We start from the raw sequence: 115343 nt of genomic DNA, 5'->3' as shown, positions 1-115343 counted from the left end.
AAAGAGTACAAAATTCTGAGATCGTTTAAAATTCATTTATACACAATCCTTGCTTGCTTAGACAAAAAGGTTAGACGGGTTATTTCTTAGGGGGGACATATGAGTCATACACAAAGAGGACATGTTTTTAATCTACTTTCCGTTTTAGCCGTTGCAACCGGTCCATTACTCGCTAAGTTTGGATTAATACAAATATCACCAGCAAAAGCTGCGATGATCAATGCGTTAACAATTATTATCGCTAGCTACTTGCTCGGCTTTTTCACAAAGAAGAAGGTTCAGTTTTATTTCAAAAAAGATATGTTGATGTTGGCTCTTTTTAATTCTTTAGGCGTAATTTTTTTATTTGTTAGTATGGACTTACTTACACCCGTTGAAATAGGATTTATTGGCCGGTTTTACACCGTTTTTGCCGTTTTGTTATCCGTTTTTATTTTAAAAGAGCGACTCTCAAGAAATGAGATTATTTTTATCATCATTGCTATAGCGGGCGTTTTCTTATTTGTTGAAAAAGGTGGAAACTATCAAACGAACTTACTAGGTAGCTTTTTTGCAATTCTATACACTTTCTTCTTTGCTTTAACAAACGTTTTTATAAAAAAAACCTTATCTGAAAATAGAACCTCAAATTCAATTTTGTTTACTAATAGTTGCACAACCTTATTGTTCGTTTCTATGTATGCTTTATTTTCTGGTCAATTATTTGATGGGCACTATCCATTAAACGGAGTAGGTTATATTGTCGTATCCTCCCTCTTCTCAGGTTTTATTGGTACCATCTTCTTATATGAAGCCTTAAAGTACTTACGTTTTTCGATCGCTAATGTAACGAGAGCATTTAGTCCAGTTTTACTTGCGATCATCTCATTTCCGTTTTTTCCGATTGAACTGACCATACAAAATACAACAGGTGCCATTATTTTAATCGTTTCTATTTTAATGTTGTCTTTAGGTGATAAAAAAAATAAAACGAAGAAAACTGGAGAAACGTAACTCGCTCCCCAGTTTTTTTTTCGTTTCTACATCTTCGCAATTTACATTATTGTCCCGCTTTATTCAGTCTGATAATCGAGAATGTGATCGAGATTTGTGCAAAACGCTTTCTATTTATGAACTGTATCTTAGTAGAGAATAAATTTTCAAGTTCTGAATATGCTAACAAGTACTGACTTAAAAGGAGATTTGTTCTTATGGATTTTGACTTAAATTGGATATGGAAATCAGTCTTAATCGTTATTGCTGGAACTGTTCTTTTACGAGTAGCAGGTCGAAAGTCAATCTCTCAAATGACGCTTGCTCAAACCGTTATTATGATCGGAATTGGTTCCTTACTTATCCAACCCCTTGCAGGTAAGAATATATGGACGACTTTATTTGTTGGTTCCCTGCTTGTCATTACACTGATTATTGTTGAATATACACAACTTAAATTGGACTTTATCGAACAACTTATAACCGGCACATCAAAAATTTTAATTGAGGATGGAAACTTAAAATTAAATAATTTACGTAGCGTTAGATTAACTGTGGATCAATTAGAAACACAGTTACGTTTGAATAGCATCTCAAAAATCAGTGATGTCAAATGGGCAACAATTGAACCAAATGGGCAAATAGGTTTTATCCTGAAAGATGATGCAAAATCCTCAACAAAAAAAGATATCGAAACTTTAAAAGAAGAAATACAACAGCTTAAGACCCTTGTTAATCAAGTACTACCTACACAATCTTATGTCCAACAACAGCTATCTGGTTCTAATCAACAAACAAATGTAGTTGAGAAACTTCAAAGGCAAATAACTGAGCTGAACAATCAACTAAAAACAACTGCTAAGAAAAGTGATATCGACCTGTTTAAGGAAATTGATTTAGAAAAACACAATGCTCCTATTCCTAAACATCTGCAGTAAATAGGTAACAAATTGTTTATGCTTTTTTAATGGTTACTCTTCACACATCTCTACTAACATAACAAAAGCAGACCGAATAACTCGGTTTGCTTTTTCGATCTAAAAGAAATCATAAAAAAACGGTTTTCTATGAGGAATGACTAGTTCAAGCTTTTTTAACTCATCGTCTTCAGCATGAATTTGATCAATTTGCGCTAATTCCTCTGGTCTTCTATAACCAAAGAGCATGGTTGTTAAAGCGTTAATCGAGAGCTTAATCAGCTTCTCTGCCTCAACTTGTTGTTCTACAATAGAAATTCCATCCTTCTTCACTCGAAAGATCTGGTTGTTCCAAGGCGCATACTCATCCGAGACTTCTAATACAATCTCGTCATTCTGCTTACTCCAATCAAATGAATACTCCCTTAAGAACTTTTCTACGTCAACAATTCGCGCCATAAAATAAGGGGATACATCTCTTTTTACTCTAGGTTCATTTAACGAAAATAAGAATGGTTCCCTTTCATATGTACTCATCTCAAGGCCATTAATCATCGAATCATGTTGGCAAATGAAATTCCATAGCCCTCTCTTTGCTTCTGCATTTAATGATACGATTTCTTTGATCTTCATTCTTTTTTCCTTGACCTTATAAATAAGATAACCTGTTGCATATTCATTAGCGTCATAGTATATAGCCACTTGCTTATCTTTGACAACTTTATCCCACCAGTCCTGAACACGAACTAACATACCAGAAAACTTCATTGCGTATTGTTCATAGACCCTAGCTAAGTCATGAAATGGTGGATCTTCGGAAAAACGTTTCATTGTACCAAACGTTTCTTTTTGAAATTGCAAGTCTGATTTAGACATAGTCACAGTAAGCTTATTTGAAAAGAGCTCCCACCCATATTTTCTATAAAAGGGAACGGAAAATGGAAACAACATCGATACACTGAAATCCTCTTCCTTCATTTTGTTAAGAATATCTATAAGCATCTCTTTTACATAGCCCTTCCGGCGATGTTCAGGGTATGTGGCAACGCCCGCGATTCCACCCATTTTAAAAGTTTTCTCGCCCAGATAAATGTCTAATGGAAGGAAGTGAAGTTTCGCAACCAATTGCTCTTCTTCGATCATACCAAATAACTGATGGTGTTTTTTTAACACGTCAAGACGTTCAGCAATTTGATCTTCGGCTACTTTATATTGAAAGGCATATTCGGATAAACGAATCGCTTCTAAATATCTGTCCTCTCCTACTTTTATAAGTGTCATCTTTTAACACCCCTTTTTCCTCTTATTATAGTTTTGCAACTATCTATATTTTCTTGGTTTCATTCCTTTATTCCTCTTATTTATTAAGGAAAAACCTCAGAGCCGTATTTTGAGAAATAAACGTAGCCTCTGTTCTTTTTTGAGTACATTGAAACCCACCCTGTATTTCACTCTCTTTTCTATTAAAAAAAGAGGATGAGCATCATACACTCATCCTCTCGCCTTTTATTTTACGATTAATACAGGGACCTCCACACGTTTAGCAATCTTATGACTGACGCTTCCAAGCACCATCGTTTGTAGCTTGTTCAAACCACGACTACCAACAACGACGCAATCGTAATTGCCTTTATTGGCAAATTCAACAATCGCAGGCCCTGGTTCACCATGAATCATATGGATCTGATAATTAATTTCCTCTTTTTCTAATAACTCAACAACTGGAGCCAGTTTTTCTTTGCGCTTTATTTCCACTTCATATTTACTATTATTTGTTAGAACATCAGACTTTGACGTTGATCCATCGATTGAATAGATTAAGTCAATTTTCGCTTGATGTAGTTTCGCTAAGGCAACTGCTTTTTCAGCCGCACGAATAGAATGTACAGAACCATCTGATGCGAGTAAAATATTTTTAAACATAGGGGAACCCTCCTAAGATTTTCTTCATCTTTGATATTTTCATGTTAATCAAGCAGTGCTCCATTGTAAAGGAAGTTCTTTGATTCTCCTTATATAATTCACAAGAGCCTCATTCTCCAGATAATCAGAAGCCTTCATCGTGTAACGTCTATAAAAAGGGCAGAAGATCAGTTCTTCTGCCCTTAGGTTAATTAGTGACCTGAGGCTTTTGATAAACCACCAATTCGGTCTTTTAATTTTTCACTTTCAGAGTTAAGTCCAACAAATTCGACTTTAATGCCGCTCTGTTCAAACTTCCCTTCAATTTTATCTAGCGCTCCGATTGCTGAGTCATCCCAAAGATGAGCATTGGATAAATCAATTTCAACATTCTTTACATCTTCTTTATAATCAAATTTATTCACAAAATCAGTTACGGACGCAAAAAAGATTTGACCATGGATTTTATAGACTTGTTTATCTAAATGGTTTATATAACTTTTCTCTATATGAACTTTAGAAATTTTTGCAGCAAAGAAGATTGCACTTAATAATACCCCTGCAAAAACACCAATCGCTAAGTTATGTGTGAACACAACTGCAGCAACCGTAACCACCATTACTATTGCATCTGTCCGAGGAAGCTTATGAATATTACGCACAGAACTCCAATCAAATGTACTGAATGCAACCATGAACATTACACCAACTAAAGCTGCCATTGGAATTTGAACAACAATCCCACCTAATACGATGATTAAGAACATGAGGAAAACCCCTGCAACTAACGATGACAAACGTCCATTACCACCTGATTTAACATTAATAACCGACTGTCCGATCATCGCACAACCTGCCATACCACCGAAAAAGCCTGAAACAATATTGGCAATTCCTTGTCCACGACTTTCTTTGTTCTTATCACTCTCTGTATCTGTCATATCGTCAACGATATTAGCTGTTAGCAGTGATTCAAGTAAACCAACAATGGCTAAAGCAAGTGAATAAGGAAGAATAATTAATAATGTCTCAAGTGTTAACGGAATACTAGGGATTAAAAACATTGGAAGTGCTTGAGTTAACGTACCCATATCGCCAACTGTTGAAACGCTAAAGCCCCCAAAGATTGCAACTGCTGTAATAACGACAATTGCAGCAAGTGCCGATGGGACTGCCTTTGTAATTCTAGGTAAACCATAAATGATAAATAATGTAGCAGCAACTAACACATACATTAACCACGTTGCTCCTTCAAACTGTTCTAACTGCGCCATAAAAATTAAGATGGCTAAAGCATTAACGAAACCTACCATTACGGAACGTGGTACAAATTTCATAATTCTTGCTAGCTTAAATACTCCAAATAAGATTTGCAACACACCTGTTAAAATGGTTGCTGCGAGTAAATATTGCAAGCCATGATCAGCTACAAGGGTGATCATTAATAGAGCCATTGCCCCAGTTGCTGCTGAAATCATCCCAGGTCGTCCACCTACAAAGGCAATGACAACCGCGATACAAAATGAGGCATAAAGCCCTACCATCGGATCAACACCGGCAATGATCGAGAACGCAATCGCTTCTGGGATTAGAGCAAGCGCAACAACTAACCCAGCAAGAACGTCGCCCCTTACATTACCAAACCATTCTTGTTTAATAGATTGAATGTTCAATCTAGCACCTCTTTTCATAATTATTTTTTAGTTCGACTTTTGACTCTCACAAAAGCCGGGTCCGTTATTAACAAAAGTATCTTACCACCATCCTTTAAAAGTTGAAACTTTCATGTAAGCGTGTAACATAATATTTTACCTCTTTTATACTTTAAAATACTCATTATTTCTCTATATTATATAGAACAGTCACAAAAAAGCCTAAATTAAATAGTATACAACCTCAATCTAGATTAATTAAACCATATACTTATGAAGGGAACTGAGCATTTCATTAGTTTTGTTTAACAAAAAAAGAACCCACATAGTTTCTAGGTTCAGTTTCAACAGTATTCAGCTCTCGGAAAATAGGCTATAGATTAATCCATTAAAGAAAACCAGTTATATTTAACAGCCTGAATCTTTCTTCATTTAGATTGTAACTTGAAAACACTCTTATTATTTAACAATGAGTACCGGAGCCTGCACTCTTTTCGCAACTTTATGACTAACACTTCCTAAAACTAAACTTTGAAATGGATTTAACCCTCGGTTTCCTATAACTACACAATCATAATGAGCATTATTTGCAAATTCAACAATCGTTGGACCCGGCTCTCCGTGTAAAATATGAACATTATAGTCAATGTTTTTGCTTATTAACTTGTTTTCCACTTCTGTTAATTTTCGTCTTCTTCTAGCGTTAATTTCTTGTTTTGTTGTATGGTGCAAAACATCACGTTTAGAATCTTCACCACTAACCACGTAAATAACATCAACAAAACTTTTATTTCCTCCTAATAGTTCTATTGCTTTATCAGTTGCACTTAGAGCATGTTTGGAACCATCAGCAGCCAGGAGAACTTTCTTGAACATATAGATCACTCCCTATCACCAGACTAATGAAAACGCTTTCTTTTTTATTGATAAACTATATTCGCTAAAACCTCGAACATTCCTCTCTCTAAAAATTATCTTTTAAAAAATAATCAATAATCATCAATTAATTATTGAGAATTTTCCTGGAATGATATGTTATTAAAATAAATTAAAAAAATGTCACCGTCCTTTATATTTATTCACATAGAAAAAAAATTGTGTCAAATATTCATTAAGTAATTCAACATATTAAAAAGGAGGATTTTAACGAGTCCATGCATTTAAACTCTAGTTATAGTATGATAATGAATACGTAGACTTTGACCGGAGGGGTTTCAATGGAACAAGAAATTATGACTGTTACTCAAGTAGCAAAGTATCTTCAACTAAGTGAAATGTCCACATATAAATTAGTTCAAGAAGGAAAGATTCCAGCATTTAAAATTGGACGTCATTGGCGAGTAAAAAAAGAAGATTTAAATGATTTTATTGAAAAATTAAAAAATGGAGAAAGATTATAAATACTAAATCGTTTTTGCCTAAAATCCTTATGATTAGTCATAAGGTCTTTCATTTTCTATGGTTTTTCGCTTCACCAGCTTAACTAGTATTATATAATTGAAGGCTCATTCTTCGATTAACTATCAAACTGCTAATAATTAAATAATAAACAAGTAAGACAGTTAATTGATACTGCTTCGCTTAATGGACTGACTCCTTTTTCTTCTTTAGATAAGTTAAACCCAACCATCCATCAAAGCAATAAGGGCTTTACTTCCTATTGTTTCTAGACGCGAAATCAAAATAGAGGTGTTACATCATGATACAAAAATTGTCGCAATCCTTTTATTATGGCTGGGTTATCGTCTTTATAGCTGGATTTGGAATCTTTTTTTCTGGACCTGGGCAAACCTATTCCAATTCTGTCTATATTGATCAATATATAGACCACTTTGGTTGGTCTCGCTCTGAGATTTCAGGTATCTATTCAATTGCTACATTTTGTGCTGGCATTTTAATGATGTTTATCGGTCGTTTGGTTGACAAATTAGGCCAAAGAACGATGATGGCGGTTGTTGGGACAATTCTTGGATTTGCCTGCTTTTTTAATAGTTTTGTCTCTAACATTTGGATGATGGCGATTGGATTCTTCCTCATTCGCTTATTTGGTCAAGGAAGTATGACACTTGTTCCAAATACATTGGTACCACAATGGTTTATTCAAAAACGTGGACGTGCCATGAGTTTCATGGCGATTGGTAGCTTTTTGAGTGCTGCATTTTTTCCGATTGCTAATGCTTGGATGATTAATCAATGGGATTGGCAGACATCTTGGCAAATCTGGGGCAGTTTGTTATTGTTCTTCTTTGTTCCACTTGTCATTTTCGGGGTGCGTAACAAACCAGAAGATATCGGATTACTTCCTGATGGAGCCATACAAGAAAAAAGTACAACACAAAAGAATTCAGCAAATATTCCGGTTGCAGAAGAAGATTGGACACTAAAGCAAGCTACTAAAACAGTAGCTTTTTGGTCAATTTTAATCTGCGTAGGAATACCAGCACTTGTCAATACTGGTATTACATTTCACCTTATCTCGATCCTTGGAGAAAGTGGATTGACTCCTCAAATAGCAGCTACAGTTCTTAGTTTGATGGCAATCGTTGGTTTTCCTATCTCTTTTATTTCTGGATTTATTTTAGAGAAAGTTAAAACCAATCTTTTACTCGTTACCATCTTTATACTAGAGATTCTTCTTTTGATCATATTACTATATACAAACAAAGTTTCGGTTGCGATTCTTTTTGGATTGTTATGGGGCGTAGCCAACGGGATTGAACGAATTACACTCAATATCATTTGGCCTAATTTTTTCGGTCGAAAATACCTTGGTAGTATCAAAGGAGTTGCCGTAACGGTTACAGTTATTGCCTCTTCGTTCGGTCCATTACCTCTAGGAATAGGATATGATATGTGCCAAAGTTACACGCAAATTTTACTATTGTTACTTGTGTTTCCTGTTATCGGATTGTTTTGTGCATTCCTTACTAAAAAACCTAAAAAAACGAATAATAAACAGTGGGCTTCGTAACAAGTGTAAGAACTAGAAGCCAACCATTTACAATGAAGCGACTATTTTCTTAGCATTAAAAACCAAATCAAATGAAGGAGTGACTACAACATGTCACAAAATTTAAATGAATTAAAGTTGACTAATGTTATTACAGTTAATCCAATTAAAGAAGCTACTTTTTAATAAACCAGTATGATATTGGTTCCATACCAGTAGTTGAAAATGGACAGCTTACAAAGCTATCACTATGACCCTGATATTACATACGTTCTACTGCACAAGGTAGTTCCATTAATGTATCAGTAAAAGATTAAATGTCAACAAACCTTACTGTAGCTTATAACATTTTCTTTTTAATTCATTCCACCAGAGTCCTTAAGAATTTGATATGCTATTTCTGTGTATTTAGAAAGAACCTTTTTGACCCGTCTCACACTCTTTTTTCGTTGCCAATAATCGATATTGTATTAATCTTATTATCTCATAAACGTTTCACTTCACTTCCCAAGTCCCGATTGGTCATTCAAGAAAACGAGCATTAGTTAAAATATTGACATAACTTAAACTACTATCCAAATAATTGAGATCAACCATTGCTTGTTTCATATCCTTGAACAAACTTCTTTGTTTTTCACAGACTTCTCTAAAACTTCTTCAATATACTCTTTTGTTTTTTCAAGTCGCTCTACTTCTTTTCTATAATCACGATTATTTTCTATTGCCACAGTTTCACTCCTTTTCCGTTCTTCAGAAAGCGTTTTCACGAATGAACGTCATTGTGGTAATAACTCTTTTTAATTCTATATCATCTATTGGTTTAGTTAATTGTTTCTTCAGTTTGTCTAATTCCTATTTTTCTGATTTAGTGAAGTTTAATGGGTCTTCTTTCAAGATATTTCTCCCCTATAATTTGGATTCAAGGAAAAATAAAAGAATATATGAGGTTATAGAGTATTATAGAGGATTTTATATAAATCATATCATATTCATTTAATTATATTCAATTATAACAGTTGCATATTTAGGCCTTTTTTAATTATTATAATGATATCTTATTAGATTGTGGTGATCGTTGTGTTAGAAGATACAGGTGAACGTATAATTCCCAAAGAAATGAAACCTACTAATGGAATGCTGTTAGAGCATATCGCTCGTTATTATTTTGCCACGCCTTATGCAAACGGACGAGTCCTTGATATCGCTTGTGGAACTGGTTATGGCAGTGTCATGGTTGCAAAAACATGTAAATCTGACGTTATAGAGATCGTCGGTGTTGATGTAGCTGAAGATTCCATTGCATACGCAAAAAAAAATTATTATCATCCTAAGGTAAGTTTTCGAACGGGGGATGCCCTAAATCCAGAACTTGTTACTGAGATTGGGGTATTTGACACGATTTTATCCTTTGAGACAATTGAACATGTTCCAGATGATCAAGAGTTTATGCAGCGATTAAATCAATTATTAAAACCCGGTGGCACGCTTGTTCTTTCAACTCCATTTGGGCAAGGTCGTAGTAAACCGAGCGGATCCCCCTTTCATTATCATCAACTTACAGAGAACGAATTCCGTTCACTATTTATTTCTTTTGAAAAGGTTGAATATTATTATCAACGAGGTGTGACAATCGAGCCGAAAAGAGAGGATATTTTTTATCCTCTAGGAGTGGTTGTATGTAAAAAAAGAAACTGAAAAAGTAGGAGTAGAAGCTACTTAAGAAAAGTAGCTCCTACACGCTCTTCATTATTCAGTCATGATTTTACATGATAGCCTTAATCGCTAGCATCAAACATTATTGTTTGTGCTCGCATTAACCTCTACACCAAACACTCCCATATTTACTTTACAATTAGACTAGTACATTAACTCTTTGTAACGCAAAGCCCAATGATCTAATGTTTGGTAATGCAATCTTACGCTTTCGATATCTTGCACATGATAAAAGTTTATAAGAGGAATGAGTGTGAATCATGTTCGAACAGAGAAAACCATGAAATTAGCCCAGCCTACTCAATTTCTAGCGCAGAGTCGAAGTATTATTAATGAAGCCTATGCAGGTGATATTATCGGAATGAAGCTAGTGAAGCAATTTTAAACATCTCTAAAAGGGACGAAGATTAACTAATTTGGCTTAAACCTTAGATGTCATATAGGATAACAAATTTTCCCAATATAAATTTGACCATAATTTCACACCTTAATAAAGAGAATTTTTACTAAAAAGGGTGAGATTATGAATTTAGGAAGCTTGAGAACAGATTGGTTCGGTAACATAAAAGGAGATACTTTAGCAGGCATTGTTGTTGCACTTGCGTTAGTACCTGAAGCAATTGCTTTTTCCATTATCGCAGGAGTTGATCCGATGGTTGGCTTATATTCATCCTTCCTCATACCTGTTATTCTTGCTTTTGTTGGCGGCAGACCAGGAATGATTTCAGCTGCTACAGGGGCAATGGCTTTATTAATGATTGACCTTGTCGCACAGCACGGGCTGGAATATTTATTAGCAGCAACCATTCTTACGGGAATATTACAAATCATATTTGGAATTTTAAAACTCGCTCGTTATATGAAATTTATTCCCCGTTCTGTTATGGTAGGGTTTGTAAATGCGTTAGCCATTCTGATTTTCACATCACAACTCCCTTATTTGTTTGGACATGGTTGGGTTGTGTTAGGAGTTGCAATTGTGACGCTTGCGATCATTTACCTTTTTCCATACCTTACAAGAGCGATACCGTCAACACTTGTTGCGATTGTGGTTGTAACGGCTTTTACTATGTTTACTGGTATGAATGTGTTTACCGTTGGTGATATGGGGACTTTAACGCAAACACTGCCCGTTTTTCTTTTGCCACAGATCCCCTTTTCTTATGAAACGATTGCGATTATTTTTCCCTATGCACTCGCATTAACTGTCGTTGGAATCCTTGAATCGCTCCTAACAGCAGCCATTGTCGATGATATGACCGATACTGATAGTAATAAAAATAAAGAAAGCAGAGGACAAGGGATCGCAAACATTATTACAGGATGTTTTGGAGGAATGGCTGGTTGTGCGATGATTGGGCAATCTGTTATTAATGTCAAGTCAGGTGGTAAAGGAAGATTATCTTCCTTAGTAGCTGGTGTTGTTCTCATTCTCCTCATTATTGTTTTAGGAAATATAGTCGTGCAAATTCCAATGGCTGCATTAGCTGGAGTCATGGTGATGGTATCAATTAGTACATTCGATTGGAATTCATTACGAACCCTAATCATTGTTCCTGCAAGCGATGCGATGGTTATGGTTGTAACCGTTGTGGTAGTGGTTGTTACACATGACCTTTCAAAAGGGGTCTTTGCAGGTATTTTATTGAGTGCGATTTTCTTTGTCTCAAAAATTTCAAAGGTAAGTATAGAAAGCAAGCTTGATGGAAAAAAAGGAAAGAGAACATATTTCATCAAAGGGCAGCTATTTTTTGCCTCCGTCACCGATTCAATTGCTGCTTTTGATTTTAAAGAAGACTTAAAAGAAGTTGAACTTAATTTAACCTATGCACATATTTGGGATGATTCTGCCGTCGCTGCTATGGAAAAAATCATCGCGAAGTTCGAAGAAAATGGAACAAATGTAGAAGTTACTGGCCTTAATGAAGCAAGTACACTTTTAGTTGAGAAGTTACGACATAAATTAAGTAGCCACTAAAAGGAGGTAAACGATGTTTAAAAAAATTTTATTAGCGACAGACGGATCTGAGCATGCGGTTCGAGCTGCCGAAAAGGCGATTGAAGTGGCAAAATGCAACCAAGAGTCAACCGTTCATATTGTCTATGTTGCTGATGACTCTAAAACAGATGTACTAAACAATTGGAATACAACTGGTGCCGCCGACAAACGGAAAGCAAAAGTAAAACCAAGCGAAGACAAAATAAAGGCTGCTGGTATCAACTATGAGGTTGAGTTTTTACGAGGTGAACCCGGTCCTACAATCGTAAAGCACGCAAACGAAAACAAGTTTGATGTTGTGGTTCTAGGTAGTCGTGGTCGCAACCGCTTACAAGAATTAGTCCTAGGTAGCGTTAGCCATAAAGTCGCCAAAAGAGCTAAATGTGCGGTGTTGATTATTAAATAATAAAAGAGAGATTAGAAGGGCAAGTAAGCTGTAATAATGACTTCTGTTTTGGCGTGACACACATTTATACAAAGATATAAATGTTGAATTGAACAATAAAAGCATGCCAATTCATATGAACATGAATTCGCATGCTTTTTACATCATTTACCTAAAAGTCATTAATATTCAGTATCTTCTCTAATAAAACCGTAGTAAATCACCATAGATAAGTTTGTCGGAGTAGCTGAGGTCTTGCTGCGCTCGTTCCATATCTGGCTCACAATTTGACAAGTCAATCTCCTCGCCTGTTGGTTTGGAATAACAAGCTCCTTTTGTGTAAACATATTGATCGGTAATAAAACTACCGTCTCTTAGAACCGCATAAGAATCACGTTCTGGTGAGAATAAATCAGACCCAAATTGAATATCATTTTCTGTTTCAAGACCAAGTAAGTGCATGATCGTTGGCTTTAGATCGATTTGTCCAGAGACTGTTTGTTTTATTGCGTGTTCATTGTGGCCTGGAATATGAACAAACATCGGTACTCTCTGAAGTTGAACGGTATCAAAATCAGTGATTTCCTCTTTGTTCAAAAACTGACTCATCGCTTTCTTATGATTTTGCGATATGCCATAATGATCTCCGTAAATGATAAAAACCGAATCCTCGTACATTCCCTCTTCCTTCAGTCGTTCAAAGAAGTGCTCGATCGCATAATCCATATAGCGTACAGTAGGGAAATAACGATTCAACGTACCACTATTAGAATCAAATTCATTAATGAAACGATCCTCTTCCCCCAGTTCAAATGGGAAATGGTTCGTTAGAGTGATAAATTGTGTAAAGTAGGGCTCTGGTTGTGATTTTAAGAGTTCAATAGACTGTTCAAAGAAATCTTTGTCCTTTAACCCCCAACCTACAGAGTTACTCTCATTAACATCATAGGAGTTGATATCAAAATAGTGAGCAAACCCTAATGTGTCATACATCACATCTCGATTCCAAAAGCTTTTGTTATTTGCATGCATCACTGATGTGTAATAACCGGTTCCGTTCAATATTTCCGGAAGTGCGTTGTACGTATTCCCAGATTGAGTAAAAAATACGGCACCACTATCTCGGCCAAACATAGAATTTGCTAGTAAAAATTCTGAATCCGACGTTTTCCCTTGAGCAGTTTGATGGTAAAAATTTTCAAAATAATAACTTTCGTCAATCAACTTATTTAAAAATGGGGTGATTTCTTCTCCATCTATAGTCTCATTAATAACAAAACTTTGAAGAGATTCTAATGATAAGACAATAACATTTTTCCCCTCAGCCAATCCAAATAAATCTTGATCAGGCTGTTTGTAATTTTCACTTCGATATGAAATGATCTCATCGATATCCGAGCTTTCAGCAAAGACCCGCTTTGTTTTCGATTGTGACTGAATTACCGCATCATAGATATGATAATTGAAAGTCCCAATATTCTTAACAAGTAATTCACGATCAAACGATCTAGTTAATAACTGTGGTCGTTCGATTTGAGCTATTCCCAAGTTTACGATAAAGATTAAAATCGATAAAGCAATTATTGCCATTGTCTCTTTTCTTACTTTTTGAACTGTAGGTATTTTATTCTTTAGTAATAAAATAGACAAGAAAATTAGATCGATTAACAAAAATAGATCATAGAAAGTCAATAATCCCAAAACACTACTAGACAAATCTTTTGCATTGTTCGTTTGAAAGAGTACAGGTAACGTTATAAAGTCTGTAAAGAAGCGATAGTAAATGAGATTAAAATACAAGATAAGTGTGCCAATGAAACTAGTAACAATTATTATTATATTTCTCTTTTTACCACTAAAAAACAAACTCACTCCTAATAAAAGGATAACGGAACTCAATGGGTTAATGAGTAAGATAAATTCTTGCAAGACGTTTTCTGACGAAATTTCAAAGCCAACTTTATATAGCAAGTAGGTCTTTAATGTTAATAATAAAACTGCTAACCATAAAAACTTTAATCTGTTGTTCATCAATTTAATGTTAGCCATGTTTTGCTAACTCCTTTCAATGTTCAATACCCAAGCATTTTATCGTCTATTTATCATGCGCTTAAATCGTATTTAATTAGGTAGACTAAAACATCTAATTATACAATGTAAATACTCAAAAATCAATAAAAATCATGTAAGCTTCATTTTTCCTTATCGCTCTAACTATTTTATTTAATACTGAAGAAACTCATTAACAGTTGCGCGTCCTCTATTCACTTCATGGCCCGAATTTGCAACTACTGTATTTCCTTGGACACCACCAGTCCAAACGACTGTATTTGTTTAACCGTACTCTCATCTTTTAAAGCTAAAGTAGACTTTCCCGGTACGGTTTCGAGTTCTATAAAATTGTCATATTGCTTTAATTGTCTTTTTATCTGTTGAGTCTATTTCCAATTTCTTCTTAAATGATGGTTGCTGACGCCATTTCCACAATGTCATTCTTGAGACATTACATCTTTCTGCAATCTCATTGATTGAGTACCTTTTTGAGATTATCAGTTTAATAGCGAATAATCGTTTTTGTTCTAATCTCTTATACATGGTTAAGATGACATTTCTTTCTAGTTAATTTCATAAGCATTCATTCACCCACGATATTAAGTCATCATATTGCTTCTAGCCTCTTCTTAAACTCGGTCATATAAATTAGTTAGTTCAGTTAATCGGCCTATTAACTATCATCGTATCGAATTCATATTAATGAAAAACTACCGTTTATAATTCCTTTTACTGTGCTATAATAAAAGTTAATATTTAACTCCAGGGTAGGAAAGGGGTAAACATGGATCCAGAAATTATGACTATTTCTCAAGTTGCTAAATATTTACAAATCAGTGAAATGACCACATACAAACTCGTACAAGAAGGCAGGATGCCAGGTTTTAAAATCGGTAGGCATTGGCGTGTAAAAAAAAGTGATCTTGATGTTTATATTGAAAAACTTAAAAATGGAGACCGTATTTAGAAGGATCTTTCCCTCAAAAACACTCTTAAAACGAGGATAATTCTTGGAATTGTCCTCTTTAATGTATATTACTTTACCTCATAATTACACAAATGAGTACATCATTAAATCAACCCTAATAATTAATTTAACTCCTAAAAACAATTTGTTTATTTCCAATTAACATCCCCCACTAAATTATTCCAACCTTGATCGTTTTGGATAAGTGAGTCGTACACTAAATCTAGAATCTCAAAAATTCAATGTAAGCGTAAAACATACAAATTTTTTCATCCTTACTCTTTATTTCTCGATAAGACTGATACGTTCATTACAACAATTTTTTTATAACCATTTATACTTAAATTAGCTGAAACAACCTACAAATTAGTTATTTTTAAAATAATCATTGACCATTCTCCTAATATCACATCACTATTCCATATTCGAGTGATATATATCCTTTTTTGAAATGCCTTTTTATTTTTGCTCAATATTATCTATTAGGACTTGTTATTTTATCAACAAAAAAACCGTTTAACCGCAAAACATCAATCGGTCTCTTATAATTAGAATGTAATTCCTTAAATAATTAACTATTTAATGATCAATACAGGACAAACTGTATACTTTGCAACCTTATGACTCACACTTCCTAAAACCAGGCTTTGAAGCTTATTTAACCCTCTACTCCCCAACACCATGCAATCATATTCACCTTTATTAGCAAAGTCTACGATAGTAGGACCAGGCTCACCATGGAGTACATGAACATCACATTTGACTTTATTAGCAAAGAACTTTTCTTCATACTTTTTTAGCATCGACTTTCTACTGCCACTAATTTCGATTTTGCTACGATTGTTCAAAACATCCGATTTTGATGTTGTTCCACTTATAACATAAATAATATCAATTTCCTTTTCTTTCCCTGACACTAATTTAATTGCATAATCAGCTGCTCTTAATGAATGCTCCGATCCATCAACAGCTACTAAAATTCGTTGAAACATTGTATTTCCCCCTCGACCTAAAATCATTCTGAATTAAATAAGTTAGCTCCAAGTCATCAAGCTTCTGCTTTAACTGGACCGGATATAACTAAGCATTTGTTACAAGCATTATGTTCTCTTCAAAAAAAGTTGGCCGAACGTACGCGAGGCCAACTCGAAGTAATGAAACTTATAAACTATTAATGACCTGATGCTTTTGATAAGCCACCAATTCGCTTTTTAAGCTTTTGACTTTCATTATTTAAACCTACATATGATACTGTAATGTGATTTTGTTCAAACTTTGTCTCAATCTTATCCAATGCACCAATTGCTGAATCGTCCCATAGATGAGCTTCCGTTAAATCTATCACAACTTCTCGTACGTCCTCTTTATAATTAAACTTTTTCGGTAAATCACTTACGGATGCAAAGAAGATTTGACCACTTAATTTATAAATCTTTTTCTTTCCATTTTGAACCAACGTCTCTTCAACATGTATCTTTGAAATTTTAGCAGCAAAGATAATCGCACTTAATACAACACCAGCAAAGACACCCATCGAAAGGTCATGTGTATAAAGAACTGTAACTACCGTAACGATCATAATTGCGGCATCTGACTTCGGTACTTTATGAAGTGATTTCAACGAGCTCCAATCAAATGTACCGATTGCAACCATAATCATGACACCTGCTAAAGCCGCCATCGGAATCTGTACAACGATTCCACCTAATACAATAATTAGGAACATAAGAACGACACCGGCTACTAAAGAAGATAACCGCCCAGTACCACCAGATTTTACGTTAATAACAGATTGCCCAAGCATCGCACAACCAGCCATACCACCAAAGAATCCAGTTACGACATTCGCATAACCTTGTCCACGAATTTCTTTGTTTTTATTACTCTCTGTATCTGTCATATCATCTACGATATTAGCCGTTAATAATGATTCAAGTAGACCAACAATAGCTAGCGCTAACGAATACGGAAAAATAATCATTAATGTTTCAAAATTTAATGGAATTGAAGGAATTAAAAATATTGGTAAACTTTGAGTTAACGTTCCTAAATCACCAACGGCACGAACACCAATATTCCCAAAAATTGCGAGTGCCGTAACAACAACGATCGCGACAAGTGTTGAAGGGACAGCTGTTGTTATTTTAGGGAATAAATAAATAATGGCTAAAGTTAGAGCAACTAATGCGTACATAATCCAAGTCTCACCAACAAAATGTTGTAATTGAGAAGTGAAAATCATAATGGCAAGTGCATTAACGAATCCAACCATAACAGAACGTGGCACAAATTTCATAATGGATGCTAATTTAAAAGCACCAAATAAAAATTGTAAAATCCCTGTCAAAATCGTTGCTGCTAGTAAATACTGCAATCCATGATCAGCTATTAACGTAATCATAAGTAATGCCATCGCCCCAGTTGCACCTGATATCATACCGGGACGTCCGCCTACAAAAGCTATAACTACTGCGATACAAAATGATGCGTAAAGTCCTACCATCGGATCGACACCCGCTATAATCGAAAAGGCGATCGCCTCTGGAATAAGGGCAAGTGCTACAACAATCCCTGCTAAAACATCTCCTCTACTATTTCCAAACCACTGCTGCTTAATTGACTGTAAATTCAATTTCGCACCTCTTTCTATTAAAATTATATATATTTGACCGACTTTTGACTCTCACAAAAGTCGTTACGATTCTGTGAACAGTTGAATCTTACCACGATTTCGATTTTCACAAAAATCTAATGTAAGCGTATGTCATATTTGATTTTCAAATAAATTCACTGTTTTTCTATCATATTCTTTAATTTTCATTGATTATAATCTTTTATAATCATTTATATTTTAATAATTTTTGATCTATATAAATATAATTAGTTAAAACTGAATTATATTAATGCGTAATTAATTCTTTCTTCCTTAATTTAGTTCCTATTAAGTAACTTTTATCGCTTCACTATACATGTATACAAAAAATTGGCTATGCTAGCCAATCATATATGTCACTTAAAATCTAATTAAATAACTGATGGTTCAAATCCTAGCTTCCTAAGTAAGAAATGAAAAAGCTGCTAGTAAACGGTTATCATTTACTAGCAGCTTCGTTTATTTATTTACTGTGGTTTCAAAACGCAGCACACTGCCACGACAAAAGCTCATTCATTGTTTCTTCACTTAACCTATAGTATTCTCTTTTATCGCGAGCAACGAAATTGGCATAAAGTCAAATCTATAATTGATAGGATAATTTAGACTGTGAAATATCGCATTTTTCAGTTCAACCGCAGACACTGATCTAAGCGCGAACATAAAGTTGATTTATCAAAGTAAGTCGCTTTTCATTGGGACTATATTCTGATTCCTATTTTTTTGAAATTTGGACTCCTCAATCTCGTTATTCTTTATTTTACAATTTAAGATGCTTCCATTAATTCGTTAATTTTTTTAACTGATCATAGCCAATTAACTCTTCTGATTGCCAAGGAATCACAGCCGTTTGGGATGCATGCGATTGGCCAATAAGTTGAATCCACTTCTGTTCAGATAAAGAGCGTTGACTTAATAACGGATCAGTCGTATGAGTTGCAGAAAAACATTGATTGACCACCCACCAGTTTGGTGTGATGTGTGCCCGAGCTAAATCATCTTGTAATCGTTTCGCCTCATGAACAGGAGTTGCCTCAGGCAAGGTAACAATGATGATATCTGTTTCCTCACTGTTTCGCAGTCTTGGCAAAAGCTTTGAGACAGACTTTGGAACCTCACCTGTTGATCGTTCAATTTCTTTATGATAAGACTGCGCCGCATCTAACAGTAAAAGAGTGTGGCCGGTCGGAGCTGTATCAATGACGACAAATGAACCGCTTGCTTGATCGACAACTTCGGCAAAAGCACGAAAAACAGCAATCTCTTCTGTGCATGGAGAACTCAAATCCTCTTTTAAATAAGCTAACCCATTTTCATCTAACGTCTCTTTCGCTTGCGCTAACACTTCCTGAGTATAGGCTTCCACTTCTTTTTTCGGATTGATCTGGCTAATGGTTAAACGGCCCTTTGCCTTTGTTCCCTCTAGGACAAATGAAAGATGCTCAGCGGGGTCTGTCGTTGTTAAATGAACCGAATGCCCTTGTTCTGCTAAACCAATAGCGAGCGATGCCGCTACGGTCGTTTTACCGACTCCCCCTTTGCCCATTGTTAATATAACTCCGCTGTTTTTAGCTCCTAGTCGTTGGATCACTGCTCTTAGTGAAGGAAGCTCTACCGACGTTACCTCTTGATCTTCTAATGGTTGATGTTGTTCATTTTTGAAAAAAGCTCGTAAAGCATCTGGACCTGTAAGTTGGTACGGGACATAAGGGAGCTTAAATGATCTCATAGATTTTACTTCTTCTGGCATGTTCGTTAATGCTTGTTGCTGTCGTTTGTAAAAAGCTGTAGAAACTAAATCTTCTTTTTCATAATGCTCAAGACATCCATTAATCAGTAAGATTTGATTGGTCAAACCGACTTCCTTTAACTCTTTAGCAGCTCGACTTGCTTCTGATAACGCGGACTCATCTGGTCTAGAAACAAGGATAAGCGTCGTCTCCTCTGTATTAGCTAGCGCTTTAACAGCGTCCGTATACAGCGCTCTTTTTTCAGCAAGGCCAGAAAGAGGTCCTAGGCATGACGCACCGTGAGTACTGTCCTCGAGAAAGCTAGACCAAGCACTAGGAAGTTGAAGCAAGCGGAGCGTATGACCAGTTGGAGCTGTATCAAAAATGATATGGTCATATGTATCTGTTCGTTCAGGATCCGTTAATATTGATGCAAATTCATCAAAGGCAGCAATCTCAACGGTACATGCCCCTGATAGCTGCTCTTCCATTTGTGTAACAACGACTGCTGGAAGTTTGTCTCGAAATGGACCAACAATTTTTTCCCTATATGCACTAGCCGCTTCTTCAGGGTCAAGATTGATCGCTTCTAGTCCCCGTATTGCTTTTATCTTCGTAGTTATGTAACCAATCTCTTGATCAAATACATCTTGTAAGTTTGAAGCAGGATCGGTACTGACAATCAATACTTCTTTCCCCTCTTCTGCCAAGGCTACAGCCGTTGCACAGGCCGTCGACGTCTTACCAACACCGCCTTTTCCCGTGAAAAATAAGAATGGTGTTACTGTATTTGAACTAGGTTGAAAACGTGTGATCATAGCAATTCAATTCCTTTTGATTTGCTTGGTTGTTTGGATAGAACTTCGGTTGGCACATTCGCCCACTTAGCTAACTGTTCATTGGTTGGGTATTGACCTTTTAGTTTGATTTCTCCATCAACTATAGTGGTGGGCAGCGCATCAATTCCCTCTTCATGTAACAACTGTTGGATTTGCGTTTCATCAACAAACGCTTGTGGATCAGATGCTAAATTAAACCGTGCAATATCAATCGTTTGCTTTTCTAACATGAATAGAGCCGTTGCCACTCTTGTTAACTCGGGATCGACGCTTGGTCCACAAACACCGGTATCGCAGCACATTGCAGGATCATAGATTCTTATTTTTACCATCATAGTAGCCTCCTTTTGGATCTGGAAAAACGAGGACTAGCCCCGCTCATAAATTATTTCCCTGTTTCAGCAAATGTGTGAATACGTTCACCAATCTCATCACGTAGACGTTGGAAGAAAGCCCATTTTTCTTCGTCTGTTCCTTCTGCTTTTGCAGGGTCATCAAAGCCCCAGTGTTGACGTTCTTTGTTCGGAGGTGTAGCTGGGCAGACGTCATTGGCATGGCCACATAGCGTTACAACTAGATCAGCCTTCTTTAGAATCTTGGGATCAATCGTATCTGATGTTTGATTGGAAATATCAACCCCAACTTCAGCCATTGCTTTCACGGCATTCGGGTTGACACCGTGAGCTTCGATTCCTGCTGAATAGACATCATATTGATCCCCAAGATGCTTCTTTCCCCAACCTTCAGCCATTTGGCTACGGCAAGAGTTTCCTGTGCATAAAAAGTAAATGATTGGTTTAGACATGGTAATTTCTCCTTTTGAATTCATAGATTTTTTTTTAGAGAATAATTACTAACCAGAGATATAAACCAACAAGCGTAATAAATAACGTTGGTATCGTTAAAATAATACCTACCTTAAAGTAATACCCCCATGAGATCTTCATCCCTTTTTGAGCGAGAACATGTAACCACAACAAGGTAGCTAATGAACCAATTGGTGTAATCTTCGGCCCTAAATCTGAACCAATCACATTTGCATAAATTAATGCTTCTCGAATCGGCCCTGTGGTAGCTGTATCAGCAATCGCTAATGCATTAATCATCACTGTTGGCATGTTGTTCATGATTGATGATAGTATGGCCGCAATAAAGCCCATCGACATCGTCCCAACGAATAATCCTTGATTCGCTGCTCCTTCAATGACTGTTGCTAGCATATCCGTTAAACCAACATTTCGAAGACTGTAAACGACGACATACATTCCAATTGAAAACACAACGACCGCCCACGGTGCGTTTTTGATAATACCTGTAGAACTTAATTGTGGATTGTTTGCACTAACCGAACGGAAAATCAAGTAAAAGACAATGGCGATCGGCATCGCAACAAACGATACCGGTAAATGAATAAACTCACTTACAAAATAACCGATTAATAACACAGCTAAAATATACCAAGATAACTTAAATAGCCTTGGATCCTTTATCGCTTCAACTGGTTGTTTCAATTGACTCAAATCATAATTTTTCGGAATGTCTTTGCGGAAATACAAATATAAAACAAGAATACTAGCTCCTAAAGCAAAAAAGTTAGGAACAATCATACGTGATGCATACTCAACAAATCCAATTCCAAAGAAATCTGCCGAGACGATATTCACTAAATTACTAACAAGTAACGGCAAAGATGTCGTATCAGCAATGAAACCACTCGCCATAATGAATGGCAAAACCATCGCTTCTTTAAAGCGAAGGGCTCGAACCATTGCTAAGACAATCGGAGTTAAGATAAGAGCTGCTCCATCATTTGCAAACAAGGCAGCGACAATCGCTCCAAGGATTGAAACATATAGAAACATTTTAATTCCGTTTCCTTTTGCAAACCTAGCCATATGCAAGGCAGACCATTCAAAAAAGCCAATTTCATCTAAAATTAAAGAAATAATAATAATAGCTACAAATGTTAAAGTTGCATTCCAAACAATTCCTGTTACGGTCACCACATCACCTAGATCAACGACACCGACTGCTAGGGCTAGGACTGCCCCGATCGATGCTGACCAGCCTATTGATAAGCCTTTTGGTTGCCAAATGACAAGTACGAGCGTAAATAGGAAAATGAGAGATGCCAGTATGACTTGTGACAAGTTTCTCCACTCCTCTTTTTCTTTCTATTCGTTAATCACAACAAGCAACACGTAAGCCGCGGCGCTCTAAGTCCTTTAGTTTATCTTTTTGACTAGGAACGTGTTGCAGTAAGTCTTCTATCAATGGATAGGTTTCATGGTTCGGATTCACACGATAAAAGATCCACTGACCTTTCCTCTTTTCTTCAACAAGACCCACATCTCTTAGCTTTCGTACATGTTGGCTGACAGAAGACTGACTCATTTCAAACAGTTCAACAAATTCACAGACACAGCATTCATCTTCAGACAACATCGCCATCATCGCTAAACGGGTTTTATCACCTAAAAGCTTTAATACCTTAGCCGCTGTATCAATCTCAACCAAAGGAATCGTATTGCTCATGTTTGTCATTCCTTTCTTTAATCTCGCTTTATTATATAAGCATATACTTATATATGTAAATGGTTTATTTATAATCACATGTCTTATGAGAATGGCAAAAGCTTCGGGCTTACTCAAAGCTTTGTTTTTTTCGGTTTGTTTAAAGTTTGTAAACGGTAGGTTTAGTGGCTGCTTATGATTAAATAGAGGTGGTAGCAGAGGAGAAATTAAATAGCACATATCCCCTAGTGATTAAATACTTTATATAACCCTCGGTAAACGATGATTTTGTCTACTTAAGGTTAAAAGTAACTACCTTTGTTATCGAGGAAGGTAGGTTTCTTATTAAAAGAACGAATTATTATTAACATCCGAGGATGAGAGGCGCACAACCGATTCTCACAATGCTTAGAGCGAGAACGTTAATCCTGAGCTCGCAAGGATCACTTCACCCGTATAATGCTTAGCAACTTCTTGACGTAGTTGTTCATGATTCCCCTTATGCGGGAGATGACTTAAAACCAACTTTATAGGTTTTGCTTGTTTTGCCAATTGCCCTGCTGTCTCACTCGTCATATGACCAAACTCGGCAATCTGATCGCCTTTGTATCCACTACACTCCGTAATAAGGAGATCTGCACCATTTGCAAATTCGGCTAATTCAGGAAAGAAACTTGAATCGGCTGTATAGACAATCGTTTTTCCTTTGCTTTCTATTCTCATTGCATAACAAGGAACCGGATGATCTGTTTTCTTAAATGTAAACGTAAATGGTCCAATATTTTTTGATGTTTGCTCTTGATAAGCTTGTGATTTCACGACGTTTTGATAGGCGAGTTTAGCAAAAGCTTGTTCATCGTCGCTATGACCATATATCGTTGACTCCTTCATATCGACATCCATTCCTTTATTAATAATTCGCGCATACTGATAAGCACCAATGTCGGCTAGATGGTCATGATGATAATGAGAAAGAATGATGCCATCCAGGTCGGTTAAAGCGCAATAGGAGTGTAGGTTTGAAAGAACACCACTGCCACAATCAATTAATAGTTTAAAATCGTTCTCCTCAAGTAGATAACCAGAAGTTGCCTCGCCTTTTTCGGGATAACCGTGCCAATAACCAACGACTGTTAATTTCATCTTTCTCACCCTCCTATCTACTGATTTTCCTTTTGATTAATCCGCTCACGCTCTGTTAGAATTGCTAATTCTGTCATTAATTTTTTTTGTTCATGCTCGTTACTAGAGTCAGCAACACATTCTCGCAAACGCTTTATCTTTTCACGTTCTATTTTACTCACGCATAACTTCCTTTCTTTTTCTCCAATTCTTAACTATTAAGTGGGCATTCGTCTTCTAACTTAATCAGGTAAAAAGTCAAAATTACCCTCTATCCCTTATACAGTATAAACACTTTCTCCATTAATAAACGTATTTCTACCGTAGCAGTTAGCAGTGGAAGCAAACAGATGATCACTCCAAATCACGAGAAAACGCAACCATGCTCATCAAACAAAAAAGCCCTTCAACAGCTTCCGCCGCTAAAGAGCTTTTTCTAGTATTATTGAGCTGCAGGGTATACGCTCACTTGTTTGCGATCACGACCAACACGCTCGTATTTCACAACGCCGTCTACTTTCGCAAATAGTGTATCGTCTCCACCTTTACCTACGTTCACACCAGGATATACGCGTGTTCCGCGTTGGCGCACTAGAATTGATCCGCCTGTAACAGCTTGACCGTCAGCACGCTTAGCGCCTAGACGCTTAGATTCTGAGTCACGACCGTTCTTTGTACTACCTACCCCTTTTTTCGATGCGAAAAATTGAAGGTTCATTTTTAACATGGAATTCACCTCCCGATTATATCGTTGATTTGAATATAACTGCTGTATTCTTCAGCGATCGACTGGAGGGATACTAACATCCCTTTAAGAAGAAGCTGGACTTTCTCAAATGTTATATCATCCAAACCGTTTGGAACATAACAGCGGAGAAAGCCGCCATCCTCCTCCATCTCTATATCAAGCTCTACTTCACAAAGTGCAGCAATTGCATTGACAGAGCCAAAAGAAACAGCTGAAGCTCCAGCACAAACGAGATCATGACCATACGGACCAGAGTCTGCATGTCCACTCATCGTAAAAGAGACAATGTTCATTTTGTCGTTACGTGTAATCTCAACCGTAATCATAGATTAGCCGTTAATCTTTTCGATTACCACTTTCGTGTAAGGTTGACGATGACCTTGCTTACGACGGTAGTTCTTCTTAGCTTTCATTTTCCAAACGATGATTTTCTTTTGACGACCGTGTTTTTCAACTTTCGCCGTTACAGTAGCGCCTTCTACGAAAGGAGCACCAACTTTAACATCATCGCCACCTACGAATAAAACGTTATCGAAGCTAACTGTTTCACCAGCTTCTGCGTCTAATTTTTCGATGTAGATTTCTTGGCCTTCTTGAACTTTGATTTGCTTACCACCAGTTTCAATAATTGCGTACATACTTGCACCTCCTCATATACTCAGACTCGCCATCCTAGGTAGACAAAAGTCATTTAAAACCTGTTCTGTGCGGTTATAGTTGTTTGGGTGCGACCAAATAACTAACAAGCGAAATTATATCATATTTTCTTAGATACTGTCAATCAACTATTTTGCTTTTAATCGTTCTATCTGCGCGGTTGCTTCGGCCATGTCACCAATATAACGAATCGAATAACTCTCTTCGTTTAATTTTTTATTAGGATACACTAAAATCCGAAAACCTAAAGCTTCCTCTAACCGCTTTAAATGCTCACTTTTTACTCCAAATAAAACGGTTGCAACAGCAGGAGGTAACTCAAGGACAAGCGCTTCTTCTACCATTCCCCTATGCTCCCAAAGCTGCCTCTCAATTTTAAAGGCTTGTGCTTCATCCGATAGCACCGCTCCCTTACCTTGACAAGTTGGACAGGTTTTAGACAAGCTTGCCTGAAGGTTTTGTCTTACTTTCTTCCTTGTCATTTCAAGCAAACCAAGCCCTGTAATTCCAAGAACATTGGTTTTTGTTCGATCACTTTTCAAGGCTTTTTCAAACACAGCTACAACATGAGCGCGGTCTTCCTCTCGCTTCATATCGATAAAATCAATGACGATAATCCCAGAAATATCACGCAAGCGTAGCTGCTTCGCTATTTCCTTGGCTGCCTCACTATTTGTTTTCCGCACCGTGTCATGGAGATCGGTCTTGCCTGTGAACTTCCCTGTGTTCACATCAATAACAGTTAATGCCTCTGTTTGATCAATCATTAAATAGGCGCCGTTCTTCAACCAAACTTGTCGACGCAGGGCACGTTCAAGTTCTTTCTCAATCCCATAAGCAGAGAAGATATTCTCTTTTTCACGATAAAGGGTGAGCGCAGCTTGAAGCTTTGGAAAAGGTTCTAAAAGCTCTTTCAGCATCTTGTATGACTCATGTTGATCGACAACAATTTCATCAAGATCGGCATAAGAAAAATCACGAACGATTCGTTCGATTAATCCCGTGTCCTGATGAATGAGCGCAGGTGCTTTCTGGCTTTTCTCATCCTTCCAGATTTCCTGCCAGCACTTCCTTAAAAACTGAAGCTCTTGCTTAATCACTTCAGGAGCTTGTCCTTCGCAGGAAGTTCGGATGATCACGCCTTCCTTTGCCTCAATCGTCTCTTCTCCTATTTGACGCCAGCGTTCACGCTCGCTCTCCGTGGAAAAGCGGCGTGAAACCCCAACATAATTTCCTTCAGGCATGTAAACCAAAAATTGGCCTGGAAACGAAATCACGCCGGAAAGTCTAGGTCCTTTTGTTCCAAATCCTTCTTTTGTGACTTGAACGAGTAATTCTTCACCTTGCCGAACAAACTCGGAAATACTACGTTGCTTTTTCTTTTCTTCCTCTTCCTCAGATAGGTGAAAGGAAAGCAGGTCATCTCGATATAAAAAACCATTTTTGTCTCTTCCAATATCGACAAATGCAGCTTGCATTCCAGGTAACACATTAACGACACGACCACGGTAGACATTGCCAACGATTCGATTTTCAATTGTTCGCTCCACCATTAATTCAACAACCCGGTTGTTTTCTACAACCGCCGCTCGTCTTTCCCTTGTCGCCATATTAAAAATAATTTTCTTCACTAAGAAAAGCTCCTTTTCCTGGTTATCTTTTCTCTATTGTAACAGTTTCCATATCAAAAGTCGTTTTCAGAGTTGATTAGAGTCGGCCAGAGAAAAAATAGGAAAGAGGAACATGAGGTTTTTTCTTTGTAAAAAGGAGCTGCAGCATTTCTTTTTCTTCAATCATGAGCGACTTACCTGTCTGTAATTGAAACACGTTAAACATATGGTAATGACCTCTTTTAATTTGCTTCATTGCTTCTCTTAGTGGAATTGAATCACGAACTAAAATGGTTTCTCTCATATGATTCTCATAAGTACTCGATCGACGCGCCATCAAAAAACGCATATACCGATAGTAACGCTGCTTCCATTCCAAATAGTTCATTAGCACCAAAAACGTTAAGACCACCCATAAATTCAAATGGTAAGGAAACCAGTTCGCGCTTAATAAAATCATCACAGCTAAGACTGTTCCTGAAGCCCAACGCGAGTATTTTAACGCCTCTACATAGGGAAAACGATACGTGCACCATAATTGCACAAGCCTTCCGCCATCAAGAGGTAAAACGGGGATTAAGTTAAAGCATAAAATCATGATATTATGCCAAATAAAAAGATGATGATCCGTGCTAGTCCAAAATGAAAAGTGAACAAGAACATAAGACAGGAGCATCATCCATATATGTTGAAGCGGGCCAGCTACTATCACAATTAATTCTTCATGAAACGGGCGGTTGCCGACGTCTTCCACTTCTGCTACACCACCAAAGGGCAACAGCTCAATTTTATGAATTCGCCATTTAAACCGATGCGCAGCAATCGCATGTCCCATCTCATGAATGAAGACGATTGTAAAAATCATTAAAACTTCTCTGAAATACCCGGTAAAGACACCTATGCCGACAACCAACCAGAACAGCGGATTAATTTTGATCTTCAGTAAAAGATCTCTCATTTAGTCGAACGTTAATACATCGCTTGGATTAATGTATTGATCATCTTTCTTTAAGGCAAAATAGAAAATTCCTTTTTCCGCTTCGGTGTTGGCCGTTACTGTGCCAATAAGGTGTCCTACTTCAATATGATCATACATATTAACCTCAACCTTATCGAGCATGCTGTAGACAGCTTCTGTTCCATCATAGTGCTCAACGGTAACTGATTTGCCAAGGTTTTCGTCTTCGGCTCTTCCAACTGCTTTAACAAGCCCTCCTTTTACGGCTTCTACTTTGGCGTTCATGCCTGTTTCAACAAGAATGCCACGACCATCTTGATCAAAATCCTGACTAATCGTTCCTAACACAGGCATCGCATAAGCTAATTCAACTTGCTCATTCGGATCTCCTTGTGCTATATCTTGATTAAGTGGTACAAGTGCCAATGGACGGCCAAATTGGTTTTCGTACCAATTGGCAATGGCTGCGAATTGCAGCTCTTGCTCATACGTCTGTTTGATTAAATTTTTAGCGCTTTCCGCTTGAGGAACTTGCGACTGAAATAAAATCGCTGTCATTAAAAACAAACAAACGGCCACCATCAATCGAAAAAGAAAGAAGTCACCTGATTTCACAGGTCGTATCCCTTTGTTGGATTCAGCTGGAACATAGAAATCTGGTTCCTCCCTGGCTTCTTCGTGTCGGTTCATTAACATCGGAACAGTCCGTTCCCGTTGTTTCACGTCCTGGTTAATTTGACGTCTTCTCGTTTCTAACTTACGCCTAACTTTATTCAAATTTTTAGACATACGCTTCCCCATCCTTTTTGACAAGCTTGTATACTTAAACATATGACTTGTCCGTTAGCAATATGATAGAGTTGAAGGAAAAAGGTTGGTTTGTACCTTTTCCTTCAACTCTATGCACTGAGCGGAGCCGCTGCTGGGGGTTAAGCCTCATAGGAGTGGGCTTCTCCTATGAGGCGCGCAGCGTGCGGAGCCAGTGCCGTCTTTTTACAACACACTAGAGTAAAGGAAAAAGGTTGGTTTGTATGTTTTCCTTCAACTCTATGCACTGCGCGTAGTCTTTTATTAGGGGTTTAATCCTGTGATAAGTATGGTAGTGTGCTCAACCCGTGTAGAAGGAGAAGCACGAAATTTCAAAGAATAGAAAGGATGTTTTTTATGAACAAACGCCAGCTTGGAAAATCAGATTTATACGTTAGTGAACTAAGTCTAGGTTGCATGAGCCTTGGGACCGATGTACACGAAGCCCAAAAAACCATTGAAGCAGCCCTCGACAGCGGGATTAACTACTTCGATACAGCCGATTTATACAATGAAGGGCTCAATGAAGAAATCATCGGTAAAGTTTTAAAGGGAAAGCGCCAAGATTTAATACTCGCAACAAAAACGGGTAATCGTTTTGAAAAGGGAAAAGACGGCTGGAGTTGGGATCCATCAAAAAAACACATTCAAACAGCAGTAAAAGATAGTTTGAGGCGACTACAAACCGATTATATAGACTTATACCAACTTCACGGTGGCACCATTGAAGACAATATTGATGAAACGATTGAGGCATTTGAGGAGCTAAAGCAAGAAGGGGTCATTCGCTACTACGGTATTTCTTCGATTCGACCAAATGTCATCCGAGAATATGTGAAGCGATCGTCCATCATCAATATCATGATCCAATACAGTTTGCTAGACCGTCGACCGGAAGAAGTATTCCCTTTACTGAAAGAACATCAAATCAGTGTTGTAGCAAGAGGTCCAATTGCCAAAGGCATTCTTACCAACCGTCCATTCAGTCAGATGTCGAATTCCATTCAACAAAAGGGCTACCTCCAATATTCTTATAAAGAACTACAATCACTACGTTCTTCTTTTGAAAAAGAACTATTACAAGGCCGCCCTATGCAAGCAGTCGCCCTTCAGTACTGTCTTTCTTCTCCAGTAGTGGCCTCAGTCGTTGCAGGAGCAAGTAGTCCAACTCAAGTCCGCGACAACGTAAAGGCACTCCACACAGCGGACCTGACAACGATTGAGCTTCAATGGATTAAAGACCAGACGAAAAAAAATTTGTATGAGCAACATAGGTAATTAGTATTTGACTGATAGAGGGATCTCATAGGAAACTAGTCTCCTGGAGTCCCTTTTTGGGTTGAATTGTGAATGATTGAAAGCTAAAAGGAGCATAAACATGGAGGTGAGCGGACATACATTCCGTTATTTCTTCATAAACGTTCAGTTTAGAAAGTTAACGGACATAGGTTCCGTTATCAGAGGAAAGGTTAGTCCATAGGAAATGATTTTCGGTAAATACCGGAATCAGTTTCCGCTAAACCTTCATAGATGAGTGTTTATAAGGAAATGAGAGCTTCTGTGTCCGCTTGGAAACAAGCATTAATTTGTTAAAGACATCCTTTTGCTTACTCAAAAAACATCCGTTAAATTAATGTTGCCCAGCTGTGGGTTTTTCAACATCAACTTTTAGGGGTGCCGTCTAAGTTAAGCTACTTTTTACTCTCTCCTCAATTTATTCTTGTTAAAATTCCTGCGGCAATGACTCCGTTCACTGCAAGCCTACTCTGAGAAACCTGCTTAGAGTAGGCTTAAGATCTTTACAGTATACGCTCATTGCTTCGAAAAAATTAAAAAAGGGCAAGATCAGAGGTCCCTGAAAAAGGTAGGTTTTTACCTTTATAGGGGTTTCTAAGATCACCCTTTTTTAAATTCCCTAAATCTATATTCTCACTTTATCCATAAGTATTTCTTTCATCACATGGCCGAGTTCTGGAAGAATAATTCGTTTCATTGCTAAATTGACAGCACCTGTTGCTCCTGGCATGGAGAAGATAGCTTTACCGTCTCGCACTCCAGCAATCGCGCGGCTTAAGATTGCGGCTGTTCCAATTTCTTCAACAAAACTTAAATGACGGAATAGTTCCCCGAATCCTGGCATCTCTTTATCTAAACTATCTCTAACGGCTTCATGCGTCGTATCGTGTAGAGCAATACCTGTTCCACCCGTAATCAGGATCGCATCAACGTCAGCGCGTATCGCAGCGATTTTGATCCAGTGCTGAATTAAACTGTATTCGGCATTTATAATTTGATATTCAGACACACAATGACCTTTTTCCTCTAACATTGACCGAATGAGTGCTCCACTTTTGTCATCTTCATACGAACAAGAATCTGTTACAGTTAAAATCATACAACGAATGCTCTTTGTCACCTGTTCACAGTGTTCTTCCATCATCGTCATTTATTTATAGCCTCCTCTAAAAGTAGTGTTCAAAAAAGGATTAAACAAGCGGTTTAACAGATCGTTTTTTGAACATTCTTTCTCATTCCTTCAATTATCGTACCATAGCCTGTTGGTTCTGTTACCTAATGTTGTCAAATAATTGGTACGACGCTCAAAAAGTGATAGATAGCAAGGGTTTTCAAACTGACCCCATCTAAGGGGAGATAAGACATGATAATCCGCGATAACGCCTGAATATGAGCATTGAAAGATAAACTAACAAGGGCCAAACATTTGTCCATACAAAAGAGCAGAGGATTGACACCCCTACTCTAACTTTTCATCAACGTACCTAACGTACACTGAAAAATGATTTTAATTTAGCAAACATCCCTTTTTGCTCATCTAAAGACATAAGTGGAACGGTTTCACCCAAGATTCTTCTAGCTATATTACGGTAAGCGATTGATGCTTTGCTTGTTGTGTGCAACGCAATAGGCTCACCCTTATTCGAGTGTTTAATCACCTCATCATCATCCACTACAATCCCAATAAGATCAATAGCGAGAATCGATGCAATCTCATCGACATCAAGCATGTCTCCATTCTTCATCATATGACCACGTATCCGGTTCACGACGAGTTTCGGAGACTCTACATCTTCTTGCTCCAACAATCCAATGATACGGTCAGCATCACGAACAGCTGATATTTCAGGAGTCGTGACCACTATTGCACGATCAGCCCCTGCAACAGCATTTTTAAAGCCTTGTTCGATTCCAGCAGGACAGTCAATAATGACATAGTCATACTCTTGTTTCAGCTCTTCAATCAACGTTTTCATCTGTTCCGGTTGAACAGCTGATTTATCTTTTGTTTGCGCAGCTGGCAGTAGGTATAAGCAATCAAAACGCTTGTCCTTAATCAGAGCTTGCTTCAGCTTACAACGGCCCTCTGTTACATCAACGAGGTCATATATAATTCGATTTTCAAGACCCATGACAACATCAAGATTGCGGAGCCCAATGTCTGTATCCACTAAGCAAATTTTCTTCCCCGAAAGTGCAAGGGCTGTGCCAATATTAGCAGACGTCGTTGTTTTTCCGACGCCACCCTTTCCACTTGTAATGACGATTGCCTCTCCCACGTTGATGACCCCTTTCTAAAGTTCTTACATTAATTCATGCCTAACAGCTGCAACGGTGTCACTTTGGTAAACTCAAGTAAAGTTTGCTCACCGTTATTTAGGATTTCATTTTATTAGCTATATTTTCATGTGACTATTAATAGAATAATATTGTGTTTGCTATAGTGTTTGCAATGGCTACGTACGCTGCGCGCCTGTTCGAGAAGTTCGCTCAAACAGGCTTAAGATCCTGGTAACGGCTTCGCTCATTGCTTCAGGATTTTCAAAAGGTGAAAATCTCTTAAACAAGCAACTGTGTTTCGTTTTTTGAGAGCTCTGGATGTGATTGTACGAGCTGCTGAACTCTTCCCATATAAAATGATCGTTGTTCATCTAGAAACACACCCGACATCATTTTTTCATTGTCCTTCTTTGCTTCAAAGTGCATGATCTCATCTGCAATTCTTAATTGAGAGGGGGCTAATACAGAAGCGGAGATGACGGCGTTAGCATCGCCTTCAAACCCAGCATGAGCAATACCACGTAAAGCTCCCAATACATAAATGTTTCCCGTCGCCATAAGCGTTCCCCCAGGATTGACATCGCCAATTAAAAGAACATCGCCCACGACCTTTAACACTTGTCCAGAACGTATGATTCGCATTAACGTCACGGTTTGCGATTCTTGACGCAACTTTTCTGATTCTTCTTTTGATAGAACACGAGATTCAAATTGTTCCACAGCGAGGTTGCGCCCGTTCGTAATTATATTTTCTAGTTCATCTCGCTGGTAGTCTTGAAGAAAACGATAACCAATATCCACTTTGACTAACACATCAGGACCTTCTGATTGTTGATAGTGCTTGGACGAAAGTTTCTCAATTAATTCCTCCACTAGACTTTCATAAGAACAACAATCGTCTAATAAAAAAATCAAACCTTCTTTCGTCCCTTTTATCGTAACATTTTGCTTTTTTTGAACCATAATTATGTCCACCTCAGCCTCAAACACCTTCGTCACTCGTCCGAATTCAATTGCTAATACCCGAGTAAATCGAAAAACAGTGATGATACGTTTATTCAACATGATACTACTTAAACCCTTCTTCATTGAAGAAGAAAAAGAAAAATCATTTACTATTTTGTCGTAATTTATCTTTCACGCAGACTCGCTTGACTGCTAACATGCGAGATTAGTTTTTTAACTGGATAATAAATGATAACCGCGAAAGCAAAATTCAAAACAAGCCCTGGTAAGAAACGCTCGTAAAAGAAAGCATTTGCCGGTAAACTCGTTATACCGATTAATTTATATAAGCCAAATTGATAATATTCAAAGAAAGCGACCGCAGCGAGCATAAGAATTAAATGAAATAACAAAGAATCCTGAATCTGCTTATATGTATAGGCAAATGCATAGCCAATAAAACCAAAGCCAAACAAATAAACACCTAGTAACTGGGTATAGACAATGTCATACATCAGTCCAAAGGCTAATCCATAAACCAAACTGCTAAAACGTCCAAAATGAATTCCTATGAAAACCATCATCACAACAACAAATCGTGGTACAAGCGTAACATCAATTTCATTATTAGACAGTGTCACCAACTGAAAAATCGTTCCTTCTATCACAAGTAAACTAAAAACAAGTGTTGGGATATAGAAACGACTCACGATGGTTCCTCCTCAAGTAAGGCTGGGTCTAAAGATGTACTCGTCCGTTCAATGATATACACATAGTCTAAAGCAAAAAAATCAGCGGTTGGTCTAATATAAGCGTTTTGCGTTAACCCATATTCATCCGGCTCCACCCGTACAATTTCTCCTAAGAGCAAACCACTTGGGTAAACGCCACCTTTACCGGATGTAACAACCATTTGTTCTTCTTCAATCTCTGCCGCTAAATCAATTTTCCTCATGATCAGCAAACCTAAATCTTCATCATAGCCTTCAATAAAACCATACTCCGGCTGATCCATTGAGATCATCGCCGAAACACGATTGGTACGATCATTATCCGACAACAGTTGAATTCGAGATGAGAACTCACTTACTGTCTTAACTTTACCAATAAGACCACCTTTTGAATCAATGACAGCCATATTCGATTGAATGCCATGTTCAGATCCGCGATTTAATCCAATGTATTTATTCCAACGATCCGGATTTCTATGAATCACGACAGCTGATCTCATTAAATAATCATTTAAACTCTCATCTAAATCAACCATGTCTCTTAATGTGTTATTCTCATTTCTAAGTAAATTACGTTCTACAGAAATTTGAGCATATTCATCAAGTCTTGCTTTTAATAACCTATTTTCCTCGTAGATATGTTGGATATCCCGAACATTTTCAAAGAAACCCGCAATAGCGTATGCGGGTTTCGTAAAAATGGTTTGCACCCATCCAACAGCGTCTCTAATCACTTGTTCTGGTCCTGTAATTTGCTCGCGATCTGTACGAGAATAACCGATTAGTGCAACCAAAATAATGATACTGACGAGAAGAATAATTAGTTTTTTGTTTGAAAAGAAGGACGGCATGCCTTACACCTACTTACCATTTTCGATCAGAGCGCGATGTAATTCCCGCCCTTGAACGAAATAGATGAAGATTTTCAAGCGCTCTTCCTGTACCAATTGCTACACAATCTAACGGGTTTTCTGCAACTAGAACAGGCATGTTTGTTTCATCAGCTAAAACACGATCAAGATTACGTAGTAAAGCTCCCCCACCTGTTAATACTATTCCACGATCCATAATATCAGCAGCAAGTTCAGGAGGAGATTGTTCAAGTGTATTTTTCACCGCTTCGATAATCGTCGTTACCGTATCCGCAAGAGCTCCAGCAATTTCCTCGGCTGACACTGTAATCGTCTTTGGTAATCCAGTTAGTAAATCACGCCCACGGATATCCATGTCATCGACGCCTTCAGGTGCACCAGCAGAACCAATTTCCAGCTTTAAGGCTTCTGACGTTCTTTCTCCAATCATTAAGTTGTATTTCTTTTTAACATATTGGATAATCGCTTCATCCATTTCATCACCAGCCACTCGGATCGATTGACTCGTAACGATACCACCTAGAGAAATAATAGCAACTTCTGTTGTTCCTCCACCGATATCGACGACCATACTTCCTGTTGGCTCCCATACTGGAAGATCTGCTCCAATTGCTGCTGCAAAAGGCTCCTCTAATGTGTAAGCTTCTTTTGCACCAGCTTGCTTCGTTGCATCTTCAACCGCACGCTTTTCAACCGCAGTAATTCCAGATGGCACACAAACCATAACGGAAGGCTTACGCGTAAAAATAGAACGATTTTTCAAAGCTTGACGAATAAAATATTTTAACATCGTTGCGGTTGTATCAAAATCAGCAATAACCCCGTCTTTCATCGGACGGACTGCAACTATATTTCCTGGTGTACGACCAATCATGTTTTTTGCATCGTTACCTACAGCTTCAATTGAGCCTGTATCTGTTCTAAGTGCCACAACCGACGGTTCACGAACGACGATCCCTTTACTCTTTACATACACAAGCGTGTTTGCTGTTCCTAAGTCAATTCCTATATCTTTTGAGAACCCACCAAACATCTATGTATCTCCCTTCATACAAAACCAAAATCATAAGCTTCATTATATCGAATAACTGATAAAAAAAATAGCCTTAAGTTCCCCAAGTTTTATTAAATTCCCCTAACAAACAAAAAAAGTAACAAACTTATGTTACCATTCTCATCCGTCAATCGCTATCCCTCAAACTGCACGGTCTTTAATAAGATTCTATTTGGTGTCTATTATATTATATGACGTACCCTTGCTCCTTCAGACTTACAAACTTTCGGTCACCGATAATAATATGATCGAGTAACTCAATCCCTAATAATTTTCCCGCTTCCGCCAAACGCTTCGTTACTTCAATATCTTCACGACTTGGGGTTGGATCCCCGGAAGGATGATTATGCAGACAAATAACAGAAGCAGCAGATCGTCTAAATGCCTCTTTGAAAATTTCACGTGGATGACAAATGCTCGCATTTAAACTACCGATGAAAACCGTTTTCCGGTGAAGCACTTGATTTTTTGTGTTCAGATAGAGACAATCAAAATGCTCCTGATGCAGAAAACGCATATCTTCCATCACATAATTGGATACATCTTCAGGAGACCTGATCACGTATCTCTCTTCAGGTTGCAGACTATGGATTCTTCTCCCAAGCTCAATTGCGGCAGAAAGCTCGACCGCCTTTGCCGCGCCTATTCCCTTAATCGTACATAGCTCTTCGATGGCGGCTTCTTTTAACAAAAGCAAACCATCAAATTTCGCCAACACTCGTTGCGCAACTTGTAACACGGATTCCTGCTTCGTACCACTTCGAAGCAAGATCGCAAGAATCTCTTGATTCGATAAAGCAAGAGGCCCTTCTTGTAACAAGCGCTCTCGCGGTCTTTCACGTTCGGGAACATCACGTATGAGGAAAGAGTGCAATGATTCCGCTCCTTTCTATCATGGACAAATTGAGGAGATTTTATCAACTATTTACATGTTGGGATGAATCCCTTTTTTTCGTAATTCCCTCATTGTTTTCGCTAACGGCAAACCAACAACTGTATAGTAATCACCAATAATTTGCTTCACTAAATAAGCACCGAAGCCTTGAATCCCGTAACTACCTGCTTTATCAAAAGGTTCCTTACTACGGAGATACATCGCGATGTCCTCATCAGATAAAGAATAAAATTTTACATCTGTTTTTTCAAAAAAGGTTTCGATTCCTTCCGCGGAACAAATCGCGACACCGGTATACACACTATGGGTTTGACCAGACAAGCTTTGCAACATTACTTTCGCATCTTGTTCATCACGAGGCTTTCCAAGGATCAAATCTCCAAATGCAACAACCGTATCTGCACCAAGGACAATCATGTCTTTATTTTGCAACCAAACATTCTTTGCCTTTTGAAAAGCTAATTGCTCGACCACTTCTGCTGGAGTCAATCCCTCCTCTACTTTTTCTTCGACTGTGCTTGTTTGAATTTCAAAGGAATAATGGGCTTGCTGCAAAAGTTCTTTGCGCCTCGGGGAACCTGAGGCTAAAATGAAAGATTTCATGAAGGGGTCACCTCTACAATCGTTTTCTTCTATTGTACAGGTTCAAAAATAGAATACCAAATCCTAATTGCTACCACTATAAGTGTGTGAGGAATGGTAACAGAATCTGTTTTCAGAAATTGACTTTCCCGTTAATAATTGATTGAATTCAGATTACAAAAGACTCAAGATTAGTAATCCACCTCTTCAAAAATATAAAGATCTACATCTTATCGATAAAGTTGAAAAAAGCTACTGAAACAGTTTGTTCAGCAGCTTTCTATTCCGTTCCTATTGCAACGCTTTAATAACTTGTTCATAACTAACCAAAGCATCTAATAGCGCTTGCTGAGACTTCCAGAGTGCCTCTTGTTCAGAAGAGCTTCGGTATTCCTTGAGCATTTCTCCAGCTAGTACTAAGTGGTCTCCCATCGCTAGCGCATGTTGCTGAGATTCACCAGTTAAATGACTGAAGGCTTGATCACGCTCGGCTCGTAAAGCACTCGCCTCGTCTTCAATTTGCTTGACGCGATTTTCTGTAATAAGAGAGCCTCCACTTAAGCCATCAACCGATAATTGAAGAACTTCTTTGTAATGAGAAATCGCATTTGCAAACCAGACTGATGTTTCTTCTGTTTGTCCTGAAACGGATTGCCCATCGATTCGGTACGTTTTCAAATAGGTTTCTTGTCCATATCCCGTATACAAATCACTTATTTTTTTTGCCTGGGCACGGTCGCCTCCCGCTCCAATAAACATATAAATCGGATCCGTTCCCTGTGTTAAGGTTCCTGGTAAGCCTTGTTCATGAATTCTGGCGACGACCTCTTCTCCTTTCGCCATTTCCGTAAAAGCGCCACCTTGTACGATCTCTAACGTAAGAGTGGGAAAATTTCCACCTTCTGCAAAAGCGGGAATTGCTTCGTCTATCGTTGTTTCTCCACCATCAACAATCGAAACATTGTTCCCCGTAAAAACTGTGAGAACCATCGTCCCTAACCCGAGTCCGACTACAATAGCAGAGAAAATCGCAGCTATTAGGATGAACGGAATCTTCGGTGTCCTCACACCGCTTAACGGTTTTTTCTTACGTTTATATGGAAGTTTTGGGCTTTTATCGCGATTTCCATCGTCCCAAAAAGGTTGTCCATTCCGTTTTCGTTCCTCATGTCTTCTTCCAAAGTCAATAATATTATCTGGTTGGGGAATGATTTCTGATGCTTCACTTTCATCATGCTCACGGGCTGCGACAATTTCTTTTGAAACATCGTGTTCTTTTAACAAATCTGGATCGACTTCTAGCTTGTCCTGAGTCAATTCTTTAACCGACTGTTCCTTTCCATTTAGTCGCACCAATATTCTGTATTTATCCTGATTCATGTAAATCACTCCTTCCCTCTACCACTGCTTATACTCTTATTCTATTATTTTACTCTCTTAGATAGAACAATTTGGGCAAAGAAGTTAATATTTTTTTGAGTTTCCCCTTCATTCTATTTCTGTATACGAAAAAAAGAACAAGACGGTTATTGTCTTGTTCTTTTTTTAGCCACCGAAGTTATCATAGATCGAGAACATTGGTAGAATTGCTGCTAGGACTATCGTACCCACGATAACCCCTAACATCACAATCATCAATGGCTCAATAATCGAACTCATCCGAGCGGCCATTTGCTCCACTTCGTCTTCATAAAAGTCTGCTACCTTTTCAAGCATCGTATCAAGCTGACCGGTTTCTTCACCGACCTTAACCATGTGACTAACAAGCTTTGGAAAGACCCAACTCTTGCTTAATGGCAAAGACAGGCTTTCTCCCGCACGTAGCGATTCTTTCAACTCATTGATTACCTTCTTCACTACTTCATTCTCAGCAATTTCCGAACTCATCGTCAAAGTTTGAAACACAGGTACGGAACTAGCGAATAATGAAGCCATTGTTCGCGTTACTCGTGCTAGAATTGTTTTTTGTGCCAATAAACCAAACACGGGAACGTTTAGTTTGGCATAATCTAGCATGTAGCGTCCCTTTAGATTTCTCTTAATCGCAACGACAAACAACGTAGCAATATACCATTGATGAATGAGAAAGTCAGATAGCGCCATAACCACTTTCGTTGGAAAAGGAATTGCTCCACCCATCGAAGTTAAATTCGCTAGTAAACTTGGCAACACAACCGTTAAAAGGATAACCACTAACTGCTTCACCGCCGTTACAAACTCAATGGCATTCTTCTTTTCAATCCCATCTTCACCATCCATGCTCACATTCGCAACCACAACCTTCACTTGATTAAACGAATCATGATCAGTCTCACTTACTGTTAGTTCAACCATTTGATTTTTCTCAAGCTTAAACTCACTCTCAAAATCAAAGTCGAGTGGTTCATAACCATCGCATATTCTCGTAACCTCACTAGCGCAATACACACGTTCACTATTATCAGAATTTCGATCTACTTTATAAATACCAGCATTGATTCGTACCTTCTCAATCACTTCCTGGCAATATATAGATTGGTTGATCCTTTCTCATTGGACGCAGTTCTAACCGAAGTCCCCATCATAATTGTTAATAATGGGATCAAAACAATTCCTAAGATCACAATCGCCACTAACAACTCAACGAGCGTCAACCCTTTCTCATCTTTCATTCTACTCACCCTAACCACAATCCGATATACCAATCCCAGATTTCAAGCCCGAAAAGATAAGCGACGAGCGTCCCGATGAAGATAAATGGACCAAAAGCTATCGGTTGTTTTCTTTTTACCATTCCAGTTAACATCAACAAAGAACCAACAACAGCACCGAAAAAGGAGGCAAGCATTAGACTCATGACCGTCATCCAAGGCCCAAGCGCAACCCCAATCGCTGCATAAAGCTTTATATCACCACCACCCATACCGCCACGGCTAACAACCGCAATTAATAGTAACAATACAAAACCAACAACCCCACCCAATAGATACAACCAAAATGGTTCGGTTCCGATAAAAAGACGTGTAATTAAAAGAATACCTATCGCTGGTAACGTGATTACATCTAAGATAAGTTGTTCGCGAATATCTGTAAGAACAGCTAGGATAAGAACCATGGTAATGATAACTGCAGGTATTAATTCTAACTCAAGACCAATAAATTTATAGACAATGAAGAGCGATGAAGCTGTTAACAGTTCAACGAATGGGTATAACGGGGAGATTTTCGAGTTGCAATACCGACATTTGCCTTTTAAGAAAAGATAGCTGAAGACAGGTACTAGGTCTAATACAGACAGTTTGTGTTTGCAGTTTGGGCAGTTTGATGGAGGGAAAGCAATCGATTCTTTTTTTAGTACACGGATGGATACTACGTTGAAGAAGCTCCCTAGTATCAAAGCTATTAAAATAATGTAGGCGTCGAGTAATAGCAATGTGATCTTCCCTTCTCAATTTTGTTTTTTTTAAAAAGCTGTCGCCAAAAAAATTGCGACAGCTTTTTAAATATCAGTTGTTTAATTATTCTACTTTTACTATTCCATCAGCTGTTACAGTCACTGTATAACCATCGTCCCCAGGCCAAGTTGAAAGATATTCAGGTACCAAATGCGTTTTACCAATATCAGTTTTATTTGAAGGCACACTGTCATCCGTTATTATAAAACGATTGACTGCATCTTGAACTATTTGTTCATTTCTTTCTCTTGCGGCCTCCTCAGCCTCTGATTGATTACTCATAACCATCGGAATCGTAATCGTAATCGCCGCAATTATCCCCAAAATAACGACAACAACCAATAACTCAATCAGCGTTAACCTCTTCTGATTTTTCATCAAACTTTTTTGAATAAGTTTTCTAATCTTTCCTATCTCCTTAATTTTGTATTTTCGTTTAAGTCAAGTGCCAATATTTAGAATCAAGCCCTTACAACTAAAATAATGGTAAAAATACCCTTATATAGATCAATAAGAAATAAAAAAAGCCTCTTAATCTCTACAAAATTATTAGTAGATTTTTAAAAGGCCTGTTGCACCAGTTGCTCGATACAACTAAGGCGCTCACATAAAAAGTCGTATGTCCATGCATTCCATCTAAATACTCATTTCTTGTCTTTATTTTAAGATGATAGAGCCTAGGAGGTCAATAAAAATTCATCAACTTTCGACTTTATTCTACAAATGAATTCTCAAACTAAATAAATTTAATTTCATTTTCATCCATTAGGTTTAAAGACCTATATATGACGTATAACACAGTTAGCATTTTGTTGATCATTCCCGCTTAAGCGTTCATCGAAACATTAATTCTTTGGAAAGAGATCAAGATCTAACGGAATGAAAGTCATGCTATCACCTATTCACTACTGATATTGCACTTATGTTCTAATCAAACTCTTCCAGTATTCTCTTACTTTAGAAATAAAATATAGTGAACCACATATAATCAACACTTCATCTTTTTTTATTGCTTGTAACTCTTCGTTAAGAGCCTGCTCCCAGTCTTCGTTGTATCTCTTGCGAACTACTAGGGCTTGTGTCCAAAGGTCTACCGCTATTGCTGCACGTTCAAAGTCAAAACTCGTAAATGTAAAGGTAGCGTCTTGCTTGATAAAAGGTTGAAGTAGGATATTCATGTCTTTTTCCTTCGTTGCAGCTACTAGAAAACGATAGCGTTTCATTGGGTAATGTTGCTGAAGCGTTCTCGCTAACGCTTCCATGCCTTCTTTATTATGGGCGCCATCTAGGATCACAAGCGGTTCTTTTTGTATTCGTTCAAATCGACCAGGCCACGTTGTTGCATGTAGACCTTTTTCAATGTGTTCTGTTTCAACCTTGAATGTATTCACATTCTTTAAAACCTCTAAAGTACAGATCGCCACAGCCGCGTTTTCTCGTTGATGCGGCCCAGGCATTTGGATCGTGACATCAAAAGCCTCGTGACCGATTTGTTCATAGGTGAACACTTGTTTTTCTTCGCTTTTCGTAACGAGCGTTTCTTTGAACGCTTGTCTTAATTGATAGAGTGGAGCTTCTTTTTGTTTTGCTATATGTGTAATGGCTGCTTGTGCTTCATTTTGAGAAACGCCAGAAATAATAGGTATATTGGGCTTAATAATACCTGCTTTTTCAGTCGCAATTTCAGCAAGACTCGTTCCTAATATATGCATATGATCGAAGCCAATCGATGTAATGACTGAAAGCATCGGTGTAATGACATTAGTAGAATCTAATCGACCACCTAAGCCCACCTCAATTAGAACAATATCTGGCTTTGCTATATGTGCAAAGTAATCCAATGCAATCGTTGTAATGACCTCGAATTCTGTTGGGCTACCGATATCTGACTCCCATAATTCCTCGACTAATGGTTGAATGCGTGCGGCACATGAGATCAGAGCATTCTCTGGTATTGGGGTTCCATTTATGCAGATTCTGTCCTCAAACCATTCAAGCGAAGGGGACGTAAACGTTCCAACATTGTAACCAGCTTCTATTAAGACATGCTTTAAAAAGCTTACTGTAGAGCCTTTTCCATTTGTTCCGGCTATATGAATGGTTTTAAGCTTCTTTTCTGGATGCTCTAAACGCTGCAACATCCACTCCATCCGTTCTAAACCTGGTTTTATCCCAAATGGCAGCAATCCTTGTATCCACTCGATGACTTCTGCTCCATTTTTCATTGCGTACCTCCTGATCACCTACTCTATCTAGCTAATTATAATTTTATCTTAGAATCTTGTCGAAAGAAAGAGATTGTTCACCTTGATATCCTGTTAGAAAATACCAAGCACGAGAAAAGAGGTAAAAAATGAGCTCTAACCTCTTAAATCTGTTATTCTGTGCTATATTGATCGTATTCAGACCACAGCTACCCTTTGGGCTATCTCATCTTTCTCATTTTCTTTAATTAATGTGAGGTAGCGTCTAATATAATCGTCGTTTCCCCATCAACGGCTTCTTTAGTGTACACCGTCATCCATTCTCTTAAATCAATTTATTTGTTAGCTCACTCTCACTTTATACAAACACCCGTGTCCATATAATTTCATACATTCTCGTATTGCAGATTCTTCCTTATTAATAATTGTTGTCCAAGCTCCGCCATAGCAGATATCTCCAACAAAGCAGGTCTTTACCCACTTATAACATAGAGTGATCATAATTAGTCTTTAGTTGCGTAAATTGGAAATTTTTATTTTATTTCCATAAAAAGAGACCCTACTTCTCGGTAAGGTCTCTTCTCCTATATGAAGTCTTCTTTTTAGCAACTTCGAATCGTAATTCAGCAGCTTTTTATTAATTCGTCAACTTTTGGACTTTTTCTGGCAACTTCAGCGTTTTTTTTAGCAACTTATCACTCAGCACTGATTTATCCACAGGTTTATGACTTCAGCTCCGCGATCCGTTCTTGTACCGTTTCACGTTTCGAAATATAATCTGCTTGCTTCGCTTTTTCTTCTTCGATCACGTTTTCAGGAGCCTTTGCAATGAAGCCTTTGTTACCTAGTTTCTTGTCTACGCGCTCTACTTCTTTATTAAGCTTCTCAAGCTCTTTTTCAAGGCGAGCTATTTCAGCATCAAGGTCAAGTAGACCGGCTAATGGGAGGAATAACTCCACACCGGATAAAACTTGTGACATCGATTTTTCTGGTGTCGCCACATCTTTAGCAATCGTTAGCTTACTTGGATTACAAAATTTTTCAATATAGCTTTGTCCACGAGTTAATTTGGATAGAACTTTATCGTCTTTTGCTCGAACTAAAAGCTCGATTTGCTTGCTCATCGGAACATTCAACTCCGCTCTTGTATTACGAACAGAACGAATAATATCTTTTAAGATCTCCATATCTTCGACAGCATCTCCGAAGATCAGCTCTTCTTTCTTCTCTGGCCATGCTGCTACAGTAATTGATTCGCCTTTATGCGGCAAATGCTGCCAAATTTCCTCGGTAATAAACGGCATCATTGGGTGAAGAAGGCGCATCGTCTGGTCAAGTACGTAAGCTAGGACAGATCTTGTCATTTTCTTTGCCGCTTCGTCTTCGCCGTATAATGGTAGTTTCGCCATTTCAATGTACCAATCACAGAGATCATCCCAAATGAAGTTGTAAAGCACTCGTCCAACTTCACCAAACTCATAGGCGTCAATTAAGCGCGTCACATCAGCGATTGTTTCCTGAAGACGGGTTAAGATCCACTTGTCGGCAATCGTCTTTTCACCTGTTAAATCAATTTCCTCGTATGTTAAGCCTTCCATGTTCATTAAAGCAAAACGAGAGGCATTCCAGATCTTATTTCCGAAATTCCAAGTTGATTCGACTTTTCCCCAGTAAAAGCGCAGGTCATTTCCCGGGGAACTGCCGGTAGATAAGAAGAATCGCAATGAATCTGCTCCATATTTGTCGATAACATCCATTGGATCCACGCCGTTACCAAGCGATTTGCTCATTTTCCTACCTTCTGAATCACGAACGAGACCATGAATCAGCACGTCATCAAACGGTCTTTTCCCTGTGAACTCGAGTCCTTGGAATATCATGCGAGATACCCAGAAGAAAATAATGTCGTACCCAGTTACGAGAACATTCGTTGAATAGAAGCGCTCGTAATCTGATGAAGATTCATCTGGCCAACCCATTGTTGAAAACGGCCAAAGCGCTGAACTGAACCAAGTATCTAGAACATCGTTATCTTGGTTCCAATTTTCTGCGTCTTCTGGAGCTTCGTGACCAACATAAACTTCCCCCGTTTCCTTATGGTACCAAGCTGGAATTCGGTGTCCCCACCATAATTGTCTGGAAATACACCAGTCTCTAATGTTTTCCATCCAACGTAAATACGTTTTTTCAAAGCGGTCTGGGACGAAGTTAACCTTTTCTTCTGATTTTTGTAGATCAATCGCTTGATCAGCTAGTGGCTGCATTTTGACAAACCATTGTGTAGAAAGATACGGTTCCACAACTGCCCCACTTCGTTCAGAGTGACCGACTGAATGCATATGATCTTCAATTTCGAAAAGAACACCGGCATCTTGTAGGTCTTTTACAATCTGCTTACGACATTCAAAACGATCCATTCCGTTGTATTTGCCTGCTTTGTCATTCATTGTTCCGTCTTCGTTCATAACGAGAATACGAGTTAGATTGTGACGATTTCCAATTTCAAAGTCATTGGGATCATGAGCTGGTGTAATTTTCACAGCACCAGAACCAAATTCGATATCGACATAGTCATCGGCAACGATTGGAATTTCTCGGCCTGTGATTGGAAGAGTGACTGTTTTACCAATTAAATGCTTGTAGCGCTCATCTTCTGGGTGAACGGCAACGGCTGTATCACCGAGCATTGTTTCTGGACGTGTCGTCGCAACTTCTATCTGACCGCTACCATCTGTTAAAGGGTAATTCATATGATAGAACGCACCTTGAACATCTTGATAGATTACTTCAATATCAGAAAGCGCTGTTTTCGTTTGCGGATCCCAGTTAATGATGTATTCACCGCGATAAATTAACCCTTTTTCATAAAGCTTAACAAATACTTCTCGAACCGCTTTCGACAAGCCTTCATCTAATGTGAAACGCTCACGTGAGTAATCAAGAGAAAGACCCATTTTCGACCATTGGTTACGAATGAACGATGCATATTCTTCTTTCCATTCCCATGATTTTTCGATGAATTTTTCTCGTCCTAGATCATAGCGGCTTAAGCCCTCTTCTTTTAACTTGCCTTCTACTTTAGCTTGCGTCGCAATGCCCGCATGGTCCATACCTGGTAACCATAGGGTATCGTACCCTTGCATCCGTTTCACACGAGCTAAAATATCTTGAAGCGTCGTATCCCAAGCATGACCTAAGTGTAGTTTCCCTGTTACATTTGGCGGTGGAATCACAATCGAATAGGGTTGTTTTGCTTCATCCCCTTTTGCTTCAAAAAATTTTCCTTCTAACCAGTAGGAATACCATTTGGCTTCGGTTTCCTGTGGATTGTATTTCGTTGGCATTGTTGTTTGTTGTTGATCACTCATTGTTAGGTCCTCCTTAAAATATAAAAAAACCCCCTCCATCCAAAGGACGAAGAGAGTTACTTTCGCGGTACCACCTTTGTTTGCAACACAAATAAAAACCATGTTACACACTCAAACTGATAACGGTCAGTTGTCCGGCTAAGCTTACTAAAGTCATAGACCATTCAGCAAAGCAGCTCCTAGGTGACATTCAAATCGTACATCTTAAGAAATCTTTCAGCTATTGATTTCTCTCTCTTAAAGGTTCCGATTTTACTCTTCCTATTCTATGCATTCGTTTATTGTGGTTTTATTCTACTCCGAATCGGGTTCATTCGTCAATAAGAGCATGACCGATTTTTGATATTTATATACGTTATTCATTTTAAATAAACAGATACCTAAGAGCTTGCACAACAAGTAGGTTCTTAACATACGTTATAAGAGAATAGTTTTAAAGAAAGAGGAGGTGCTCTGATGAAACGTCGCTTCCGTCGTTTTTACAATCCTTATCACCGTCCAAGTTGGTGGTTGCGTATTAAGGCCGTGTTCGGTCAAATCTTACTTCCCCTCATTTGTTTTCAGTTATTACGTACTCTTTTATTACCAACTACGTTTGATGTCATCTTACTAACGATCATGATCGTGCTGTATCTTTCGATTAGTCTTCGCCTTTTATAATAAAAAAAACGCCCTCTTTCAATAGAAAGAGAACGCTACTGTTGTGTTTGTGCTTGTTCAGGATCTGGCACAATAATCAGTTTTTGCGTCAGTCGCTGCACTCTGCGCATTGACGTTAAGCGTTTTTCAAGTCTTTGGACATGCTCATACTCTCTCATCGTTCCCTTGTTTGCGAGGTAAGCATCAACCGCGAAGCCAATTGGCTCTGGGAAATTTAAATAAGCACAGATTAGGTGCTTTTCTTCCTCTAGAAGCGGAAGATGTCGTTCATAACTATTAAACCATTGCAGTACTTCTTCTTCTACCCAATACGCATGACGGAAGCTGTATCGACAAAAACTGGCGATATCTCTTGAAGGTGTGTCTAAACCTGCTCTTTCAAAGTTTAACAGCAATGGTTCGTTATCTCGAGTAAAACAAGTATGAGAGCGGTTCAAACGACCGTGACAAAGCACAGTTCGGTATTTTTTCTTTTCCAAGCAAAGTTCATACCACTTTATCAAATGGTGTTTTGCAGTTTCTGCCATTTGATCTAGCATATGGGCATGGGTGATAAATGTTAGTTCAAAAGGTGACATATATGTTTTCTGTTCTGCTTGGTCGGCAAAACGATTCAATTCAAGCCTGCGCATTTCCCAACGACGAAGAAGTTGTTGATACGATTCCTCGACATTTTCCTTCACAAAGGATTGGGTTTTAACCGTAAGTCGATGGATCACTCCGAGCTGCGAGGCAAGCTTTTGTTCTTGTGATTCTCTTGCTGTGTATTCTAGGGGCTCGATCCACGGCATGAGATAATACGTATGGGTACCGGTGTGGATCGTATATTCTCCGTACTTCGTTGGTAGAATCGGAACCGCTTGTTTATAGCCTAGTTTTGTTAATCTCCGTAACGCATGGATAAAGCCGTCTGAGTGCTCCTTCGTCATCGTTGTTTCTTTTAACGCAAACACGCCTTGGTTTGTCGTTACTTTTTTTACTTTCCCGCGGTCTTCAATCGATTGTGGATACAAATCATAGTAAAAAAGCACAGAATCATAGGGTGATTGAGTTTGCATCATAGGGTAACCACCTTCTTTTTCTTATCAATTAATGCACTCATTTCTTGAACAAGTGCTTTGGAATGCTCCCATTCTTTTGAAACGAGATCTATAGTTTCCGTTAGTTGAGTGTTTGTTGGATCCTCAGCTAAAACTTGAACAAGATGATCAAGTTCGTATGGCTTCACACATTCTGCTAAAAGAAGAATTGATTGCTCTCTAGTCATGGATTCATTTTCTAACAGTTCAGATAGCATTTGATGTAACGAATCTTTTCCAAATCGATCTAGACAGTTTACAAGAAAAGAACGCATTGAATAATAACCGCGTTCTGGATAGTCCATTGACCCAAACCAAATAAAAACTTGGTGAATCATTTTCGCTTGATCGCTTGATGTCACCGGATCGAGTAAAGGGAACGGTACACCTTTCAAACCCGCTTCTAAAGCCTTTGCCTTTGTCAATCTAACTTCTGACTCCTTTAACATAGATTGAATGAGTGATTGTTGTTCTTCCTTAAATGAAGGCAGATACTCTTGAACTTGTTGAAAGAGTGGCTCTTTCAATTCGGTTGGTTGGACGTTTCCATTTGCTCGAATGCCGTAATCAATCATGGTCCCAATCATGCGGCCAATCTTTTTCTCCGAAGGATTAGGACGGAAGCTTGAGTCCACTTCATCATGAACCGTGACCCAACCATCCTTCCATTCGATCTGAGCCTCTTGATCCTTGTTTCTAATCATTCTGTCGGCTATCATATATGGCGTGACACTGCAACTGTCACGCCATGCTATATGCCAATCAAGAAGCGCTTTATCTGACCAGTAGCGCAACCTTTTTCGCCCTAACTCAGTTTCAATTAATGCTTCGTTGACAAACTTCACTTTTTGCCACTGATACTGTCCCTTGAGCCAATCCAACAATTCCATAAGAGCTCTCCTTTTTAAGATTCAACCTTAACAGGTATATAAAGGATTTGACCTTCTTCTACTTGCTCCCCTTGCAAGTTATTCATCCTTACTAGTTGACTCGTGCTGATTTTATACCTGTCGGCAATCGTATCTAAAGATTCATTTTCTTGAATAATACACATTCTCCATTTCGAAAATCTCTCTTCTCCTTTTGATAACATCTTCGTTAAGTAAAGTGCATTTTCTTCTCGAGGTGTCAGCGGCTTTGAATCAGCTTCTTCAGAATCAATTTTTTCTTTTACAACAGCTGGAGTTGCCATTTGTTTTAAAGGAGCTATATTAATTTTGGTTTCCTGCTTAGCCAGTGGAATTTCTCTAACCTCTTCGGGAACATCTTCGACTGCTTCAAGGTCGTCCTCAACGTCCTCGACCTCCTCAACCTCTTCTGCTTCCTCTTGTTCTTCTGCTTCGGCTCTTATTTCTTCAAGCTCTTCTGTTTCTACTGATTCCTCAAATGTGTCATCATAAGGCGACTCATTCGTTGGCAATGTTGGTTCCTCCTGTTCTGGTTGAGTGAATCTTGATGAAGGAGATGTTACCGCCTCTGATTTCGGTTCTTCCACCGGCATAGCTGGTGGTTGTTGAGGAGGCAAGTCTCTAGAAAAAGGCTGGTAATTTGTCTTCGATCTTTGAAATGGAATCGGTGTTGGTTCATGTAACCGTGTAGATGCTGGTGCTTCCGGTTCTGAACGTTTTCTTGCTTCAAATGAAAACGCGGTTGGCACCGATTCAAGTTTATTTGGTGCTTCTTCTGCTTTTTCTACTTTTTCTTTTTTTTCAACTCGTTTATCAGGTTGGTCAATCTGTTGTGTCATACCACTAATGCTGATATCAGCGGTTAATTGGATACAACTTTTTTCTGGTAGATCGTAATCAAATGACTCTACTTGCACATACACATCATCTAAATTCTGAATGCGACTAATTGGAATCGTCACATCAATTGGAAAGAAATGTTTGATCTCACCTGTTCCATCTGAAGAAACCTTAATATCCTCAGCTGAGCGAAAAGAAACTAGCTCTTCTAATGAACCACTATTTACATCAACTGCTGTATCGTTACCGGAAGAACGGTATTCTCCAACGAGACGTAAACCACCCTTGATATAAACATGATGATCTTTTTCTTCAATCACAATTTCTGGCTCTAAGGACATTCCAAGAATCTCCTCTACCTCTTGACCTTTATTTAACCAAACCGATTCCTCAATCGAAAATGATAACTTAGACGGGTGTTCTTGTGTCACGTTGCATTCCTCCTCATTATAATCTCTAACTTCTGCTACGTTCATAGTCAGTACAATATCACTCTATGACAAGTTGTTTGGAAATATGCTAGTGGAAGAAAAAAAGCAAAGATTTTTCTAATAAGCTTCCATTACTTTTATGGGGATCAGCTTGCTCTATATTTGTTTGGCTTCACTATAAAAACGATAAGGTTTTCTAGCTCGATGATCGATGGGAATTTACAATACGCTTTTTACATTGAAAGTTTCGCTGATACCATATTTAAAACCGCAATTTATGCCTATTCACTGTTATATTCAAAAATTCGTAATGAAAATCTCAACACCACCTTGAAGGGTTGCCGCCCGATCCGATAAAGTGCTTACATAGCTGCCGTTAAACGACTAGGCTCCAGCACTGTCAAAATCAGCTAAACTATATTTTTCACATCAAAAAAAGCCTGGTATGAGTAAAATCACTCATACCAGGCAACTATTTATTATTTCAACTTTGAAAACGCAACTTCAGCTGCAGCAATTGTTTGGTCGATATGCTCTTCTGTATGCTTTGTTGATAAAAACATTCCCTCAAATTGAGATGGTGGAAGGGAGATGCCTTGGTTGAGCATTTCTTGGAAGTAACGTGTGAAGAAATCCAAATTCGCTGTCGATGCTTTTTCAAAGTTTATGACTTTTTCATCTGTAAAGAAAAAGCCTACCATTGACCCTGCACGATTAATCGAATGAGGAACTTCATATTTAGTTGCTGCTTCGGAAAGCCCCATTGCAAGACGCTCTGCTAGTACTTCAAAGCGCTCATAATCAGCTGGTGTTAACTGTGATAGCGTTTCATAGCCAGCTGTCATCGCAAGTGGGTTTCCAGAAAGGGTTCCAGCTTGATAAATCGGTCCAGCTGGGGCAATTTGCTCCATGATTTCACGCTTACCACCATATGCGCCAACCGGTAAGCCTCCACCGATTACTTTTCCTAAACAAGTAAGGTCAGGTGTCACACCAAACTTCCCTTGTGCACAGTTATAGCCCACGCGGAAACCCGTCATGACTTCATCAAAGATTAGGAGCGTTCCGTTTTCTTCCGTGATTCGTCTTAACTCTTCAAGGAATCCTGACTCAGGTGGAACAACACCCATGTTTCCAGCTACTGGCTCAACAATTACACCAGCAAGGTCATCTCCAAAATTTTCAAAAGCATACCGTACACTTTCTATGTCATTGTAAGGTACGGTTAAAGTGTTTTGAGCGATTGATTCCGGTACACCAGGACTATCCGGCAGTCCGAGTGTTGCCACTCCAGATCCTGCTTTAATGAGCAGTGAATCTCCGTGCCCGTGATAACAACCGACAAATTTTAAGATTTTGTTGCGGCCGGTATAGCCTCTTGCTAATCTAAGTGCACTCATTGTTGCTTCTGTACCCGAGTTAACCATGCGAACCACTTCGATAGACGGTACGCGCTCAATGACAAGTTCCGCTAGTTTCGTTTCGAGTTCACTTGGTGCACCAAAGCTTGTTCCTTTTTCAGCCGTTTCTTTTATAGCGGCAATCACCTGTTCATCGGCATGTCCCAGAATAAGAGGACCCCATGACAATACATAATCTATGTATTTGTTGCCATCAATGTCATAGATGTTTGCGCCTTCTCCGCGCTCCATGAAGACAGGATCCATTTTCACAGATTTAAATGCACGAACCGGGCTATTTACACCACCTGGCATTAATGGTTTAGCTTTTGAAAATGCTTCTTGTGATTTCGTATATGACCTCATTTGATTTGCTCCCTTCTTACTCGTTTTCTTGTAACCAACGCACAACATCTTTTGCGTGATATGTTAAAATCAAATCAGCACCAGCACGTTTCATACTTGTCAACTTTTCAAGGACAATTTCTTTTTCATTGATCCATCCATTTTGACTAGCTGCTTTCACCATTGAATACTCACCACTTACATTGTAAGCCACAATCGGAAATCCTGAGAAATCTTTCACTTCACGAATGACATCTAAATAGGATAGTGCCGGTTTAACAATTAAGAAATCAGCGCCTTCTTCCATATCTGATTCCGCTTCACGTAATGCTTCCAAGCGATTGGCCGGGTCCATTTGATACGTTTTTCGATCACCGAACTTCGGTGAGCTATGAGCCGCATCTCTGAAAGGACCGTAAAAGGCAGAAGAGAATTTAACGGCATAAGACATGATTGGAACATCGATAAAGCCAGCTTCATCTAATCCGTGACGAATCGCTGCAACAAAACCATCCATCATATTAGATGGAGCAATGATATCTGCTCCAGCTTCAGCTTGTGAAACAGCTGTTTTCGCAAGCAAGTTTAATGTCGGATCATTTAACACTTTGCCGTCTTCAATAACGCCGCAATGGCCATGATCAGTAAATTGGCATAAACATGTATCGGCGATAACCGTTAAGTCCGGGTGATTAGCTTTAATTTGACGAATCGCTTTTTGAACAATGCCATGGTCATGGAAAGCAGAAGATCCTATATCATCTTTTGAATCAGGAACACCAAATACGATAATCGCTGGAATACCTAACGAAACCACTTCATCTACCTCTGCGTCAAGTAAATCCATTGATAAATGAAAAACGTCTGGCATTGAAGGAACTTCATTTTTTACATTAGTTCCTTCTACTACGAAAATCGGGTAGATAAGATCTTCAGGGTGTAGGTACGTTTCACGAACCATTTTTCGAATGCTTGCTGTACCACGAAGTCTACGATGACGACGAAATTGTAAATCTTTCACTATTCATTCTCCTTTGAATCCAGAATTAGTTGTTCTACTAAATGCTCAACCGTATATGTAGATGGCATGAGATCAACAGTAAGCCCATATTTTTCAGCAGTACGAGCTGCAATAGGACCGATACAAGCAATTTTTGCCTGTACGTTGATTCCTTTTTCTTGAATGATTTCCATAAAATGGTGAACTGTTGAAGAACTTGTAAATGTAATATAATCAAGCGTACCTAAGCTTGTGATCACCTGTTCGAGCTTGTCCTTTGCTTCAGGGGGGTGAACCGTTTCATAGACAGACAAATCATCAACAACGGCACCAACCTCCGTTAGTCCATCTATCAATTCTTTTCTTCCTAGATTGCCTCTTGCAACAAGAACTCGATCTCCTCTTACAACCTGCTTTGCTAAAGCCTCTACTAGCCCTTCTGCCACGAAATGATCTGGCAATAAATCAGCCTTCAACTGATAATACTCTAGCATTTGTTCGGTTTTCGTTCCAACTACAGCAATTTTAAGAGCTCCTTGTTGTATATGCTGCCGAATCTTTTTTAGTTCTTCTATAAAAAAACGAACCCCATTTGCACTTGTAAATATCAGCCACTGGTAGGATTTTAAATTATGTATAACGCTTTCCAAGTCTTGAGAGGAAACAGCTTGAAAAGCAATAAGCGGAACTTCAATCGCTGTTCCGCCTTGCTTGCTAATCAAAAAGGATAAATCTTGAGCTTGTTCCTTTGCTCGTGTAACGAGAATCGTTTTACCAGCTAAAGGATTTTTACTCATCCTTGATCAAGCTCTTTCTTTACTTTATCTAAAATTTCCTTTGCCCCTTGGTCAAGTAGGAGCTGAGAAGCCTTTTCTCCAATTTCAACAGGATCATCGCCTTTTACCGTCTCCTTAATTAATACCTTTCCGTCTGGGGAGCCGACAAGTGCCGTTAATTCTATTTGGTTCTGATCATTTACAACCGCATACCCGGCAATTGGAACTTGGCAGCCACCTTCCATGCGGTTTAAGAAGGTGCGCTCCGCTGTAACTGTACGAGCTGTAACATCATCATTTAAATGCTGAAGGAGCTCGATAAGATCCATGTCATCCGCACGACACTCTAGCCCAAGTGCGCCTTGTCCAACAGCCGGTACACACATATCAGGATCTAAGTATTCCGTTATTAAGTCTTCTGGAAAACCGAGACGACGTATACCAGCAGTTGCTAAGATGATCGCATCAAACCCTTCTTCCTTTAACTTACGAAGTCTTGTCTCTACATTACCGCGGATCCATTGCACTTCAAGATCAGGACGTTCCGCTAAAATTTGAGCAGAGCGTCTTAAACTACTTGTGCCAATTATAGAACCAGCTGGGAGATCCGCTAACTTCACGTGATTATTTGAGATGAGAGCATCTCTTGGGTCTTCACGCTCTGTAATAGCTGCTAGCTTAAAGTTTTCTTGTAACACAGAAGGTACGTCTTTCATACTATGAACAGCCAAATCAATCTCACCATCGATAAGTGCTTGCTCAATTTCCTTTACAAACAAGCCTTTACCGCCTACTTTTGAAAGCGTGACATCGAGAATTTTATCTCCTTTTGTCACTATTTTTTTCACTTCAAATTCATATGGAAGTCCTGTTTTCTTTAACTGTTCGATTACCCAGTCCGTTTGAACGAGAGCAAGATTACTTTTTCTTGATCCAATAACAATTTTACGCATAACTTCCTCCAATTAACTCACTTTTCTACTATTATTTAACTTAACAAAAAACTCATTTATTACCTTTTTTGTTAAACTCGAAGCAATGAGCGAACTATTACTATACTTTCTCACATTATAATTATACCTTTGTCTCAAGCTAATACCAAAAATGAAAGGACGAATATAGTCCTGATAAAAAATAGTTAATCAATAAAACGAGAAAACCAGCTATACCAAGTAAAGCCATATTGTAGCCCCTAACCAATTTGACCACTCTTTGATAAATATAATACGCATAGATTCCTAATACAACTAAAGAACTAATTACTTTTGTATCAAAAAGTGGGACATAGCTAAGTTGACTATACGCCCATATAAAACCAAGAATTAAACCAATTAGTAAAAAAGGCCATGCAATCATCACCGCTCCAAAAGAGAGAGAATCCAACTTTGATAAAGCCCCAAATCTCAGCAATCGTTTCCCCCATAGTTTCCTTTTTAACATTTGATGTTGAATAAAATACATAGTTTGACAAGCAAACGACAAAGTGAAAGCTGCATATGAGAGTAAAATAAACGTGATGTGGATGACGAGGAGCTCTGAAGCAAGTAAAGCTGAAAGTGACTCTGGTACATCACCATCAGGGGTAAATAAGCTAAAAGCCATCATACTAAATCCAATAATATTTGTGAACAACACGAGAAAATCCACTCGAAAAAACCAGTTAATTACAAGCGATAAAGTAACGACTAGCCAAGCATAAAAGAACATCCCTTCAAAAGGGGTTAAAAGCGGCAATCGATCTAATTCAGATGCCCGGATAATAAAAAAAACCGTTTGTAGTACCCAAACAATAGAAAGCAACCAGAAAGCCAATCGATTGACTTTCCGGTTGTTTTGTAAAAAATCAATAAAGTAGCCAAGCAAACTCATACTATATAAAACAATAGTAATAGGATAAATCCAATTCATTCGTTCGTCCCTTCTTTCTTAAGAACGGACAACAGCTTCACGTTGTCTAGACACCTTTACAAGTTCTTGTTTCTGATTCTCCCATTGCTTCTCTGCTTCCTCAATACGAACTTGCTTTTCTTGAACCGCAAGTTCATCTTCTAGTGCAAAGATTTTCGTAAATAATTCAAGTGTTGCAGCCGAATCGGACTCTCCTGCAAGCTCCTTCACCTTTGTAACGGGATCTCGTAAAAGTTGGTTGACAATGCTTTTTGTATGCTTATTTAACACTTTTCTTTCGCGATCCGTTAAGTGCGGAAGCTTACGCTCAAGGCTCTCCATCGTTTCAGCTTGAACAGCAAGAGCTTTTGTACGTAATGCTGTAATAATCGGAACTACACCAAGCGTATTTAACCATTGCTTGAATTCATCGATTTCCGCTTCGACCATGATTTCGATCTTTTCAGCTTCGCGCTTACGCTCAGCTAAATTAGCTTCGACGATATTTTGTAGGTCATCAATGTCATATAAGTAGACCTCATCAAACTCTGCTAGCGCCGGATCTAAATCACGTGGAACCGCGATATCCACCATGAAAAGTGGACGACCTTTTCGTTTTTTCATCGAACCAGCTAACGTCTCTTTCGTGATAACAAAGTCACGGGCACCAGTCGAACTAATGACGACATCTGCCTCAGCTAATGTGCGTTGCAATTCTTCCATCGGTCTCGCTTGTCCAAGGAAACGTGCTGCTAGTTCAATTGCTTTTGCTTCAGTACGATTAATAACCGTAATTTGTTCGGCACCATTTGAATGAAGGTGCTTAGCTGTTAGTTCACTCATCTTCCCAGCACCTAAGATGACAACATGCTTACCTGAAAAGTCACCAAAGATATTCTTGCCAAGTTCCACCGCAGCATAACTAACTGAAACCGCATGTGAACCAATTTCCGTTCCTGTGTGTGCCTTTTTCGCTAATGTGACAGCTTGCTTGAATAATTGATTAAAGATCGTACCTGTCGCCCCGTGCTCTTGTGCAAGTAAGAAACTGTCTTTTACTTGACCTAGAATTTGAGTTTCACCTAACACCATCGAATCCAAACCACAGGAAACACGGAATAAATGCTCAATCGCATGATGATCTTCTCGTATATCTAAATAAGCAATAAAGTCTTCCTTATCCAAATCAAACCATTCAGCTAAGAACGTCTTTGTGAAGTGGCGACCTGTGTGTATTTGGTCGGCAACTACATAGACTTCTGTGCGATTACATGTCGATAAGATCGTACACTCAAGTATACTTTTCATATTCCGCAATTTTGCTAATGCCATTGGAAGTTCGGCTTCTTGGAACGCAAACTTCTCTCTCATCTCGACAGGAGCTGTTTTATAGTTAAATCCGACAACAAGAATATGCATCCTGACGTTCACCCCCAAATTTAATATCCACACAAATTCTCTATCTAATGTTCATAATATCTTATCTATTCTTCGTCCAAATCACTCATACTGGACTGACCTCTACCATTATAACATAGCTACATTATAACATGTCTAATGTAGCACGCAAAAAAAAATTGTGAACAGATCATGAAGCTATGCTATCATGTTGTTATTGTTTAATCAATTTGGTTCTTTAGCCATTTGCTTCCTTTATACTGATATTTTATCTTAACCAAAGATCATTCTATGTATGAAAAATTGACCGAAAGGAGAAATTGAATGAAGACACAGCGTATTTTCCCAGGCGTTCTCTTGATTGGAGTCGGCTGTTATTACTTACTTCAGCAATTTTCTATTCCTTTTAATCAACAACTTCTCACCTGGCCCTCTTTGCTGTTCGTGATTGGAATTGCTTTTTTACTTCAAGCTTATTTCGGTAAAGAAGCTTCGATGATTTTTCCAGGGGTTTTATTGACTGGCCTTGCGATTCACTTTCACCTGGACACTATCGTTCACTGGTGGCCCAGTCATTGGGGTATTTACACCTTAATTGTTGGTGTTTCTTTTTTATTTTCGTATGTGAAATCAAAAAAAGAAGGGCTCTTACCAGCCGTTATTCTCTTAGGTTTATCTTTATTTAGTTTTACTTCTGTTAATCCGTTTCTATGGTTGCAAGAGGGATTTTCATTCGTAAGCTCCCTGTGGCCGATTTTTTTAATTGGGGTAGGGTTACTTTTACTTTTTAGAAGGAAATAAGGTGGTCAGTTAATCCCTGTTGAAGGTGACTTTCTATTTTGCAAGTCATTTTTGATGTTTTTATACATGTATTAATTATTGAAACAGTACCTAATTTTGGGATTCAACTCTTCTATCTCATTCAATTTTATCGGGTCTTTGGATCGACGAACATGGTTTCTTTTCCGGCAACTTCAGCGCTGATTCCGGCAACTTGCTCCTGTTTTTCGGCAACTTCCTACTCCTTTTCGGCAACTTCCTCCACTTTTCCGGCAACCTCTATTTTCTGTCTATTCCTCTCCCTCTCCCCTATTGGTGGGGCTGGGGCTCTCGAACACATAAAAAATGGCTGAATTAGTCATGACAACTAACCCAACCATTTCCGTAACTATAACGACACATAATATAAAATCGTTTTCCATACTTGCTCTTTTCCCTGAGCTGTTTCAGAGGAAAACAGCAACAATGGGTCTGATTCTACCTTCTGTAAGTCTTTTGAAATAACATTTAGATGTTTCTGCCATTTCCCTTTTGGAATCTTATCGCTCTTTGTTGCAACGATAATGACAGGGATCTCAAAATGCTTAAGCCAACCGTACATCATTTTGTCATCTGCCGAGGGCGGATGACGTAAATCAACCAGTTGTACAACGGCTTTTAGTTGTTCGCGGTCTTGAAGATACATTTCAATCATTCTGCCCCATGCTTCACGTTCAGGCTTAGGTGCTTTCGCAAACCCGTATCCAGGAACGTCAACAAAATAAATCATTTCATTAATTTCGTAGAAGTTTAATGTTTGTGTTTTTCCTGGACGTTGGGATGTTCGTGCCAACGCTTTGCGATTAATCATTTTATTAATAAATGAGGACTTCCCAACATTGGATCGCCCTGATAAGGCAATTTCCGGCAACCTGGATGTTGGGTATTGTTCTCGTTTAACGGCAACATGTGCTAATTCGGCTTTTGTTACTTTCATTCTTTACTCTCCTAACGCGTTCTTGAGAACTTCATCTAAATGAGATACGAGAATGAAAGTCAAGTCGTTTCGCACGCTTTCCGGCACATCCTCTAGATCTTTCTCATTTTCTTCTGGGATAATAATCGTTGTTAATCCAGCGCGGTGGGCACTCATTGATTTTTCCTTAAGGCCTCCAATTGGAAGAACACGACCGCGAAGTGTAATTTCTCCAGTCATCCCTACTTCTTTTTTCACTTTACGACCTGTTAGTGCAGATACTAATGCCGTCGCCATCGTAATACCTGCCGAAGGCCCGTCCTTTGGCGTTGCTCCTTCTGGAACATGAATATGAATATCTAATTTTTCATTAAAAGCAGGATCAATATTCAATTCTTCTGAACGAGAACGAATGTAACTAAAAGCCGCTTGTGCGGATTCCTTCATCACATCGCCAAGTTTACCTGTCAGCGTCAATTTTCCTTTTCCAGGTGCAACGGATACTTCAATAGAAAGCGTGTCGCCGCCTACTGTTGTATAAGCAAGACCTGTGGCAGCACCTACTTGATCTTCAATCTCTGCTAGACCATAGCGGAATCTTGGTTTTCCAAGCAGTTCTTCGACCGTCTTAGCGGTGAGAATAACTTTCTTCTTTTCATTCGACACAATAATCTTCGCCGTTTTCCGGCAAAGCGTCGCCAATTGACGTTCTAGGCTACGAACACCTGCTTCACGTGTATAATAGCGAACGACTTTTTGTATTGCTTCATCTTTTACTTGAAGCATACCTTTGCTGAGACCATGATCTTTCATTTGCTTAGGAAGTAAGTAATTTTTCGCAATTTGAACTTTCTCGACTTCCGTGTATCCTGCAATTGAAATGATCTCCATCCGGTCCAAAAGTGGCCCAGGAATGGTTCCGATATTATTAGCCGTTGTAATAAACATGACTTTTGAAAGGTCATAAGGCTCTTCAATGTAATGATCGCTGAACGTATTGTTTTGTTCTGGATCTAAAACCTCTAACAGAGCAGCAGATGGATCTCCTCTAAAATCGTTAGCCATTTTATCGATTTCATCTAAAAGGAAGACCGGGTTAATCGAACCACTCTTTTTCATACCCTGAATGATACGTCCAGGCATCGCGCCGACATACGTACGACGATGGCCACGAATCTCAGCTTCATCTCTTACACCACCAAGAGAAATCCGAACAAATTTACGATTAAGAGAACGGGCAATTGACTTTGCTAAAGACGTCTTACCAACTCCCGGAGGTCCTGCTAAACAAAGAATCGGTCCTTTTAATTCACGGGTTAATTGCTGAACCGCTAAATACTCTAATACCCGTTCTTTTACCTTCTCAAGGCCATAGTGATCTTCATCCAATATTTCTTCTGCACGAATGACATCAAGCTGATCCTCTGTTTCGAATGTCCAAGGCAATTGAATAAGCCAATCAAGGTAGTTTCGTAAGACAGAACTTTCCGCCGAATTAGCAGGCATTTTTTCGTAGCGCTCTAATTCTTTTAACGCTTTTTCTTTTACCTGAGCAGGCATGTCCACCTCTTCGATTTTTTCACGTAGAGTCGATACTTCTCCGGTACGTCCTTCTTTGTCACCGAGTTCTTTTTGAATCGCCTTCATTTGTTCACGCAAATAATATTCTTTTTGCGTTTTTTCCATCGATTTTTTCACTCGTTGACCAATCTTTTTCTCAAGCCCAAGTACCTCTTGCTCATTATTTAAAATCTCAATCAATTTTAGCAAGCGATTTTTCACTGAATTAAGTTCAAGTAATTCCTGCTTTTGAGCGAGTTTAAGCGGGAGGTTCGCAGAAATAACATCAGCAAAATGACCCGGTTCACCAATATCTTTAACTGACGCTAATGTTTCCGCTGAGACTTTCTTGGAAACCTTTGTGTATTGTTCAAACATTGTCAGAAGATTTCGCATGAGAGCTTGAATTTCCGTTGTTAAAAAAGCATCTTCATCTTCAACGATTTCAGCATCTACTTGTAAAAAGTCATCACTCTTAACGAACTTTTCAATACGTGCACGCTGAAGTCCTTCAACGTGAATACGCACTGTGCCATTCGGAAGTTTTAATAGGTTTTTGACTTTTGCCAATGTTCCTACATGATAAATTTCGTCTTCAGTAGGATCATCTATTGAAATTTCCTTTTGAGTTGCAAGTAATATTTGATGGTCCGTTTCCATCACTTGTTCTAACGCCTGAACGGATTTAGGTCTTCCTACATCTAAATGCAAAACCATTGCAGGAAAAACGAGCAATCCGCGTAACGGCAGAAGCGGAATTTGTCGTCTATCGTTTGTATCGACCATCCGCACACACCTCCATATACATCCAATTTCCGAATCCAATAACTGAGTTAGCTGAATTCTTTTGGTGACTTCTCTTATGAAATGATCTTGTTCAATTTTATCTTATCACCATATGTTTGTCTAATTTAAACAGGGGCGATCGAAGGGTTTATCTTTGCACTAGCCGGAATAATCTCTTCTTCTGCTTGTTCAAATGCAAGTTCGAGAACCTCATCTAAGTGTTCAACAGCTACGACATCAATACCAGTGACATTTTGAAGCAATGCTTGTTCATTATCTTTAGGAATGATAACCGTTTTTGCACCAGCCAATTTAGCGGCTTCTACTTTAGCAACAACTCCACCAATTGGCTTTACGTTTCCATGAATTCCTAATTCACCCGTCATAGCAACTGTGTTTTTTACTTTTTCTTCACGGATTGCTGAATAAATCCCTGTTGCAATCGCTATACCCGCAGATGGACCATCGACTGGACCTCCTCCTGGGAAGTTTACATGTATGTCATAATCTTGTGTGGGGATTCCCATTCTTCTAAGTACGGTTACGACATTCTCGGCAGAGCCTTTGGCCATACTTTTTCTTTTAATTGACCGCATTTGGTTGCCTGTGCTTTCTTCCTCAGCAATCCCTGTTATATTCACAGATCCCTTGCCCGGATTATCAATGACATTAACTTCAATCTCAAGAAGCGCGCCAAGGTTAGGGCCATAGACGGCTAACCCGTTCACAAGGCCAACTGCAGATTTTAAATGGATTTTTCTTTCCGGCCTTGGTGCAATTTGGCTTGCATGTAAAACCCATTCCACATCAGCTAACGTAATTTCTTTACGCTCTTCCCCCGTCGCAATTCCAGCAGCAATTTGAACAATATTTACTGCTTCACGGCCATTTGTCGCGTATTTTGCAATTTGTTCAATCGCTCCCTCTTCTGTCTTGAAAGCAATTTTATCAGCTGCTTTTTTAGCAATCTTAATAATCTCTTTTGGTTTTAATGCACGAAAATAAACTTCTAAACAACGTGAGCGAATCGCAGGTGGTAATTCATCCGGCGTTCTCGTTGTAGCTCCAATCAATCTGAAGTCGGCTGGCAACCCTTTTTGAAAAATTTCATGAATGTGACGAGGAATCTGTTGATTCTCTTCACTATAATAAGCACTTTCTAAAAATACTTTCCTGTCCTCAAGAACCTTTAATAATTTGTTCAATTGAATGGAATGCAATTCTCCAATTTCGTCGATAAATAAGACACCACCATGTGCTTTTGTAACAGCACCATGCTTTGGCTGAGGAATACCAGCTTGTCCCATTGCTCCAGCTCCCTGATAAATAGGATCATGAACTGAGCCAATTAAAGGGTCTGCAATTCCTCGTTCATCAAACCGAGCTGTTGTTCCATCTAATTCCACAAAAACAGCTGCTTGTGAAAACGGAGACTGACCATTTTTTTTCGCTTCTTCTAATACAAGCCGTGCGGCAGCCGTTTTTCCAACACCTGGGGGCCCGTAAACAATAACATGCTGAGGATTAGGGCCACATAACGCAGCTCGCAGTGACCGAATACCTTCCTCTTGACCGACAATGTCTTCAAAACTAATAGGTCGAACCTTCTCAGATAATGGCTCGCTCAATGAAATGGCTCTCATCTTTCTTAGTTCTTCCATTTCTTTTCTTGATTCTCGGTCGATGGACACCTTCTGATTACGTTGGCTTTTTAGTAAATTCCAAAAGTAGACACCTATGATGACACCAAAGAAAAGTTGTACCACCAGTGCAATTCCAGTCCAATTCATGATGAAACCTCCCTGAAGTAGTCGTTTTGTTTCTTTTAGTATGACCGGGAAAAACAACACTAATCAAAGAAAGTTATGAGAATGATTGGAGAAAAAAGAAGGTTCTATAACAAGTCAATTGACCTCAATCACTCCATGAGGTTTAAATTTCTGCTTTATATATCGGAAACTACCACCAAAAATAAAAAACCGCTATGATATAAATTCATAGCGGGCGAAGCTCTTCACTAAAAATATGATGTTTACGCGCTCTCTTTTGGTTCTGTTTTAGACAACGAAATCTCCTGTCCATCAGCCGTTAATAAAGTAGGAGGCACATTTTCTGTTACACACTTGTCATTAATTATACATTTCACCACATCATCACGTGATGGTAAGTCAAACATTACATCGAGCATAAGCGTTTCAATGATCGAACGTAATCCACGTGCTCCTGTTTTACGTTCAATTGCCTTAAGGGCAATTTCGCGAAGAGCTGATTCTGAGAATTCAAGTTCTACTTCATCAAGCTCTAATAACTTTTTATATTGCTTTACTAACGCATTCTTTGGTTCTGTTAAAATTTCAACAAGTGCATCAACATCTAGTGGTTCTAAACTTGAAATAACCGGTAAACGTCCAATGAACTCAGGGATTAATCCAAAGCGAAGTAAATCTTCTGGTAGAACTTTCCCCAGATATTCACCTGGCTTCAGATCATCTTGCTTCACATCAGATCCAAACCCGATGACTTTTTTGCCTAAACGACGTTTGATAATTTGCTCGATCCCATCAAATGCTCCACCACAGATAAAGAGAACATTCGTTGTATCAATTTGGATAAATTCTTGATGAGGGTGCTTACGTCCACCTTGTGGGGGAACACTTGCACTCGTACCTTCTAGAATTTTAAGTAAAGCTTGTTGAACACCTTCACCTGAAACATCTCTTGTTATCGATGGATTCTCTGATTTACGAGCAACCTTGTCAATTTCATCAATGTAAATAATTCCTTTTTCAGCTTTTTCCACATCGTAATCTGCAGCTTGAATTAATTTAAGAAGAATGTTCTCTACATCTTCTCCAACATAACCAGCTTCTGTTAATGATGTAGCATCAGCAATCGCAAATGGCACATTAAGAATACGTGCTAATGTTTGAGCTAATAATGTTTTCCCACTACCTGTTGGTCCAATCATACAAATATTACTCTTTGCTAATTCAACTTCATCTGAACGGGATAAAGAATTAATTCGTTTGTAATGGTTATAAACCGCAACAGATAAAGACTTCTTCGCTCGGTCCTGTCCAATTACATAATCGCTTAAAATTTGTCTAATTTCACTTGGCTTTGGCACTTCTTGGAATTCAACTTCTTCCTCTGTACCTAATTCTTCCTCGACGATTTCTGTACAAAGTTCAATACATTCGTCACATATATACACACCGGGTCCGGCAACTAACTTACGAACTTGGTCTTGTGTTTTTCCACAAAAAGAACATTTAAGTTGTCCCTTTTCTTCATTGAATTTAAACATTCCATCTTCACCCCTCAAAAAATATTGTACCATCCTCTGCGTTTCTGCTTGTTCAATGAATGGACATGACAATACAATTAGCTATGAACTAAACGCTTCTATACAGTAATATAGAAACAATCATTTGCTCCGTTATTGTATCACACATGCTGTCTGAATCCCTAAAGATAACCCTTTTCAAACGATAGTAAGTACCAATCCTCTAAAAAACTGTTAATTCTGTAACCGTAATCCATATTAACGCTAATGAAAAAATAATATTATGTACTATATCTTTATAATTCGATATAGAAGTCATGTAATCATTGCTTGATTACTTCATCTTATGTATGGATTGATTATACATTCAAGATTCATTAAGAAAAATCCTTTTTATTAACGAAATCATTTTTTTCTAACTTTAAGTCCATTCTATATTAAGCTTGTTCAATATCGTTAATCTCCATACATGAGCAACGATAGTAAGGACTATAATCCTTTGTTTATGGAAAAACAAGGCGCGAACATTCGCACCTTGTCTACAGGATCTTTCTACAAGTTCTATTAAGTTTTTATGCTTTTTTACTATTCTCGACAAGAAATTCAACTGCTTTTTGAACTTTAAGATCGCCTTTAATTCCTTCAAGACCACCCTGAGCAGCAAAAATATTTTTAATTTCTTCCACTGGACGTTGGTACATCTCAGCCATTTTTTCAATTTCTTTATCTACATCTTCATCTGTAGCTTCAAGATTTTCTGCAATCGCAATCGCTTCTAAAGTAAGGTTTACACGTACACGCTTTTCACCATCTACTTTAAACTGTTCACGCATAGCAGCTTCATCTTGTCCAGAGAACTGGAAGTATAATTCAAGATTCATACCTTGACTTTGTAAACGTTGCTCAAATTCTTGTAGCATACGCTCAACTTCTGTGTTAACCATTGCTTCAGGAATATCAACCTTTGCATTTTCTGCAGCTTTTTCTACTAATGTATCACGAACTGCATGCTCAGCTTGCTGCACTTTATCTTTTGTTAATTTGTCTTTAAGTTGAGTTTTAAGCTCTTCTAATGTTTCTACTTCTTCGTTAGCATCTTTAGCGAATTCATCATCAAGTGCCGGTAATTCTTTTCGCTTGATGTCGTGTAGTTTCACTTTAAATGTTGCAGGCTTACCCGCTAAGTTTTCAGCATGATATTCTTCTGGAAACGAGACTTCAACGTCTTTTTCTTCTCCAGCCTTCAAACCAACTAATTGTTCTTCAAAACCTGGGATGAATTGACCTGAACCAATTTCAAGCGAGTAGTTCTCTGCTTGTCCACCTTCAAAAGCTTCACCATCAACAAAGCCCTCGAAATCAAACACAGCCGTATCGCCATTTTCAATTGCTCCATCTTCGACAACAACAAGTTCTGCTTGACGCTCTTGAATCTGCTTAAGTTCAGCATCTACATCTTCATCTGTAACTGTTGAATCTTGCTCTTCTACTTCAAGACCTTTGTATTCACCAAGTTCAACTTCTGGCTTTACAACTACTTTTGCTTTAAATACTAAAGTAGCTCCCTTTGCCATTGTCTCGACGTCGATTTCAGGGCGATCTACTGGCTCAATTCCAACTTCTTGAACGGCAGCACCATATGCTTCAGGTAATAAAATATCAAGAGCATCTTGATAAAGTGATTCAACACCAAATTGCTTTTCGAATAATGAACGAGGCACTTTCCCTTTACGGAATCCTGGTACATTAACCTTTTTTGATACTTTTTTAAACGCTTGATCTAAAGCTGCGTCAACCTTTTCAGCTGCTACATCAACTGTAAGAACGCCTTCATTACCTTCTAATTTTTCCCATTTTGTAGTCATTCTACTTTCCCTCCAACTATGCACATCTTCGTTTCCGAACGATAGATTTCTATTATCTTTGACAACCACTCTAGTATACCATAACGTTGATTCATTTCAAATAGAACTGCTATGTTTGTTGTTATTGACTATCAAATTCAGATCCATCGATTTGATACGTAATGGCTTCAAGCTCTTTCACTTCTTTTACTTTTTGAAAAAAATAGTAAAGCTGATCTTCATATTGCTCTTTCAATCTTTCTTCTTCTTGCTCTATACCGACTCTTTCAGCAGCACAGAATTGAAAAACATCTGCCCAAAGTTTTTCTTCTTTCGGCTCCGGTAGAAAAGGGTAGAGTGCCCACAAATAAGTTGAACTTAGCTGTTTAGCCAATTCAAACAATAAAGGATCTGTATGTTCAAGTTCATGACTTAATAAATCTAGTATTTGCTCATGAAAAGTTTGTTGATAATTATGTGACAGTTCACTTGGAACGACAGCCATTTCTCTGCCCTGCTTATTAATATGTATCGTTTCGGTATACCCTTTATCCTTCAAAGCATGTAAAGCCATACTTTGAAGGATATAGTCACGATTTTCTTTTTTTAAAAATTCATATAACCAGTTTGTCGCTTCTGGATTTTCTATTTCCTTCAGCTGTTGAATCGCTTTTGATTGCAAAACAAGAACGTCAGACTCAAGCATCGTTTTTAGGTCAAGTGAAATGGGTTCGTCTTTTGCATCTTGCTGACTAAGCCACTCTTGATCGCCCACCATCTGCCGACTAAAATGCAATAATTGATAAAATGATTCCGCGTATTGTGATGGAAATTGGTTTTCTGATAAAACAGCATCAAGGATATTGACGACATCCTGATAGTTTCCCAACTGAACGAGCAGAGAGATATGTACTTGTAAGTTCTCATAATAATCACCAATATCTTCACGTAGTAAACTATCGGTATGCTCGACTGCTTCTTCTAACCTTCCTAGTTCAACAAGGCTCAGCATTTTCCCAAATAACACTTGAGGGTTTTCCGGCTCATACTCCTCAGCTGAAAGAAAAAATTCATAGGCCAAATTCCCTTCTTTGTCTTTTAGAGCGTCCATCCCTTTTTCAATCAGACGCTTTACAAGGCCGGGATATAGTATCACATTTTCTTTTTTATGTATTCGTTTATCCACCAGAACCGCTCCACTCTGCAATGAGTTTTTATGCGTGCTCAAAAAGTGGTGACGCTAACACGCCCTCGACGTGAGGGATAGACTTTTTGAACATCTTCGTTCCTATAAGTTTATCAGTTACCACTAAGCATTACAATCGTTGTTAAGTAGAGAAAAAGTGACTCCAATTAGCCTAGTGGCTATTTATAGAGTCACCCTTTGATGTGATTTATATCCTATCCAAAAAACAAGAGCAAAGATTTTAATCTGCCTACTGAAAACCAATCGAAGCTAGCACAATAAACCAGTAGCGGCTTCGCTCATTAATTACCTTTTTTCGTAAGCCATGATCTTCTCTTCATAGTTAAGAGTTAGACCAATTTCATCCCAACCATTAACGAGCATTTCTTTCCAATATGGATCAATTTCAAAAGCTGCTTCAAATCCTTCTCCGCTAATCGTTTGATTTTCTAAACTCACACTCAGTTCATACACATCGTTAGCTCCTTTATTAAGAAGCTGAAAGACCTTTTGCTCATCTAATCGAATTGGAAGCATACCATTTTTCACACAGTTATTATAGAAAATATCGGCAAAACTTGGTGCAATAATGACTTTAAATCCAAAGTCATTTAATGCCCAAGGTGCATGCTCACGGGAGGATCCACAACCAAAGTTATGCCCAGCTACAAGAATGGATGCTCCTTGATTATGTTCTTGATTCAGTTCAAATTTTGGATCTGGCTTTCCATCTGGCAAAAAACGCCAGTCATAAAATAAAAACTGACCAAAACCAGTGCGTTCCACTCGCTTTAAAAATTGTTTCGGAATAATCTGATCGGTATCGACGTTTACTCGATCTAGTGAGGCGATGATTCCTTTATGATTCACAATTGGTTCCATTGTTTTCTCCTCCTATTGTGTGACTTGCTGAGTCTTCCATTCACGAATATCGACAAAATGACCTGCAATAGCAGCAGCTGCAGCCATCTGTGGACTTACTAAATGAGTACGTGCTCCTTTTCCTTGACGTCCCTCAAAGTTGCGGTTTGAAGTTGATGCACAGCGCTCTCCTTCAGGAACAACGTCTGGATTCATACTTAAGCACATGCTACAACCTGAACTACGCCATTCAAAACCAGCATCAATAAAGATCTTATCAAGCCCTTCTGCTTCTGCACGTTGTTTAACTTTCTGTGAACCTGGGACAACAAGAGCTCGAACATGATCGGCGACTTTTTGTCCTTGAATTACACCCGCTGCTGCCCGTAAATCACTAAGGCGCGAATTGGTACAGGAGCCAATAAAAACATGTTGAATGCTAATTTCAGAAACAGGAGTTCCTGGTGTCAATTCCATATAATCTAATGCTTGTTTGATCGCACGTTTATCTGTATCTGTTTTTCCATCTTCCTGCGACGGTACCGCTTTTGAAATCCCAACTCCTTGTGACGGATTCGTCCCCCACGTGACCATTGGTTCAATTTCAGTAGCATCGATTGTAACAACTCGATCATAGCTAGCTCCCTCATCCGTTGCTAGTGACTTCCAGTCTTCTACAATTTGAGTGAAGGCCTCACCTGAAGGAACCTGTTGTCTTCCTTCTAAGTAATCAAATGTCACTTGATCTGGACTAATTAAGCCAGCTTTTGCTCCTGCTTCAATTGACATATTACAAATCGTCATTCTCTCTTCCATTGTCAATCCACGAATAGCTTCTCCCGTAAACTCAATAACTGAGCCTGTGCCGACATCGACTCCGAATTTTGAAATGATCGCTAAAATGACATCTTTTGCTGAAATGTCTGAAGCTAGTTTACCTGTTACGCGAACTTCAAGTGTTTTTGGTCTCGATTGCCATAATGTTTGAGTAGCAAGAACATGTTCTACTTCACTTGTTCCAATCCCAAAAGCAAGCGCACCAAACGCACCATGTGTAGATGTGTGACTATCTCCACAAACGATCGTTTTTCCTGGCTGAGTTAAACCAAGCTCTGGACCAATAACATGGACAATTCCATTCTCTGGATGTTCTAGATTAGCTAGATCAATTCCAAACTCGTTACAGTTTCGCTCAAGTGTCTCGATTTGCGTTTTAGCAATTTGATCTGAGATATCATAGCGATTAACAGTAGGTACATTATGATCCATCGTTGCAAACGTTAAATCAGGACGTCTCACTTTACGATTCGCTAAGCGTAAACCTTCAAATGCTTGTGGCGAAGTCACTTCATGTACTAAGTGTAAATCAATATAGAGGAGAGTTGGCTTTCCTGCTTCTGCGATAACCTCATGTTTTTCCCAAATCTTCTCAATGATCGTTTTAGGTGCCATTGTTCGTTCCTCCTCTTCATTCTTCTTTTATTTATAGTAAAAAGATGACTTTAATAAACGTTTTCCCCTCATTTATGAAGTCATCTAATTAGAGGTTGTTCCAAAAGGTTGTTTTTACCTTTTGAAACAACCTCGTAGCAATGTGCAGAACTGCATCATTTATAAACTGTTTGTATTAAACGTTTACAGCTTTTTCTCCAAGTGCTTCAATCACTCTATCCGTCATTTCAACTGTAGATAGAACTTTAGATTGGTCATTTGTCAGATCAGCCGTTCTATATCCTTTTTCTAGCACGTCATGAATTGCTTCTTGAAGTGCATTCGCTTCATCAGGCATTTGAAATGCAAACGTCAGCATCATCGTTAAAGATGAAAGTGTCGCTAACGGATTCGCAATTCCCTTTCCAGCAATATCAGGAGCAGACCCATGAATAGGTTCAAATAACCCTGGCCCATCCTGGCTCATACTTGCAGAAGGAAGCATTCCTAAAGAACCCGTAATCATCGACGCTTCATCGCTTAAAATATCTCCAAACATATTCTCTGTCACCATCACATCGAACTGTCTTGGGTTTCGAATAAGCTGCATCGCTGCATTATCAACAAGCATATGGCTATACGTTACTTCTGGATAATCCTTCGCTACTTCATCGACCGTTTCTCTCCAAAGGCGACTTGACTCCAACACATTCGCTTTATCTACAGACGTTAATTGTCCACGGCGTTCTTTCGCAAATTCGAAGCCTTTGCGAACAATGCGTTCAATTTCACTGCGAGAATAAACAAGTGTATCAATTGCGGTCTCTTGTGCACCTTCGCCTCTACGTTCACGCGGCTCTCCAAAGTATATTCCCCCCGTTAATTCTCTTAAGATTAGAAGGTCTACCCCTTCGATAATCTCATTCTTAAGTGGAGAAGCTTCTGCCAGAGAATCATAAATCGTAACGGGACGAAGGTTCGCAAATAGCTCAAGCTGCTTACGAAGACCAAGCAACCCTTGTTCAGGGCGCTGATGTCCAGGAAGCGTCTCCCATTTAGGTCCACCGACCGCTCCTAGTAAAACCGCATCACTCTGTTTACAAATGGAAAGTGTTTCTTCTGGTAAAGGTGAGCCCGTTTTATCAATTGCAACTCCACCAAGATCTCCATAAACAAATTCAAATTCATGCTTATATAAGCGAGCAATCTCGTTTAAAACCTTCGTCGCTGACTCACATACTTCTGGTCCTATTCCATCACCAGGGAGAATAGCAATTCGTTTTTTCATTGATTCTTCCTCCCAATTAAATCTTTAGTGGATTTGTTCGTTGTTCATTAAATAACTTACGACTAATGGTACGGTTCACCGCATTAATATACGCTTTCGCTGAAGCTTCAAGGACATCATGAGCTGTTCCGCGACCAGACGATTCAGTTCCATCATACTGTACCGTCACATACACCTCTGCAAGAGAGTCACGACCAGCTGTTGTCGATTGAATGCGATAATCCATTAATAGAATTGGTTCATCCACTACACGCTCTAATGTGTTGTAGATTGCCTCTACGCTACCAGATCCCGTTCCAGCTTCTTGAACCGTTTCTCCGTTTGGAAGTTTAATCGTAATCGTAGCCGTAGGGATGTTCGTTGTACCATAATTAACTTGTAATGTTTCAAGTCCATAATGAGAAACAGCAGAACCTACCGTTGCTTCCGTCATTAAAGCAAATAAATCTTCTTCGGTAATATCTTTTTTCTTATCAGCTAGATCTTTAAACGCCACAAATGTTTTTTGCAACTGTTCGTCTGACCCATTAAAGCCAAGTTCTACTAACTTATCTTTAAATGCATGACGGCCTGAATGTTTCCCGAGAACCATTCGATTAGATGAAACACCAACTAGTTCCGGCGTAATAATTTCATAAGTCTCTTTGTTTTTCAAGACGCCATCTTGGTGGATGCCTGATTCATGTGCAAAGGCATTCGCTCCAACAACCGCTTTATTACTCGGAACAACCATTCCTGTTAATTTACTAACAAGAGTACTTGTTCTCTTAATTTCTTTTAACGTTAAGCCTGTTTTCGCTTGGTAATGATCTTGACGAATGTTAAGTGCAACGGCAATTTCTTCTAGTGCTGCATTCCCTGCACGTTCACCAATTCCATTCACCGTACACTCAACTTGACCAGCTCCGTTTTGAATCGCTGCTAATGAATTGGCAACTGCCATGCCTAAATCATCGTGATTGTGAGTAGAAAGAATCGCTTTATCGATATTTGGCACATTTTCAGATACATAACGGAACATTTGACCAATTTCATAAGGAGTCGTGTAACCAACTGTATCTGGAAGATTAATGACGGTAGCTCCGGCATCGATTACTTCACGAATAATTCTTGCTAAGAATGGTAAGTCAGAGCGACTTGCATCTTCAGCTGACCATTGCACGTGTGGAAATTTCGCAGCAGCCTGCTTCACGGCAGCTACCGCATTTTCCACAACTTGATCCGGTGTCATCCGAAGTTTATATTCCATATGGATGGGAGAAGTGGCAATAAAAACGTGTATTCTTGGTTCTACACTTTCCTTTAGTGCTTCCCAAGTCGTTTCAATTTCACGCTCAAGTGAACGGGAAAGGCCTGTGATTGAGCTGCCCTTTACAGTTTGGGCGATCGCTTTAACCGAAGCAAAATCTCCTTGAGAGGAGGCTGGAAATCCAGCCTCAATAATATCTACACCCAAGCGTTCTAGTTGCTTCGCAATCTCAAGCTTCTCTTGAAAGTTTAAATTCACACCTGCTGACTGTTCGCCGTCTCTTAGCGTGGTATCGAAAACATTAATCTTACGCACTTTAACCACTCCTTAGATTTTAGATTTTGCCTTTACGAATGGCATCATTTCACGCAATTCACGACCAACTACTTCAATCGGATGTTGGCTCTCTGCTCTTGTGATTGCAGTGAATTCAGGACGATTTGCTTGGTTTTCAAGAATCCATCCTTTTGCAAATTTACCAGTTTGGATATCTGTAAGAACTTTCTTCATCGCTTTCTTCGTATCTTCTGTTACGATTTGAGGACCCGCTACATAATCTCCCCATTGTGCTGTATCAGAGATAGAATAACGCATTGTTTCTAATCCACCTTCATACATAAGGTCAACAATTAACTTTAACTCATGTAAACATTCAAAGTAAGCCACTTCAGGTTGGTACCCTGCTTCTACTAGTGTTTCAAAACCAGCTTTAACTAGTGCAGATGCTCCCCCACATAGTACAGCTTGCTCTCCGAAAAGATCTGTTTCTGTTTCTTCTTGGAATGTTGTTTCTAATACACCAGCACGAGCCGAACCAATTTGCTTCGCATAAGCAAGAGCTATTTCTTTTGCGTTACCAGTTGCATCTTGGTATACAGCGATTAGTCCAGGTACACCGCCGCCTTCTTCAAATACACGACGTACTAAGTGACCAGGTCCTTTTGGTGCTGCTAGAAATACGTCAACATTGCTTGGTGGTACGATTTGATTAAAGTGAATGTTGAAACCATGTGCAAATGCAAGGGTTTTTCCTTCTGTTAATTCAGGCTCAATTTCATTTTTGTAAACCGTTGGTTGAAGCTCATCTGGAAGAAGGATCATAATTAAATCAGCTTGAGCTGCTGCTTCGCGAACAGTCATAACATCAAAACCATCTTCTACTGCTTTATCCCAAGACTTACCAGGGCGTAGACCAACGATTACGTCTTGACCACTTTCACGCATATTTAGTGAATGAGCATGACCTTGTGAGCCATAACCAATTACTGCTACCTTTTTTCCTGTTAAAACTGCTTCTTTAACGTCTGAATTGTAATATACCTTTGCCATAATGAATCTCTCCTCTTTGTTTAAATAATTATATTTTTTGAATTATGAATTCACTAGATTAATTAATGAGTGTTAGTCGATATGGATCTGTTACAGGTTTTTTCGTGCTACGATTAAAGGCGGTTATACCCGTCCGAGCAATTTCTTTAATTCCATAAGGACGAAGCAAATCGATAAACGCTTCAACTTTGGAATGATCCCCTGTAATTTGAATCGTCATGGACTCACGACCGACATCAATAATTGTTGCTCTAAATGGGTTAACAAGTGCAGCCACTTCCCCACGTTGTTGTGGTGTTACAACAATTTTCACAAGAGCGAGCTCTCTTGCAACAATCGACTCATCTGTTATATCTTTTACTTTTAACACATCAACTTGTTTGTTGAGTTGTTTAATCACTTGTTCAACATTTTGCATGCTATCAACAGCCACAACAAAAGTCATTCTTGAAACGGCTGGATTTTCAGTGACCCCTACTGTAATGCTTTCGATATTATAATGTCGTCTAGCAAACAAGCCAGTAATACGGTTCAGCACACCAGTCGTGTTATTCACTAAGGCCGTAATGGTTCTTTTCATAGTGGCTTAACCCCCTCCATTTGATGTTGCCCTTTACCAGGCGAGATCATTGGATACACATTCTCTTCCTTGGCAACTCGAACATCCATTAATACAGGACCAGGATGAGCAAGCATTTCCTCTAATGCCCCTTTTAAGTCTGAAAGATGATCGACTCTAATCCCTTTAATGTCATAAGCATCTGCTAACTTGACAAAATTAGGCTGGACTGGGAATAAAGAATTAGAATAACGTTCACCATGAAACAATTGCTGCCATTGTCTTACCATTCCAAGCGAGGCATTGTTTACAATGACAATTTTTACAGGAAGATTTAATTCTTGTAAGAGTGATAACTCTTGAGCTGTCATTTGAAAACCAGCGTCTCCAATTACGGCAACAACTGGAGAATCTGGTTCTGCAAACTGCGCTCCAATTGCAGCAGGGAAACCAAATCCCATTGTTCCAAGTCCTCCTGAGGTTACCCAACGATTTGGTTTATTAAACCGATAGAATTGAGCCGACCACATTTGATGTTGACCAACATCAGTCGTGACAATCGCTTCTCCATTGGTCACCTCATGAATCAATTCAATCAAGTTTTGTGGTTTAATTGTTTCTCCATCTTCCTTATACCAAAGAGGATATTCTTGCTTCATTCCCTTTAACTTTGCACACCATTCTGTTGTATCACCAAGCGTTCCTTGCTCATCTAGTAACATTTGAATAGCTAGTTTCGCATCACCTACAACCGGAATTTCAGTTTTAATGTTTTTTCCGATTTCTGCTGGGTCAATATCAATATGAACAACACGTGCATTAGGAGCAAAATATTCTAAATTTCCAGTTAAACGGTCATCAAAGCGAGCGCCGATACTGATTAAAAGGTCTGATTCGTAAATAGCCATATTGGCTGTGTAAGTTCCGTGCATTCCACCCATTCCTAAAAATAGATCATGATCACCCGGAAAACTACCTAAGCCTAGTAATGTATTTACCACGGGAATTTTCGTTTTCTCAACGTAATTTAATAACTCTTCTGAAGCTTTACCATGTAGAACTCCTGCTCCCGCTAAAATCACGGGGCTTTTCGCTTCAGATACGGCATCTACAACTTTTCTAATCTGTAAGCGATTCGGAACGATAGTTGGTTGATAGCCAGGAAGATTGACTTCAGATTCGTAATCAAAGACTCCTGTTGCTAGAGACACATCTTTTGGTAGATCGATTAACACGGGTCCTGGTCGACCTGTAGTTGCAATATGAAAAGCTTCCTTTATGATTCTAGGAAATTCATCGACAGAACGAACTTGATAATTATGCTTTGTGATCGGCATCGTTATGCCAATTATATCGGCTTCTTGGAATGCATCTGTTCCGATGAGTGTTGACGCAACTTGACCTGTTATCACGACAAGAGGAAGAGAGTCAATCATTGCATCTGCGATTCCCGTAATTACATTTGTCGCTCCAGGCCCAGAAGTAACAATACAAACACCTGGTTTTCCTGAAACTCTAGCGTATCCTTCCGCTGCATGAATAGCGCCTTGTTCATGTCTGGCTAACACATGATGAATTCCCGTTTTGTAAATTTCATCATATGTTGGTAGAATCGCACCACCCGGATAACCAAAAATGACATCGACACCTTCTTTAGCAAGTGCTTCAATTAACATACTTGAGCCAGATAATTCTTTTGGCTTTTCGTTTGTTTCTTGCTCAATGTTTTTTAGTTTTGTACTCATTTCAATCGTGCCTCCTTTTATAATCTTGTTTATTTATACAATATTTCGGCTCCACTCATTGCTTCGTTTTGTTAAAAAAGGCAAGAACGGCCTTTTTTAACAAAACTCAAAAAAATCTTTCCACCCCATATAAGCCACTTGAATGTAGCTGAAGGGGTGAAAAGATTAATCTTTCCACGGTACCACCCTTATTCATTGAACGTATTTGATCGTTCAATCTTATGGATAAGCTTCCACTTATCACGTTTTAATAACGAGTGCTGTGAACACCCGACCATTCCTACTTAAGTTCAGAATGATACTCGGAGGCGAGTTTCATCAAAGTTGACAACACCGCATTTCAGCTTCACGGCTCTCTGTTGAAGTCAGTCCTTGACTACTTTTCCTCTTCTACGTTTTAGTATTTTAAATTTTCATGACCGCGCCTGTATTAGCCGAAGTGACTAACTTTGCATATCTAGCAAGATAACCTTTTTTCACTTTTGGTTCTGGCTCAACCCAGCCTTCTTTACGCTCGGCATGAACTTCTTCTGATACGAGCCATTCTATTGTTCTATTCGTTAAATCTATACGAATTAGATCACCGTCTTTAACAAAAGCAATTGGACCACCGTCTGCTGCTTCTGGGGAAATATGACCAATTGAAATTCCTCTAGACGCACCTGAGAAACGACCATCCGTGATAAGAGCTACTTTCGTTCCTAAACCTCTACCAGCGATAGCAGATGTCGGTGCTAACATTTCTGGCATTCCAGGTCCACCTTTAGGACCTTCATAGCGTATGACGACAACATGTCCTGCTCGAACTAGACCGTCGTCAATCCCTTTTTGTGCTTCTTCCTGAGAGTTGAAAACAATTGCTTCTCCTTCAAAAACTTTAATAGAAGGATCAACAGCTCCTACTTTAATAACTCCTCCATCTGGCGCGATGTTGCCATATAGGATAGAAAGGCCACCAACTTGGCTATACGGATTTTCTTTACGACGAATGACATCATCATTAGTAATTTCTGCATGTTTTACATTTTCATACAAGCTTTTTCCAGTAATCGTAATTCTATCTGGGTGAATTGCACCTTCGATCGAACAAAGCTCTTTAATGATTGCACTAACACCACCTGCGTGGTGTACGTCATCCATTGAATAATCAGAAGCTGGACTAATCTTAGATAAATAAGGAACTCGTTCAGCAACGAGATTAATTCTATCTAAATCATAGTCAATTTCAGCCTCATTTGCAATTGCCAATGTATGAAGAACGGTATTCGTTGATCCTCCCATTGCCATATCAAGTGCGAACGCATCATCAATTGTTTCTTCTGTAATTATATCACGAGGACGAATGTCTTTTTCAATTAAATTCATTAAGTGCATCGCAGCATCTTTGATTAATTGGTGACGATCATTTGAAGTAGCGACAATTGTTCCATTACCTGGTAGTGCCAACCCAAGCATCTCCATTAATGAGTTCATTGAGTTTGCCGTAAACATACCAGAACAAGATCCACAAGTTGGGCAAGCTGTCTGTTCAATTTCAAGGAGTTCTTCCCTTGTCATATTACCTGACGCAAATGAACCTACACCTTCAAAGACAGACACAAGTGACAAGTTTTTCCCGTCTTTTGTTTTTCCTGCCTCCATTGGGCCACCTGAAACGAATACAGATGGTACATTTGTTCTAACTGACGCCATTAACATACCTGGTGTAATTTTGTCACAGTTTGGAATGTAAAATACACCATCAAACCAGTGAGCATTAATTACTGTCTCAGCAGCATCACAGATGATTTCACGACTTGGAAGTGAATAACGCATTCCAATATGTCCCATTGCAATTCCATCATCTACCCCAATTGTATTGAATTCAAACGGAATTCCTCCAGCTTCACGGATCGCTTGCTTAGCTACTTCTGCGAACTTATTTAAATGCATATGACCAGGAATAATATCAATGTAAGAGTTACAGACACCAATAAATGGTTTATCCATATCCTCATCTTTTACACCAGCTGCTCGAAGTAGGCTTCGATGTGGCGCTCGATCAATTCCCTTTTTTATCATGTTACTTCTCATAGTACCCGCTCCCTAATTCGTTGCTTCTCTCTCAACTCTGCTCCACTTTTCTCTATCTAAATTTGTGTATAAACCTTTACTCCCTCTTCTACAACTCGTTTTCTAAATGCATCTAGTAAGCAAGTTGTCTCTCTACCAGGCTTCCCATCTCCGATTACACGTCCGTCAACTTTCACAACTGCTATAACTTCTGCAGCTGTTCCTGTTAGAAAAACTTCATCAGCTACATAAACATCGTGTCTAGTAAAAGGCTCTTCTTTAACCGTATATTCTAATTCCTGAGCAATTTCAATAATGGCATTTCTCGTAATACCTTCTAGCGCGCCAATATATCCAGGTGGAGTTAGTAACTCTTTTCCTTTTACTATAAATACATTATCGGCAGATCCTTCAGCTACATAACCTTGGTCGTTTAACATAAGGGCTTCACTTACCCCAGCCAAACCTGCTTCGATCTTTACTAGAATATTATTCAAATAATTCAGTGATTTAACCTTAGGACTTAAAACATCAGGACGATTTCTGCGTGTTGCCACCGTTACAATATCTAACCCTGATTCATAGAGTTCTTTAGGAAATATAGCTAACTCCTCCGCAATAATAATTACAGATGGTGTGGCACAGGATATAGGATCAAGCCCTAGATTTCCAACCCCTCTAGAAATAACAAGACGAATGTAAGCGTTGCTTAACTCATTTTTCTGAAGAGTCTTAATGATTAAATCCTTTACTTCGTTTTTAGTATAAGGAATTTCTAGCATGATCGATTTGGCAGAGTTGAAAAGTCTATCAAGATGTTCTTGTAAACGAAAGATGTTTCCATCGTACACTCGAATTCCTTCAAACACTCCATCTCCATATAAAAAACCATGATCATAAACCGAAATTTTCGCATCTTGTTTTCGGACAAATTCACCATCAAGGTAAATCCATTGTTCACTCATGACGTTACTCTCCTCATGTATCATGTAATCTTTGTTCGTCTCGGAACAACATCACATTTTTTCATCTCTATAGAGCGGACATTTGTTTTTTTAAAATAGTTGTTGTTGAGATTTATCTTACGCTCATTCAGGTGCATGGTCAACCATTTTTTAAAAAATAATTTGACTATTTTGATTAGTCATTCTGCCTGAGAACGCTTACATCGTTGGTAGCTTTGAATTCATTATTTTTAATTCTACATATGCCTATTTTATGGATATTAAATAAACGATAGGGCATGCTAGTATTGGGTGATATTACATGGTAAAAAAACACAATAAATTCGTTAGAATAACTAAAAATTTCCCATTTATACGATTCATTAACAACCGTCGTGCTTCGCTCGTTGTCGTAGAGGATCTTTGGACAAGATGTAACACAGAAGGAGAGAAACTTCTCTATCATCAATTACGAGCAAATATGTATTATCCTACTCCTCATTACTGGATTGAACATGTACGTGCTAATCTTGCCCTAGTTCCATATCGACTAGCTTTAATTGAATTAAGGCCTGATATGAATGAAAAGCGAATTATGAAACAATTAAAGAAACGTAACTGGCGAGTCATTTTTTATGAAACAGAACAATTATTAAAAGATGAACAAATGTATGTCAACTTAGTTTCACAACAAGCACCAACAAAAAACGTCTCCACCTCATCATAAGGTGGAGACGTTTTATTTCATTATGTAAAAAACGTCCCAGGAGAGATTCGAACTCCCGACCGACGCCTTAGAAGGGCGTTGCTCTATCCAGCTGAGCTACTGGGACAAGAGCGGGTGATGAGAATCGAACTCACATCATCAGCTTGGAAGGCTGAGGTTTTACCACTAAACTACACCCGCATATTAGTATACTTTGTCACTTCAAGTACAATTAATTATATCAGAGAATCTTAAAAGTTACAAGATCTTTTTAAATATGATCACCTCTCAGCGACATTTATAACTATAACAAATAAAACTAAGACTGTCAACAATTTATCAAAAAAGTTTTAGTGGATCTCCCCAATTGAAAGAGGAGATCCACCTCTTATTCCTTCGTAAACTTACGGGTTAATTCAGGTACGATGTCACCATTATAATTATAAAAGGTAATCTTGATGTCTGAATCACCATATTCACAAATACAATACGTACCGTCTTTGTGTTCACGCGGAAGGCGAATACTGCCTGGGTTTATGTAGATAACTCCGTTTTCTTGGAACGCCGTTGCTACATGAGAATGACCAAAACATGTGATTTGCGCTTGTTTTTCTTCAGCTCGATAGCTTAAAGGAACGTGCGTCATCTTCACATTGTATAAATGACCATGCGTTATATAGAATGTAACGCCTTTCACCTGCTCTGTTACATCATGAGGAAAATCCTCGCCAAAATCGCAGTTTCCTTTTACAACCTTAACTCCTTTTATGGCAGCATGATCAGCTGTTAGTTCTGAATCACCACAGTGAAATAAGGCATCGACTTCATTTCGATGACGGTCTATTATTTTTTTTAATCGATTGCCCCAACCATGACTATCACTAATTATTAAAGCTTTCATTGTCTTCCCCCCCTAGACTCTCCATTCCTTTTGCTTCTCTAAAAGCTGCTTTAACGCTTTTGCTCGATGACTTCGCTCGTTTTTTTGCTCAGCCATTAATTGGGCCATTGTTTTATCCAGTTCCGGTAGATAGAAAATCGGATCATAGCCAAAACCATTGGAACCAGCTGCACTCATGGCGATATAACCTTCACAAGTTCCTTCATAAAAGAACGTTTCTTGATTAGGTTTCGCTACAGCTAATAAACAAATAAATCGAGCAGTTCGATCATCTCCAGGGACATCAACGAGTTCATTTAAAACTTTTTCACTATTAGCAGCGTCGCTTTTATCTTCCCCCGCGTATCTTGCTGAATAAACGCCAGGTCGTCCATCTAGAGCATCAACAACCAACCCTGAATCATCAGCGATTACCATCTGATTCAAGTAATTAGCTAAGGTCTCTGCTTTTTTTGCCGCATTCTCAGCAAAAGTTTCTCCGTCTTCGACGATATCAGGAAGATCTGGATAATCAAGTAGGGAGCGAACCTCCCACCCCTCTTTTGCGAACATTTGTTGAAACTCTGTTATCTTTCCTTTATTCTTTGTCGCAATCACCATTTCCTTCTTCATCGTTATTCTCCTTTAAGTTCTTGACTCATTTGCTCTGCAATTGGGCCTAGTATTTCTCGTTGTTTTGCTATAAGGGTCTCGATTCCTGATTCTGCTAAATCAAGTAAAGTGTTAAGTTGTTGTCTTGAAAATGTCGCCTCTTCTCCTGTTCCTTGAAGCTCCACGAACTGATGATTACCGGTCATAACGACATTCATATCTACTTCCGCGGCAGAATCTTCAAGATAACAAAGATCGAGGAGTTCTCCCTTTTCTGAATCTATACCTACTGAGATGGCAGCAAGAAACTCTTTAATAGGCCACTCCTTAATTTTGCCTGCCTTCATTGTCTTATCCATAGCAAGAGCTAACGCAACGAATGCCCCTGTAATCGAAGCCGTTCTCGTTCCTCCATCCGCTTGAATCACATCACAATCAATCCATACGGTGCGCTCGCCAATTTTTTCTAGATCAATAACGGTCCGTAAAGCTCTTCCAATAAGCCTTTGAATCTCCATTGTTCTACCTGCTACTTTTCCCTTGGATGACTCACGAATGTTTCTTTGTTCTGTTGCTCTTGGTAGCATGGCATATTCAGCTGTAATCCAACCTTTGCCTTTCCCTCTTAAAAAAGGTGGTACACGATCTTCTACCGTCGCGCTACAAATGACTTTCGTTTCCCCCATTGATATTAGTACAGATCCCTCTGGATGCTTTACATAGTTTGTTTCGATTGTTACTTTTCTTAGCTGGGCAGCTTCACGTCCATCAACTCTCATACATGATCCTCCTATTTTTATGTAGAAATAAACCAAATTTTTATGTAATAAGGAAAAGGAGGCAGCAAACTTGCTCCTCCTTTTCCTAGCGTTAGTATAATTATAAAGAATTATGAGGCAGTAGTCCAATTTGCCACTTAATATCTTCCAGTGTTTACTAATGAAGGTCTTGTAACAGGCTCGGCTACTTCACCTGATTCTGTTAGGACATTTGTCTCTCCATTCACTTGAATCGCTACTTTTTCAACTCCTTCTTGTTCGGTTAACGTTAAAGCGAGCATATCCATTATTTCAGACGAAACGGCTGTTGATTGAAGCTGTGTTAAAATCGACTCATTAAAGTTCAATGTCACCATTCCATTTTCATACATAGGCTCGTCAATAAGAGTTACTCCTTGGCGGAAATCTGTTAATAAATTGGATTGAAGAGATGGCCCCTTCAGTAGTTCTTTTACAGATGCAGTTAAAGCATCTTCTCCTAAGGAAACACGACGCGTTACTGGGACATAATATGTGTTGTCCCCATTTTGAGCAAGGAAGTAAAGAGTAACCCCTTTACTATTGACGACATCGATAACATCGCCTGCTTCAATATTAATTCCATTCGCTCTACTTACTCCTTCGCCAATGGGTGTTCCGCTAACAGGCATCATATCTTGTTTATGACCGTTGATACGAATTTGTACACTATCGACATTTTCAAACTGCGTCAATGTGTAGGTAATTGCTTCCAATATTTGTCTTTCTTGGCTCGGATCATAACTTTTAAATTCATTTGAAAAATCAGCAATCGCCATTCCATCTTTTAAATCTACATCGACTTCTGTCCCGGCAGGAATCACTGCCCGGAAACCATTTGGAAGCATATCTGTAACAGGACCTCCATCAACTAAGTATTCTAGTGATTGCTTAAGCACACTTTGTGTTTTAGGCAGCTCTAATGTTTGCGGAACTACAAGTCCATTGGCGTCAATTAAATAGATTTCACGTTTCGTTGACTCTCCTATTGCTTCTTCTTCATCCGGAGCTTCATCAGGTTCTTTTTCCCCCGTACCATCTTCTAATTCTAACGACTCACCTTCTTCTACATAATTTGTAGGCGGTGTATCCATCTCATTCGTTGACTCATTAGATCCAAACGAACAAGCTGTCATTGTTAACAAAGTTGCAAAAGCAAGAACTGGAACCCCTTTTCGGATTACTTTACGCATGTGTTTTCCCTCCTAAGATAGTTTGTACTACATGTATACGAGCCCTATAAGGAGAATAGACCATCATTTATAGATTTTAAAAAAAAGATTTTTTACTGCTTGAAAAAATCTATAAACCACTGTCTAGCTTATAGATCCTTCTCAGGCCGAAGCATAAGCTTATTTAAACACTAAAAAACCCGTATGATAGATGTTGATATCTATCATACGAGCTAATCACAAATTTTACTTTTTAAAATAATAGACTCTACATGCCCTACATTCATTTCTAGCCATTGGTCAGCTAATTTCTTGAACCTGATGGCATCACCTGTTGTAAAAAAGCGGTGATTAGGCTTTCGCTCCTTTGTGTAGAGGAGATTCTTGTGGTAAAGGAGACTACTGACTTCTCGAGCTGTCTCATCACCTGATGAGATTAATTCAATGTCAGGACCTACTCGGTTGGCAATAACCTCTCTCAATAGCGGATAATGCGTGCATCCTAAGATAAGAGTATCAAAAGCAAGCCCATCTAAAGGCTTCAATGCTTCATCTACGATTCTCTCAGCTTCGGATCCTTCAAACATCCCTTTTTCTACTAAAGGGACAAAAGGAGGACAAGCAAGACTCTCCACCTTCACCTTACTATTAATCGTCCTCAGTGCTTTTTCATAAGCTTGACTTTGAATCGTTCCTGTCGTTCCAATAATCGCGACATGGTCTTTTTGTGTGACTTTTAAAGCACTTATGGCACCTGGATGAACAACGCCTACAACAGGTATTGGTAACTCCCTTTTCACTTCTTCAAGAACAACAGCCGTAGCTGTGTTACAGGCTACTACAAGCATTTTCATATTGTCTTCTGACAGGCGATCTATCATTTCCCAAGTGAATCTTCTTACTTCTTCAGCTGTTCGAGGACCGTATGGACAACGAGCTGAATCACCAATATAAACAATTTCTTCTTTCGGCAATTGTCTCATAATCTCTTTGGCTACCGTAAGTCCACCTAGTCCAGAATCTATAACTCCAATTGGTCTATCCAAAAATTATCCCTCAATTTCTAACGACACAACTTATTTATTCACACGTGTCACTTTCATCTCTTCATGCAAAACATGCAAACTCTTCTCAAGAAAACTCACTTCATCTTGAGAGAAATTGACCAAAATATCTTCCAAATATTCTTGACGTTTCTTGATTACTTCTTCAATAATTGTTCGTCCTTTATCTAATAGATGAATGCGAACAACACGTCTGTCACTTTTATCTTTTACTCTTTCAACGAGTTCATTTTTTTCCATTCTATCTACTAAATCTGTCGTTGTACTACAAGCTAAGTACATTTTTGTAGATAGTTCACCAATCGTCATATCACCAAACTCATTTAGCCATTGCAATGCTATAAATTGTGGTGGAGTTATCGGAAATTGCGTCAGGATTTCTCGGCCCTTTTGCTTAACCATTTCTGACACTCGTCTTAATGAACGCTCAATTTGTTCGATCTGGCGCTGATCCATCTTACGCACCCCTTCTACACAGGTAACTGTGGTATTCTCATTATTGTCGCTTGTTTCCAAATGAATTGCAAGAGAAGAATGTGACAAATTCATGCGTGTCTATTCTAATAGTAAAAAAGTTGACTCAACCGGTTATCCGATCTTGAGTCAACTTCATTGATCTATTAAGCCATGAACGTTTCACGGACTCGCTGTTCGACTTCATCTGCTGTGTTAAGTTGTAGCATCTCATTTGAAAACGCTGCTAGCTCTTCTTTTGAAAGAGAAAGCAGTTGACTACGAGCAGGTAAAATTGACGTTGCGCTCATACTAAACTCATCTAAACCAAGCCCGAGCAATAGTGGAATCGCCACTTCATCTCCGGCCATTTCTCCACACATACCAACCCACTTTCCTTGTTTGTGAGCAGCATCGACGACCATTTTAACTAAGCGTAAAATAGCAGGATGGTATGGCTGATACAAATAAGAAACACGTTCATTCATACGATCAGCGGCCATTGTGTATTGAATGAGGTCATTCGTTCCAATGCTAAAAAAGTCAACTTCTGTTGCGAATAAGTCAGCAGCTATAGCCGTTGATGGAATCTCAACCATTATTCCAATTTCCATTTCTTCTGACACAGAAATTTCTGCTTCTATTAACTTGCTTTTCTCTTCTAATAGCATCGCTTTTGCTTGACGAAACTCATCAAGTGTCGCGATCATTGGAAACATTACTTTTAAGTTACCGAACGCACTAGCACGAAGAAGAGCTCTTAATTGTGTACGAAAAATTTCTTTTTCCTCTAAACATAAACGAATAGCACGGAAACCTAGAAATGGATTCATTTCTTTTGGTAAATCTAAGTATGGTAATTCCTTATCTCCGCCGATATCCAATGTACGAATAACGACTGGTTTGTCTTCCATACGTTCCACTACTTCTTTATATGCTTCAAACTGCTCTTCTTCTGAAGGAAGCTCGGTTCTTCCCATATAAAGAAATTCTGTCCGATAAAGCCCAATCCCTTCAGCTCCATTGTTAATGACACCTTCTAAATCTTTAGGTGTTCCAATGTTTGCTGCAAGCTCAACATGTTGCCCGTCTTTTGTAGTCGTTTGCTCAGTGGCAAGCTTTGCCCATTCTACCTTTTGCTTGGCAAAGTCATCACGTTTTTTTGTATAGAACGCAATTTCTTTTTCTGTCGGTTCAACAATGACCAAACCATCAAGACCATCAACAATTACGATCATACCCGTCTGAATTTCAGCTGTGACTTCTTTTGCTCCCACAACAGCAGGAATCTCAAGAGATCTAGACATGATCGCTGAGTGCGATGTACGCCCACCGATATCTGTTGCGAACCCTTTAATAAATACAGGGTTAAGTTGTGCTGTGTCCGATGGCGTTAAATCTTCAGCAATGACTATCGTTTCTTCGGAAATCGTTGCTAAAGACTGTGCTTCAATTCCAAGTAAATGACCAAGAACACGTTTAGAAACATCACGGATATCAGCTGCACGTTCCTTCATATATTCATTATCCATGTTTTCGAACATCGTAATGAACATAGTGGAAACTTCATTCATTGCATATTCTGCATTTTGCTTATCATCTGTAATTCTCCCTTTTACGGTATCGACAAGTTCAGGATCACTAAGAACAAGTAAATGAGCTGCAAAGATTTCAGCTTTATCAGCACCCAGTTCTTTTTCTGTTTTATCTTTGATCACAGACAGCTCTTCTTTTGATTTCGTTAAAGCTTGATCTAAACGTTGTACTTCACTGGTGGGATCTTGAACCTCTTTTAACTCAATAGTCATATTTGGTTCTTCGTGCACAAAGGCCTTTGCAATCGCTACACCAGAAGAAGCAGCGATACCAGTCAGTGAACGCATTATTCTCCTAGCCCTTCTTTAATAACATCTTCAATTGCTTGTAAAGCTTCATCTGCATCTGAACCTTCAGCTTTCACCGTTACTTCTGCACCTTTACCAACACCTAAAGACATAACGCCCATAATCGACTTAAGGTTAACAGCTTTACCTTTGTACTCAAGAGTAATATCCGAAGAAAATTGACCTGCTTTATTAACTAATTGTGTTGCTGGACGTGCGTGAATTCCCGTATCTGCTGTAATTATAAATGTTTTTTCTGCCATAATTAATCTACCTCTTTCTTTTCAGATAATTTATTTAGAAAAACTTGGTTCGCTAGAAGTTATTATAAGAACTTGAGCGAGCCTAGTTTTAACTTACTTTTGCTAGCACTACAATAAAAAAGACATAAGCAAAGAACGTATATGAAAAAAATCAGTGGGATTGTACATTTATAGCGTACCCCATCTTTATCTCATATACACTTCTATACTTATGCCTGATCGAATCAGTAACACGTAATAAGTGCACTTATAGTAGCAATAACATTTTCTTAAATTAATTATACATAGTATAGCATAAGTTTTTTTTGATTTTCAATAGGTAAGACTCGATATTACTCGACAAAAATTAAAATCTTTTAGTTTTAACTGGCTTTTCGTCCATTTCACGATCTTTTCTTGTTTATTTTCAATAATAAAACACGTCGTACGCCTTCTAGACATATACTATCAAGACTAAAACCCTTCAATAGTGGGATTTGAGTCCCCACAAAATCGCTCTCAGCCCGAGCAAGAAGGAGTGAACTCATTGAAAGGAGCAGAATTCGGACCTAAACCCTTACTTACGAAAAGGGAACGCGAAGTATTTGAACTTCTTGTCCAAGATAAGACAACACGAGAAATCGCACAAGAGCTTTTCATAAGTGAGAAAACCGTACGAAATCACATCTCTAATACGATGCAGAAGCTGGGGGTTAAGGGGCGCTCTCAAGCGGTTATCGAATTAATACGACTAGGAGAACTTGAAATATAGAAACACTAAATTCCACACGCTCACTCACCATTTCGTTGCTCACCGCGTTTTAGTCGTTTCATTATTTTAAAGAGGCTACTGAGAAAGGTTGATTTTTACCTTTCTCAGTAGCTTCACTTTTTATTCATGTTTTTCAAACTCCATTCTCATATCTTCATCCCATTCAACTGATTGGCCAGTTTCTTTGCTTATCTGAACAATTGTTCCTCTGCCTATTAGACAGACTTCCTTTTTCTCATTATGGGCCACGTAATGAAGATCAACCGAAGAGCGTCCAATCTGATTGACTTTGACCGAAATAGATAAACGTTCAGCAAATTTAATCTGCTGAATGTAATCGCAATGCAAATCAGCTACAACGACCATCGTCTCGTACTCACGGCTTATCCATTTATTCATCAACCCAAGATGTTTAAAAAACTCGGTCCGAGCTTCCTCAAAAAAGACAAACGCCTTTGTATTATTGAGATGTCCGAAAGCATCTGTTTCAGAAAATCTTACTTTTACTGGTACGGAAAATTGAAATTCAGATAACCATTGTTCAAGCGATCCTATGTAGGAAGGTACTCTCATTTAAAACACCTCGTAACTATTATTGAAATACTAAAAGCCATTTACAAACAAAGGCCCTAATCTCTCTGTCAAGAGATCAGGACCGTGATAAACTTATGCACCAAAGAAGTTTTTAAATGATTGTAGAGTCGTTTGACGATTTAATGCTGCAATCGAAGTGGTAAGTGGAATGCCTTTCGGGCAAGACTGAACACAGTTTTGTGAATTACCACAATTAGCAAGTCCACCTTCACTCATAATCGTTTCCAGACGCTCTTCTTTGTTCATCTCACCGGTTGGATGAGCATTGAACAAACGAACTTGAGAAAGTGGGGCTGGACCGATAAAGTCTGATTTGCTATTCACATTTGGACATGCTTCTAAGCATACCCCACATGTCATGCATTTTGAAAGTTCATATGCCCATTGGCGCTTTGATTCCGCCATACGAGGTCCTGGTCCAAGATCATATGTTCCATCAATTGGAATCCATGCTTTTACTTTCTTAAGTGAATCAAACATCCGGCTACGATCAACCATTAAGTCACGAACAACAGGGAATGTTTTCATTGGCTCTAGACGAATAGGTTGCTCCAATTGATCAACTAAAGCCGTACAGGATTGACGCGGCTTACCGTTAATAACCATCGAACAAGCTCCACAAACTTCTTCAAGACAGTTCATATCCCAGGAAATTGGCGTAGTCTGTTCTCCTTTTGTATTGACTGGATTACGACGGAACTCCATCAATGCTGAAATAACGTTCATATTTTGACGATATGGAACCTCAAATTCCTCTTCATAAGGAGCATTGTTCGGATCATCTTGTCTCATTACTTTAAATTTGATTGTTTTTTCACTCATGATTTAACAGCTCCTTGCTTCTTTTGAGAGTAATCACGTTTACGTGGCTTAATAAGCGACGTATCAACATCTTCATATGCAAAGTCAGGTGCATTTTTCGTAGCGTTAAATGTAGCCTTTGTTGTCTTTAAGAATTCTTCATCGTTACGCTCCGGGAAGTCTGGCTTATAATGAGCTCCACGACTTTCGTTACGATTGTAAGCACCAAGAGTAATAACGCGAGCAAGGCTTAACATCCCATCTAATTGACGAGTGAATGAAGCACCTAGATTGCTCCACTTTGCCGTGTCATTGATATTAATATTTTTATAACGTTCCATTAATTCTTGAATTTTCTCATCTGTTTTTAGAAGCTTGTCATTGTGACGAACAACGGTTACGTTATCTGTCATCCACTCACCAAGTTCCTTGTGAAGAATGTAAGCATTCTCTTTTCCATCCATCTTCAGGATGTTGTCATAAGCATCTTGTTCTTTCTTCACTTCATTTTCAAATAATGATGTAGGCATCGAATCAGCTGATTTTTCTAAACCATTCATGTATTCGACTGCATTTGGACCTGCAACCATACCACCATAAATGGCAGAAAGAAGCGAGTTCGCACCAAGTCTGTTTCCACCATGCTGTGAGTAATCACACTCACCTGCAGCAAACAAACCAGGAATGTTCGTCATTTGATCATAATCAACCCACATACCACCCATTGAGTAATGAACAGCAGGGAAGATCTTCATCGGTACTTTACGCGGATCATCACCCATGAATTTTTCATAAATTTCAATAATTCCACCAAGTTTAATATCAAGCTCTTTAGGATCTTTGTGAGAAAGGTCAAGATACACCATGTTCTCTCCATTAATTCCAAGCTTTTGCTCAACACAGACGTCAAAAATTTCACGTGTTGCAATATCACGCGGTACTAAGTTTCCATAAGCAGGATATTTCTCTTCTAGGAAATACCATGGTTTTCCGTCCTTATACGTCCATACACGCCCACCTTCACCACGTGCAGATTCACTCATGAGACGAAGCTTATCGTCACCTGGAATCGCAGTCGGGTGAATTTGAATGAACTCACCATTTGCATAGTGAACGCCTTGTTGGTAAAGCTTAGCGGCAGCATATCCTGTATTAATAACAGAGTTAGTAGATTTACCGAAGATAATTCCAGGTCCACCCGTTGCCATGATCACAGCATCAGCTTGGAAACTACGAATTTCTGATGATTTCAAATCTTGAGCTGTAATCCCGCGACAAGCTCCTTCGTCATCAACAACCGCAGATAAGAATTCCCAACCTTCATATTTCGTTACTAAACCACTAACTTCAAAACGACGAACTTGCTCATCCAACGCATAAAGAAGTTGTTGTCCAGTCGTTGCACCAGCAAAGGCTGTGCGGTGATATTGTGTTCCACCGAAACGACGGAAATCTAGTAAACCCTCAGGTGTACGGTTAAACATAACACCCATACGGTCCATTAAATGAATGATTCCAGGTGCTGCATCTGTCATCGCTTTTACAGGAGGTTGGTTCGCTAAGAAGTCTCCTCCGTAAACCGTATCGTCAAAGTGCTCCCAAGTAGAGTCACCTTCACCTTTTGTATTAACAGCCCCGTTAATTCCACCTTGTGCACAAACTGAGTGTGAACGTTTAACTGGAACTAAAGAGAAGAGATCAACAGGTACTCCTTTTTCTGCTGCTTTAATTGTTGCCATCAGACCAGCTAGTCCACCTCCGACAACAATAATTCTACCTTTACTCATATATGATTCACTCCTTAAATGTTTGCTAAGTCTGGATTAATGAATGCTAGAATTGCTCTGATGCCGATAAAAGTTAAAACAAAGAAGACTGCTAGTGTTACATATGTTGCAATTTGTTGTGAACGAGGTGTTACTGTGATTCCCCAAGATACAGCGAATGACCAAAGACCATTTGCAAAGTGGAATGTTGCTGAAATAACGCCTAAAATATAAAATGCAATCATAAATGGATTGCTAAAAATATTAGCCATCATATCAAAGTTAACTTCTGCTCCAAATGCTGCTGCAATTCTAGTTTCCCAAACGTGCCATGTAATCCAGATTAAAAGAAACACCCCAGTCCAACGTTGAATTTTAAACATCCAGTTACGGAAGAAGCCATATCTAGCCGTATTATTTTTTGCTTGAAATGCAATATATAAACCATAGATTGCATGATAAAGCAATGGAACAAAAATAATAAAAATTTCAAGTGCATAACGGAATGGTAGACTCTCCATAAAATGAGATGCTTGGTTAAAAGCACTCGCTCCCCGTGTTGCAAAATGATTGACTACTAAGTGCTGAATTAAAAATATTCCAACTGGAATGACGCCTAGCAGTGAATGTAGCTTACGATTAAAAAACTCTCGATTACCAGCCATACCTTTCTTCCCCCCACAAGTTAATTGTATTCTCTTGATCTAAAACATTGATATTCTTCTCAAATATAAAACTTTCTGTGAAGAAAATCCGACAAATTTATTGTACTCCTATCAGATAAACTCGTCAAGAAACCGTATACAACCTTTTTAAAAGAAAATCGAGATAAAACGCTAAAAACAAAAGACTTTGCATAATCCTAACATTTTTCTAGGATTGCAAAGTCTTTATTAAAAGATTTATCCAATTATAATTCGTTCTGTTGGATATCTAAAATGAGCTTTGGTTTCTCTTTTTCTAATTGAGAATAAGAAGGCAATTAAACCGACACGTCCAATAAACATAAGGATCATTAACACAAACTGACTGGCGAATGTTAAATCGGCTGTAATCCCCATTGAAAGTCCACATGTTCCAAACGCAGAGGCCGTTTCAAATACAATCGCAATTAAATTAACATCGCCTCCTTCAAATGCAACAATTAATGTAACCGCTGCAAACAGCATTACGACAAAGACAGAAAGGACAATAAAAGCCTTTGTACGATCTTCAGGATGAATTTCTCGACCAAAAACTTTGACGTCATCTTTCCCGAGTGCGAAGCTACGGATCGTTAAGAACATAACCGCGACGGTCGTCGTTCGAATTCCCCCCCCCACACTTGAAGGACTTGCGCCTATAATCATCAGAGCCGAAATAAACAGAAGTGTTGCGCTGTTTAAATCAGAAACATCCATGATAGAGAGTCCACCACTTCTAGAAGTAGCCGAATTAAAAATCGAATAAAACAACTGCTGATGCCAATCTAAACCAACATAATAATGCCCCGTTTCAAGTGCCCAGATTCCAATAACACCAACAAAGAACACAGCAAAATACGTGACTGTTGTTATTTTCGTGAATAAACTAAATTTAAAATTAGGATTTTTCTTTGAAAAATATTCCCTTAATTCTAAAAGAACTGGAAAGCCGATTGCCCCAGCAAAAATGAGTAAAATTACGACAAACTGAACGTAATAGTCATTTGCAAACGGGATGAGCGATTGACCAGTCACATCAAACCCAGCATTCGTAAAAGCACTGAGTGAAGCAAATGCCCCTTGATAGTAAGCCTCGCCAACCGTATCAAAATATCTAATAAAATATGTACCTAAAATAAGGGCTCCAATAAATTCGATGATAAGAGCAACAAATAATATGCCTCTCATAAGATTGACAAGACCGGAAAACGTATTTTGATTTTGATCGACCATGATCAACATTCGTTGGGCAAAATTAATTTTGCGTCCAAATAACATCCATACAAACGTCCCCATCGTCATAATCCCGATTCCGCCAAGTTGTATCGCTAACGCCAAAAAAATAATACCGATATAACTATATGTTTCTGGTACATTAACAACCGATAACCCTGTTACACTTACTGCACTTACAGAAGTGAATAGCGCTTCTGTATAAGTCACCTTCACCCCTGGTTGATGGGAAATGGGTAAATATAAAAGAAAACTAAATAAAACCATTGCAACGACGTAAGAAATAATAATTATTCTAAATGGAGAAAGGAATTGATTCAGCCCTGATTTCATAAAAAATACCTCCGTGTTCATTCGCGCTTAAGTATACCACTTCATATAAGTCGAGGCTAGAAGATGCAATATTTTTTTACTTATCGGGCTCAATATATACTGGTTTTTATAAAGAATAACAGGTACATCTTTTTGCACTTTATCGCTTCCTAGAGACTTAGAAACTTTGCACACCTACGATCTGTAGGATGTTAAATAATAAAATGATATTAAGCGAATTGAACAAACTAATAGAACAGCTGCGAAGGATCCGTTATATGCTAGCAATGCTAAGATTAATACGTCGGTTTACAACTTGTAATAGCATCCAGTAAACAATGACAAGATAGGACTCTTATCTTCAAAAAGCGGTTCTTTTTTCGCTTGTACGTCTATACAACTTCGTTTATGATCAAAAGTACTGAAATATTTTTTTCGTAGGATTTGGAATGGGTTCACAAGGGAGAGATATAATCCATGGAAAGACAGACGAAACAATTTGGTTACGATTTAATTCGTAATGATGTTCTAAAAGATGTCCTAGGTAAGGAACATGATTCGATACTTTATTGGATTGGAAAATCTCTAGCACGTAAATACGCAGTAGCTACAATAGAGGAACTTTTTCAATTTTTTGAAGATGCGAATTGGGGAACACTTGCTCAAATAAAAGACAAGAAACAAGTTCAAGTTTTTGAACTCTCTGGTCCATGGATGGATAAACAGGATACACGTTGTTATCAGTTAGAAGCAGGCTTTTTGGCTCAACAACTAGAGATTTGGTATAACTGTGTTACAGGGAGTACATATACAGTAAAAAAAGAAGTCATACAATTTATAGTGGAACTTGATAGAAAAGATCTTACTAGGTAAGAAACCGCATAGCGGTCTTTTTTTCACCACTCACATTTTTATATTTTCTTATCTTGAAATAACACTTATCGCCTACCCTATCATTAGGGGCAGGCGATAAGTTAGCATCCTTCTTATATAACTTTTACTTCTTCTTCTACCTCCTCTGCAAGTTGAAACGCATTATGCAACATTTCAACTGCTAACACCATATCCGCCTCTTCCACTACAACAGACACTTTAATTTCTGATGTACTGACCATTTTGATAAAAACCTCATTTTCAGCTAGAACCGCAAACATTTGAGCGGCAACACCTGGATTAGAAACCATACCGGATCCTACAATCGAAACTTTCGCAAGATCTTCTTCAAAATAAATATCGGTGAATTGTAGTTCTTCTTGTTGCCCTTGTAATACAGCTAGCGTTTCTTTCAGGGAAGATTGAGTGATTGAAAAAGATATATTGACGTGCTCGTCATCATATTGGTTCTGGATTATAATATCGACATTCACTTGATTTTCAGACAATGCCGTAAATAGCTTTGATAATGTGTTCAATTGATTAGGTAAGCCTTTAATCGTTATCTTAGTTACATCATTTTCAAAAGCTATTCCCCGTACTACTAAGTTTTGTTCCATTGTGACTTCCTCCTCGATCATTGTTCCTACTACATCTTCTATACTAGATGCTACCATTAGGGGTACATCATAATTTTTTGCAAATTCAACAGCTCGTGGATGTAACACACCCGCTCCAAGATTAGCCATTTCAAGCATCTCATCATAAGAAATTGAATGGAGCTTACGAGCTTTCTTTACATAGCGCGGATCTGTTGTGTAAACGCCTGTTACATCTGTGTAAATATCACAACGGCCAGCCTTTAGCGCAACTGCTAAAGCAACGGCTGTCGTGTCTGATCCTCCACGACCTAAAGTTGTAATATCACTTCCACTAATTCCTTGGAAACCTGCAACAATAACCACTTTTCCTTGCGAGAGTTCTTCTTCAATTCGCTTCGTTTTGATATCCGTAATTCGTGCATTCCCATGGCTCGCTTCTGTTTTTATTCCTGCTTGCCAGCCTGTAAGCGAGATCGCTTGAATGCCAATCTCTTGAAGGGCCATTGTTAACAGAGAAATCGTAACTTGTTCTCCTGTTGAAAGCAACATATCCATTTCTCTTTTGCTTGGTGTATCGGTGAGATCTTCAGCTAAGCTAACTAGTTCATCCGTGGACTTTCCCATTGCCGAAACAACAATGATAAGATCATGACCTTCTTCCTTTGAACGCTTAATTCGATTTGCTACATGTTTAATTCGTTCAACGCATCCAACCGATGTCCCGCCATATTTCTGTACAATCCTTACCATTTTCTTTCATCCTCTCCATATACTCACGGCGATGATGGAACGCAAAAAAGCAACAATAAAGGAAAACCCCTCACTGTTGCTTGTCATACCAGTCCGGTACCACACTGTTCCCTGTTTCTCACGTGAGATAGTTCTCCACATACCACTTGGGTGTAGGTATGTGACAGCCCTATGCTTATTAAACATAGGTCCAGCACAAGGAAAATGAGTGTTCCTTGCACTTCGGCGAATTCCCCTTTCGACTTTCTTCAAACGGTTCTCATTAACCTTAGAAAGTGTACTATTGGTTTTCGCTCCTCTACCAATCACTTCATTTGAAGTGCGGCATATTCAATTGATTTATATTCTAGCAAAGGTTAGAAAAAGAAGCAAGTATAAAATCAGCGTAAGCTGTTTGCTTACTTCAATTTTAATGTCTCAACAATGGTCTCGGCCACTTTCTCTGGTATCGATAATTGTTTAAAATCATCAACTGTTGCTTCTTTCATTTTTTTTACAGATCCAAAGTGCTTTAACAATTGACGCTTTCGTTTTTCCCCAACGCCAGGTATGTCATCAAGAGCAGACTTAAAAAACGTTTTTGAACGAGTTTGGCGATGAAAGGTAATAGCAAAACGATGGACTTCGTCTTGAATCCGTTGCAGCAAGTAGAATTCATGGCTGTCCCTTTTAAGTGGAACGACAATTGGCGGATCTCCCATCAATAGCTGAGAGGTCCGGTGCTTTTCATCTTTAGCCACTCCACATACCGGTATTGTTAAGCCAAGTTCGTCAACTATTATTTCTTGGGCAACTGCGATTTGACCTTTCCCACCATCAATCACAATTAAATCAGGTAAAGGTAAAGATTCTTTTAACAGTCGTACGTACCGACGACGGATAACTTCTCGCATAGAACCATAATCATCGGGTCCATCAATTGTTTTTATTTTGTATTTACGATAATCTTTTCGACTTGGCTTACCATCTACAAAAGACACCATTGCTGAAACAGGATCGGTACCTTGAATATTAGAGTTATCAAATGCTTCAATCCGGTAAGGCGTTGCAATCGCCATCGCTTCTCCAAGTCGTTCAATTGCTTTAATGGTCCTTTCCTCGTCCCTTTCAATCAGTGAGAATTTTTCCTTTAAAGCAACAGCCGCGTTTTGATTAGCAAGGTCGAGTAACTCCTTTTTCTTTCCTCGTTTTGGATGATGTGTTTTCACTTCTAATAACTGTTCAATCATTTCTCGGTCCACTGTTTCAGGAAGTAGAATTTCCGTTGGTTTTATATGTTCCTTTTTCAAATAAAACTGACCAATGAATGTCATTAAATCTTCATGGGCTTCCTTATAAAAAGGAAAAATAGAAACGTCTCTTTCAATTAGTTTACCTTGACGAATAAAAAAGACTTGAACACACATCCAGCCTTTATCATAGGAAAACCCAAACACATCTCGATCAACAAAATCACTAACCATCATCTTTTGTTTTTGCATGACTGTATCCATATGCTGCAATGTATCGCGAATTTCTTTGGCACGTTCAAAATCCATTTCTTCGGCCGCTTTCATCATTTTATCCGTTAACTTTTCTTTAATCTCATCTTGGCCTGAACGCAAAAATTTCGTTATATCTTGTACCATTGCTTGATTCTCTTCTTTTGTAACCTCAGCAACACATGGAGCTAGACACTGACCTATGTGATAATAAAGACAGACTTTATCAGGTAGCGTTCGACATTTCCTTAACGGATACAAGCGATCCAACAGCTTTTTCGTCTCAGTTGCAGCTCCCGCATTCGGATAAGGCCCAAAATATTTCCCACCGTCTTTTTTTACTTGCCGAGTCGTGATCAACCTCGGATGTTCCTCATTTGTTAATTTTAGATAAGGATAAGATTTATCATCCTTTAGCATCACATTATATTTCGGATCATGTTTCTTAATTAAATTCATCTCTAAAATTAAGGCTTCAATATTGGATGATGTAACAATATATTCGAAATCAACTATCTCACTCACAAGTCTTTGTGTTTTGCCATCATGAGAACCAGTAAAATAAGAACGAACGCGATTTTTTAATACCTTCGCTTTTCCAACATATATGATTGTATCCTGACGATCCTTCATTAAATAACAGCCTGGTTGATCAGGCAGAAACATAAGTTTTTCTTTAATTTGACTCATCGTACTCCACCTCACCCTCTATTGTTTGCGAGATTGGAGAGAAAAGCAAGCAAGATCTTCTTAGAAAAAGTTGGATTAAGCTTTTGCGATTTTTTTCACACGGGAGATCATTATTTTCTTGACTCGCGATTATCCTAAACACAATAACATGCTGTCCCCTAGAAAAACAAAAAAACCGCTTTCTAAAAAAAAGAAAGCGGGCATAAAAAACACTACCTTATAGATGCTTATTAAGCAATTCAGCTAATGCTTCTTTTGGTTTGAATCCAACCACTTGATCTACTACTTCTCCGTCTTTGAAAATAAGAAGTGTTGGGATGCTCATTACGCTGTATTTACCAGCTGTTTCTTGGTTTTCATCGACATCAAGCTTAGCAATTTTTACTTTATCGCCCATTTCAGAATCAAGTTCCTCAAGAACAGGTGCAATCATCTTACAAGGTCCGCACCATGGTGCCCAGAAATCTGCAAGAACGACACCTTGACTTGTTTCAGTTTCGAATGTTTGATCTGTTACATTTACAATTGCCATTAAAAAACCTCCTTAGATCTTTACAAGTTTGATTCAATTTGATTATACCAAACACTTCCACTGCTGGCGAATCTGTTGCTCGTATTTTATTGTATCCTTCTTTTAAAACGGTACACACAGATAAAGGGACTCTTTATACTTTTTAGCCAACCTATAAGATTCACTTGCAAAAAAAAAAGAAACCACCAATAACGAGGCTACTGAATAGGTCAGTTTTAAAGCCTGCTATTAGTGGGGTTCTCAATCAGCAGGCTCGCAACGTGTTGAGCCATTGCTACTTCCTCGAATCTGCTAAAAGAGGCTTTTTCAGTAGCCTCTCAATAGCATTACTTCTTTATATCGTTTAGTTAGAAATTAAAGCACTCTTTAACTCTTCAGTTAGGATTGGCACAATTTCAAACAAATCACCAACAATGCCGTAATCTGCTACTTCAAAAATTGGTGCTTCTGGGTCTTTATTGATCGCAACGATTACTTTTGAGTTAGACATTCCTGCTAAATGTTGGATCGCACCTGAAATCCCAACCGCGAAATAAAGATCTGGTGTGACGACTTTACCTGTTTGACCAATTTGCAGACCATAATCACAATATTCTGCGTCACATGCTCCGCGAGAAGCTCCGACAGCACCACCTAATAAATCGGCAAGTTCTTGAAGAGGTTTGAAACCTTCTTGACTTTTCACTCCGCGACCGCCTGCTACGATGACATTTGCTTCAGAAAGGTCAACTCCACCTGTTGCTTTACGAACAACATCACGAATGGTCGTTCGTAGATCCTTGATATCAACTGTTACAGAGGAGACGTCACCACTACGTTCGGAATCTTGTTCTAGTGCTGGAATGTTATTTGGTCGAATCGTTGCTAATACAACACCTTCATTCACTTTCTTTTTCTCAAAAGCTTTACCGGAATAGATAGGACGTGTGAATACTGGCTCTCCTCCAACTACATCAATTGCAATAGCATCTGAAATTAAACCAGCATTTAACTTCATAGCTAGACGAGGCGATACATCTTTCCCCATGGCTGTGTGTCCAAGTATTACCCCTTCAGGATTTTCTACATCAAACACTTGTAAAAGGGCTTGTTGGTACGCATCTGTCGTATAGGATTTAAGATCCGTATGGTTCACTATCACAACACGGTCTGCACCATATTGAATCAACGAATCTGCTAAACCGCTTACATTTTCACCTAGAAGAACTCCTACCACTTCTCCACCGTCAGCAACCTTTTTTCCTGCTGCAATTGCTTCATATGATACATTACGTAATTCTCCATCTCGCACTTCACCGATGACTAATACTTTTTTCGCCATGATTACCCCTCCTATTTAAATGACTTTAGCTTCAGACTTAAGTAATGATACAAGCTCTTTTACCTGAGTGGCTGGATCACCTTCAAGCACTTTTCCTGCTTGTTTTGCTGGCGGTAGGAATATTTCTACGGTCGTTGTTTTTGCTTCCACTTCATCTTCATCTAAGTCGAGATCATCTAGATCAAGCTTCTCTAATGGCTTTTTCTTTGCTTTCATGATACCTGGTAAAGAAGGATAACGCGGTTCGTTCAATCCTTGTTGGGCTGTCACAAGAAAAGGAAGAGCTACTTCCACTGTTTCTTCATCACCCTCTACGTCACGAACAATCGTTGCTTTACCGTCTGTAACCGTTAATTTCGTAATCGTTGTAACTTGAGCGATATTTAAAAGTTCTGCTACACGAGGTCCTACTTGACCTGATCCTCCATCAACGGCCACGTTTCCTCCTAAAATAATGTCCACTTGTTGATCTTTCAAGTAAGCTGCAAGTAGAGTGGCTGTCGTGAATTGATCTAAGTCATCGACTTCCTCACTATCTATAAGAACCGCTTTGTCCGCTCCCATTGCAAGTGCCGTACGCAGCTCTTTTTCTGCTTCTTCCTCCCCAACCGTGACGACGGTTACTTCTCCACCATGCTCATCGCGAAGCACAATGGCTTCTTCAATCGCATACTCGTCGTAGGGATTAATAATAAATTCAGCTCCACTATCATCGATTTGACCACCACTAATGGATATCTTTTCCTCAGTATCAAACGTACGTTTCATCATAACAAAAATATTCATGTCTTTTCCCTCCTACAATTTATTATTTGTTTTGAAAGTTCGGTGAGCGTTTCTCTATAAATGCATGGATTCCTTCTTTTCCATCAGCGGAATCAAAGACTTCTCCAAACAGCTCAGCTTCGCGGCTTGATCCAATTTCTTGCTGTGGATTTCGACTATAGCGAAGTAATTCAAGCGTTCTTTTTACTGAAACCATACTCTTTGTTGCTATTTTTTTAGCTAGTATAAGAGATTCTTCTAATAGTTCTGTTTCTGAAGCAAAAGTAGAGTTTACTAGCCCTAGTTCTTTAGCTTCAGACCCAGATATTGGATCACTCGTCAACATCATTTCAGCCGCTTTAGCCGTACCTACAAAACGTGGTAGACGTTGGCTGCCTGCAAAACCCGGAATAAGTCCTAAAGATAGTTCAGGCAATCCTAATTTTGCATCTTTAGTCGCAAGCCTAATATGGCAGGACATGGCAAGCTCCAATCCACCACCAAGTGCAGCACCGTGAATCGCTACAATAATCGGCTTAGGGAAATCTTCCATTCTTCTGAATACTCCCTGTCCATTCCTAGCAATTCGAGCAAACTCTACCCCATCTTTTGCTTCAGTAAACTCCTTGATATCAGCACCTGCAGCAAAGAATCGTCCTTCTCCATGAAGCAATAGAACATGGACATCTTCATTGCTTTCGAGCTCTGTTAATATGTGTTCAAGCTCTGAAAGAACACTCTTTGAAAGAGCATTAGCAGGAGGACGATTGAACGTAATGGTGGCTACTTTTTCTTTTACAACTACTTGGACATAATCCATTTACTTCACTCCTTTGCATCCAAACTAAGCGCGAAATGCACGAAGTAACATGTTGTGAATAGGCTTAGCTGAAGCAATTAGATCATATTTACAATCCTTCATTACCCAATTTGTTACGACCTCATCTAATGTACCAAAGACCATTTGACGAGCTAAACGGTTATCTAGTTCAGCAGTGAAATAACCTGCTGCTTTTCCTTCTGTTAGTAATTCCTCTAACAAAACTAAGTAGTTTTTAAAAATACCATTAATCTTTAATCGCAAAACGGTATTTGATTGTCGCAGCTCGAGCTGTGTGACAATCGCTAGATTCTTATCAGCTTGAAGTTGTTCAAAGTGCATTTTCACTAAAATTAAAAGTTTTTCTTCAATCGAAGTCTCTGAAATAAGACGTTCACGGATGATCTCAACAAAATGGCCCATCTTCTCCTCAAATAATGAGGTTAAGATATCTTCTTTATTTTCAAAATATAAATAGATTGTACCATCAGCTACACCAGCTTCTTTTGCAATTTTAGAAACTTGCGCTTGATGATAACCATGACTAGCAATCACTTTAACGGCAGCATCGATGATCTGGTTGTATTTAGGTCCTTTTTTCTTTCCCACTGTCGTCTCTCCTTTGAAGTGAATGATTACTCATTCATCACTCTTATTGTAGTGAAAAAGATTGTGACTGTCAACCATTTCTTCTATTTAATTGATGATGTTAACCATTCATTAAAAGTCACATCAAAAGATAATCCCGTGTTCTTTTTCTGAAAAAACGGGTGAATTACATTTTTCGGGAATGGTAGACAATCTTTAATAACGCTTATAATAATATGCTCAATTGCTAACTGATGTTCAAGCTCTCTTTCGACATATAGGGGATTTGTCTGAACGTCAACACCGCCTGCCATTAATGTTGCAAAGTGCGTAATGACTCCTTGTCGACAATTGGGAAGCATAATCGCAACCCGATCTCCCTTGTCTAATCCTAATGTTTGCAAATGATTAGCAAATTGTCTTACTGACTGCGCAAATTCCTTGTATGTTAGTGACTTTCCTAAAAATTCAAGTGCTACATGATTAGGATAACGTTCAACGACTTCTTCAACTAACTCATGCAATGCTTGCTTTGGATAATCAATTGAAGCTGGTATTTCTTTATCGTAACGATCAAGCCATTTTTTCAGATACAGTTATTATGTAAAACAGCCTCCTAATCTCCTTTCCTTCCAAAGCTTCATCCTACTCTTCTCTATTGTGATGAATGTTCATTCATTTTAAATAGATAGTTGAAACTTTTTTATAATTCTTTCTAAAATATTAGTATTAACCATTTAAAATGAGGTGAATTTAATGCAGCGTTTGTTTATTTTTTTCTTTGAGAGATTAAACAAGAATGGTTTTGTACTTTTGAACAATCTGCAATGAGTAGCCGCTACATCTTTAAAGGCTTTACTATAGTAGGTTCTAAATAGTAACTAAAGCAGCAACTATAGCCCTTCCTTGAATAATCAATTATTTACTTTCACATTGCTTGAATTCTGATTCAAAATTTACTCACTTCAAAAAAAACGCTAAAGGAATATCGCCACCCCTAGCGTTTCCTATTAAAAAGAACTCCCCTGAATTAAATGCTTTGTTATTTTCTATCTTTTCTTTACTCGTTGCTAACTTTCTCTTGTGACTTGAGTTTCTCTTTTTCTTCTTCTACAAGAACTCGTCGGAGAATTTTGCCAACAAGAGTTTTAGGTAGCTCTTCACGGAACTCATAAAGCCTCGGTACCTTAAAGGCAGCTAAATGCTTACGACAGAATTCATTTAATTCTTTTTCTGTTAACGTTTTACCTTCTTTTAAGACAACAAAAGCTTTAACCGTCTCTCCTCGATATTCATCAGGAACACCAATAATAACTGCTTCTTGAACTGCCTCATGTTCATATAAAACTTCCTCAATTTCTCGTGGATAAATGTTAAAACCACCAGCAATAATCAAATCTTTCTTCCGATCTACAATGTAGAAATATCCTTCGTCATCCATATAACCCATATCCCCTGTTATGAACCAATCACCGTTAAATACTTTTGCCGTTTCTTCCGGACGATTCCAATATCCTTTCATCACTTGAGGACCTCTAATGGCAATTTCACCCACTTCTCCTTTATCAACGGATTCACCCGTTTCAGCTGAAATGACAGCCACTTCTGTATCTGGCCATGGAATGCCTATACTTCCTGTTTTACGTTTCCCCCAAATGGGTGTCGCGATCGCAACCGGAGATGTTTCCGTTAAACCATATCCTTCAACAAGCTTACCACCCGTTAGTTGTTCAAACTTCTGTTGGATTTCTAAAGGGAGTGGCGCAGCCCCACTTAAACAAGCTTTTATCGATGAAAGGTCATAATCCTTTATGGTAGGATCGTTAATTAAAGCGACGTACATCGTTGGTGCTCCAGGAAACAAATTAATTTTTTGTTTCTCAATCGTTTTTAAAACGTCTTTTGTTTCGAATTTAGGTAAGATAACGGTTGTATGGCCATTCATAACGCCAAAATTCATGCTGACTGTCATTCCATATACATGAAAGAAAGGCAGAACGGCCAAGCCCTTTTCTTTTCCTGGTGCTATCTTATAGGTCCAATGAATGCATTGCATCGTGTTGACAACCAGATTTTGATGTGTAAGCATGACTCCTTTCGCTGGACCTGTTGTACCACCTGTATATTGCAGAAGAGCTAAATCCTTAATCGGATCCATCTCTATAAGCACTTCATCTGATTTTCCTGATTTTAAAAATGGTTTGAATGCAAATGTATTGTGATTGTATTCCACATCTATTTTAATGCCTGATGTTTTCTTCTGTACGAAAGGGTAGAGCAAATTTTTAGGGAATGGTAGATAGTCTTTAATACTTGTAACAATGACATGTTCTAGATTGGTTTTTGAACGTACTTTTTCAACTCTGGAAAATACGAGGTCGAGACAAATAATGACCTTAGCTCCTGAATCAATTAATTGATGCTCTAACTCTCTCTCCACATAGAGAGGGTTTGTCTGGACAACAACAGCACCAATCATAAGTGCACCATAATAACTAATGACACCTTGTGGACAGTTTGCCAGCATGATTGCAACGCGATCACCCTTTTTTACTCCAAGGGATTGCAATTGATTAGCAAATTGTTTCGCTTGCTCATACAATTCTGTGTATGACATTTCCTTACCTAAGAAATGAAGGGCTATATTACTCGAATACTTTTCGGCTGATAGCTTTAAGTAATCATGTAAACACCTCTCATCGTAGTCAATAGAATGGGGAACTTCCTCAGGATAACTGTCTAACCAAATCTTCTCAACCGTTGTCATGACTATCTCCTCCTTACCATTTTGTTCTTACTCCTTTCTCTTAAATCAGTCTTACTACTTCCATTGTATTGTTAACGATTACATATCTGAATCACTTTTTGACTTTTTTATGAACTTTTTTTAAAGAAGTTGATTAACCCATTTTCAAATTAATTTTTGATTACACTAAAACCCATTATTACGAATAAAAAAAAGCTGTATAGGATTGCCCCCAGCAGCTTTAATTTCTCGTTCTCACGGTGCATAAAAAATCATGAAAATAATTCCAGCTAATATAAACGCTCCGCATGCTACATATAGTATTTTCATTAACCGTTCCACTTGTGAAACCACTCCTTCTATCTCGCAATAATACTCGCACCTATGACATAAGAAAGACCAATAGAAATGATCATAGCGATGAATCCAACAGCCCGATTGTCTCGCTCAATCTCTTCATCCACTTTAAAAGTTGGAGTTAGAAACTCAAACATAAAATAGCTAAACAATAATAAGAAGAAACCAAGAACTCCCCAGCCTAGCATCATCAGAAGAGAATCGGAATACTCTATCGAATGCCTGAAAATGTTAGCTACGCCAAAGATTTTCCCACCAGTTGCAAGCGCAACCGCTATATTTCCCTTTTTGATCTCTTGCCAGTTCTTATAGCTAGTAACCAACTCGAAGATTGCCAAGAATAAAATGATTGCTAGGAGGGAGACACTGTAGTAAGCTGCTGTTCGAACCCACTCATATTCAAAAAATGCTTCCATTTATCTCGCCTCTCTTATTTCAGCTCCACAACGGTGTTCCCAAGACCACCTTCATTCATCCCACCATCTCGCTCACTTTGAACATGTCGATGCTTTTTTAATAATTGTTTGACCCCTTTACGGAGGGCACCACTACCTTTACCGTGTATAATAGAAACTTGATGATATCCAGCGAGCAGAGCATCATCAATATATTTCTCAACCATCAACATCGCATCTTCAAATCTTTCCCCACGTAAGTCAAGCTCTGATTTAACATGGTGATCGTTACCCCGTACCATCGCTAGAGGCTTGGTTTCAACCTGCTTGGGACGATCTAAAAGTTGCAAGTCATCCTGTTTTACTTTCATCTTCATAATACCCATTTGGACCTGAAATTCAGTTTCACTTATTTTTTCAACAACGATTCCTTTTTGTCCAAAGCTTAAAACTTTTACTTCATCTCCATTTTGAATATTTTGTTTTGCTTTTGCAGCAACCTTCTTAATTTTTTTCTGCTTCGACGTTAGTTTTGGCGTTGCTTGCTCTAGATGCTTTTTCGCGTCAATAATTTGATGTTCTTTCACTGATAAACCTTGTTTTTGCATGTCACGTAGTTCACTAATAATTAACTCGGCTTCTTCCTTCGCCTCTTGAACAGCTTTTTCTGCTTTGTCTTCAGCCTCTTTAAAAATTCGTTCCTTCTCTGTCTCGAGAACTTGTAATTGCTCTTCAAGGTCTGCGCGAAGCTTTTCCGCTTCTTTTCGAAGAGACTTAGCTTCTTCCCACTCTGACTCAGCTGATTTCTGGCTTGTTTCAAGCGAAGCAATCATCAACTCAATCTGATTGGTCTCACTATCAATTTGTTCCTTCGCCTTATCAATCACGCGTTCATTTAGTCCAAGTCTTCTTGAAATCGCAAACGCATTGCTTCGTCCAGGAACTCCAATAAGCAAGCGATATGTTGGACGCAACGTCTCCACATCAAACTCCACGCTTGCATTAATCGCTCCTTCACGATTATAAGCATAGCCTTTTAATTCGCTGTAATGAGTTGTTGCCACTACACAGGCGCCGCGATTATAGACATCATCTAAAATTGAAATCGCTAAAGCAGCTCCTTCTGTTGGATCCGTCCCCGCTCCAAGCTCGTCAAAAAGGACTAGACTTTGAAAGTCGACTTTATCTAAAATACTAACAATGTTCGTCATATGGGAAGAAAACGTACTTAAACTTTGCTCGATTGACTGTTCATCCCCAATGTCAGCAAAAATCTGTTTAAATACCGCCATCTCCGATTCATCCTCGACCGGGACATGTAGCCCCGATTGAGCCATTAGCGTAAGAAGCCCGACCGTTTTTAACGTCACGGTTTTTCCTCCGGTATTAGGACCCGTAATAATAAGAGAGCGATACGTTCCTCCTAGTTCAACATTAATCGGTACAACCTCATTTTCCTCTAATAGAGGATGACGCGCTTTTCTCATATTTATATAGCCATCTTCATTTAGCATTGGCTCAGATGCTTTGATTTGCTTAGCATATCGAGCCTTTGCAAAAATAAAATCAAAGGCAGCAAGAATCGTTAAATTATGCAATAAATCATCGGCAATTTCAGCCACTAGCGCAGATAGTTCTGTTAAGATTCGTTCAATCTCTCTCTTTTCTTTTACTTTTGCTTCACGCAATTGATTATTTAACACGACAATTGCTTGTGGTTCGATAAATAGGGTCGCTCCAGAAGCTGATTGATCATGGATAATCCCTCCGAAAGAACTGCGGTACTCTTGCTTAACAGGAATAACAAATCGATCATTTCGAATTGTGACAATCGCATCCGATAACATTTTTTGCGAGCTAGAGGATCGTGTGATGCTTTCTAATTTTGAGCGCACGGAAGATTCGTAGCTTCTTACTTGTGAGCGAATCGTCCTAAGCTCAGAACTAGCAGAATCCATTACATGTCCGTTGTCGTCAATACATTGCTTAATCTCACGCTCTACGTCCGTTAACGGCTCAATTTCTTCTGAGTATAGATGAAGCAAAGGCAAGTCAATTTCCTCTTCTTCAACCAGTGTGACAATAAACTTCTTCAGCCTACGTCCCCCGTAAATAGTACTTGCCACTTCCATTAACTCATGTGCAGCTAGTGCCCCACCAATTTTTGCCCGTTTTGCATGTGCTACAACATCCGTGATTCCGCCAAGAGGAGCATTCCCTTTTAACCTAAGAACTTTTGCTCCTTCTGACGTTTCCTTTTGCCATTTTTCAACCTCTTCTTTATCTGTCGACGGCTTTAACGCCAAGACCTTTTGTCTTCCTAGAGAAGAGGAGACATGACCAGTCAATTGCTTTTTCATCTTTTCAAATTCTAATACTCGTAAGACTCGTTCCATCTATGATAACTCCTTCTCTATAAAATCCATTATTCGTGTTGTTTAAGGAAACGGCTAGCCGTCTTTTCTGAATGAACACAAACCGCTGCCTTCTTTTATTGTTGAAGGACAAATGGGTTTCTTGTCGTTTAACGTACTGCTTATGGAAACATTGCTGTCATCTTCGAAAGGCTTTTCAGGCTTTTTTGAAACCGATCCTGTATTTACTCGAATTTTACTTCTTTATCTTTGCAAAAACGCTTGTAGTTTTTCTAATGGCCAAGTATTCATAACTGTTTCTGCTTTTAATAATGCTTTTCTTGCTACACCCGTACCGTATGACATAAGATCTAGTGATTCTTTATTATGAGCATCTGTGTTGATCGCGATCGTGACCCCTGCTTCTTCTGCCTTTTTTAACCAATGAGCAGCTAAATCTAATCGGTGTGGGTTAGCATTTAATTCAAGTGCTGTATTCGTTTTTTTCGCTAGTTCGATCAGTAACTCTACATCCAGATCATAGCCTGCGCGATGACCAAGTATTCGACCTGTAGGATGGGCGATTAAATCGACATGCTTATTTTCTAATGCGCTTATTAACCGTTTCATTATGGTAGCACGGTCCTGTTGAAAAGAGGAATGGATCGCCGCAATGACAAAATCTACTTCAGCCAAAATCTCATCATCGTAATCAAGAGTCCCATCAGGCAAAATATCCATTTCTATTCCAGTTAAAATCGTAAAGTCATCGTATTGAGCATTTAGAGCTTTGATACGAGCATGTTGCTCTTTTAAACGCTCAATCGAAAGACCATTAGCAACACGCAAATATTTCGAGTGATCCGTGATTGCTATATACTGATATCCTTTTTGTCTTGCTGCCTCGACCATTTCTGCAATCGAATGAGCACCATCGCTCCAGGTTGTATGCATATGAAGGTCACTCACGATATCGTCATTCGTTATATACGTATAAGAATGCTCGACTTCTCCTTGATCTTCTCTCGCTTCGGGAGGAATAAATTCTAAACCGAAGTGTGCAAAGAACTCTTCCTCTGTCTTGAATGTTTTCATTTCTCCTGTTTCAAGATGTTCTACCCCATACTCACTGATTTTCTCGCCTCGTTTTTTAGCTAGCTGTCTCATTTTCACGTTATGATTCTTCGATCCTGTGAAATGATGCAAGGTTGTCGCAAATTCTTCCGGTTTTACTAGCCTGAAATCAACAGAGATAGGAAAATCGATTGTCGTAATCTCTACAGAAACCTTTGTATCTCCACTTGCAACCACTTTGCTAATGGAATCCAGTTCAAGTAACTGTTGTTTAACGGTTCCTGGCTCGGTTGTAGAAATAATGAAATCAAGATCCTTAACAGTTTCTCTCATCCTTCTTAAACTACCTGCTTTTGAGAACTGCTCTACTCCGTTCATTCCAGCTAATACCTGTTCAATGGCTTCAGCAAGTGGTAAGACGGTTGGCAGAGCTAATCGTTCTGGCCTCTCACTTGCCTCTTTTATGGAAATAAGAATTTTCTCTTCTGTTTTCTTGCCAAAACCAGCTAGTTTTTGCACCTCTTTAGCTTCACACGCTTGCTTTAGTGTTTCCAAATCAACCACATTTAGTTCTTGATATAGCTTTCCAATCTTTTTGCCACCAAGTCCTTGTAGTTTCAACAGTGTCAAAAGGCCTGAAGGCACCGCCTCAGCTAATTGCTCCATTAATGAGGATTTACCCGTTTGTTTCAACTCTAGTATGACTTCGGCTGTTCCTTTGCCAATTCCATTTAATGTTGCAGGATTTTCAATTTCATCTAATGTCCGTTCATCGGACTCTAACGCAAGCGCCGCTTTGCGATACGCTGAAATTTTAAAAGGATTATCGCCCTTGATTTCAAGATACGTTGCAATCATTTCAAGATGTTTTATCACGTCTTTTTTATTCATTCTTCATCGATCCTTTCTCTCTACTCTCATCATACCGATAGTTGGTAGACAAAATCAACGAAAGTCCCATAAGAAAAGCCGCAGAGCGGTCTTTTCTTATAAGCATTAGTGGAAGTTACTTTCTCTTAAGTCGAACGTGGGGTTCTTGTCGTTCGACTTAAGAGCTTTTGGTGCCATTTCCACCCTTGAGTAGGCTCTTCATGCTTCATTGAAACTCATCCTGTATCACTCGGATTTCAAACTTCCTTATCTTTAAAAACAGTCTGGTTCTTACACATGTAAGAACCAGACTGTTTTTAAAAAGATGTCTTGAGAGTGTGCGTTGCTTTTGGAACAATCTATAATTGATTATTAACCCATAATTCCTTCAGCCATTCAGATAAAAATGGCGTATGGTTCAACATAAGCTGAACAACGATTGAACCTTGCATGATTTCTTGAACGATAACAATCGGTAAAAGCGCTGTTACAAAAAATAGGACAAATAAAATGAGATATGTCTCAATGAAACAAAAAATCCCTCCAAGTAATTGGTTAACCGACCGTAAAATGGGTAGATGCGCCAAAAAGTCTAGCATCGAACCAAATAGGTGAAGAATAATTTTTGTGCCGAAGAAGAGAAGCGCAAAAGCAATCCCAGAGTAGTAGACACTCTCTGCATTAAACGAATTAATGATCATTCCAACCGTACTATCAGATGAAAATTGCGGGTAAGGAACCCATAGTCGAATGTAGGAAGCAAGTTCGCCAAAATAAGTATAGGCCACTACAAGAGCAACTATAAAGCTAATGAGATGAATGATTTGAAGGATAAAACCTCTTCTTCTACCAATAAAGAAACTACAAAATAAGATAAATAGAATTAGAAAGCTAAGCATGTTTATTCGTCTCCTGTCGTCCTTTGCTGCTTTACTTTTTCGTTCAACCTTTCATTTTCTTTTGTTAACTTTATATAATCATCAACAATGTTAACAGCTGTTAATACAGCTAAACGTGTAGTATCGAGATAAGGGTTTCTTTTTTTTATTTCTCTCATCTTCTGATCAACTGTTTGAGCCACTTCTTTCACGTGTGCGGGAGGCTCTTCACCGACAACTGTATATTGTTGACCATATATTGAAACCGTTATCTTCTGCTTTTCGTTTCGTTTTGACACGGAAAAGCCCCCTATCTACAAGTCAATTCCATATGTTGTAGTCATCTATTAAAATCCTACATTCTATCATACCATGAAGGTTTATTTAAGGAAACAATGTGTTTAGAAGAAATTTGGAAATTACTAATCTTTAGTAACGGTGACTACACTTTTTAACCGAAATAGTTTGTTTAAATAGGGTAATTTTTATATTCATAATCCAGTTATTTTTTATAAAAAGAATTTACTTAGTAAAAGAGCTTGTTCAAAAAAGAGGTTGTCCGAAAAGATCATTGATTATGACCTTTAACGACAACCTCATTCTAATTATATAGTTTATAGTAAGTAAAACGTTAGCCTCTTAACGTGGCCCCAACATGTTCTTTCACCATTTTCAACACTTCATTATGAACCTTTGTCACTTCTTCATCTGTTAACGTTCTTTCTGGATTGAGATATGTTAGCGAAAAAGCAAGAGACTTCTTTCCTGCCTCCATATGCTCGCCTTCATATAAGTCAAACAGACGAACCTTTTTCAACAACTCGCCTCCAGCCCATCTGATGACTGTTTCCACTTCTCCCGCTGAACGATGCTTATCAATTACAAGAGCAATATCACGAACCATCGCTGGATATCGCGGCATTGCTTGATAAACAACTGATGTCGCTTCGTGTTTCAGTAACGTATCTAGTTCAAGCTCATAAACATATGTTTCTTTTAAACCTAATTCCTTTTGCTTAGAAGGATGTACTTGACCGATAAAACCAATCTCTTGACCATCTAATTTCACAAGAGCGGTTCTGCCAGAATGTAAATCAGGTAAAGTCGCTTGTTCAAACACAATCTCCGCTTCGATTCCGAGCTCCTTGAATAAGTTTTCAAGAATGCCTTTACCGACAAAAAAATCAACGGCTTTCTTTTCGGCTTGCCATTCGTGCTCTAGCCACATTCCAGTTAATGCACCTGCGACCATTTCTCTTTCAGTTGGTTGATTTGTCAATGTTTCTTCGTTGCTTAAGAAAATCGATCCAATTTCATATACATGAACGTCTTGATTTTTCCGATTAAAGTTATAGCTAAGAACATCAAACAAATGCGGAATGAGACTCGTCCGCATCGTACTGCGGTCTTCACTCATTGGCATCGCGAGTGTTACAGGCGTTTGATTTTTTTCAAACGCGAATCCTTTCGCTTTTTCAGGACTTGTTAACGAGTAAGTAATAACTTGAGATAAGCCTGAACGCTGTAACACACGACGAACATGGCGTCTTTTCGTTTGATAGTCCGTTAACGCGCCTTGAGTTGTTGCTCCAACAGGAAGCGTTGTCGGGATATGATCATAGCCATATAACCTGGCCACTTCTTCCATTAAATCTTCTTCAATTTGAATATCAGAACGACGAGAAGGAATCGTAACATTAAGAATATCACCGACTTTTTCATAAGTGAATCCTAAGCGATCCATGAATGACATTGCTTCATCAAGTGATACTGACATCCCTAGGCGGTTATTAACCCGTTTTAAATCAAGAACTACGGTTGAAAGTTCATAAGATAGAAGATCTTGTTCAACCACTCCAGAAACAATCGTTCCACCAGCTAATTCAGCCATTAAAGCTGCTGCTCTTCGACCCGCAGCTAAGACGCGGTCTTGAGCGACCCCTTTTTCATATCTTGTACTCGCATCACTGCGTAGCCCTAGATCTCGTGAAGCTTTTCGAATCGTTGCCCCTTGGAAATAAGCGGCTTCAAGTAAAACCGTTGTCGTGCCAGCATGAACCTCAGATGTAGCTCCACCCATTACACCAGCAATTGCAACAGGCTCCTTGCCATTCGTTATAACGAGATGATCGCTTGAAAGCATACGCTCTTGATCATCTAGTGTCACAATGGTTTCTCCATCTTTCGCACGACGCACTAAAACTTCTTTTGAACCAAAACGGTCATAATCAAACGCGTGTAATGGTTGTCCATATTCAAGTAAGACATAGTTCGTAATATCAACCACATTGCTGATTGGTCGAATTCCTGCAGCCATCAAGCGATTTTGCAACCAAAGAGGTGACGTACCTACTTTCACATCTTTAATGATAATTGCTCCATAATATGGAGTATCTTCCGTTGCTTCCACCTTTACATCAATGTAGTCAGAAGCTTTTTCTTTGTTCGTTTGGACGTCAATTGTAGGAAGAGTGACTTCCTTTTCATATAAAGCGGCCACTTCATACGCCACACCTAACATATTTAAACAATCAGCACGGTTTGGAGTTAAGTCTAACTCAAGGATTTCATCATCTAAGTTAAGAGCAGCGAGCGCATCGCTTCCGACTTCCACTTGATCGCGGAACACATAAATGCCTTCAGCATACTCTTTTTGCACAAGCTTGCTATCGATACCAAGCTCTTGCAACGAACAGATCATACCTTGTGAGACTTCACCACGTAGCTTCGCTTTTTTAATTTTAAAATTACCCGGAAGAACAGCGCCTACTTTCGCAACGGCAACATGTTGACCAGCTGCTATGTTCGCTGCTCCACAAACAATTTGCACGAGTTCTGCTTCACCAATATCAACCTGACAGACATTTAATTTATCAGCATTGGGATGTTGACTACATTCTTTGACAAAACCAACAACCACTCCTGAAATTCCTTGATTTAACCCATGAACAAAATCAATCTCAATTCCACCGCGAGTCATTTTCTCTGCAATATCGCGAGCGGAATGCTCTTTTACATCTACATAATCCTGTAACCATTTATAAGAGACTAACATCAAAAATCCTCCTTTACACCCGTTTGAACTGTGCTAGAAAACGCACATCATTCGTATAGAAATGACGAATATCATCAATATCGTACTTTAACATTGCTAAACGCTCTACACCCATACCAAACGCAAACCCACTATATTTCGTTGAGTCAAATCCACTCATTTCAAGAACACGTGGATGAACCATACCAGCACCTAGTACTTCAATCCAGCCCGACTGTTTACAAATACGGCAGCCTTTTCCCCCACACATCCCACAAGATACATCGACTTCAACAGACGGTTCTGTAAACGGGAAGAAGCTTGGACGCAAACGAATGGAGCGGTCTTCGCCAAAGAATGATTTCGCAAATTGTTCCAAAACACCCTTCAAATCACTCATACGAACATTTTCGTCTACATACAAGCCTTCAATTTGCATAAATTGATGGGAATGGGTCGCGTCATCATCATCACGTCGGAACACTTTTCCTGGACAGATGACTTTAACTGGACCTTTTCCCTTATGTAATTCCATTGTTCTCGCTTGCACAGGTGATGTATGTGTTCTAAGCAGCAGTTCATCTGTGAAGTAAAAAGAATCTTGCATATCTCGTGCAGGGTGATCTTTAGGCAGGTTAAGAGCTTCAAAGTTATAATAGTCCACTTCCACCTCAGGACCTTCTGCAACTGAAAATCCAAGACCTAAAAATGCTTCTTCTACTTCCTCTACCACTGCTGTAAGCGGATGACTAGACCCACTTTGTACCGGACGTCCTGGCAATGTCACGTCAATGCTTTCATTCTCCAATTGTCGTTCAATTGCCGCTTCTTCAAGTTCTCCTTCTTTACGGTCCACTTCTGCTTTGATCGCATCGCGAACCTCATTGGCCATTTGTCCAATCAGTGGACGTTCTTCAGCAGATAGTTTCCCCATGCCACGTAATACTTCAGTAATCGGGCCCTTTTTTCCTAAATAAGCAACTCTTACTTCTTGTAGCGCTTTTACATCTTCGGCTACAGCAACCTTTGCTAATGCCTCATCTCGCAAGGCTTCTAATCGTTCACGCATCAAAGTGCCTCCTTCATTTAAACAAAATAAAGAGCCCTCGCTCCCGCAAAGGGACGAAGACTCGTGGTACCACCCTTAGTTAATAGTGAATAGATGATCCAACACACTATTATCTTCATTGCTTTAACGGTCGAAACCGGAACACCTTTACAAGAAAACTTGTAGTCCGGTGTCTGCTCCAGAGTGAATTCCGTCATCCCTGCCATAAAAATGCTTTCAGTCTAAGGCATTTTCTCCCTGTATGGTGGCTAAAAACGTACTACTCTCTTTCTTCGCATTTATAAAATATAGATTTGATTTTTTAATTATAGTGAAAGTTGTACGCAGATGCAACTTTCTTTGGCCATTATCCCTTAAAATAGTAAAGCAATATGCCTGTTGCTACCGCCACATTCAATGATTCTGCTTTACCATGAATCGGGATGTAAATATTTTGATCTGTCATTTCAAGTAATGAATTTGCCATACCCTCTCCCTCATTGCCCATAATTAAAGCAAATTGAGTCTGAGGTTCAATCGCTGTGTAAGAACTCGCTCCTTGAAGTGCTGTTCCAAATACCGGAATCATCGCATTTTTTAATCGCATGATCCATTCTTCTAAATTGCCCTTCATCACAGGTAAATGAAAAATAGAACCTTGAGACGCTCTGATGACTTTACTGTTAAACACATCGACACTACCTTCACCAAGAATGACACCTGTCATCCCCGCTGCATCAGCCGTTCGTATCATCGTTCCTAAATTCCCAGGATCCTGTACTCGGTCAATGAGCAAAAACTGACCTTC

106 protein-coding genes, 2 tRNA genes, 1 pseudogene, 1 riboswitch and 4 other annotated features (1 of these 114 cut by a window edge) are annotated in these 115343 nt (G+C 38.8%); of the genes and pseudogenes, 15 read left to right on the top strand and 94 right to left on the bottom strand.

Annotated features, from left to right (window positions below):
* Positions 1-99 precede the first annotated feature (99 nt).
* The gene (locus LDX58_RS10290; protein ID WP_227936749.1) at positions 100-993 is read left to right on the top strand and encodes a DMT family transporter; all 894 of its coding nucleotides are present in this window, start codon (positions 100-102) and stop codon (positions 991-993) included.
* A gap of 197 nt (positions 994-1190) precedes the next feature.
* Positions 1191-1910, top strand: coding sequence for a DUF421 domain-containing protein (locus tag LDX58_RS10285; RefSeq protein WP_227936748.1), 720 nt, complete (start codon positions 1191-1193; stop codon positions 1908-1910).
* Between the two features lie 99 nt (positions 1911-2009).
* Here LDX58_RS10285 and LDX58_RS10280 read toward each other — a convergent pair whose 3' ends face one another.
* The 4 genes from LDX58_RS10280 to LDX58_RS10265 all read right to left on the bottom strand — a co-directional run bounded on the left by LDX58_RS10280 (position 2010) and on the right by LDX58_RS10265 (position 6319).
* Positions 2010-3170 (bottom strand): GNAT family N-acetyltransferase, encoded by a 1161-nt coding sequence (locus tag LDX58_RS10280; RefSeq protein WP_227936747.1) that lies wholly within the window; start codon positions 3168-3170, stop codon positions 2010-2012.
* Positions 3171-3395: 225 nt separating this feature from the next.
* Positions 3396-3812 (bottom strand): universal stress protein, encoded by a 417-nt coding sequence (locus LDX58_RS10275; RefSeq protein ID WP_227936746.1) that lies wholly within the window; start codon positions 3810-3812, stop codon positions 3396-3398.
* Positions 3813-4003: 191 nt separating this feature from the next.
* Positions 4004-5464: a SulP family inorganic anion transporter gene (locus LDX58_RS10270; protein ID WP_227936745.1), complete on the bottom strand. Its 1461-nt coding sequence runs from the start codon at positions 5462-5464 to the stop codon at positions 4004-4006.
* 438 nt (positions 5465-5902) lie between these two features.
* Positions 5903-6319, bottom strand: coding sequence for a universal stress protein (locus LDX58_RS10265; RefSeq protein WP_227936744.1), 417 nt, complete (start codon positions 6317-6319; stop codon positions 5903-5905).
* A gap of 341 nt (positions 6320-6660) precedes the next feature.
* Between LDX58_RS10265 and LDX58_RS10260 the strand changes: the two genes are divergently transcribed.
* Complete coding sequence (locus LDX58_RS10260) at positions 6661-6843, top strand: helix-turn-helix domain-containing protein (protein WP_227936743.1); 183 nt, start codon at positions 6661-6663, stop codon at positions 6841-6843.
* A 299-nt stretch (positions 6844-7142) separates the two neighbouring features.
* Positions 7143-8414 carry an MFS transporter gene (locus LDX58_RS10255; protein ID WP_227936742.1) on the top strand — a complete coding sequence of 424 codons (1272 nt, stop codon included), beginning with the start codon at positions 7143-7145 and terminating at the stop codon, positions 8412-8414.
* Positions 8415-8998: 584 nt separating this feature from the next.
* On the opposite strand, the gene LDX58_RS25920 is transcribed toward LDX58_RS10255, so the two are convergent.
* Positions 8999-9121, bottom strand: coding sequence for a hypothetical protein (locus LDX58_RS25920; RefSeq protein WP_265416626.1), 123 nt, complete (start codon positions 9119-9121; stop codon positions 8999-9001).
* A 349-nt stretch (positions 9122-9470) separates the two neighbouring features.
* Here LDX58_RS25920 and LDX58_RS10250 point away from each other — a divergent pair, with 349 nt between their 5' ends.
* The 4 genes from LDX58_RS10250 (at position 9471) to LDX58_RS10240 (ending at position 12511) form a co-directional block, all read left to right on the top strand.
* Positions 9471-10088, top strand: coding sequence for a class I SAM-dependent methyltransferase (locus tag LDX58_RS10250; protein WP_227936741.1), 618 nt, complete (start codon positions 9471-9473; stop codon positions 10086-10088).
* A gap of 265 nt (positions 10089-10353) precedes the next feature.
* Positions 10354-10491: a hypothetical protein gene (locus tag LDX58_RS25915; RefSeq protein WP_372459142.1), complete on the top strand. Its 138-nt coding sequence runs from the start codon at positions 10354-10356 to the stop codon at positions 10489-10491.
* Between the two features lie 138 nt (positions 10492-10629).
* Positions 10630-12084 carry a SulP family inorganic anion transporter gene (locus LDX58_RS10245; protein WP_227936740.1) on the top strand — a complete coding sequence of 485 codons (1455 nt, stop codon included), beginning with the start codon at positions 10630-10632 and terminating at the stop codon, positions 12082-12084.
* A gap of 13 nt (positions 12085-12097) precedes the next feature.
* A complete protein-coding gene (locus LDX58_RS10240; RefSeq protein WP_227936739.1) occupies positions 12098-12511 on the top strand; it encodes a universal stress protein in 414 nt (137 codons plus the stop codon).
* 180 nt (positions 12512-12691) lie between these two features.
* On the opposite strand, the gene LDX58_RS10235 is transcribed toward LDX58_RS10240, so the two are convergent.
* The 3 genes and pseudogenes from LDX58_RS10235 to LDX58_RS26685 all read right to left on the bottom strand — a co-directional run bounded on the left by LDX58_RS10235 (position 12692) and on the right by LDX58_RS26685 (position 15085).
* Positions 12692-14539: an LTA synthase family protein gene (locus LDX58_RS10235; RefSeq protein ID WP_227936738.1), complete on the bottom strand. Its 1848-nt coding sequence runs from the start codon at positions 14537-14539 to the stop codon at positions 12692-12694.
* A 180-nt stretch (positions 14540-14719) separates the two neighbouring features.
* A pseudogene (locus tag LDX58_RS26425) lies at positions 14720-14821 on the bottom strand (hypothetical protein); the annotation flags it as partial.
* Between the two features lie 72 nt (positions 14822-14893).
* The gene (locus LDX58_RS26685) at positions 14894-15085 is read right to left on the bottom strand and encodes a phBC6A51 family helix-turn-helix protein (RefSeq protein ID WP_227936737.1); all 192 of its coding nucleotides are present in this window, start codon (positions 15083-15085) and stop codon (positions 14894-14896) included.
* A 241-nt stretch (positions 15086-15326) separates the two neighbouring features.
* Between LDX58_RS26685 and LDX58_RS10225 the strand changes: the two genes are divergently transcribed.
* Entirely contained in the window at positions 15327-15509 is a 183-nt protein-coding gene (locus LDX58_RS10225) for a helix-turn-helix domain-containing protein (protein WP_227936736.1), read from the top strand.
* Between the two features lie 575 nt (positions 15510-16084).
* Here LDX58_RS10225 and LDX58_RS10220 read toward each other — a convergent pair.
* The 15 genes from LDX58_RS10220 to LDX58_RS10150 form a co-directional block, all read right to left on the bottom strand.
* Entirely contained in the window at positions 16085-16501 is a 417-nt protein-coding gene (locus LDX58_RS10220; RefSeq protein WP_227936735.1) for a universal stress protein, read from the bottom strand.
* 179 nt (positions 16502-16680) lie between these two features.
* Positions 16681-18141 (bottom strand): SulP family inorganic anion transporter, encoded by a 1461-nt coding sequence (locus LDX58_RS10215; protein ID WP_227936734.1) that lies wholly within the window; start codon positions 18139-18141, stop codon positions 16681-16683.
* Positions 18142-18943: 802 nt separating this feature from the next.
* The gene (arsA, locus tag LDX58_RS10210; protein WP_227936733.1) at positions 18944-20710 is read right to left on the bottom strand and encodes an arsenical pump-driving ATPase; all 1767 of its coding nucleotides are present in this window, start codon (positions 20708-20710) and stop codon (positions 18944-18946) included.
* Positions 20707-21063, bottom strand: a complete 357-nt coding sequence (arsD, locus tag LDX58_RS10205) for an arsenite efflux transporter metallochaperone ArsD (RefSeq protein WP_227936732.1) — start codon at positions 21061-21063, stop codon at positions 20707-20709. The genes arsA and arsD overlap by 4 nt, the downstream gene beginning before the upstream one ends.
* A gap of 53 nt (positions 21064-21116) precedes the next feature.
* The gene (gene arsC, locus LDX58_RS10200; RefSeq protein ID WP_227936731.1) at positions 21117-21536 is read right to left on the bottom strand and encodes an arsenate reductase (thioredoxin); all 420 of its coding nucleotides are present in this window, start codon (positions 21534-21536) and stop codon (positions 21117-21119) included.
* Between the two features lie 34 nt (positions 21537-21570).
* The gene (locus tag LDX58_RS10195) at positions 21571-22881 is read right to left on the bottom strand and encodes an arsenic transporter (protein ID WP_227936730.1); all 1311 of its coding nucleotides are present in this window, start codon (positions 22879-22881) and stop codon (positions 21571-21573) included.
* 31 nt (positions 22882-22912) lie between these two features.
* Positions 22913-23266, bottom strand: a complete 354-nt coding sequence (locus tag LDX58_RS10190) for an ArsR/SmtB family transcription factor (RefSeq protein ID WP_227936729.1) — start codon at positions 23264-23266, stop codon at positions 22913-22915.
* A gap of 387 nt (positions 23267-23653) precedes the next feature.
* Positions 23654-24388 carry an MBL fold metallo-hydrolase gene (locus LDX58_RS10185; RefSeq protein WP_227936728.1) on the bottom strand — a complete coding sequence of 245 codons (735 nt, stop codon included), beginning with the start codon at positions 24386-24388 and terminating at the stop codon, positions 23654-23656.
* A gap of 17 nt (positions 24389-24405) precedes the next feature.
* A complete protein-coding gene (locus LDX58_RS10180) occupies positions 24406-24549 on the bottom strand; it encodes a hypothetical protein (protein WP_227936727.1) in 144 nt (47 codons plus the stop codon).
* A gap of 260 nt (positions 24550-24809) precedes the next feature.
* Positions 24810-25094, bottom strand: coding sequence for a 50S ribosomal protein L27 (gene rpmA / locus LDX58_RS10175; protein ID WP_227936726.1), 285 nt, complete (start codon positions 25092-25094; stop codon positions 24810-24812).
* Between the two features lie 5 nt (positions 25095-25099).
* Positions 25100-25441 carry a ribosomal-processing cysteine protease Prp gene (locus LDX58_RS10170; protein WP_227936725.1) on the bottom strand — a complete coding sequence of 114 codons (342 nt, stop codon included), beginning with the start codon at positions 25439-25441 and terminating at the stop codon, positions 25100-25102.
* Between the two features lie 3 nt (positions 25442-25444).
* Positions 25445-25753 carry a 50S ribosomal protein L21 gene (gene rplU / locus LDX58_RS10165; protein ID WP_227936724.1) on the bottom strand — a complete coding sequence of 103 codons (309 nt, stop codon included), beginning with the start codon at positions 25751-25753 and terminating at the stop codon, positions 25445-25447.
* Between the two features lie 12 nt (positions 25754-25765).
* Positions 25766-25838: a sequence feature (ribosomal protein L21 leader region), on the bottom strand.
* A 62-nt stretch (positions 25839-25900) separates the two neighbouring features.
* Entirely contained in the window at positions 25901-27403 is a 1503-nt protein-coding gene (locus tag LDX58_RS10160; RefSeq protein ID WP_227936723.1) for an Rne/Rng family ribonuclease, read from the bottom strand.
* A 76-nt stretch (positions 27404-27479) separates the two neighbouring features.
* The gene (locus tag LDX58_RS10155) at positions 27480-28247 is read right to left on the bottom strand and encodes a M50 family metallopeptidase (protein ID WP_227936722.1); all 768 of its coding nucleotides are present in this window, start codon (positions 28245-28247) and stop codon (positions 27480-27482) included.
* A 93-nt stretch (positions 28248-28340) separates the two neighbouring features.
* Positions 28341-29129 (bottom strand): M23 family metallopeptidase, encoded by a 789-nt coding sequence (locus LDX58_RS10150; RefSeq protein ID WP_227936721.1) that lies wholly within the window; start codon positions 29127-29129, stop codon positions 28341-28343.
* Between the two features lie 375 nt (positions 29130-29504).
* Here LDX58_RS10150 and LDX58_RS10145 point away from each other — a divergent pair, with 375 nt between their 5' ends.
* On the top strand, positions 29505-30425 hold the full coding sequence (locus LDX58_RS10145) for an aldo/keto reductase (protein ID WP_227936720.1): 921 nt from the start codon (positions 29505-29507) through the stop codon (positions 30423-30425).
* A 643-nt stretch (positions 30426-31068) separates the two neighbouring features.
* On the opposite strand, the gene LDX58_RS10140 is transcribed toward LDX58_RS10145, so the two are convergent.
* From LDX58_RS10140 to LDX58_RS10070, 15 genes are all read right to left on the bottom strand, one after another.
* The gene (locus LDX58_RS10140; protein ID WP_227936719.1) at positions 31069-31593 is read right to left on the bottom strand and encodes a MogA/MoaB family molybdenum cofactor biosynthesis protein; all 525 of its coding nucleotides are present in this window, start codon (positions 31591-31593) and stop codon (positions 31069-31071) included.
* Between the two features lie 334 nt (positions 31594-31927).
* Positions 31928-32722 (bottom strand): septum site-determining protein MinD, encoded by a 795-nt coding sequence (minD, locus tag LDX58_RS10135; RefSeq protein ID WP_227936718.1) that lies wholly within the window; start codon positions 32720-32722, stop codon positions 31928-31930.
* Between the two features lie 280 nt (positions 32723-33002).
* On the bottom strand, positions 33003-33788 hold the full coding sequence (gene minC / locus LDX58_RS10130; protein ID WP_227936717.1) for a septum site-determining protein MinC: 786 nt from the start codon (positions 33786-33788) through the stop codon (positions 33003-33005).
* Between the two features lie 65 nt (positions 33789-33853).
* Positions 33854-34378 carry a rod shape-determining protein MreD gene (gene mreD / locus LDX58_RS10125; RefSeq protein WP_227936716.1) on the bottom strand — a complete coding sequence of 175 codons (525 nt, stop codon included), beginning with the start codon at positions 34376-34378 and terminating at the stop codon, positions 33854-33856.
* Positions 34375-35250, bottom strand: a complete 876-nt coding sequence (mreC, locus tag LDX58_RS10120) for a rod shape-determining protein MreC (protein ID WP_227936715.1) — start codon at positions 35248-35250, stop codon at positions 34375-34377. The genes mreD and mreC overlap by 4 nt, the downstream gene beginning before the upstream one ends.
* Before the next feature lie 13 nt (positions 35251-35263).
* Complete coding sequence (locus LDX58_RS10115) at positions 35264-36304, bottom strand: rod shape-determining protein (RefSeq protein WP_227936714.1); 1041 nt, start codon at positions 36302-36304, stop codon at positions 35264-35266.
* A 208-nt stretch (positions 36305-36512) separates the two neighbouring features.
* Positions 36513-37199 carry a RadC family protein gene (gene radC, locus LDX58_RS10110; RefSeq protein ID WP_227936713.1) on the bottom strand — a complete coding sequence of 229 codons (687 nt, stop codon included), beginning with the start codon at positions 37197-37199 and terminating at the stop codon, positions 36513-36515.
* Positions 37200-37250: 51 nt separating this feature from the next.
* Positions 37251-37823, bottom strand: a complete 573-nt coding sequence (locus LDX58_RS10105) for a Maf family protein (RefSeq protein WP_227936712.1) — start codon at positions 37821-37823, stop codon at positions 37251-37253.
* A gap of 270 nt (positions 37824-38093) precedes the next feature.
* Positions 38094-39182 carry a hypothetical protein gene (locus LDX58_RS10100; protein WP_227936711.1) on the bottom strand — a complete coding sequence of 363 codons (1089 nt, stop codon included), beginning with the start codon at positions 39180-39182 and terminating at the stop codon, positions 38094-38096.
* A 165-nt stretch (positions 39183-39347) separates the two neighbouring features.
* Positions 39348-40298, bottom strand: coding sequence for a type II secretion system F family protein (locus tag LDX58_RS26420; protein WP_227936710.1), 951 nt, complete (start codon positions 40296-40298; stop codon positions 39348-39350).
* The gene (locus tag LDX58_RS10090) at positions 40295-40453 is read right to left on the bottom strand and encodes a PilW family protein (RefSeq protein ID WP_227936709.1); all 159 of its coding nucleotides are present in this window, start codon (positions 40451-40453) and stop codon (positions 40295-40297) included. Before LDX58_RS10090 ends, LDX58_RS26420 begins: the two co-directional genes overlap by 4 nt.
* Before the next feature lie 5 nt (positions 40454-40458).
* Positions 40459-41214, bottom strand: a complete 756-nt coding sequence (locus tag LDX58_RS10085; RefSeq protein WP_227936708.1) for a prepilin peptidase — start codon at positions 41212-41214, stop codon at positions 40459-40461.
* Between the two features lie 85 nt (positions 41215-41299).
* Entirely contained in the window at positions 41300-41614 is a 315-nt protein-coding gene (locus LDX58_RS26415) for a type II secretion system protein (RefSeq protein WP_308017491.1), read from the bottom strand.
* 542 nt (positions 41615-42156) lie between these two features.
* Positions 42157-43461, bottom strand: a complete 1305-nt coding sequence (locus LDX58_RS10075) for a bifunctional folylpolyglutamate synthase/dihydrofolate synthase (protein ID WP_227936707.1) — start codon at positions 43459-43461, stop codon at positions 42157-42159.
* Between the two features lie 701 nt (positions 43462-44162).
* Complete coding sequence (locus LDX58_RS10070) at positions 44163-46808, bottom strand: valine--tRNA ligase (RefSeq protein WP_227936706.1); 2646 nt, start codon at positions 46806-46808, stop codon at positions 44163-44165.
* A gap of 39 nt (positions 46809-46847) precedes the next feature.
* Positions 46848-47086: a binding site (T-box leader), on the bottom strand.
* Between the two features lie 178 nt (positions 47087-47264).
* Between LDX58_RS10070 and LDX58_RS10065 the strand changes: the two genes are divergently transcribed.
* Positions 47265-47468, top strand: coding sequence for a YszA family small membrane protein (locus LDX58_RS10065; protein WP_227936705.1), 204 nt, complete (start codon positions 47265-47267; stop codon positions 47466-47468).
* 35 nt (positions 47469-47503) lie between these two features.
* Here LDX58_RS10065 and ysxE read toward each other — a convergent pair whose 3' ends face one another.
* From ysxE to hemA, 9 genes are all read right to left on the bottom strand, one after another.
* Positions 47504-48529, bottom strand: a complete 1026-nt coding sequence (gene ysxE, locus LDX58_RS10060) for a spore coat protein YsxE (RefSeq protein ID WP_227936704.1) — start codon at positions 48527-48529, stop codon at positions 47504-47506.
* Positions 48526-49437, bottom strand: coding sequence for a hypothetical protein (locus tag LDX58_RS10055; protein WP_227936702.1), 912 nt, complete (start codon positions 49435-49437; stop codon positions 48526-48528). The genes ysxE and LDX58_RS10055 overlap by 4 nt, the downstream gene beginning before the upstream one ends.
* Before the next feature lie 14 nt (positions 49438-49451).
* Positions 49452-50726, bottom strand: coding sequence for a stage VI sporulation protein D (gene spoVID, locus LDX58_RS10050; protein WP_227936701.1), 1275 nt, complete (start codon positions 50724-50726; stop codon positions 49452-49454).
* Between the two features lie 479 nt (positions 50727-51205).
* Positions 51206-52492, bottom strand: coding sequence for a glutamate-1-semialdehyde 2,1-aminomutase (gene hemL / locus LDX58_RS10045; RefSeq protein ID WP_227936700.1), 1287 nt, complete (start codon positions 52490-52492; stop codon positions 51206-51208).
* 16 nt (positions 52493-52508) lie between these two features.
* Positions 52509-53492, bottom strand: coding sequence for a porphobilinogen synthase (gene hemB, locus LDX58_RS10040; RefSeq protein WP_227936699.1), 984 nt, complete (start codon positions 53490-53492; stop codon positions 52509-52511).
* The gene (locus tag LDX58_RS10035; RefSeq protein ID WP_227936698.1) at positions 53492-54268 is read right to left on the bottom strand and encodes a uroporphyrinogen-III synthase; all 777 of its coding nucleotides are present in this window, start codon (positions 54266-54268) and stop codon (positions 53492-53494) included. The genes hemB and LDX58_RS10035 overlap by 1 nt, the downstream gene beginning before the upstream one ends.
* Complete coding sequence (gene hemC / locus LDX58_RS10030) at positions 54265-55200, bottom strand: hydroxymethylbilane synthase (protein WP_227936697.1); 936 nt, start codon at positions 55198-55200, stop codon at positions 54265-54267. Before hemC ends, LDX58_RS10035 begins: the two co-directional genes overlap by 4 nt.
* A gap of 139 nt (positions 55201-55339) precedes the next feature.
* On the bottom strand, positions 55340-56155 hold the full coding sequence (locus LDX58_RS10025; RefSeq protein ID WP_227936696.1) for a cytochrome C assembly family protein: 816 nt from the start codon (positions 56153-56155) through the stop codon (positions 55340-55342).
* An 18-nt stretch (positions 56156-56173) separates the two neighbouring features.
* The gene (gene hemA, locus LDX58_RS10020) at positions 56174-57553 is read right to left on the bottom strand and encodes a glutamyl-tRNA reductase (protein WP_227936695.1); all 1380 of its coding nucleotides are present in this window, start codon (positions 57551-57553) and stop codon (positions 56174-56176) included.
* Positions 57554-57856: 303 nt separating this feature from the next.
* Between hemA and LDX58_RS10015 the strand changes: the two genes are divergently transcribed.
* The gene (locus tag LDX58_RS10015; protein ID WP_227936694.1) at positions 57857-58333 is read left to right on the top strand and encodes a LiaI-LiaF-like domain-containing protein; all 477 of its coding nucleotides are present in this window, start codon (positions 57857-57859) and stop codon (positions 58331-58333) included.
* A gap of 367 nt (positions 58334-58700) precedes the next feature.
* On the opposite strand, the gene yihA is transcribed toward LDX58_RS10015, so the two are convergent.
* From yihA to ilvE, 15 genes are all read right to left on the bottom strand, one after another.
* On the bottom strand, positions 58701-59288 hold the full coding sequence (gene yihA / locus LDX58_RS10010) for a ribosome biogenesis GTP-binding protein YihA/YsxC (RefSeq protein WP_227936693.1): 588 nt from the start codon (positions 59286-59288) through the stop codon (positions 58701-58703).
* 3 nt (positions 59289-59291) lie between these two features.
* Positions 59292-61613, bottom strand: a complete 2322-nt coding sequence (lon, locus tag LDX58_RS10005) for an endopeptidase La (RefSeq protein ID WP_227936692.1) — start codon at positions 61611-61613, stop codon at positions 59292-59294.
* Between the two features lie 125 nt (positions 61614-61738).
* Complete coding sequence (gene lonB, locus LDX58_RS10000; RefSeq protein WP_227936691.1) at positions 61739-63403, bottom strand: ATP-dependent protease LonB; 1665 nt, start codon at positions 63401-63403, stop codon at positions 61739-61741.
* Positions 63404-63645: 242 nt separating this feature from the next.
* A complete protein-coding gene (gene clpX / locus LDX58_RS09995; protein WP_227936690.1) occupies positions 63646-64920 on the bottom strand; it encodes an ATP-dependent protease ATP-binding subunit ClpX in 1275 nt (424 codons plus the stop codon).
* A gap of 551 nt (positions 64921-65471) precedes the next feature.
* On the bottom strand, positions 65472-66764 hold the full coding sequence (gene tig, locus LDX58_RS09990; protein ID WP_227936689.1) for a trigger factor: 1293 nt from the start codon (positions 66762-66764) through the stop codon (positions 65472-65474).
* Positions 66765-66885: 121 nt separating this feature from the next.
* Entirely contained in the window at positions 66886-67929 is a 1044-nt protein-coding gene (locus LDX58_RS09985) for a tetratricopeptide repeat protein (RefSeq protein WP_227936688.1), read from the bottom strand.
* A 306-nt stretch (positions 67930-68235) separates the two neighbouring features.
* The gene (gene leuD / locus LDX58_RS09980) at positions 68236-68811 is read right to left on the bottom strand and encodes a 3-isopropylmalate dehydratase small subunit (RefSeq protein WP_227936687.1); all 576 of its coding nucleotides are present in this window, start codon (positions 68809-68811) and stop codon (positions 68236-68238) included.
* Between the two features lie 12 nt (positions 68812-68823).
* Positions 68824-70242 (bottom strand): 3-isopropylmalate dehydratase large subunit, encoded by a 1419-nt coding sequence (gene leuC / locus LDX58_RS09975; protein ID WP_227936686.1) that lies wholly within the window; start codon positions 70240-70242, stop codon positions 68824-68826.
* A gap of 175 nt (positions 70243-70417) precedes the next feature.
* Positions 70418-71509 carry a 3-isopropylmalate dehydrogenase gene (leuB, locus tag LDX58_RS09970; protein WP_227936685.1) on the bottom strand — a complete coding sequence of 364 codons (1092 nt, stop codon included), beginning with the start codon at positions 71507-71509 and terminating at the stop codon, positions 70418-70420.
* A gap of 16 nt (positions 71510-71525) precedes the next feature.
* A complete protein-coding gene (locus LDX58_RS09965; RefSeq protein WP_227936684.1) occupies positions 71526-73073 on the bottom strand; it encodes a 2-isopropylmalate synthase in 1548 nt (515 codons plus the stop codon).
* A gap of 12 nt (positions 73074-73085) precedes the next feature.
* A complete protein-coding gene (gene ilvC, locus LDX58_RS09960) occupies positions 73086-74087 on the bottom strand; it encodes a ketol-acid reductoisomerase (RefSeq protein ID WP_227936683.1) in 1002 nt (333 codons plus the stop codon).
* A gap of 58 nt (positions 74088-74145) precedes the next feature.
* Positions 74146-74667, bottom strand: coding sequence for an acetolactate synthase small subunit (gene ilvN, locus LDX58_RS09955; RefSeq protein WP_227936682.1), 522 nt, complete (start codon positions 74665-74667; stop codon positions 74146-74148).
* Positions 74664-76391, bottom strand: a complete 1728-nt coding sequence (ilvB, locus tag LDX58_RS09950) for an acetolactate synthase large subunit (protein ID WP_227936681.1) — start codon at positions 76389-76391, stop codon at positions 74664-74666. The genes ilvN and ilvB overlap by 4 nt, the downstream gene beginning before the upstream one ends.
* 149 nt (positions 76392-76540) lie before the next feature.
* Positions 76541-76793 (bottom strand) — a binding site (T-box leader).
* A gap of 3 nt (positions 76794-76796) precedes the next feature.
* Entirely contained in the window at positions 76797-78464 is a 1668-nt protein-coding gene (gene ilvD, locus LDX58_RS09945) for a dihydroxy-acid dehydratase (RefSeq protein ID WP_227936680.1), read from the bottom strand.
* A 56-nt stretch (positions 78465-78520) separates the two neighbouring features.
* A complete protein-coding gene (gene ilvE, locus LDX58_RS09940) occupies positions 78521-79408 on the bottom strand; it encodes a branched-chain-amino-acid transaminase (RefSeq protein WP_227936679.1) in 888 nt (295 codons plus the stop codon).
* 301 nt (positions 79409-79709) lie between these two features.
* On the opposite strand from ilvE, the gene LDX58_RS09935 reads away from it, so the two are divergent.
* The gene (locus LDX58_RS09935; RefSeq protein WP_227936678.1) at positions 79710-80114 is read left to right on the top strand and encodes a hypothetical protein; all 405 of its coding nucleotides are present in this window, start codon (positions 79710-79712) and stop codon (positions 80112-80114) included.
* Positions 80115-80146: 32 nt separating this feature from the next.
* On the opposite strand, the gene LDX58_RS09930 is transcribed toward LDX58_RS09935, so the two are convergent.
* From LDX58_RS09930 to LDX58_RS09885, 10 genes are all read right to left on the bottom strand, one after another.
* A tRNA-Arg gene (locus LDX58_RS09930) sits at positions 80147-80220 on the bottom strand.
* Between the two features lie 3 nt (positions 80221-80223).
* Positions 80224-80294, bottom strand: a tRNA-Gly gene (locus tag LDX58_RS09925).
* Positions 80295-80481: 187 nt separating this feature from the next.
* On the bottom strand, positions 80482-80994 hold the full coding sequence (locus LDX58_RS09920; protein WP_227936677.1) for a metallophosphoesterase family protein: 513 nt from the start codon (positions 80992-80994) through the stop codon (positions 80482-80484).
* A 12-nt stretch (positions 80995-81006) separates the two neighbouring features.
* Positions 81007-81606 (bottom strand): XTP/dITP diphosphatase, encoded by a 600-nt coding sequence (locus tag LDX58_RS09915; RefSeq protein ID WP_227936676.1) that lies wholly within the window; start codon positions 81604-81606, stop codon positions 81007-81009.
* 2 nt (positions 81607-81608) lie between these two features.
* Positions 81609-82364, bottom strand: a complete 756-nt coding sequence (gene rph / locus LDX58_RS09910) for a ribonuclease PH (RefSeq protein WP_227936675.1) — start codon at positions 82362-82364, stop codon at positions 81609-81611.
* Positions 82365-82501: 137 nt separating this feature from the next.
* On the bottom strand, positions 82502-83575 hold the full coding sequence (locus LDX58_RS09905; RefSeq protein WP_227936674.1) for a GerMN domain-containing protein: 1074 nt from the start codon (positions 83573-83575) through the stop codon (positions 82502-82504).
* Between the two features lie 212 nt (positions 83576-83787).
* Positions 83788-84600, bottom strand: a complete 813-nt coding sequence (racE, locus tag LDX58_RS09900; protein ID WP_227936673.1) for a glutamate racemase — start codon at positions 84598-84600, stop codon at positions 83788-83790.
* Between the two features lie 30 nt (positions 84601-84630).
* The gene (locus LDX58_RS09895; RefSeq protein WP_227936672.1) at positions 84631-85074 is read right to left on the bottom strand and encodes a MarR family winged helix-turn-helix transcriptional regulator; all 444 of its coding nucleotides are present in this window, start codon (positions 85072-85074) and stop codon (positions 84631-84633) included.
* Positions 85075-85238: 164 nt separating this feature from the next.
* Positions 85239-86954, bottom strand: coding sequence for a phosphoenolpyruvate--protein phosphotransferase (ptsP, locus tag LDX58_RS09890; RefSeq protein WP_227936671.1), 1716 nt, complete (start codon positions 86952-86954; stop codon positions 85239-85241).
* Positions 86954-87217 carry a phosphocarrier protein HPr gene (locus LDX58_RS09885; RefSeq protein WP_227936670.1) on the bottom strand — a complete coding sequence of 88 codons (264 nt, stop codon included), beginning with the start codon at positions 87215-87217 and terminating at the stop codon, positions 86954-86956. Before LDX58_RS09885 ends, ptsP begins: the two co-directional genes overlap by 1 nt.
* A gap of 526 nt (positions 87218-87743) precedes the next feature.
* Here LDX58_RS09885 and LDX58_RS09880 point away from each other — a divergent pair.
* Positions 87744-87968, top strand: a complete 225-nt coding sequence (locus LDX58_RS09880; RefSeq protein WP_035664029.1) for a helix-turn-helix domain-containing protein — start codon at positions 87744-87746, stop codon at positions 87966-87968.
* A 120-nt stretch (positions 87969-88088) separates the two neighbouring features.
* Here LDX58_RS09880 and LDX58_RS09875 read toward each other — a convergent pair whose 3' ends face one another.
* The 5 genes from LDX58_RS09875 to LDX58_RS09855 all read right to left on the bottom strand — a co-directional run bounded on the left by LDX58_RS09875 (position 88089) and on the right by LDX58_RS09855 (position 93378).
* Positions 88089-88541, bottom strand: coding sequence for an acyl-CoA thioesterase (locus LDX58_RS09875; protein WP_227936669.1), 453 nt, complete (start codon positions 88539-88541; stop codon positions 88089-88091).
* Positions 88542-88634: 93 nt separating this feature from the next.
* The gene (gene sdhB, locus LDX58_RS09870) at positions 88635-89384 is read right to left on the bottom strand and encodes a succinate dehydrogenase iron-sulfur subunit (RefSeq protein WP_227936668.1); all 750 of its coding nucleotides are present in this window, start codon (positions 89382-89384) and stop codon (positions 88635-88637) included.
* Positions 89381-91150, bottom strand: coding sequence for a succinate dehydrogenase flavoprotein subunit (gene sdhA, locus LDX58_RS09865; RefSeq protein ID WP_227936667.1), 1770 nt, complete (start codon positions 91148-91150; stop codon positions 89381-89383). The genes sdhB and sdhA overlap by 4 nt, the downstream gene beginning before the upstream one ends.
* A 14-nt stretch (positions 91151-91164) precedes the next feature.
* The gene (locus LDX58_RS09860; protein WP_227936666.1) at positions 91165-91794 is read right to left on the bottom strand and encodes a succinate dehydrogenase cytochrome b558 subunit; all 630 of its coding nucleotides are present in this window, start codon (positions 91792-91794) and stop codon (positions 91165-91167) included.
* 237 nt (positions 91795-92031) lie between these two features.
* The gene (locus LDX58_RS09855; protein WP_227936665.1) at positions 92032-93378 is read right to left on the bottom strand and encodes a TrkH family potassium uptake protein; all 1347 of its coding nucleotides are present in this window, start codon (positions 93376-93378) and stop codon (positions 92032-92034) included.
* A gap of 456 nt (positions 93379-93834) precedes the next feature.
* Here LDX58_RS09855 and LDX58_RS09850 point away from each other — a divergent pair, with 456 nt between their 5' ends.
* The gene (locus LDX58_RS09850; RefSeq protein WP_227936664.1) at positions 93835-94230 is read left to right on the top strand and encodes a YslB family protein; all 396 of its coding nucleotides are present in this window, start codon (positions 93835-93837) and stop codon (positions 94228-94230) included.
* Between the two features lie 113 nt (positions 94231-94343).
* Here the strand turns inward: LDX58_RS09850 and LDX58_RS09845 are convergent, their stop codons facing one another.
* From LDX58_RS09845 to LDX58_RS09765, 17 genes are all read right to left on the bottom strand, one after another.
* Entirely contained in the window at positions 94344-95582 is a 1239-nt protein-coding gene (locus LDX58_RS09845) for an aspartate kinase (RefSeq protein ID WP_227936663.1), read from the bottom strand.
* A gap of 120 nt (positions 95583-95702) precedes the next feature.
* A riboswitch (Lysine riboswitch) is annotated at positions 95703-95891 on the bottom strand.
* Positions 95892-95980: 89 nt separating this feature from the next.
* The gene (uvrC, locus tag LDX58_RS09840; protein ID WP_227936662.1) at positions 95981-97753 is read right to left on the bottom strand and encodes an excinuclease ABC subunit UvrC; all 1773 of its coding nucleotides are present in this window, start codon (positions 97751-97753) and stop codon (positions 95981-95983) included.
* Between the two features lie 217 nt (positions 97754-97970).
* The gene (gene trxA / locus LDX58_RS09835) at positions 97971-98285 is read right to left on the bottom strand and encodes a thioredoxin (protein ID WP_227936661.1); all 315 of its coding nucleotides are present in this window, start codon (positions 98283-98285) and stop codon (positions 97971-97973) included.
* A gap of 343 nt (positions 98286-98628) precedes the next feature.
* Positions 98629-99606: an electron transfer flavoprotein subunit alpha/FixB family protein gene (locus LDX58_RS09830; RefSeq protein WP_227936660.1), complete on the bottom strand. Its 978-nt coding sequence runs from the start codon at positions 99604-99606 to the stop codon at positions 98629-98631.
* A 15-nt stretch (positions 99607-99621) separates the two neighbouring features.
* Positions 99622-100392, bottom strand: coding sequence for an electron transfer flavoprotein subunit beta/FixA family protein (locus LDX58_RS09825; RefSeq protein ID WP_227936659.1), 771 nt, complete (start codon positions 100390-100392; stop codon positions 99622-99624).
* A gap of 22 nt (positions 100393-100414) precedes the next feature.
* Positions 100415-101191, bottom strand: coding sequence for an enoyl-CoA hydratase (locus tag LDX58_RS09820; protein WP_227936658.1), 777 nt, complete (start codon positions 101189-101191; stop codon positions 100415-100417).
* A 24-nt stretch (positions 101192-101215) separates the two neighbouring features.
* The gene (gene fadR / locus LDX58_RS09815; RefSeq protein ID WP_227936657.1) at positions 101216-101800 is read right to left on the bottom strand and encodes a fatty acid metabolism transcriptional regulator FadR; all 585 of its coding nucleotides are present in this window, start codon (positions 101798-101800) and stop codon (positions 101216-101218) included.
* Positions 101801-101883: 83 nt separating this feature from the next.
* The gene (locus LDX58_RS09810; RefSeq protein WP_227936656.1) at positions 101884-102303 is read right to left on the bottom strand and encodes an AMP-binding protein; all 420 of its coding nucleotides are present in this window, start codon (positions 102301-102303) and stop codon (positions 101884-101886) included.
* Between the two features lie 536 nt (positions 102304-102839).
* Entirely contained in the window at positions 102840-104546 is a 1707-nt protein-coding gene (locus LDX58_RS09805; RefSeq protein ID WP_227936655.1) for a long-chain-fatty-acid--CoA ligase, read from the bottom strand.
* A 338-nt stretch (positions 104547-104884) separates the two neighbouring features.
* The gene (locus LDX58_RS09800) at positions 104885-105298 is read right to left on the bottom strand and encodes a DUF350 domain-containing protein (RefSeq protein WP_227936654.1); all 414 of its coding nucleotides are present in this window, start codon (positions 105296-105298) and stop codon (positions 104885-104887) included.
* A gap of 14 nt (positions 105299-105312) precedes the next feature.
* Positions 105313-107673: an endonuclease MutS2 gene (locus tag LDX58_RS09795; protein ID WP_227936653.1), complete on the bottom strand. Its 2361-nt coding sequence runs from the start codon at positions 107671-107673 to the stop codon at positions 105313-105315.
* Positions 107674-107895: 222 nt separating this feature from the next.
* Positions 107896-109596, bottom strand: a complete 1701-nt coding sequence (polX, locus tag LDX58_RS09790) for a DNA polymerase/3'-5' exonuclease PolX (protein ID WP_227936652.1) — start codon at positions 109594-109596, stop codon at positions 107896-107898.
* A 338-nt stretch (positions 109597-109934) separates the two neighbouring features.
* Entirely contained in the window at positions 109935-110474 is a 540-nt protein-coding gene (locus LDX58_RS09785) for a CvpA family protein (RefSeq protein ID WP_227936651.1), read from the bottom strand.
* Between the two features lie 2 nt (positions 110475-110476).
* On the bottom strand, positions 110477-110752 hold the full coding sequence (zapA, locus tag LDX58_RS09780; RefSeq protein WP_227936650.1) for a cell division protein ZapA: 276 nt from the start codon (positions 110750-110752) through the stop codon (positions 110477-110479).
* 332 nt (positions 110753-111084) lie between these two features.
* Positions 111085-113508, bottom strand: a complete 2424-nt coding sequence (gene pheT / locus LDX58_RS09775) for a phenylalanine--tRNA ligase subunit beta (protein WP_227936649.1) — start codon at positions 113506-113508, stop codon at positions 111085-111087.
* 13 nt (positions 113509-113521) lie between these two features.
* Complete coding sequence (gene pheS, locus LDX58_RS09770; RefSeq protein ID WP_227936648.1) at positions 113522-114556, bottom strand: phenylalanine--tRNA ligase subunit alpha; 1035 nt, start codon at positions 114554-114556, stop codon at positions 113522-113524.
* A gap of 46 nt (positions 114557-114602) precedes the next feature.
* Positions 114603-114838 (bottom strand) — a binding site (T-box leader).
* A 64-nt stretch (positions 114839-114902) separates the two neighbouring features.
* Positions 114903-115343: the 3' portion of a TrmH family RNA methyltransferase gene (locus LDX58_RS09765; RefSeq protein WP_227936647.1), read on the bottom strand. The gene runs 315 nt beyond the window's last position; 441 of the gene's 756 nt are visible here — the last part of the coding sequence; its start codon lies off the right edge, out of view — the gene reads right to left on this strand; the stop codon is at positions 114903-114905.

Origin of the sequence: Alkalihalobacillus deserti (assembly GCF_020734105.1) — a bacterium.
GTDB classification, from domain to species: domain Bacteria; phylum Bacillota; class Bacilli; order Bacillales; family Bacillaceae_D; genus Halalkalibacter; species Halalkalibacter deserti.
This window is presented reverse-complemented; position numbering and strand designations above follow the sequence as displayed.

Bases quoted from the DNA above. Each gene is read 5' to 3' on its own strand.
- LDX58_RS10290 (WP_227936749.1), top strand. From the start codon at position 100: ATGAGTCATACACAAAGAGGACATGTTTTTAATCTACTTTCCGTTTTA.
- LDX58_RS10285 (WP_227936748.1), top strand. From the start codon at position 1,191: ATGGATTTTGACTTAAATTGGATATGGAAATCAGTCTTAATCGTTATT.
- LDX58_RS10280 (WP_227936747.1), bottom strand. From the start codon at position 3,170: ATGACACTTATAAAAGTAGGAGAGGACAGATATTTAGAAGCGATTCGT.
- LDX58_RS10275 (WP_227936746.1), bottom strand. From the start codon at position 3,812: ATGTTTAAAAATATTTTACTCGCATCAGATGGTTCTGTACATTCTATT.
- LDX58_RS10265 (WP_227936744.1), bottom strand. From the start codon at position 6,319: ATGTTCAAGAAAGTTCTCCTGGCTGCTGATGGTTCCAAACATGCTCTA.
- LDX58_RS10260 (WP_227936743.1), top strand. From the start codon at position 6,661: ATGGAACAAGAAATTATGACTGTTACTCAAGTAGCAAAGTATCTTCAA.
- LDX58_RS10255 (WP_227936742.1), top strand. From the start codon at position 7,143: ATGATACAAAAATTGTCGCAATCCTTTTATTATGGCTGGGTTATCGTC.
- LDX58_RS25915 (WP_372459142.1), top strand. From the start codon at position 10,354: ATGAGTGTGAATCATGTTCGAACAGAGAAAACCATGAAATTAGCCCAG.
- LDX58_RS10245 (WP_227936740.1), top strand. From the start codon at position 10,630: ATGAATTTAGGAAGCTTGAGAACAGATTGGTTCGGTAACATAAAAGGA.
- LDX58_RS10240 (WP_227936739.1), top strand. From the start codon at position 12,098: ATGTTTAAAAAAATTTTATTAGCGACAGACGGATCTGAGCATGCGGTT.
- LDX58_RS10235 (WP_227936738.1), bottom strand. From the start codon at position 14,539: ATGGCTAACATTAAATTGATGAACAACAGATTAAAGTTTTTATGGTTA.
- LDX58_RS26685 (WP_227936737.1), bottom strand. From the start codon at position 15,085: ATGTATAAGAGATTAGAACAAAAACGATTATTCGCTATTAAACTGATA.
- LDX58_RS10225 (WP_227936736.1), top strand. From the start codon at position 15,327: ATGGATCCAGAAATTATGACTATTTCTCAAGTTGCTAAATATTTACAA.
- LDX58_RS10220 (WP_227936735.1), bottom strand. From the start codon at position 16,501: ATGTTTCAACGAATTTTAGTAGCTGTTGATGGATCGGAGCATTCATTA.
- arsA (WP_227936733.1), bottom strand. From the start codon at position 20,710: ATGATCACACGTTTTCAACCTAGTTCAAATACAGTAACACCATTCTTA.
- arsD (WP_227936732.1), bottom strand. From the start codon at position 21,063: ATGGTAAAAATAAGAATCTATGATCCTGCAATGTGCTGCGATACCGGT.
- arsC (WP_227936731.1), bottom strand. From the start codon at position 21,536: ATGTCTAAACCAATCATTTACTTTTTATGCACAGGAAACTCTTGCCGT.
- LDX58_RS10190 (WP_227936729.1), bottom strand. From the start codon at position 23,266: ATGAGCAATACGATTCCTTTGGTTGAGATTGATACAGCGGCTAAGGTA.
- LDX58_RS10185 (WP_227936728.1), bottom strand. From the start codon at position 24,388: ATGAAATTAACAGTCGTTGGTTATTGGCACGGTTATCCCGAAAAAGGC.
- rpmA (WP_227936726.1), bottom strand. From the start codon at position 25,094: ATGTTAAAAATGAACCTTCAATTTTTCGCATCGAAAAAAGGGGTAGGT.
- LDX58_RS10170 (WP_227936725.1), bottom strand. From the start codon at position 25,441: ATGATTACGGTTGAGATTACACGTAACGACAAAATGAACATTGTCTCT.
- rplU (WP_227936724.1), bottom strand. From the start codon at position 25,753: ATGTACGCAATTATTGAAACTGGTGGTAAGCAAATCAAAGTTCAAGAA.
- LDX58_RS10155 (WP_227936722.1), bottom strand. From the start codon at position 28,247: ATGATTTTTACAATCGTCTTCATTCATGAGATGGGACATGCGATTGCT.
- LDX58_RS10150 (WP_227936721.1), bottom strand. From the start codon at position 29,129: ATGTCTAAAAATTTGAATAAAGTTAGGCGTAAGTTAGAAACGAGAAGA.
- LDX58_RS10145 (WP_227936720.1), top strand. From the start codon at position 29,505: ATGAACAAACGCCAGCTTGGAAAATCAGATTTATACGTTAGTGAACTA.
- LDX58_RS10140 (WP_227936719.1), bottom strand. From the start codon at position 31,593: ATGACGATGATGGAAGAACACTGTGAACAGGTGACAAAGAGCATTCGT.
- minC (WP_227936717.1), bottom strand. From the start codon at position 33,788: ATGTTGAATAAACGTATCATCACTGTTTTTCGATTTACTCGGGTATTA.
- mreC (WP_227936715.1), bottom strand. From the start codon at position 35,250: ATGCCGTCCTTCTTTTCAAACAAAAAACTAATTATTCTTCTCGTCAGT.
- LDX58_RS10115 (WP_227936714.1), bottom strand. From the start codon at position 36,304: ATGTTTGGTGGGTTCTCAAAAGATATAGGAATTGACTTAGGAACAGCA.
- LDX58_RS10105 (WP_227936712.1), bottom strand. From the start codon at position 37,823: ATGAAATCTTTCATTTTAGCCTCAGGTTCCCCGAGGCGCAAAGAACTT.
- LDX58_RS10100 (WP_227936711.1), bottom strand. From the start codon at position 39,182: ATGAATCAGGATAAATACAGAATATTGGTGCGACTAAATGGAAAGGAA.
- LDX58_RS10090 (WP_227936709.1), bottom strand. From the start codon at position 40,453: ATGAAAGATGAGAAAGGGTTGACGCTCGTTGAGTTGTTAGTGGCGATT.
- LDX58_RS26415 (WP_308017491.1), bottom strand. From the start codon at position 41,614: ATGAAAAATCAGAAGAGGTTAACGCTGATTGAGTTATTGGTTGTTGTC.
- LDX58_RS10075 (WP_227936707.1), bottom strand. From the start codon at position 43,461: ATGAAAAATGGAGCAGAAGTCATCGAGTGGATACAAGGATTGCTGCCA.
- LDX58_RS10070 (WP_227936706.1), bottom strand. From the start codon at position 46,808: ATGAGTGATCAACAACAAACAACAATGCCAACGAAATACAATCCACAG.
- LDX58_RS10065 (WP_227936705.1), top strand. From the start codon at position 47,265: ATGAAACGTCGCTTCCGTCGTTTTTACAATCCTTATCACCGTCCAAGT.
- ysxE (WP_227936704.1), bottom strand. From the start codon at position 48,529: ATGATGCAAACTCAATCACCCTATGATTCTGTGCTTTTTTACTATGAT.
- LDX58_RS10055 (WP_227936702.1), bottom strand. From the start codon at position 49,437: ATGGAATTGTTGGATTGGCTCAAGGGACAGTATCAGTGGCAAAAAGTG.
- hemL (WP_227936700.1), bottom strand. From the start codon at position 52,492: ATGAGGTCATATACGAAATCACAAGAAGCATTTTCAAAAGCTAAACCA.
- LDX58_RS10035 (WP_227936698.1), bottom strand. From the start codon at position 54,268: ATGAGTAAAAATCCTTTAGCTGGTAAAACGATTCTCGTTACACGAGCA.
- hemC (WP_227936697.1), bottom strand. From the start codon at position 55,200: ATGCGTAAAATTGTTATTGGATCAAGAAAAAGTAATCTTGCTCTCGTT.
- LDX58_RS10025 (WP_227936696.1), bottom strand. From the start codon at position 56,155: ATGAATTGGATTTATCCTATTACTATTGTTTTATATAGTATGAGTTTG.
- hemA (WP_227936695.1), bottom strand. From the start codon at position 57,553: ATGCATATTCTTGTTGTCGGATTTAACTATAAAACAGCTCCTGTCGAG.
- LDX58_RS10015 (WP_227936694.1), top strand. From the start codon at position 57,857: ATGAAGACACAGCGTATTTTCCCAGGCGTTCTCTTGATTGGAGTCGGC.
- yihA (WP_227936693.1), bottom strand. From the start codon at position 59,288: ATGAAAGTAACAAAAGCCGAATTAGCACATGTTGCCGTTAAACGAGAA.
- lon (WP_227936692.1), bottom strand. From the start codon at position 61,613: ATGGTCGATACAAACGATAGACGACAAATTCCGCTTCTGCCGTTACGC.
- lonB (WP_227936691.1), bottom strand. From the start codon at position 63,403: ATGAATTGGACTGGAATTGCACTGGTGGTACAACTTTTCTTTGGTGTC.
- clpX (WP_227936690.1), bottom strand. From the start codon at position 64,920: ATGTTTAAATTCAATGAAGAAAAGGGACAACTTAAATGTTCTTTTTGT.
- tig (WP_227936689.1), bottom strand. From the start codon at position 66,764: ATGACTACAAAATGGGAAAAATTAGAAGGTAATGAAGGCGTTCTTACA.
- leuD (WP_227936687.1), bottom strand. From the start codon at position 68,811: ATGGAACCAATTGTGAATCATAAAGGAATCATCGCCTCACTAGATCGA.
- leuC (WP_227936686.1), bottom strand. From the start codon at position 70,242: ATGGCACCTAAAACGATCATTGAGAAGATTTGGGAAAAACATGAGGTT.
- leuB (WP_227936685.1), bottom strand. From the start codon at position 71,509: ATGAAAAAACGAATTGCTATTCTCCCTGGTGATGGAATAGGACCAGAA.
- ilvC (WP_227936683.1), bottom strand. From the start codon at position 74,087: ATGGCAAAGGTATATTACAATTCAGACGTTAAAGAAGCAGTTTTAACA.
- ilvN (WP_227936682.1), bottom strand. From the start codon at position 74,667: ATGAAAAGAACCATTACGGCCTTAGTGAATAACACGACTGGTGTGCTG.
- ilvB (WP_227936681.1), bottom strand. From the start codon at position 76,391: ATGAGTACAAAACTAAAAAACATTGAGCAAGAAACAAACGAAAAGCCA.
- ilvD (WP_227936680.1), bottom strand. From the start codon at position 78,464: ATGAGAAGTAACATGATAAAAAAGGGAATTGATCGAGCGCCACATCGA.
- ilvE (WP_227936679.1), bottom strand. From the start codon at position 79,408: ATGAGTGAACAATGGATTTACCTTGATGGTGAATTTGTCCGAAAACAA.
- LDX58_RS09935 (WP_227936678.1), top strand. From the start codon at position 79,710: ATGGTAAAAAAACACAATAAATTCGTTAGAATAACTAAAAATTTCCCA.
- LDX58_RS09920 (WP_227936677.1), bottom strand. From the start codon at position 80,994: ATGAAAGCTTTAATAATTAGTGATAGTCATGGTTGGGGCAATCGATTA.
- LDX58_RS09915 (WP_227936676.1), bottom strand. From the start codon at position 81,606: ATGAAGAAGGAAATGGTGATTGCGACAAAGAATAAAGGAAAGATAACA.
- rph (WP_227936675.1), bottom strand. From the start codon at position 82,364: ATGAGAGTTGATGGACGTGAAGCTGCCCAGCTAAGAAAAGTAACAATC.
- LDX58_RS09905 (WP_227936674.1), bottom strand. From the start codon at position 83,575: ATGCGTAAAGTAATCCGAAAAGGGGTTCCAGTTCTTGCTTTTGCAACT.
- LDX58_RS09895 (WP_227936672.1), bottom strand. From the start codon at position 85,074: ATGGATCAGCGCCAGATCGAACAAATTGAGCGTTCATTAAGACGAGTG.
- ptsP (WP_227936671.1), bottom strand. From the start codon at position 86,954: ATGCGTTCACTGACTGGTATCGCTGCTTCTTCTGGTGTAGCGATTGCA.
- LDX58_RS09885 (WP_227936670.1), bottom strand. From the start codon at position 87,217: ATGGCAGAAAAAACATTTATAATTACAGCAGATACGGGAATTCACGCA.
- LDX58_RS09875 (WP_227936669.1), bottom strand. From the start codon at position 88,541: ATGAGAGTACCTTCCTACATAGGATCGCTTGAACAATGGTTATCTGAA.
- sdhB (WP_227936668.1), bottom strand. From the start codon at position 89,384: ATGAGTGAAAAAACAATCAAATTTAAAGTAATGAGACAAGATGATCCG.
- sdhA (WP_227936667.1), bottom strand. From the start codon at position 91,150: ATGAGTAAAGGTAGAATTATTGTTGTCGGAGGTGGACTAGCTGGTCTG.
- LDX58_RS09860 (WP_227936666.1), bottom strand. From the start codon at position 91,794: ATGGCTGGTAATCGAGAGTTTTTTAATCGTAAGCTACATTCACTGCTA.
- LDX58_RS09855 (WP_227936665.1), bottom strand. From the start codon at position 93,378: ATGAAATCAGGGCTGAATCAATTCCTTTCTCCATTTAGAATAATTATT.
- LDX58_RS09850 (WP_227936664.1), top strand. From the start codon at position 93,835: ATGGAAAGACAGACGAAACAATTTGGTTACGATTTAATTCGTAATGAT.
- LDX58_RS09845 (WP_227936663.1), bottom strand. From the start codon at position 95,582: ATGGTAAGGATTGTACAGAAATATGGCGGGACATCGGTTGGATGCGTT.
- uvrC (WP_227936662.1), bottom strand. From the start codon at position 97,753: ATGAGTCAAATTAAAGAAAAACTTATGTTTCTGCCTGATCAACCAGGC.
- trxA (WP_227936661.1), bottom strand. From the start codon at position 98,285: ATGGCAATTGTAAATGTAACAGATCAAACATTCGAAACTGAAACAAGT.
- LDX58_RS09830 (WP_227936660.1), bottom strand. From the start codon at position 99,606: ATGGCGAAAAAAGTATTAGTCATCGGTGAAGTGCGAGATGGAGAATTA.
- LDX58_RS09825 (WP_227936659.1), bottom strand. From the start codon at position 100,392: ATGAATATTTTTGTTATGATGAAACGTACGTTTGATACTGAGGAAAAG.
- LDX58_RS09820 (WP_227936658.1), bottom strand. From the start codon at position 101,191: ATGGATTATGTCCAAGTAGTTGTAAAAGAAAAAGTAGCCACCATTACG.
- LDX58_RS09805 (WP_227936655.1), bottom strand. From the start codon at position 104,546: ATGACAACGGTTGAGAAGATTTGGTTAGACAGTTATCCTGAGGAAGTT.
- LDX58_RS09800 (WP_227936654.1), bottom strand. From the start codon at position 105,298: ATGGAAGCATTTTTTGAATATGAGTGGGTTCGAACAGCAGCTTACTAC.
- LDX58_RS09795 (WP_227936653.1), bottom strand. From the start codon at position 107,673: ATGGAACGAGTCTTACGAGTATTAGAATTTGAAAAGATGAAAAAGCAA.
- polX (WP_227936652.1), bottom strand. From the start codon at position 109,596: ATGAATAAAAAAGACGTGATAAAACATCTTGAAATGATTGCAACGTAT.
- LDX58_RS09785 (WP_227936651.1), bottom strand. From the start codon at position 110,474: ATGCTTAGCTTTCTAATTCTATTTATCTTATTTTGTAGTTTCTTTATT.
- pheT (WP_227936649.1), bottom strand. From the start codon at position 113,508: ATGTTAGTCTCTTATAAATGGTTACAGGATTATGTAGATGTAAAAGAG.
- pheS (WP_227936648.1), bottom strand. From the start codon at position 114,556: ATGCGTGAACGATTAGAAGCCTTGCGAGATGAGGCATTAGCAAAGGTT.